At 53.0% G+C, this 115,343-nt stretch carries 107 protein-coding genes and 2 riboswitches (1 of these 109 cut by a window edge); of the genes, 48 read left to right on the forward strand and 59 right to left on the reverse strand.

The features are described 5' to 3' along the window. The 4 genes from BUA85_RS11290 to BUA85_RS11305 all read left to right on the forward strand — a co-directional run. On the forward strand, positions 1-626 hold the 3' end of the coding sequence (locus BUA85_RS11290; RefSeq protein WP_072901168.1) for an ABC transporter substrate-binding protein. Its footprint begins 658 nt before the window's first position; the window shows 626 of its 1,284 coding nt (coding positions 659-1,284); its start codon lies off the left edge, out of view; its stop codon occupies positions 624-626. Positions 627-700: 74 nt separating this feature from the next. Then, positions 701-1,522, forward strand: a complete 822-nt coding sequence (locus BUA85_RS11295; protein ID WP_072901169.1) for an ABC transporter ATP-binding protein — start codon at positions 701-703, stop codon at positions 1,520-1,522. Then, a complete protein-coding gene (locus tag BUA85_RS11300) occupies positions 1,519-2,712 on the forward strand; it encodes a phenylacetate--CoA ligase family protein (RefSeq protein WP_072901492.1) in 1,194 nt (397 codons plus the stop codon). Before BUA85_RS11295 ends, BUA85_RS11300 begins: the two co-directional genes overlap by 4 nt. 443 nt (positions 2,713-3,155) lie before the next feature. Further along, complete coding sequence (locus BUA85_RS11305; RefSeq protein ID WP_072901171.1) at positions 3,156-3,818, forward strand: hypothetical protein; 663 nt, start codon at positions 3,156-3,158, stop codon at positions 3,816-3,818. Here BUA85_RS11305 and BUA85_RS17100 read toward each other — a convergent pair. The 10 genes from BUA85_RS17100 to BUA85_RS11355 form a co-directional block, all read right to left on the reverse strand. Further along, the gene (locus tag BUA85_RS17100) at positions 3,767-3,985 is read right to left on the reverse strand and encodes a phosphopantetheine-binding protein (RefSeq protein ID WP_072901173.1); all 219 of its coding nucleotides are present in this window, start codon (positions 3,983-3,985) and stop codon (positions 3,767-3,769) included. The two genes, BUA85_RS11305 and BUA85_RS17100, sit on opposite strands and share 52 nt — an antisense overlap. 16 nt (positions 3,986-4,001) lie before the next feature. Then, a complete protein-coding gene (locus tag BUA85_RS11315) occupies positions 4,002-5,465 on the reverse strand; it encodes a class I adenylate-forming enzyme family protein (protein WP_072901175.1) in 1,464 nt (487 codons plus the stop codon). Beyond that, a complete protein-coding gene (locus BUA85_RS11320; protein WP_072901177.1) occupies positions 5,458-6,447 on the reverse strand; it encodes an aKG-HExxH-type peptide beta-hydroxylase in 990 nt (329 codons plus the stop codon). Before BUA85_RS11320 ends, BUA85_RS11315 begins: the two co-directional genes overlap by 8 nt. Before the next feature lie 71 nt (positions 6,448-6,518). Further along, a complete protein-coding gene (locus BUA85_RS11325) occupies positions 6,519-7,406 on the reverse strand; it encodes an NAD-dependent epimerase/dehydratase family protein (protein WP_072901179.1) in 888 nt (295 codons plus the stop codon). A gap of 72 nt (positions 7,407-7,478) precedes the next feature. After that, complete coding sequence (locus BUA85_RS11330) at positions 7,479-8,033, reverse strand: sugar transferase (RefSeq protein WP_072901181.1); 555 nt, start codon at positions 8,031-8,033, stop codon at positions 7,479-7,481. Positions 8,034-8,138: 105 nt separating this feature from the next. Next, positions 8,139-9,965, reverse strand: coding sequence for a polysaccharide biosynthesis protein (locus tag BUA85_RS11335; protein WP_242649064.1), 1,827 nt, complete (start codon positions 9,963-9,965; stop codon positions 8,139-8,141). A 326-nt stretch (positions 9,966-10,291) separates the two neighbouring features. Beyond that, a complete protein-coding gene (locus tag BUA85_RS11340) occupies positions 10,292-11,251 on the reverse strand; it encodes a glycosyltransferase (RefSeq protein WP_072901183.1) in 960 nt (319 codons plus the stop codon). Continuing rightward, entirely contained in the window at positions 11,248-12,396 is a 1,149-nt protein-coding gene (glf, locus tag BUA85_RS11345; RefSeq protein ID WP_072901185.1) for a UDP-galactopyranose mutase, read from the reverse strand. Before glf ends, BUA85_RS11340 begins: the two co-directional genes overlap by 4 nt. Continuing rightward, positions 12,396-13,640 (reverse strand): glycosyltransferase family 2 protein, encoded by a 1,245-nt coding sequence (locus BUA85_RS11350; RefSeq protein WP_131802799.1) that lies wholly within the window; start codon positions 13,638-13,640, stop codon positions 12,396-12,398. Before BUA85_RS11350 ends, glf begins: the two co-directional genes overlap by 1 nt. Positions 13,641-13,651: 11 nt before the next feature. Further along, the gene (locus tag BUA85_RS11355) at positions 13,652-14,626 is read right to left on the reverse strand and encodes a glycosyltransferase family 2 protein (RefSeq protein WP_072901189.1); all 975 of its coding nucleotides are present in this window, start codon (positions 14,624-14,626) and stop codon (positions 13,652-13,654) included. A gap of 319 nt (positions 14,627-14,945) precedes the next feature. Here BUA85_RS11355 and BUA85_RS11360 point away from each other — a divergent pair, with 319 nt between their 5' ends. The 3 genes from BUA85_RS11360 to BUA85_RS11370 are packed head-to-tail and all read left to right on the forward strand — an operon-like array spanning position 14,946 to position 17,601. Beyond that, positions 14,946-15,722 carry an ABC transporter permease gene (locus BUA85_RS11360; protein ID WP_242649052.1) on the forward strand — a complete coding sequence of 259 codons (777 nt, stop codon included), beginning with the start codon at positions 14,946-14,948 and terminating at the stop codon, positions 15,720-15,722. 17 nt (positions 15,723-15,739) lie between these two features. Further along, positions 15,740-16,924, forward strand: a complete 1,185-nt coding sequence (locus BUA85_RS11365) for a KpsE/RkpR family capsule polysaccharide export protein (RefSeq protein WP_072901191.1) — start codon at positions 15,740-15,742, stop codon at positions 16,922-16,924. Between the two features lie 8 nt (positions 16,925-16,932). Continuing rightward, positions 16,933-17,601, forward strand: coding sequence for an ABC transporter ATP-binding protein (locus BUA85_RS11370; protein WP_072901193.1), 669 nt, complete (start codon positions 16,933-16,935; stop codon positions 17,599-17,601). A 137-nt stretch (positions 17,602-17,738) separates the two neighbouring features. Here BUA85_RS11370 and BUA85_RS11375 read toward each other — a convergent pair whose 3' ends face one another. Then, the gene (locus BUA85_RS11375) at positions 17,739-18,470 is read right to left on the reverse strand and encodes a sulfotransferase family protein (RefSeq protein ID WP_072901195.1); all 732 of its coding nucleotides are present in this window, start codon (positions 18,468-18,470) and stop codon (positions 17,739-17,741) included. 604 nt (positions 18,471-19,074) lie between these two features. On the opposite strand from BUA85_RS11375, the gene BUA85_RS11380 reads away from it, so the two are divergent. After that, positions 19,075-19,644 (forward strand): hypothetical protein, encoded by a 570-nt coding sequence (locus tag BUA85_RS11380; protein ID WP_165611610.1) that lies wholly within the window; start codon positions 19,075-19,077, stop codon positions 19,642-19,644. A 101-nt stretch (positions 19,645-19,745) separates the two neighbouring features. On the opposite strand, the gene gcvP is transcribed toward BUA85_RS11380, so the two are convergent. The 4 genes from gcvP to BUA85_RS11400 all read right to left on the reverse strand — a co-directional run bounded on the left by gcvP (position 19,746) and on the right by BUA85_RS11400 (position 24,951). After that, on the reverse strand, positions 19,746-22,589 hold the full coding sequence (gene gcvP / locus BUA85_RS11385; protein ID WP_072901199.1) for an aminomethyl-transferring glycine dehydrogenase: 2,844 nt from the start codon (positions 22,587-22,589) through the stop codon (positions 19,746-19,748). A 21-nt stretch (positions 22,590-22,610) separates the two neighbouring features. Continuing rightward, complete coding sequence (gcvH, locus tag BUA85_RS11390) at positions 22,611-22,970, reverse strand: glycine cleavage system protein GcvH (protein ID WP_072901201.1); 360 nt, start codon at positions 22,968-22,970, stop codon at positions 22,611-22,613. Positions 22,971-22,988: 18 nt separating this feature from the next. Beyond that, positions 22,989-24,113 carry a glycine cleavage system aminomethyltransferase GcvT gene (gcvT, locus tag BUA85_RS11395; RefSeq protein WP_072901498.1) on the reverse strand — a complete coding sequence of 375 codons (1,125 nt, stop codon included), beginning with the start codon at positions 24,111-24,113 and terminating at the stop codon, positions 22,989-22,991. 150 nt (positions 24,114-24,263) lie between these two features. Then, positions 24,264-24,349: riboswitch (glycine riboswitch) on the reverse strand. A 131-nt stretch (positions 24,350-24,480) separates the two neighbouring features. Further along, complete coding sequence (locus BUA85_RS11400) at positions 24,481-24,951, reverse strand: YHS domain-containing (seleno)protein (RefSeq protein WP_072901203.1); 471 nt, start codon at positions 24,949-24,951, stop codon at positions 24,481-24,483. Positions 24,952-25,077: 126 nt separating this feature from the next. On the opposite strand from BUA85_RS11400, the gene BUA85_RS11405 reads away from it, so the two are divergent. Beyond that, positions 25,078-25,638 carry a TetR/AcrR family transcriptional regulator gene (locus BUA85_RS11405; RefSeq protein ID WP_083526264.1) on the forward strand — a complete coding sequence of 187 codons (561 nt, stop codon included), beginning with the start codon at positions 25,078-25,080 and terminating at the stop codon, positions 25,636-25,638. Here BUA85_RS11405 and BUA85_RS11410 read toward each other — a convergent pair. After that, a complete protein-coding gene (locus BUA85_RS11410) occupies positions 25,635-26,156 on the reverse strand; it encodes a CBS domain-containing protein (RefSeq protein ID WP_072901207.1) in 522 nt (173 codons plus the stop codon). The genes BUA85_RS11405 and BUA85_RS11410 overlap by 4 nt on opposite strands. 141 nt (positions 26,157-26,297) lie before the next feature. Between BUA85_RS11410 and BUA85_RS11415 the strand changes: the two genes are divergently transcribed. Further along, on the forward strand, positions 26,298-26,714 hold the full coding sequence (locus tag BUA85_RS11415) for a VOC family protein (protein WP_072901209.1): 417 nt from the start codon (positions 26,298-26,300) through the stop codon (positions 26,712-26,714). Between the two features lie 52 nt (positions 26,715-26,766). Beyond that, positions 26,767-27,657 carry a DMT family transporter gene (locus BUA85_RS11420; RefSeq protein WP_072901211.1) on the forward strand — a complete coding sequence of 297 codons (891 nt, stop codon included), beginning with the start codon at positions 26,767-26,769 and terminating at the stop codon, positions 27,655-27,657. Here the strand turns inward: BUA85_RS11420 and BUA85_RS11425 are convergent. After that, entirely contained in the window at positions 27,654-28,634 is a 981-nt protein-coding gene (locus BUA85_RS11425; RefSeq protein WP_131802801.1) for an NAD(P)H-binding protein, read from the reverse strand. The genes BUA85_RS11420 and BUA85_RS11425 overlap by 4 nt on opposite strands. A 139-nt stretch (positions 28,635-28,773) precedes the next feature. Between BUA85_RS11425 and BUA85_RS11430 the strand changes: the two genes are divergently transcribed. The 6 genes from BUA85_RS11430 (at position 28,774) to BUA85_RS16940 (ending at position 34,267) form a co-directional block, all read left to right on the forward strand. Then, positions 28,774-29,841 (forward strand): polyamine ABC transporter substrate-binding protein, encoded by a 1,068-nt coding sequence (locus BUA85_RS11430; protein WP_242649053.1) that lies wholly within the window; start codon positions 28,774-28,776, stop codon positions 29,839-29,841. Positions 29,842-29,846: 5 nt separating this feature from the next. Next, positions 29,847-30,548, forward strand: a complete 702-nt coding sequence (locus tag BUA85_RS11435; protein WP_072901217.1) for an SGNH/GDSL hydrolase family protein — start codon at positions 29,847-29,849, stop codon at positions 30,546-30,548. Continuing rightward, complete coding sequence (locus tag BUA85_RS11440; protein WP_072901219.1) at positions 30,529-31,659, forward strand: ABC transporter ATP-binding protein; 1,131 nt, start codon at positions 30,529-30,531, stop codon at positions 31,657-31,659. The genes BUA85_RS11435 and BUA85_RS11440 overlap by 20 nt, the downstream gene beginning before the upstream one ends. Continuing rightward, the gene (locus BUA85_RS11445) at positions 31,659-32,546 is read left to right on the forward strand and encodes an ABC transporter permease subunit (protein ID WP_072901221.1); all 888 of its coding nucleotides are present in this window, start codon (positions 31,659-31,661) and stop codon (positions 32,544-32,546) included. The genes BUA85_RS11440 and BUA85_RS11445 overlap by 1 nt, the downstream gene beginning before the upstream one ends. A 5-nt stretch (positions 32,547-32,551) precedes the next feature. After that, positions 32,552-33,343, forward strand: a complete 792-nt coding sequence (locus tag BUA85_RS11450) for an ABC transporter permease (protein ID WP_423219908.1) — start codon at positions 32,552-32,554, stop codon at positions 33,341-33,343. A gap of 207 nt (positions 33,344-33,550) precedes the next feature. Further along, positions 33,551-34,267: a VPLPA-CTERM sorting domain-containing protein gene (locus BUA85_RS16940; protein WP_242649054.1), complete on the forward strand. Its 717-nt coding sequence runs from the start codon at positions 33,551-33,553 to the stop codon at positions 34,265-34,267. Between the two features lie 70 nt (positions 34,268-34,337). Here the strand turns inward: BUA85_RS16940 and BUA85_RS11460 are convergent, their stop codons facing one another. The 10 genes from BUA85_RS11460 to BUA85_RS11505 form a co-directional block, all read right to left on the reverse strand. Beyond that, entirely contained in the window at positions 34,338-36,338 is a 2,001-nt protein-coding gene (locus BUA85_RS11460) for a tetratricopeptide repeat protein (RefSeq protein WP_072901227.1), read from the reverse strand. Continuing rightward, entirely contained in the window at positions 36,338-37,300 is a 963-nt protein-coding gene (fcl, locus tag BUA85_RS11465) for a GDP-L-fucose synthase (RefSeq protein ID WP_072901229.1), read from the reverse strand. The genes BUA85_RS11460 and fcl overlap by 1 nt, the downstream gene beginning before the upstream one ends. 2 nt (positions 37,301-37,302) lie before the next feature. Continuing rightward, a complete protein-coding gene (gmd, locus tag BUA85_RS11470; RefSeq protein WP_072901231.1) occupies positions 37,303-38,424 on the reverse strand; it encodes a GDP-mannose 4,6-dehydratase in 1,122 nt (373 codons plus the stop codon). A 39-nt stretch (positions 38,425-38,463) separates the two neighbouring features. Further along, the gene (locus tag BUA85_RS11475) at positions 38,464-39,081 is read right to left on the reverse strand and encodes a class I SAM-dependent methyltransferase (protein WP_072901233.1); all 618 of its coding nucleotides are present in this window, start codon (positions 39,079-39,081) and stop codon (positions 38,464-38,466) included. After that, on the reverse strand, positions 39,078-40,085 hold the full coding sequence (locus tag BUA85_RS11480) for a glycosyltransferase family 2 protein (RefSeq protein ID WP_072901235.1): 1,008 nt from the start codon (positions 40,083-40,085) through the stop codon (positions 39,078-39,080). The genes BUA85_RS11475 and BUA85_RS11480 overlap by 4 nt, the downstream gene beginning before the upstream one ends. A gap of 13 nt (positions 40,086-40,098) precedes the next feature. Then, the gene (locus BUA85_RS11485) at positions 40,099-40,995 is read right to left on the reverse strand and encodes a hypothetical protein (RefSeq protein WP_072901237.1); all 897 of its coding nucleotides are present in this window, start codon (positions 40,993-40,995) and stop codon (positions 40,099-40,101) included. Positions 40,996-41,047: 52 nt separating this feature from the next. Then, on the reverse strand, positions 41,048-41,773 hold the full coding sequence (locus BUA85_RS11490; protein WP_072901239.1) for a hypothetical protein: 726 nt from the start codon (positions 41,771-41,773) through the stop codon (positions 41,048-41,050). Next, on the reverse strand, positions 41,770-42,798 hold the full coding sequence (locus BUA85_RS11495) for a glycosyltransferase family 2 protein (RefSeq protein ID WP_242649055.1): 1,029 nt from the start codon (positions 42,796-42,798) through the stop codon (positions 41,770-41,772). Before BUA85_RS11495 ends, BUA85_RS11490 begins: the two co-directional genes overlap by 4 nt. Positions 42,799-42,802: 4 nt before the next feature. Then, positions 42,803-43,606 (reverse strand): class I SAM-dependent methyltransferase, encoded by an 804-nt coding sequence (locus BUA85_RS11500; protein WP_072901241.1) that lies wholly within the window; start codon positions 43,604-43,606, stop codon positions 42,803-42,805. 81 nt (positions 43,607-43,687) lie between these two features. After that, positions 43,688-44,881: a replication initiation protein gene (locus BUA85_RS11505; protein ID WP_072901243.1), complete on the reverse strand. Its 1,194-nt coding sequence runs from the start codon at positions 44,879-44,881 to the stop codon at positions 43,688-43,690. A 527-nt stretch (positions 44,882-45,408) separates the two neighbouring features. Between BUA85_RS11505 and BUA85_RS11510 the strand changes: the two genes are divergently transcribed. Both BUA85_RS11510 and BUA85_RS11515 read left to right on the forward strand, forming a co-directional pair. Next, complete coding sequence (locus tag BUA85_RS11510; RefSeq protein ID WP_072901245.1) at positions 45,409-46,797, forward strand: AAA family ATPase; 1,389 nt, start codon at positions 45,409-45,411, stop codon at positions 46,795-46,797. After that, positions 46,790-47,860 (forward strand): ParB/RepB/Spo0J family partition protein, encoded by a 1,071-nt coding sequence (locus BUA85_RS11515; protein ID WP_072901247.1) that lies wholly within the window; start codon positions 46,790-46,792, stop codon positions 47,858-47,860. Before BUA85_RS11510 ends, BUA85_RS11515 begins: the two co-directional genes overlap by 8 nt. A gap of 97 nt (positions 47,861-47,957) precedes the next feature. On the opposite strand, the gene BUA85_RS11520 is transcribed toward BUA85_RS11515, so the two are convergent. The 11 genes from BUA85_RS11520 to thiD form a co-directional block, all read right to left on the reverse strand. Further along, positions 47,958-48,959: a fatty acid desaturase gene (locus tag BUA85_RS11520; protein ID WP_083526265.1), complete on the reverse strand. Its 1,002-nt coding sequence runs from the start codon at positions 48,957-48,959 to the stop codon at positions 47,958-47,960. A 246-nt stretch (positions 48,960-49,205) separates the two neighbouring features. After that, complete coding sequence (locus BUA85_RS11525) at positions 49,206-49,952, reverse strand: ABC transporter permease (protein WP_072901249.1); 747 nt, start codon at positions 49,950-49,952, stop codon at positions 49,206-49,208. Beyond that, positions 49,949-50,677, reverse strand: a complete 729-nt coding sequence (locus tag BUA85_RS11530) for an ABC transporter ATP-binding protein (protein WP_072901250.1) — start codon at positions 50,675-50,677, stop codon at positions 49,949-49,951. The genes BUA85_RS11525 and BUA85_RS11530 overlap by 4 nt, the downstream gene beginning before the upstream one ends. Continuing rightward, a complete protein-coding gene (gene tenA / locus BUA85_RS11535) occupies positions 50,674-51,351 on the reverse strand; it encodes a thiaminase II (protein ID WP_072901252.1) in 678 nt (225 codons plus the stop codon). The genes BUA85_RS11530 and tenA overlap by 4 nt, the downstream gene beginning before the upstream one ends. Then, positions 51,348-52,286: an ABC transporter substrate-binding protein gene (locus tag BUA85_RS11540; protein ID WP_072901253.1), complete on the reverse strand. Its 939-nt coding sequence runs from the start codon at positions 52,284-52,286 to the stop codon at positions 51,348-51,350. The genes tenA and BUA85_RS11540 overlap by 4 nt, the downstream gene beginning before the upstream one ends. Then, on the reverse strand, positions 52,283-53,278 hold the full coding sequence (locus BUA85_RS11545; protein ID WP_072901255.1) for a HesA/MoeB/ThiF family protein: 996 nt from the start codon (positions 53,276-53,278) through the stop codon (positions 52,283-52,285). The genes BUA85_RS11540 and BUA85_RS11545 overlap by 4 nt, the downstream gene beginning before the upstream one ends. Then, complete coding sequence (locus BUA85_RS11550) at positions 53,275-53,871, reverse strand: thiamine phosphate synthase (protein WP_072901257.1); 597 nt, start codon at positions 53,869-53,871, stop codon at positions 53,275-53,277. The genes BUA85_RS11545 and BUA85_RS11550 overlap by 4 nt, the downstream gene beginning before the upstream one ends. Positions 53,872-54,001: 130 nt before the next feature. Continuing rightward, on the reverse strand, positions 54,002-54,775 hold the full coding sequence (locus BUA85_RS11555; protein ID WP_072901259.1) for a thiazole synthase: 774 nt from the start codon (positions 54,773-54,775) through the stop codon (positions 54,002-54,004). Between the two features lie 3 nt (positions 54,776-54,778). Further along, positions 54,779-54,976, reverse strand: coding sequence for a sulfur carrier protein ThiS (thiS, locus tag BUA85_RS11560; protein ID WP_072901261.1), 198 nt, complete (start codon positions 54,974-54,976; stop codon positions 54,779-54,781). After that, positions 54,960-55,955: a glycine oxidase ThiO gene (thiO, locus tag BUA85_RS11565; RefSeq protein WP_072901263.1), complete on the reverse strand. Its 996-nt coding sequence runs from the start codon at positions 55,953-55,955 to the stop codon at positions 54,960-54,962. Before thiO ends, thiS begins: the two co-directional genes overlap by 17 nt. 1 nt (position 55,956) lies before the next feature. Next, complete coding sequence (gene thiD / locus BUA85_RS11570) at positions 55,957-56,754, reverse strand: bifunctional hydroxymethylpyrimidine kinase/phosphomethylpyrimidine kinase (RefSeq protein ID WP_072901265.1); 798 nt, start codon at positions 56,752-56,754, stop codon at positions 55,957-55,959. Positions 56,755-56,815: 61 nt separating this feature from the next. Further along, positions 56,816-56,914, reverse strand: a riboswitch (TPP riboswitch). 76 nt (positions 56,915-56,990) lie between these two features. Between thiD and BUA85_RS11575 the strand changes: the two genes are divergently transcribed. The 5 genes from BUA85_RS11575 to BUA85_RS11595 all read left to right on the forward strand — a co-directional run bounded on the left by BUA85_RS11575 (position 56,991) and on the right by BUA85_RS11595 (position 63,772). Then, positions 56,991-57,212: a hypothetical protein gene (locus BUA85_RS11575; RefSeq protein WP_131802802.1), complete on the forward strand. Its 222-nt coding sequence runs from the start codon at positions 56,991-56,993 to the stop codon at positions 57,210-57,212. A gap of 211 nt (positions 57,213-57,423) precedes the next feature. Continuing rightward, on the forward strand, positions 57,424-58,503 hold the full coding sequence (locus BUA85_RS11580) for a hypothetical protein (protein ID WP_072901268.1): 1,080 nt from the start codon (positions 57,424-57,426) through the stop codon (positions 58,501-58,503). Between the two features lie 44 nt (positions 58,504-58,547). Further along, positions 58,548-59,645, forward strand: coding sequence for an S-methyl-5-thioribose-1-phosphate isomerase (gene mtnA / locus BUA85_RS11585; protein WP_072901270.1), 1,098 nt, complete (start codon positions 58,548-58,550; stop codon positions 59,643-59,645). Beyond that, positions 59,645-60,292, forward strand: a complete 648-nt coding sequence (locus tag BUA85_RS11590; protein ID WP_072901272.1) for a class II aldolase/adducin family protein — start codon at positions 59,645-59,647, stop codon at positions 60,290-60,292. Before mtnA ends, BUA85_RS11590 begins: the two co-directional genes overlap by 1 nt. Positions 60,293-60,730: 438 nt before the next feature. After that, positions 60,731-63,772: a hypothetical protein gene (locus tag BUA85_RS11595; RefSeq protein ID WP_072901273.1), complete on the forward strand. Its 3,042-nt coding sequence runs from the start codon at positions 60,731-60,733 to the stop codon at positions 63,770-63,772. Positions 63,773-63,808: 36 nt separating this feature from the next. On the opposite strand, the gene BUA85_RS11600 is transcribed toward BUA85_RS11595, so the two are convergent. Beyond that, a complete protein-coding gene (locus BUA85_RS11600; RefSeq protein WP_165611611.1) occupies positions 63,809-64,630 on the reverse strand; it encodes a sulfotransferase in 822 nt (273 codons plus the stop codon). Between the two features lie 37 nt (positions 64,631-64,667). After that, the gene (gene xrtD / locus BUA85_RS11605) at positions 64,668-66,275 is read right to left on the reverse strand and encodes a VPLPA-CTERM-specific exosortase XrtD (protein WP_072901277.1); all 1,608 of its coding nucleotides are present in this window, start codon (positions 66,273-66,275) and stop codon (positions 64,668-64,670) included. Between the two features lie 162 nt (positions 66,276-66,437). Here xrtD and BUA85_RS11610 point away from each other — a divergent pair, with 162 nt between their 5' ends. The 5 genes from BUA85_RS11610 to BUA85_RS11630 all read left to right on the forward strand — a co-directional run bounded on the left by BUA85_RS11610 (position 66,438) and on the right by BUA85_RS11630 (position 71,969). Continuing rightward, positions 66,438-67,514, forward strand: a complete 1,077-nt coding sequence (locus tag BUA85_RS11610; protein WP_072901503.1) for a glycosyltransferase family 2 protein — start codon at positions 66,438-66,440, stop codon at positions 67,512-67,514. Between the two features lie 100 nt (positions 67,515-67,614). Beyond that, the gene (locus BUA85_RS17105) at positions 67,615-67,878 is read left to right on the forward strand and encodes a spike base protein, RCAP_Rcc01079 family (RefSeq protein ID WP_072901279.1); all 264 of its coding nucleotides are present in this window, start codon (positions 67,615-67,617) and stop codon (positions 67,876-67,878) included. Between the two features lie 62 nt (positions 67,879-67,940). Further along, the gene (locus tag BUA85_RS11620) at positions 67,941-69,002 is read left to right on the forward strand and encodes a glycosyltransferase family 2 protein (protein WP_072901281.1); all 1,062 of its coding nucleotides are present in this window, start codon (positions 67,941-67,943) and stop codon (positions 69,000-69,002) included. A 75-nt stretch (positions 69,003-69,077) separates the two neighbouring features. Beyond that, positions 69,078-70,016 (forward strand): glycosyltransferase family 2 protein, encoded by a 939-nt coding sequence (locus BUA85_RS11625; RefSeq protein WP_072901283.1) that lies wholly within the window; start codon positions 69,078-69,080, stop codon positions 70,014-70,016. A 15-nt stretch (positions 70,017-70,031) separates the two neighbouring features. Further along, entirely contained in the window at positions 70,032-71,969 is a 1,938-nt protein-coding gene (locus BUA85_RS11630; protein WP_072901285.1) for an acyltransferase family protein, read from the forward strand. On the opposite strand, the gene BUA85_RS11635 is transcribed toward BUA85_RS11630, so the two are convergent. Then, on the reverse strand, positions 71,961-73,331 hold the full coding sequence (locus tag BUA85_RS11635) for an oligosaccharide flippase family protein (RefSeq protein ID WP_131802803.1): 1,371 nt from the start codon (positions 73,329-73,331) through the stop codon (positions 71,961-71,963). The two genes, BUA85_RS11630 and BUA85_RS11635, sit on opposite strands and share 9 nt — an antisense overlap. A gap of 140 nt (positions 73,332-73,471) precedes the next feature. On the opposite strand from BUA85_RS11635, the gene BUA85_RS11640 reads away from it, so the two are divergent. From BUA85_RS11640 to BUA85_RS11650, 3 genes are all read left to right on the forward strand, one after another. Beyond that, a complete protein-coding gene (locus BUA85_RS11640) occupies positions 73,472-74,581 on the forward strand; it encodes a hypothetical protein (RefSeq protein WP_072901289.1) in 1,110 nt (369 codons plus the stop codon). Positions 74,582-74,681: 100 nt separating this feature from the next. Next, positions 74,682-75,614: a TauD/TfdA family dioxygenase gene (locus BUA85_RS11645; protein ID WP_165611612.1), complete on the forward strand. Its 933-nt coding sequence runs from the start codon at positions 74,682-74,684 to the stop codon at positions 75,612-75,614. Positions 75,615-75,625: 11 nt separating this feature from the next. Next, on the forward strand, positions 75,626-79,036 hold the full coding sequence (locus tag BUA85_RS11650; RefSeq protein ID WP_072901292.1) for a phosphopantetheine-binding protein: 3,411 nt from the start codon (positions 75,626-75,628) through the stop codon (positions 79,034-79,036). On the opposite strand, the gene BUA85_RS11655 is transcribed toward BUA85_RS11650, so the two are convergent. The 4 genes from BUA85_RS11655 to BUA85_RS11675 form a co-directional block, all read right to left on the reverse strand. Next, a complete protein-coding gene (locus BUA85_RS11655) occupies positions 79,033-80,277 on the reverse strand; it encodes a glycosyltransferase family 4 protein (RefSeq protein ID WP_072901294.1) in 1,245 nt (414 codons plus the stop codon). The two genes, BUA85_RS11650 and BUA85_RS11655, sit on opposite strands and share 4 nt — an antisense overlap. Before the next feature lie 454 nt (positions 80,278-80,731). After that, positions 80,732-82,561: a hypothetical protein gene (locus BUA85_RS11665; protein ID WP_072901297.1), complete on the reverse strand. Its 1,830-nt coding sequence runs from the start codon at positions 82,559-82,561 to the stop codon at positions 80,732-80,734. Then, positions 82,558-83,814, reverse strand: coding sequence for an Ig-like domain-containing protein (locus tag BUA85_RS11670; RefSeq protein WP_131802804.1), 1,257 nt, complete (start codon positions 83,812-83,814; stop codon positions 82,558-82,560). Before BUA85_RS11670 ends, BUA85_RS11665 begins: the two co-directional genes overlap by 4 nt. Before the next feature lie 86 nt (positions 83,815-83,900). Further along, complete coding sequence (locus BUA85_RS11675; protein ID WP_131802805.1) at positions 83,901-84,134, reverse strand: hypothetical protein; 234 nt, start codon at positions 84,132-84,134, stop codon at positions 83,901-83,903. Between the two features lie 316 nt (positions 84,135-84,450). Here BUA85_RS11675 and BUA85_RS11680 point away from each other — a divergent pair, with 316 nt between their 5' ends. From BUA85_RS11680 to BUA85_RS11700, 5 genes are read left to right on the forward strand one after another with little or no spacing between them, the layout of a single operon-like run. Then, the gene (locus BUA85_RS11680) at positions 84,451-85,137 is read left to right on the forward strand and encodes a WecB/TagA/CpsF family glycosyltransferase (RefSeq protein ID WP_242649056.1); all 687 of its coding nucleotides are present in this window, start codon (positions 84,451-84,453) and stop codon (positions 85,135-85,137) included. Beyond that, positions 85,137-86,564 (forward strand): hypothetical protein, encoded by a 1,428-nt coding sequence (locus tag BUA85_RS11685; RefSeq protein WP_072901304.1) that lies wholly within the window; start codon positions 85,137-85,139, stop codon positions 86,562-86,564. The genes BUA85_RS11680 and BUA85_RS11685 overlap by 1 nt, the downstream gene beginning before the upstream one ends. 4 nt (positions 86,565-86,568) lie before the next feature. After that, positions 86,569-87,546 (forward strand): glycosyltransferase family 2 protein, encoded by a 978-nt coding sequence (locus BUA85_RS11690; protein WP_072901306.1) that lies wholly within the window; start codon positions 86,569-86,571, stop codon positions 87,544-87,546. Continuing rightward, entirely contained in the window at positions 87,534-88,391 is an 858-nt protein-coding gene (locus tag BUA85_RS11695; protein WP_242649058.1) for a sulfotransferase family protein, read from the forward strand. Before BUA85_RS11690 ends, BUA85_RS11695 begins: the two co-directional genes overlap by 13 nt. Continuing rightward, positions 88,388-89,356 (forward strand): glycosyltransferase family 2 protein, encoded by a 969-nt coding sequence (locus BUA85_RS11700; protein ID WP_072901307.1) that lies wholly within the window; start codon positions 88,388-88,390, stop codon positions 89,354-89,356. Before BUA85_RS11695 ends, BUA85_RS11700 begins: the two co-directional genes overlap by 4 nt. A gap of 80 nt (positions 89,357-89,436) precedes the next feature. Here BUA85_RS11700 and BUA85_RS11705 read toward each other — a convergent pair whose 3' ends face one another. The 5 genes from BUA85_RS11705 to BUA85_RS11725 all read right to left on the reverse strand — a co-directional run bounded on the left by BUA85_RS11705 (position 89,437) and on the right by BUA85_RS11725 (position 94,999). Next, positions 89,437-90,408: a glycosyltransferase family 61 protein gene (locus BUA85_RS11705; protein ID WP_165611613.1), complete on the reverse strand. Its 972-nt coding sequence runs from the start codon at positions 90,406-90,408 to the stop codon at positions 89,437-89,439. Between the two features lie 79 nt (positions 90,409-90,487). Further along, positions 90,488-91,480: a polysaccharide pyruvyl transferase family protein gene (locus BUA85_RS11710; protein WP_072901311.1), complete on the reverse strand. Its 993-nt coding sequence runs from the start codon at positions 91,478-91,480 to the stop codon at positions 90,488-90,490. Positions 91,481-91,638: 158 nt separating this feature from the next. Further along, on the reverse strand, positions 91,639-92,346 hold the full coding sequence (locus BUA85_RS11715; protein ID WP_072901313.1) for a response regulator transcription factor: 708 nt from the start codon (positions 92,344-92,346) through the stop codon (positions 91,639-91,641). Further along, positions 92,336-94,267: a PAS-domain containing protein gene (locus tag BUA85_RS11720; RefSeq protein WP_072901315.1), complete on the reverse strand. Its 1,932-nt coding sequence runs from the start codon at positions 94,265-94,267 to the stop codon at positions 92,336-92,338. The genes BUA85_RS11715 and BUA85_RS11720 overlap by 11 nt, the downstream gene beginning before the upstream one ends. A 144-nt stretch (positions 94,268-94,411) precedes the next feature. Continuing rightward, positions 94,412-94,999: a TetR/AcrR family transcriptional regulator gene (locus BUA85_RS11725; RefSeq protein WP_072901156.1), complete on the reverse strand. Its 588-nt coding sequence runs from the start codon at positions 94,997-94,999 to the stop codon at positions 94,412-94,414. Positions 95,000-95,087: 88 nt separating this feature from the next. On the opposite strand from BUA85_RS11725, the gene BUA85_RS11730 reads away from it, so the two are divergent. Both BUA85_RS11730 and BUA85_RS11735 read left to right on the forward strand, forming a co-directional pair. Continuing rightward, positions 95,088-95,717: an NAD(P)-dependent oxidoreductase gene (locus BUA85_RS11730; RefSeq protein ID WP_072901158.1), complete on the forward strand. Its 630-nt coding sequence runs from the start codon at positions 95,088-95,090 to the stop codon at positions 95,715-95,717. A 12-nt stretch (positions 95,718-95,729) separates the two neighbouring features. Further along, complete coding sequence (locus BUA85_RS11735) at positions 95,730-96,200, forward strand: anthrone oxygenase family protein (RefSeq protein WP_072901159.1); 471 nt, start codon at positions 95,730-95,732, stop codon at positions 96,198-96,200. Positions 96,201-96,269: 69 nt separating this feature from the next. On the opposite strand, the gene BUA85_RS11740 is transcribed toward BUA85_RS11735, so the two are convergent. After that, positions 96,270-97,214 carry an alpha/beta fold hydrolase gene (locus tag BUA85_RS11740; protein WP_072901317.1) on the reverse strand — a complete coding sequence of 315 codons (945 nt, stop codon included), beginning with the start codon at positions 97,212-97,214 and terminating at the stop codon, positions 96,270-96,272. Between the two features lie 87 nt (positions 97,215-97,301). Between BUA85_RS11740 and BUA85_RS11745 the strand changes: the two genes are divergently transcribed. Further along, positions 97,302-98,015, forward strand: a complete 714-nt coding sequence (locus BUA85_RS11745) for a helix-turn-helix transcriptional regulator (RefSeq protein ID WP_072901318.1) — start codon at positions 97,302-97,304, stop codon at positions 98,013-98,015. A 94-nt stretch (positions 98,016-98,109) separates the two neighbouring features. Here BUA85_RS11745 and BUA85_RS11750 read toward each other — a convergent pair whose 3' ends face one another. The 5 genes from BUA85_RS11750 to rfbC form a co-directional block, all read right to left on the reverse strand. Then, positions 98,110-98,853 carry a DUF2793 domain-containing protein gene (locus BUA85_RS11750; RefSeq protein ID WP_072901320.1) on the reverse strand — a complete coding sequence of 248 codons (744 nt, stop codon included), beginning with the start codon at positions 98,851-98,853 and terminating at the stop codon, positions 98,110-98,112. A gap of 78 nt (positions 98,854-98,931) precedes the next feature. Beyond that, entirely contained in the window at positions 98,932-99,801 is an 870-nt protein-coding gene (gene rfbA, locus BUA85_RS11755; protein ID WP_072901322.1) for a glucose-1-phosphate thymidylyltransferase RfbA, read from the reverse strand. Next, positions 99,798-100,661, reverse strand: a complete 864-nt coding sequence (gene rfbD, locus BUA85_RS11760) for a dTDP-4-dehydrorhamnose reductase (protein WP_072901323.1) — start codon at positions 100,659-100,661, stop codon at positions 99,798-99,800. The genes rfbA and rfbD overlap by 4 nt, the downstream gene beginning before the upstream one ends. Then, positions 100,658-101,698, reverse strand: coding sequence for a dTDP-glucose 4,6-dehydratase (gene rfbB / locus BUA85_RS11765; protein WP_072901325.1), 1,041 nt, complete (start codon positions 101,696-101,698; stop codon positions 100,658-100,660). Before rfbB ends, rfbD begins: the two co-directional genes overlap by 4 nt. Continuing rightward, positions 101,699-102,265 carry a dTDP-4-dehydrorhamnose 3,5-epimerase gene (gene rfbC / locus BUA85_RS11770; RefSeq protein ID WP_072901327.1) on the reverse strand — a complete coding sequence of 189 codons (567 nt, stop codon included), beginning with the start codon at positions 102,263-102,265 and terminating at the stop codon, positions 101,699-101,701. A 202-nt stretch (positions 102,266-102,467) separates the two neighbouring features. Between rfbC and BUA85_RS11775 the strand changes: the two genes are divergently transcribed. From BUA85_RS11775 to BUA85_RS11790, 4 genes are all read left to right on the forward strand, one after another. Next, on the forward strand, positions 102,468-103,880 hold the full coding sequence (locus BUA85_RS11775; protein ID WP_072901328.1) for a mannose-1-phosphate guanylyltransferase/mannose-6-phosphate isomerase: 1,413 nt from the start codon (positions 102,468-102,470) through the stop codon (positions 103,878-103,880). A gap of 200 nt (positions 103,881-104,080) precedes the next feature. After that, a complete protein-coding gene (locus BUA85_RS11780) occupies positions 104,081-104,578 on the forward strand; it encodes a hypothetical protein (protein ID WP_131802806.1) in 498 nt (165 codons plus the stop codon). Positions 104,579-104,711: 133 nt separating this feature from the next. Continuing rightward, positions 104,712-106,784: a YjbH domain-containing protein gene (locus BUA85_RS11785; RefSeq protein ID WP_242649065.1), complete on the forward strand. Its 2,073-nt coding sequence runs from the start codon at positions 104,712-104,714 to the stop codon at positions 106,782-106,784. After that, positions 106,781-107,416, forward strand: a complete 636-nt coding sequence (locus tag BUA85_RS11790) for a YjbF family lipoprotein (protein WP_072901334.1) — start codon at positions 106,781-106,783, stop codon at positions 107,414-107,416. Before BUA85_RS11785 ends, BUA85_RS11790 begins: the two co-directional genes overlap by 4 nt. Here the strand turns inward: BUA85_RS11790 and BUA85_RS11795 are convergent. After that, complete coding sequence (locus tag BUA85_RS11795; RefSeq protein WP_072901336.1) at positions 107,413-108,777, reverse strand: phosphomannomutase; 1,365 nt, start codon at positions 108,775-108,777, stop codon at positions 107,413-107,415. The genes BUA85_RS11790 and BUA85_RS11795 overlap by 4 nt on opposite strands. 694 nt (positions 108,778-109,471) lie before the next feature. Between BUA85_RS11795 and BUA85_RS11805 the strand changes: the two genes are divergently transcribed. The 4 genes from BUA85_RS11805 to BUA85_RS11820 all read left to right on the forward strand — a co-directional run bounded on the left by BUA85_RS11805 (position 109,472) and on the right by BUA85_RS11820 (position 113,080). Further along, complete coding sequence (locus tag BUA85_RS11805; protein WP_072901339.1) at positions 109,472-110,527, forward strand: sugar phosphate isomerase/epimerase family protein; 1,056 nt, start codon at positions 109,472-109,474, stop codon at positions 110,525-110,527. Continuing rightward, positions 110,527-111,660 carry a Gfo/Idh/MocA family protein gene (locus BUA85_RS11810; protein WP_072901341.1) on the forward strand — a complete coding sequence of 378 codons (1,134 nt, stop codon included), beginning with the start codon at positions 110,527-110,529 and terminating at the stop codon, positions 111,658-111,660. The genes BUA85_RS11805 and BUA85_RS11810 overlap by 1 nt, the downstream gene beginning before the upstream one ends. Beyond that, entirely contained in the window at positions 111,645-112,556 is a 912-nt protein-coding gene (locus BUA85_RS11815; RefSeq protein WP_278246406.1) for an NAD(P)-dependent oxidoreductase, read from the forward strand. Before BUA85_RS11810 ends, BUA85_RS11815 begins: the two co-directional genes overlap by 16 nt. Before the next feature lie 71 nt (positions 112,557-112,627). Beyond that, a complete protein-coding gene (locus BUA85_RS11820) occupies positions 112,628-113,080 on the forward strand; it encodes a copper chaperone PCu(A)C (protein ID WP_072901345.1) in 453 nt (150 codons plus the stop codon). Positions 113,081-113,082: 2 nt separating this feature from the next. On the opposite strand, the gene ppsR is transcribed toward BUA85_RS11820, so the two are convergent. Further along, complete coding sequence (gene ppsR / locus BUA85_RS11825; RefSeq protein WP_072901347.1) at positions 113,083-114,495, reverse strand: transcriptional regulator PpsR; 1,413 nt, start codon at positions 114,493-114,495, stop codon at positions 113,083-113,085. Between the two features lie 35 nt (positions 114,496-114,530). Beyond that, positions 114,531-115,286, reverse strand: a complete 756-nt coding sequence (locus BUA85_RS11830) for a cobalamin B12-binding domain-containing protein (protein WP_083526267.1) — start codon at positions 115,284-115,286, stop codon at positions 114,531-114,533. Positions 115,287-115,343 lie beyond the last annotated feature (57 nt).

Genomic DNA, 115,343 nt, shown 5'->3' on the forward strand with positions numbered 1-115,343 from the left:
ACTATGTTCTGATGTGGGGCTGGGGCGTGATGAACCAGGTTGCTGTTCAAGAAGCCGCGAACATTGGTTTCCCGATGGAGAACTTCATCGGCAACTGGTGGTCTGGTGCAGAGCATGACGTGACACCTGCTGGTATGGCAGCTGATGGCTATAAGTCGCTGAACATGAACCGCGTGGGTGATCTGGCAGTGTTTGATGACATCAAGACACTTGTTCACGATGCAGGCAACGCAGCGGGTGACGGATCGAACCTTGGTTCGGTGCTTTATACACGCGGCATGTATGCGGCGATGCTGGCAGCGGAAGCTGTGGCAAAAGCGCAGGAAATCCATGGCGTGGCAGAGATCACGCCAGCGATGATGCGTGACGGCATGGAAGCGCTGGAAATCACGGAAGAGCGGATGGCTGAACTGGGCATGGCGGGCGTTGGCCCTGCGTTCTCTGTCAGCTGTGCGGATCACGGCGGGTCCGGCCTTGGTATCGTTCAACAGTGGGATGCGGCAGCAGGAAACTGGGTTGCTCTGACCGACTACATCGCACCCGACGATAGCGTCACCGGTCCTCTGATCGCCGAAGATTCTGCTGCGTTTGCGGCTGAGAACGGCATCGAGCCTGGCTGCTCCTAGGAGCTTTGCGGGCGGCCCTATGCTGGGCCGCCCGTTTTTGAGTTTATTGGCCAAGATGATGAAGAGCGAATTCAATGTTGGATAGTGGCGAACAGTCAGTTGAGACCCTTTTGGAGGTCAACAACATCGAGGTGATCTATAATCACGTCATCTTGGTTCTAAAGGGCGTGTCCTTGACCGTGCCCAAGGGCGGGATCACCGCATTGCTGGGTGGCAACGGGGCAGGGAAGACCACAACCCTGAAAGCGATCTCAAACCTGCTGCACTCTGAACGCGGCGAGGTTACGAAGGGATCGATTGAATATCGTGGAGAGCCTGTCGCAGACAGCTCCCCCTCCGAGTTGGTGAAAAAGGGCGTTATTCAGGTGATGGAGGGCCGTCACTGTTTTGAACACTTGACCATCGAAGAAAACCTGATGACCGGGGCCTACACGCGCCGTGATGGTGGCGCCGCTGCGGATTTGGAGATGGTCTATAATTATTTCCCACGTCTGAAGGAGCGTCGCAAATCTCAGGCCGGCTATACCTCTGGCGGGGAGCAGCAGATGTGCGCGATTGGTCGCGCCTTGATGTCACGGCCAGAGACGATCCTTCTGGATGAACCGTCCATGGGATTAGCCCCGCAGCTGGTGGAAGAGATTTTCGGTATCGTGAAGAACCTCAACGAAAAGGAAGGCGTGTCGTTCCTTTTGGCAGAGCAGAACACCAACGTCGCGCTGAGGTTCGCGCACCACGGCTATATTTTGGAAAGCGGTCGCGTTGTGATGGAAGGCCCTGCGGCAGAGCTGCGCGAAAACCCTGATGTGAAGGAGTTTTATTTGGGCATGTCGGATGAGGGCCGCAAATCCTTCCGTGACGTGCGCAGCTATCGCAGACGTAAAAGGTGGCTGAGTTGACCTATTTTGATGATCTCGAAACTCGTTCAGCTGATGCGCGGGAGGCGGCGCAACTAAGCGCGTTGAATGCGCAACTCGAAATGGTTGCGAAGGCTGCAAACAGTTGCTTGCCGGATGTCGGCAAACTTCAATCACTGACGGATTTGTCGAAATTACCCGTCCTTCGCAAATCTGAGCTGGGCGCGTGGCAAAAAGATACGCCACCGCTTGGCGACATCCCGACGCAAAACATCACACGGTTGTTCCAATCGCCCGGGCCGATCTATGAACCGGGCGGGTCCAGTACGGATTGGTGGCGGTTTAGCCGGTTTCTTCATGCCGTTGGCATCGGCGCGGATGACGTTGTCCAGAACACGTTTTCTTACCATTTCACCCCAGCAGGCGCGATGTTTGAAAGCGCAGCTATGGGCGTGGGTGCCAAGGTCTTTCCCGCAGGGGTCGGGCAAACCGAACTGCAAGTCGAGGCAGCGGCGGCCTTGGGCGTGACCGCCTATGCAGGGACGCCGGACTATCTGGGTGCGATCCTTGAGAAGGCCGACGCGATGAGTGTGGACCTCTCGAAAATCACCAAGGCCGCCGTGTCAGGCGGTCCGCTCTTCCCGCAAGTGAGACAAGCCTATGCGGATCGCGGCATCACATGCCTGCAGTGCTATGGCACCGCCGACGTAGGGCACATCGCTTATGAGACGCCCACGATGGAGGGGATGGTCGTCGAAGAAACGGCGATCGTTGAGATCGTGACACCGGGGACGGGCACACCTGTGGCGGAAGGTGAGGTTGGTGAGGTTGTCGTAACAGCGCTCAACCCAGATTACCCGTTGATCCGGTTTGGCACGGGCGATCTGTCTGCCGTGATGCCGGGACAAAGCCCGTGCGGGCGGACCAATATGCGGATCGTCGGATGGCGGGGACGCGCGGATCAGGCGGCGAAGATCAAGGGTATGTTCGTGCGGCCTGAACAGGTGGCGCGCTTTGTTGACCGGCATCCCGAGATCGACCGCGCGCGTGTGGAAGTCACACATGATGGCAAAAGCGACGCGATGCTGGTGAAGATCGAAGCCGCTCAACCAAATGGCGCAGACTATGCAGCGTCGATCAGAGAAGTGTTCAAGCTGCGCGCGGATATTGAGTTTGTATCGCCCGGCGACCTGCCGCGCGATGGTGTGGTGATTGCGGACTTGCGGGAGTAAATGTAGTAAGTTGATATGAATTTAGGTGACAAGCCATATTGCTTATCTCTAGATAATTCGGATTAATCTGACAAACACGCAACCTTCATTTCGTGTAATGAAGATTATGCTAAATATTGACAATTACAACAAATCAGCCAAATGAATTTGACACCATTCGCTTAACGTAGCTTAGAAAAAATGGTCCGACCATCGAACAAACCGTCGGACCAGAAAGCGCCACAAGCACATTGTTATTGGCGGCTAGAAATGTCCAATCACTGCTTATCTTCGGTCATACAGGTGACCGAGCAACGTTCTTATTTCTTTGCCGGTGCGACTGGTGCTTCGCCAACTTTTGACGAACTTGCCGCCTTTGAACCTGACAAGATAAGAAGTTTCTTTACGTCGACGTTCATTTAAGTACCTTTCCGTTGAATCCCCACCAAAATGAGTGGTGAAAAATGCTAAAACGAAGCACCATCCATTTGCAAGAAAAGTTGATGCAAACTTGGCCAGGACGTGCCCTCGATCCGCGCGGAATTGTTCGTATTTCAAATGAATCAGGCGAAAAACATCCAATATTTTGGATTTTTAACTCCGCGCGTACAGCCGAGGCTCTCGCGAAGTTTCTTGGGCCCGACCAGCCTATAGTCTTTACTAGATCGACAACACTTATGTTTTCCGAATTCGAGGCCAGATCGAAGGGCGCGGAAGAACTCTCTCGGCATGCACTTTTGTATATCAAAAAGGAAGTTGACTTCACCAATCTACGCATCGGCACAGCTTGCGAAGGGAACAAGCTTCTTTCGCTCATTTGTGCAGATTTAAAGGAATCGGGTGCAAAAATACCCGCGTTATACCTCATTAACTGTAGTTTGCTCTTGCCTGCGCTCGGTCTTCCAGCGCTCTTGATCTACGGCGATGAAGATCTTCGATATGACCCGTTCTGCGATCCATCGAGAGACGCTGAATACGAGGCTTCCTGCAAGTTCTCTAAGTTTAGGCGTGTTGTTTTACCCGCAAAGCACGCAAGATATTTTACCCCAAAAAATATTCGAAAGGGTTGGGAAAACTACGAAGAATTTTTGTCGGAGCTTTCTATTAGCGCCGCCGCTAGCTCTTGAACTGTCGGATGGTTCAACACTATTGAAGGGTGTACATCACGGCCCAAACTTTCCTCTAGTTCAGCACACAATGCCACCAAAGCAAGGGAATCTCCGCCTAAGTCAAAGAAATCACTCTCAGCTTCGACGACTTCCCCTGGAAAAAGTTTCTCAAATAGCTTCACCATCTCGGCCAATTCAATCTTAGAAACTGACAAAGGTATCTCCACTAACTTCAACTAGAGCTTTGAGTTCGCGTAGACTGATTTTTTCAGCAGCGTTCCGCGGTAACTTTCGCCTGACATATATACGATCTGGGCGACGGTAGCTCGACAAGGACCTTCTAATCAACGTTCGGACAACAGTTCTACTAATCTCGCTTTCCACAGCTAGGAATACGACGTCGTCACCAGTTTCAGGATCAGCGATAGCGAAAGCGATGCAATCTGAAATGCCCTGGAGAGATCGAATGTCGGACTCGAGATCGGCTAGATTAATGTTTATTGAATGACGTATCGCGTTTTGTTCGGTTCTGCCTGTTAGAAAAAGGAAACCGTCTTCGTCTATGTACCCTAGATCTCCCGTTTCGATTTCAACCGCGTTTGGGTGCAATGTATTTTTTGCAAAGACATGTCCAATACCTCCTGCAGGTGTGGCCTGACCGTTCGGCCCAATGATGCGAACGACAATGCTATCGAATGGGCGACCGACGGAACCACCTTTTTGTAAAGCTTCACCGCCAGAAAGTCGAGAGATTGGTCCGATACCACTCAGTGAATAAGAGGATTCGATATTCGGTGTCAAAATTTCAAAAGCACGCCTGAGATCCCTACCAGAAACGGGTCCGCCGACTGTTCTTAGCTGTTTCAAATGTGGAAATGCAGGTTCGATCCGAGATTTCAAATCCACCACATGGTAGTTGATTAACTCTCGCAGGGCTGCAGGTGATAGACTGGCCACCCCCAAATCTTCACGAGAAAGGTTTTTGTAAACGTCCTTAGTCAGATAAAAGGAAAACAGATCGATGATCGGCGCTCCCAGAAAAAGCCAACGTATCCAAGCAAAGGACATTGCACTAAAAGAAAGGTTCCCAATCATCAGACGAAACAATGAGAGTTCCGCCCCCAATCCGATCGTCGTTTCCAAGTTTGCTATACCGACAGCCAGCCGGCTATGCGTAACGCCACGAACCTTGGGGACCCCTGTTGTACCCGAAGACGTGAACACAATCGCGTCGTCTTCTGGCCGACAAGCAGAGAATGACAAGAGGGTCTCCGAGGGCGCAATATCTCGCGGGATCGCTTCAAAATCGGATCGGCGCTGAAATGTGGGCAGATCGCTAAACTTGAATTTGACCTGCGCCGCGTCACAAATAGCGCTCATGTCCGCGGCCGACTGCCTCGGATCTAGGAAGACGACCCGAGCTCTCAAATCCCAAAGGGCAAGGGCGCATTCCAACCCTCTTCCTGCCGTTGTGCAAAGGATGGCTACCGTGTCTCCCTTTGCTATCCCAAACCTAAGTAAGAGCTTCCTCAGAGTCGAAGCTCGTGCTACAAACTCGAACCTTGTTGTCACTCGTCCTTCGAACTCAACGCAAGGAGCGTCCGGGTACGACCCCGCATGCTCAAGTATGCGTTGGCCAATGTGAACTTCAGAAATCTCATCCATTGACGATCGAATCCGCTGAAGCAAACAACTCCTCACCTAGAAGCGATAGTTTTCCTTCCTTGGATACTGTGACAGCACAATCTCGATAGGCGTTTGCAGAGTCATCAATTATGCTCTGCAACTTTTCTCTATCGAGCTTTGAACTGTTTCCGTCCAAAATGTCGATCCCCGCAGCCACCATTCGTGCCGAGACCCACATCGCATGGAAAATGCCTTCCATCGGACGAGGTTGTTGCCGCAGGGGTGATGAATATGCAGCCTTTTCATCGTTTAGAACAACAGGATCGTCCAAATGGAAGAGGAACATTTGCAAATGAGATGTTTCATGAACCAAGCTAAGGGCGATCTGCTCGGTCGATTCAAACTGATCCGGGTTCATTAATACTGAACCAAAAGCATCAAAAACTGCTGCGCCGCCAAAAGTCCGCGTGGCGACTGCCGAAGGTGACGCTAAATATATCTGAGGGGCCAGAGCTAATATCTCTTGCTTCCACGGCATTGACGACGAACCTATCAAATCCAATGCATCTTGTATCTGGGCTGTCGCTTGAGAAACCTCCTCCTCCGATGGCGCCACTAAAGAAACTGTCAGCCCCACATCATCGGCGTAAGCTCTTTGCAACAGAACAAGTTCGTCGGGGTCCAAAGCGATGTCAGAAAACGCTATTACGTTCAGAGATTGCGGTGCACCTCCAGTCGTTGCCGAAATCCGTTCCAACTGCTCTAGGCGATCGTCAAATTGCGATGCCGCATTTGAGAGAGCCGCTTCTATCAGCGCAGAATTCGCAGCAAAGATGCTAGCACTCGGGAAGTCACCTGGCCCAACCAACGTCCTTTGAAGAGTTTCTCTATCCAAAGCGCCCCGATACTGCTTTGGATTGGCCTCAAAAATCAGATGATCAAGGGATAGAACAATGCGTTCCACAAGTGTCGCTCGGACGTCCGTGATCCACTTCAGATTTGGCAGAACATAATTCGACATTTGCGCTCAGCCTTCTGGCACCAAAAACATTTCTAGGTCGGGCATCTATACATCCCTTTGAATCAAAGACGTTACAACCCAAAAACCTTCAAACTCTCTGGCATCTGTTCAGAAGGCTCCCATCCAAAATACTCCTCTAGAGAGGGTTCTTCGCGACACTGCAAGGGTCCAAATACGGCAGCGACCTGATCACCCTTTCCGGTTATCAAACCCAATGATCTTATTATCGATTGCGGCAGCCAAAACACCCTTGTTTCAATTTCCATCGATTTCCCCAGCATTTCGGCAAGATCCCGTGTGCCGACTTTCCGACCATCATTTGGTTCGAATATTAGACCATCAGCTTTCTTCCAAACGGGATCTCCGGCTTCGACCATTTGTGAAAGAAGGGCACATAGGTTTACGATGGAAAGGTAGGTACGCGGCTCGCTCGCATTCGCGAGCGGCAAGGGCAGACCGCGTTGTACGAACTTGAGCAAGGTGCCAAAAGGTCCAGTAGCCCCCTCCCCATAGATCACAGGCGGTCGCAAGGTGACGATCTGGCAGTTGTTCAATCCATCGGCCAACGCGTGTTCCGCTGCTAATTTCTGCACGCCATAGGGCCGTTTCGATCGGTCATTTTCTTCCGCCAATCTGGCGGCGATAGAACTCAAATGGATAAGGCGTTTCACCTCTGATCGGTTCACGCTGACAGCAACCCGTGCCGCAATGTCTTTGGTCTGCTCACCTTTCGGATCGACGGTGCTGCCTGCTTTCGATGCCGCGAGATGTACGACCACATCGACGTCTTTCAAAAGATCGTTTGGAATATTCTCTCTCGCCAGATCGATGCTTGGCGTCCCGCTCCGCCCTATTCGCACAACGGTATGTCCGCAGCCTTCCAAGTGCTCACATAAATGCTTGCCCACGAAACCGGTCGCGCCGGTAACAAGGATGCGTTTCTTTTCAGTTTGGGACATGCCAACTCAAATCAATTGCTGGAAACCACTGTGGACCGAAAAGGAAACTGTGTCAGCAGGCTAGTATGCCAATCAGGCCTTGATGGCGTCTCCGACACCCTTGCCGCGGATTGTCGCCCAGATAATCGAACAGTCGAGTTTGAAAGACCTGCCTTGCACGTATTCTCGGTCAATCAATGCGAGTTTCTCAGGCACTGACATATCGACACCTTGCACCTGTGCGAGACCTGTAATTCCGGGCGAGACATCATAGACTTTGTGAGCATCCCGTGCAGCAATCAATGCGGTCTGAGACGGGAGGTTTGGGCGTGGGCCAACAAAGCTCATCTGGCCCATCAGGACGTTGAAAATCTGCGGCAGTTCGTCGAGTCCGGTTTTTCGAAGAAATCCACCGATTTTCGTGATCTGATTGGCGGAGGCTTCGTGAGAGGCGACTTCCGCAGTATCGACCGACATTGTTCTGATTTTGTAGCAGGTAAATGGCACCTGCCCTTTGCCGACTCGCACCTGCTTTAAGATTGGCGAATGTCTGTCTTCAATGAATACCAGCGCCATAAGGGCGATCATAATGGGAACCAAAATGATCAATGATACCAAGCACAGGATCAGTTCAACAAAACGGTTCATATATCAGCCAATACCCTAGTTCATAAGACAAAGATCGTTTCGAAATGACCTAAGGTCACTTTGAATTCCAATACCTTCTCAACTCAAGGGTGTCAAAGCAGTGGCTTAGTGAGGTGCGCTTCCAGTTGTCGCAGGTTTGGCTTCAAACCCTTCGACATATTGTTCCAAAATCCCCCGAATGGCATTGGCCGAAGCTGTCTCGCTGGCCTTCTGGAGATCTTTGAGGATTCTCGCCATCTCAAGTTGGGACACCGATGCCTCCTCTGCGCGCAGGATTTTTTCGTGTGGCGTGGGAAGCGCATTGTCCCCGATCAGAAGCTCTTCGTGCATTTTTTCACCGGGTCGCAACCCGACGATTTCAATCTCGATTTGTCCATTCGGATTGTTGTCGTCCTTGATCGTAAGGCCTGACAGCTCGATCATCCTTTTCGCCAGCTCTTTGATTGATACGGCTTTACCCATATCGAGCACGAAAACATCTCCACCAGTCGCGTAAGCGCCCGCCAAAAGGACAAGCCGCGCCGCTTCTGGAATGGTCATAAAATAGCGCGAGATATTGTCATGGGTCAGCGTGATCGGGCCGCCTTCGGCAATCTGTTTCTGGAACAGCGGGATAACCGAACCGGATGACCCCAATACATTACCAAACCGCACCATAGCAAATTTGGATTCTGGCGTTCTTGTTTGAAGATCCTGCACGACCAGCTCCGCCAATCGCTTCGTCGCGCCCATCACATTCGTTGGCCGCACCGCTTTATCTGTAGACACCAGAATGAAACGCTCAACCTCGGCAGCGGCCGCGGCTTCCGCAACGGTTTGAGTACCGACGACATTGTTGAATGTCCCGACAACCTCATTCGTTTCGATCAAGGGGACATGTTTGTAAGCTGCCGCGTGCAACACAATATCGACATTGGATTCGGCAAGAACCTCATCAACCGTCATCCGATCACAGACCGAACCCAATCTCGCAATCAGCTCGACGCCCAATTGCTTCGCGGTCGCTGCAAGTTCTCTTTCGATGGAATAGAGTGCAAATTCGCTATGTTCGAACAGAACCAACCGGTGTGGGTTACATCTTATGATCTGATTGCAAAGTTCTGATCCGATCGACCCACCTGCCCCAGTGACCAAAATGCTGCGCCCAGCATAGGTTCGAGCGATTTCAGGCGTATCCAAATCAACTTTGTCTCGGGCCAAAAGCATGTCAGCATCGACCGGTTGCAGTTTATCGACAATCCCGCTTTCGCCGATCAGTTCGCTGTAAGATGGAAGCGCGTAAACTTCACAATCCAGTTTGGAGAGCTCTTTGATCTTCTGACGCCTGACCCCTTCAGTGGCCGACGGCATCGCCAACAAAACACGCTGCACGCGTTTATTGCGCACCATGACGGCGAGCTTTTCCGCTGAATAAACCGGGAGGCCCGCAATCGTCATGCTTTGAAGCGTTACGTTGTCATCGACGAACAGCACCGGGCGCATCTCAAAATCTTGGCGCAACGCGGCCATAAGCTGAACGCCCGCAGAACCAGCGCCGTAAATTGCCACAGGGACGCGTTCGCTATCTCGACCCGAGATGTACATGAGCAAAGAACGCGCGAGAATACGGACCAGTATGTGAAGCGTCAAAAAGACCGTTCCGAAGATCAATGGCATAGACCGAGGACCATCCAGGCGAAGGAGGTAACTGACAACGATCGCCACGACAGTCAGGCACATCGCCGCCACCACGCCACGCCCGATATCTTGAACTTCAAAGGCAATGAGCTTGATACGATTGAGCTTGGTGAGGCTAAAAATGGGGAGAGATGCGAGCAAGACCAAAACAAACAATGGGATTGAATCTTGCAGTTGCTGTGTTTCAACCTGCACGCCAAATCGCAGTGAAAACGCCCAATACATGCTGATCGGCACCAAAGCACAATCAATCATCAACAGTATGGCTCGCTTTACGCCTCGAGGTAATGAAGCCAAGTATTGAAACATATTTTGAACCCAAACAGTCGCTGCATAGGTAGCCATCAATCCTCAATCAAAGCGCGAGTTACAAATTTTTCCGTGCTCCGTAGATCTTTGGCCAGATCGCCTAGAAATTTAAAGGTAGGTTAGTTTCGACGAAACGCTTTGTCCATTCAGATCAATAAAAGAGGCCTACTTGTTGCCATTTCATGTCGAGCCTCGCAGCTCGCAAGCACAACCCTGAACTGAAGATCCTGAGAGCTGAGCATTTTTGATAACTCTCTGCACGAAAACGAGAACTATTTTGGATTCCCCAAAAGAACTATCTCGTCGTGATCTCTCGATGTGTTCTTCCGCACCGCATCAGAGATCGCCAAGCGTCTAATTTTCCTATAGACATATCTTTGGTCATGCGGCAGCGAACGGCTCCACATTGACCATCTGACTGACATCAATGCCAAGACCGGCCAAAATAAGATAGGTCCTGCCGCTAATCTGTAGACAAAACTAAGGTTTCTGAACCGGTAGTAGTTTTTCCATAGCGGCATGAAGACGCCAGCTGACGCGATCGTCCCACAATCGTGTTCAAATCCTATCTCGGGTGCAAACCCAACGGATCTACCCTTCTTGTTTAGACCAAGAGTATAGAGCGTATCGTCTCCGTAGATGAACAAACGGCCATCTGGATACCCATCCTCGGCAACCGCTTTTGCTCGGATGAACAAACCAACAAAAGACACCCCATCAACAGGCAAAGTACCTTTGGATTGGTAATCCTCATCGGGCGAATGAAAGCCGCGGCGACCTTTAAACATGGTACCGAAAAACGCAGAAAACGAACCAAAGGGGTTGTAGACGGGCCGGTTCATTTCGCAGATCTCTCCACTCGGATAAGTAACTGCCGCCCCGATCAGATCTAGGTTGGTTTTCTGCATCGCTCGAAAAAACGCGATAGCGCCAGGCTTTGGCCGCGCATCTTCATCCATCAAAAGAAGCCAATCAGGCGAAAGGTCGCGCATTGCCATGCGCATCCCAAACTCAAAACCACCTGCCCCGCCGCGGTTTTCTTCCATCAGCGCGAGTGTAAGCTCCGTCTGTGTTTCAAGCCATTCTATCGAGCCATCTGTAGAGGCATTATCGACCACGAGGATGTGGTCGACGCCTTGATCCTTAAGCTCAGAGACCGTCTTTTTGAGTTGCTCCAGCCGATTGAAACTAACAACGACCGCAACCAGCTTTTCCTGCAAGTCAGTGCTCAAAGCGGGTCGTGTACAAAAGTTGGGATTGGTCTGCCTTCTGAGTGTGCCGTCAGGTAGGTTTCAGCTACATCCAATGCTTCTTTGATACAAACATCCATATCCAAATACCGATAGGTGCCTAATCGCCCGATGAAAGTGACATTTTCGGTCGCTCGTGCAAGATCGACATACTCCGACAGCATCGCTTTTTCATCGACCAACCGAATAGGATAGTACGGAATGTCATCAGGACCACACTCCCGAGAATACTCTCGCGTGCACAGAGTTTTCTCGTGTTCCTCCCAAGGCGCAAAGTGCTTGTGTTCGGTGATGCGAGTATAAGGAACATCTCTTAACCCGTAGTTCATCACAGGGGTGCCCTGCCAATCACCTTCTTCGCGGAAGTGATGAAAATCCAAGGTGCGATACCCTAAACGACCAAGTTTATGGTCGAAGTAACCGTCCAACGGTCCGGACCAAAAAACATGCGCGTCATCGGTATCTTTCGGATCAAATACCGTGTTCAGCTGCACATCAATGCGAGGATGATCCAAAATAGACTCAACGATTGGCGTATAACCGTGTTCAGGTATCCCTTGGAATGGGTGGTTGAAATAGCTGTCATCGTAGTTGAAACGCAGAGGTAGGCGCTTCAAAATAGAAGCAGGGAGTTCCGTCGGGCTGCAGCCCCATTGCTTCTCAGTATAACCCTTAAAGAAAGCCTCGTACAAATCGGGGCCAACCATAGACAAAGCTTGGTCTTCAAAACTTTGCGGATCAATTATTGTTCCATCGGCCTGCTCAGCCACGAAAGCACGTGCTTCATCCGGCCGAAAGGCTTTGTTGAAGAATTGGTTGATTGTAAGGAGGTTGATTGGCAACGAAAAGACTTTCTCACCGACCGTCGTTTGGACCCGATGGCTGTACGGCATGAAACTGCCCCATCGCGTCACGTAGTTCCAAATATCCTCGTTTGCTGTGTGGAAGATATGTGGTCCATAGACATGAAGTAGAACACCCGTTTCAGCGTCCCGTTCGGTATAGCAATTCCCTGCAACATGCGACCGCGCCTCAATAACTCGCACATCATGACCAGCTTCAGCAAATTCCCGCGCTATGACAGCACCGGAAAACCCCGCGCCTACGATCACCGGCGATTTAGACATCAATCTTTTTCCTGCTTTTCTACTAAGGTGTCCAGTTTCTCTTCAATTTGCTTGATCTGCGCTTGTAAGACCGCGAGAGAAAACATGACATCGTCCAACTTAAATTCCGATGCATTACGACGGCCGGTCAGATTTCCCATCCCGGAAACGCGACGCCCTACATATTGAGACGCCAATCCCGCCGTGTGCCTAACTCCGGAATAGCGCAAGTGATACAGGCCATCCATAAACGGGTTGTTGGATCTGGTTCGCCCATCAAGGAACTGATTGAACTTAGCTAAGTTATTTTTTGCCAAACTGTCGGAGAGTTTCTTGGCTCTCAGCCCCTTCTTGCCGGCTACGAGCGCAGCTTCAATATCTGCAGCGTCGTACTGGCTATAGATATCTCTCAGGCAATCAAAGAGTGTTTCGCGAAGCTCTTTCGGTGTCCGTTCTGAAATCCACTCCATTTGAGACATCACCCAAGCAAATAGGTTGGCGCGATAGACTTCCTCGATCTCTCTTTCGGTAAGCCAGTCGCGAATAGTGTTGTGGTGAAGGAAGATCTTAAAGAGGCGCTCGTCAGCGGTTGACATAGTCTGTCCGGCTCTGGTCACTCGGTGAAAGCAGAGGACCTCTGGCACAACTGCGATCGACTCTGCAGAAATGATGCTAAACCAGTGGAAAGGATTGTCTTCGTAAAAGTAATCTCCTATCGGAAAACGGATCTTCTCCCTTTCGATCATGCTGCGTTTGTAGATCTTCCGCCAGGGCACCGCGATAAACCGTAAAAAATCTCGCTTGGCTTCGACATCAAGCTCATAAGACCTTTCATCAAGGTCGTTCCAACGGTTGACCTCGGCAGGATCGGCAAGCTCGCCAGTGCTTTCGTCCAACAATTTGTATTTGCACATCGCAAGGTCATGATCGCCTGCTTCAGCTGCATTCAGCAGCTTTTCAAACATATCAAGTTCGCAATAGTCATCGCCGTCAGCAAAACCAATGTATGGCGCAGTCGCCGCATCTAGGCCGAGATTGGCTGGCGTCGCTACACCGCCGATTGAATTCTCCGTCATCAAAATAGGTTTGATACGAGGATCTCTGTCGGCATAAGCCCTGATAATATCAGGGGTTCCATCCGTTGAACCATCATCTACAACGATAACTTCCAAATCTCGCAAGGTCTGGTTGACGACGCTGTCGAGGCACTGAGCAATATAGTTCTCGATATTGTAGCTTGTCACAATGATGGAAAGAGCAGGCATCAGCGAAACCTTCAATAAAGCAAAGAAGATAGAATACTATCTGCCAAAGAAGGCGATCTTCGCCGCCTGATACGCGAATAATCTCTCAGATCAATGCGATTTAGGTGTTTTTTGTATCTTTCATTGAAAGCTGGCTTCACCTGAGGCTCAAGTCGCCCGTATGCCCACCGGGATGTCCTATGTACGAAAGACCAATAGTGATGCGCATACCTGCTCCGCAGTTCAGGTCTCGCGTCCAAAACATCGTAGGTTTCGTCAAGCGCATCAAACAGCGTCAATCGTACCTGTGAAGCCTGATTTGTCAGATTTGAACCTGAAGCCTCAACAATATGAGTACAAACTTCTGAGTCGATCAGCAAAATATCGTCGGCGAACAGCAAACTATACCAATGACCGAGAATATCATTATTAACCGGAGTTGATCCGTAGCGAAGGCCAACCTCCCGGAAGGTCTTGGTTCGAATGACCTTGTTCCAAGGATAGTTAGAGAACCCAAGCAGTGAGGCGGCGTCATCCAGTTTGACAGTTTTTCGCTTCGCCCGACCCATTATGTCAGACCATACTTTGCTATCGTTTAAGTTCATCGCGTCATGCGACGACGAAAGGCTCCGGCGATAGAAGTAAGGCATCATCGCAACGTCAGCGCCGCCCTCGTCCAAACCATTAATGGCGTCACAAATCACATCTGTATGGACAATATCATCCGCATCAAAAAAGATCGTGTAGCGTCCGACGGCTTTTTCAAACCCTACATTTCGCGCTTTTCCCGCTCCTTGATTTGTGCCTTGAACAATACTCTCCACGTTCTCATGATCATCGGAAAACTGATTGGCTAAATCAACACTTCCGTCTGATGAACCATCATCGACAAGTATAACCTGAATTGAGAAATGTGAGATCGAAAGAAAGTCTTCTGTTAGAGTGCGAAGTGTATCTGCGGCATTGTAGACAGGTATAACAACCGACAGATCGTAACTTTCAGACATTCGTTGCTTTCCAAATGTAAAAGGCGGAAATCGATTCCTAAAAACGTACTGTTACGGTCAATAGTGCAACCGCCCCTTTCAACCTCAAGGGGATGAGTAGATCAATCCGGATACGAAAGCAAACGACCATTTGATTGGTTCAATTTTTTAAGGAATGTTCCTATCACTACGACTCCTTACCAAAGTGTTTTAGTTTGGGGACATTTTTGAACTCAGATAGGGTTCGTTAGAAGACTTCTCGTTGACAATTAAAGGACTTTCCACTGAATGTTGGCCACTATACCCGATAAGCTGAAACCACTCTGAGAGAGGGCGCAAATTGACTAAGACTGCCGAACTCGCAGCTCCACGTAGCGTGATGGCTTTGGTGCTACGCGAAATGTCCTCCACCTATGGCAATTCACCTGGCGGTTATGTTTGGGCGGTTCTTCAACCAATAGGAATGATTGTCGTCTTATCGTTTGGTTTTTCACTTCTTTTTCGCACTCCCTCACTTGGCACCAGCTTCATTCTTTTCTACGCGACCGGTTATTTGCCCTACGACATGTATACTCAACTGTCGCAAAAGGTTGGCACCTCAATAAAATACTCTCGCTCGATGCTTACTTACCCAAGAGTGGTTTGGTTGGATGCGATCCTCGCTAGGTTTGTGCTCAACTTTCTTACACTGCTGACTGTTTTTTCTATCGTGATAACGGGCGTTCTATTGATCGTGAACACGCCAACAATAATATCGTTAACACCAATTCTTTTGGGGATCTCAATCGCGGCCTTAGTCGGGCTCGGCGTGGGCGTTATGAATTGCCTGTTGGTGGGGCTTTTCCCTGTTTGGGGCATCATCTGGAAAATCGCTACTCGACCAATGTTCATCGCTTCCGGCGTGCTCTTTATCTATGAGGATATGGGTGGCCTTGTTCAAACCATCCTATGGTGGAACCCAATCCTCCACGTAACTGGATTGGTCCGATCAGGATTCTATGCGAGCTACGAAGCAAGTTATGTCTCGCTTACGTATTGTTTTGGCCTAGCATTGACTTTAATCTGCTTTGGACTGCTGTTCTTGCAGGCCAATCACAAGCAGATCGTCAACAATTGAGATGACCTAGGATCAATATGGCAAAGACGCCTGCACAACCTAAACCTGCGGAAAACACTGCGCCAAAACAGTCGAAGCCAATTGCCGGACCGTCCCGAAAGAAAGGCAGGCATTGGGGCTTATTGCTCTATTTTGTCATTTTGGTTGTTTTGCCAATTGCTGCCGCTGTTTGGTACCTCAACACTAAAGCTGTGGACCAATATGCATCTACAGTGGCGTTTACTGTTCGGTCAGAAGATGTCAGCAGCGCGACAGATCTACTTGGAGGATTAGGTTCGACGTTCAGCGGGAGCACATCTACTGATACTGATATCCTTTACGAATTTATCCGCAGCCAACCACTTGTCGCGGCCGTCGATGAGCGTGTTGATCTAAAGTCGATCTACTCTCCGCCCCACGAAACAGACCCTATTTTCGGACTAAATCCGGATAGTACCATCGAAGAAATGACCGACTATTGGCAACGCATGGTTAGGGTGTCCTACGATGCAAGCTCCGGTCTTATGGAACTTAGGGTCCTCGCGTTCAATCCCGAAGATGCAACAACGCTTGCCCAAGTCATCTTCGAAGAGAGTTCCGCGATGATTAACGATCTCTCCGCAATAGCCCGCGAAGATGCAACGCGTTACGCACGCGAAGATCTTGATCTCGCTCTCGAGCGACTAAAAGGAGCCCGCGAAGCCTTGACATCTTTTCGGATCGCGAACGAAATTGTCGATCCTTCAGCTGATATTCAAGGGCAAGTCGGTCTCGTGAACACCTTGCAAGCGCAACTGGCCGAGGCGCTCATTGAATTAGACCTTCTGACCTCTTCCACTCGGGCAGGCGATCCAAGGTTGGTACAAACGGAAAAGCGTGTTGAAGTCATCGAAGAGCGCATCCGGCAAGAACGTCGCAAATTCGGTGTTGGCAGTGCAGTCGACGACAGCGGATACGCGACAACGATTGCTGAGTTCGAACGTTTGGCGGTTGACCGAGAATTTGCAGAACAAGCTTATGGGTTGGCACTTGCGGCCTTCGACAGCGCCAGAGCGGAAGCAAACCGACAAAGCCGGTATCTTGCGGCTTACATCGAGCCAACAATGGCAGAGAAATCCGAATTCCCCCAACGCCTATTGATGATCTTTATAGTAGCTCTCTTCAGTTTCCTGATTTGGTCAATCGGCTCGCTGGCATATTATGCTCTTCGGGACAGGCGCTAGAATCTCCGATGATCCGTCTCGAAAACGTCTCAAAGAGTTTTGCGACCCCGCGCGGCCCCAAAGTCGTGGCAGACAACATCAATGCTACATTTCCTTCGGGCGTCTCCGTCGCATTGTTGGGCCGCAATGGCGCGGGCAAATCGACATTGATGGGCATGATCGGAGGATCACTAAAACCAGACAGTGGGAATATCGATATACGAGGGTCCATTTCCTGGCCGGTTGGGTTCGCAGGTAGTTTTCACCGCGACCTGACGGGTGCGCAGAATACAAGATTTGTTGCCCGCGTTTATGGCGTCGATACGGATGAACTCCTAGAATTCACCGAAGAATTCGCCGAACTGGGCGCGCATTTCCATTTACCAGTGCGACACTACTCATCCGGAATGAAATCTCGACTTGCTTTTGGGATTTCTATCGGAATTCCTTTCGATACCTATCTGGTAGACGAAGTGACCAGCGTGGGCGACGCAATTTTCAAACGGAAAAGTAGGATCATTTTCAAGGATCGTCTAAAGCAATCCGGTGCTGTTGTAGTTACCCATCAAATGGGTCAAGTCAGGAAGCTTTGCGATACCGGCGCCGTTCTAGAAAATGGGCAACTATTCTATTATGAAGACCTCGAAGAAGCTATTGCGCATCATCACGAATTGATGGGTTCTGATGAAGAAGATTGATTTCTTTTTACGTCTTGTCGGAGCATTTCGCTAAACCACCAACATATCAAACCACATTTGGTCAAACCGCTCTTCAGCAAGAAATTCAGATTCTTGGAAAAGTTTGATCTGTCGTCCAACACAGGTTACCAGAAAACCTAGCTGTCGAAACGCCAAGCGCCTAGGTCCCTATCAATCATAACTTCAAGATCGTCGATGTCGGACTGAAAATACTCGTATAATTTTTGACGAAGTTCAGGCGACATTTTTGGCATCTGATCCCATCCGGCGCGTTTGATCTTTTTGGATTTATCATTGCGCCGAAACTCTAGTTTCTCGGGCCTGATGTCATTTTCTATTTCGAGGTAAGACATAATGCTATCAACGAAGATTACTTTGTCTTCGAGCAAATCATCGTAAAGGAAAACGCCAATATCGGGCATCTTCTTCTGCCAATGGGTTAGGTTTTTTGCGTACTGACCAAGACGAATTAGGCCGAAGTCCTCGGAGAAATTGTCGATGATTGGTTCGTAGGGAAAGCGACCGCGCATCATATGGTGGATGTATGCAGACTCGTATCGTGCGACCGGGTCTCGCAAAACCACAATAATTTTCGCGTCTGGGATGGTCTTCGAAACACGTTCAGCGATATCAACCTTGCCCTTAATGGCGCGAAAATAATGCGGCGTACTTTCAAAATAGTACTTTACTCCACGTTTGTCGGGGAAATTAGACCGATAGGTGTCGATGTCGCCAAGCTGTCCTTTATTGAAATAATTGAGCTCCTTCCGCTTCGAACCAAACACTTGTTTTGATTGCGATAGTGCGACGTGCAACCAAGTGGTCCCACTCTTTTGAGCGCCAGCAATGAGGAGATTGGGTAAATGCATTTTAAAGATCCACTATTTTGCCGAGAAACAGCAAGTCATTTCCGATAAAGAGACACTACGCCGCGGCTATATTCATATCGCAATAGGGTCAAGTTCATCGATCGATTATTCGGATTTGTACCCGCAAGGAACATTTATCCCATGAACCATTTCTCGCCTCAATTTTTGCGTCTGAGCGCTTTAGAACATTGAAACCAATTGAGTACTGGTCCATTGCTAAAACACTTGCTACCTAGCAATCGCGAGCAATTTAGGGCGCGGCACGGCTGTCATTCTGCCCAAGACCAAAAGAGGAGCCAAAATGCCATTTGAGTTTTCAAGCGCTCAACAGGTATTATGGCTGGGAGCCCATAAAACAGGCACCACCTATTTGCAGGGTATGCTCGATGCAACGGCCGGGCGGTTGGAGGACGCACAAATTGTATTTGAGCCGCTAAATTCCTTTAGGGATAGCTACACCAGACCTCTCTTGCACAGAGGGTTCGTTTCAAGACCAGCGCCGGCTAGCGAGTTTCGCCGTGGTGCTGCCCAGACCATACTTTTTGACGAAAACATACCTGGCTTGGTGCAAAACGCTGTATCACCAAAAATCGGGTTGTATCCGATGATGGAAATTCGTGTGCGCAAGGTGATCAACTATCTCGATTACCATCCCGACCTTATCGTTTTTGGAATTAGAAACCTCGTCGGTTATCTCCCTTCGCTTTATTGTGAAATGCTTAAATCTACGCCGTTCCAGACATTCGAGCATTTTATGAAACGGGTCCCGCCGCAGCTACAGTGGTATTGGTTGGCAAAGCGAATGGCGTCGATGTTCCCAGACGTGCCCCTGGTTCTTTATCGCGCCGAAGACCTGCGTGGAAATGAGCGGGCGCTACTGTCGGCTTTGACGGGTCTCCCCGCTTCGGTGTTCGAAGAAAACGCTCAAAAGGAACGAAGCGGCTTTTCCAAGAAGACAATCCGGCGCCTAAAGAAACTGTCAGAAACCCAAGAGGTTACCAGGTCAGATGTATTTCGAATGAATCGCCGTTTCCCCAAATCGGCCGAAAATCCGGGGTTTGACCCGTTCGGAGACATACGTCGCGAGCGGTTTAACAAACTCTACGAGAAAGACCTTGTCGAAATCGCAGCGGATCCGAACATGACCTTGCTGGACTTTGCGAACCTCAGCTAGCAAAACGGCACCTTTTGCGTTTCCGAGTTCCTCGACATCCACAGCAAGCTTGTTCGGACCAAGCTTGCTGCGCCAGTTCCTAAATTTCAGATATTCGAACCCTACTCAGCCGCCTCCAGATACTCTTCCATCGGTGGGCAAGTACAGACCAAATTCCGGTCGCCGTAGACGTTGTCGACCCGATTGACCGGAGGCCAGTACTTATCCACGCGGAAGGCACCGGCTGGGAAACAGCCTTGTTCGCGGGTGTAAGGGCGATCCCAATCGCCAACAAGATCCTCGACCGTATGCGGTGCGTTCTTGAGCGCGTTGTTCTCGCCGTCGATCTTACCGTCCTCGATCTCAGCGATCTCAGCACGGATCGAGAGCATCGCGTCACAGAAACGATCCAGCTCCGCTTTGCTTTCAGACTCAGTTGGTTCAACCATCAAAGTCCCAGCTACTGGCCAGCTCATCGTTGGCGCGTGGAACCCGCTGTCGATCAGACGCTTAGCGATATCATCCACCGTCACATGCGCACTATCCGCGAACGGGCGCGTGTCCAAAATGCACTCATGCGCAATGCGACCCTTTGGACCCGTGAACATAATGTCATAGGCGCCTTCCAAACGCTTTGCGATGTAGTTCGCGTTAAGGATCGCGACACGGGTCGCTTGAGTGAGACCTTCGCCGCCCATCATCAGGCAATAGGCCCAGCTGATTGGCAGCAAAGACGGTGAGCCAAAGGCCGCAGCAGAGACCGCCCCTTCCCCACCATTCGGATCGCCCGGCAGATGCGCAACCAGATGCTCTTTGACGCCAATGGGTCCCATGCCGGGGCCACCGCCACCATGAGGGATGCAAAAGGTTTTGTGTAAGTTCAGGTGGCTGACGTCGCCGCCCAAATCACCGGGGCGGGACAGGCCCACCATCGCGTTCATGTTCGCGCCATCGATATAGACCTGACCGCCATGATCATGGGTGATCTTGGTCACCTCGGTCACGGTTTCCTCAAATACGCCGTGGGTCGACGGATAGGTGATCATACAGCCTGCGAGGTTCTCTGAGTGCAGTTCTGTCTTCGCGCGGAAATCTTCCAGATCAATATCGCCATTCTCTGCCGATTTGATTGGAACAACCTTCCAACCCACCATCTGAGCAGAGGCTGGGTTCGTGCCATGCGCCGACATCGGGATCAGACAGACATTCCGATGCCCTTGCCCGTTGGCGCGATGGTAGGAGGCAATCGTCAACAGTCCCGCATATTCCCCCTGCGCGCCAGAGTTCGGCTGCATCGAAATCGCGTCATAGCCAGTGATGTCACAAAGCTTCGATGACAGATCATCGATCATCTCTTTATAACCCAACGCCTGATCTTCTGGCGCATACGGGTGCAGCAAAGAAAACTCGCGCCAGCTCACCGGCATCATCTCGGCAGCAGAGTTCAGCTTCATCGTACAAGACCCAAGCGGGATCATGGCACGGTCGAGCGCCAAATCACGATCAGCAAGACGACGCATATAGCGCATCATCTCTGTCTCTGACCGGTTCATGTGGAAAATCTCATGCGTCAGATATTCAGACTTGCGGATCAGTTTCTCGGGCATGGAGTAATGCGGCGTGTAATCCTTGTCTTCCCGCTCGATGCCAAAGGCCCGCCAGACGGCTTCCAAAGTCGCAGGGCGCGTGCGTTCATCCAAGGTGATCCCGATCTTGGTCTCACCGACGGCCCGCAGGTTGATCCCCTCATCCACAGCGGATTTCATCACCGCCTTTTGCAGCGGTCCAACTTCTACAGTGATCGTGTCAAAGAACGCCTTAGGGCGCACTTCAAAACCAGCTTGTGAGAGCCCTTCAGCCAAACGCGCCGTCTTCCGGTGAATACGCTGCGCAATCGCCTGCAGCCCTTTCGGCCCGTGGAACACCGCATAGAAACCAGCCATCACAGCCAACAGAGCTTGAGCAGTACAGACATTCGATGTCGCCTTTTCACGACGGATGTGCTGTTCGCGTGTTTGCAAAGACAACCGATAGGCGCGGTTGCCATGCGCATCAATGGACACACCAACAATCCGACCCGGCATATTGCGGCCATAGTTCGATTTCGTCGCCATATATGCCGCGTGCGGGCCACCGTATCCGATCGGCACACCAAAGCGTTGCGTGCTGCCCACGGCAATATCGGCACCCATCGCGCCCGGCTCTTTCAACAGCGTGAGAGAGAGCGGATCAGCGGAAATGATGCCGATCCCTTTATGTTCATGCAGTTTCGAAATCTCATCGGTGAAATCACGCAGTTGCCCGTAAGTGCCCGGGTATTGGAAAATCGCACCAAAGACGGCACTTGCGTCCAGATCATCAGGCGATCCAACGATCACCTCAATGCCCAAAGGCGCCGCACGGGTTTTCATGACCGAGATGTTCTGCGGATGGCAGTTTTCATCGACGAAGAAAGCTTTGACCTTCGACTTAGACACCCGCTGCGCCATGGTCATCGCCTCGGCGCAGGCCGTAGCCTCGTCCAACAAAGATGCGTTGGCAATTTCCAAGCCCGTCAAGTCACACACCATGGTTTGGAAGTTCAACAAAGCTTCCAGACGGCCCTGCGAAATCTCTGGCTGATAGGGCGTATAGGCCGTGTACCAGGCAGGGTTTTCCAAGATGTTCCGCTGGATCGCCGGTGGCGTCACTGTCCCATGGTACCCCTGCCCGATCAGCGAGGTCAGCACCTTGTTCTTCGATGCTGTCACCCGCATGTGGTGCAGCAATTCCCGCTCTGACTTGGCCTTTCCAAAATCAAGCGGCTCCTTCTGCCGAATAGCAGGCGGGAGCGTGTCATCGATCAAAGCGTCCAAGCTTTCCGCGCCCACGACCTTCAACATCTCTTCCATCTCTTCCGGGGATGGGCCGATGTGGCGGCGGTTGGCGAAATCGTAGGGCAGATATTCTGTTGGCTTGAATGTCATGACACGTCTCCCGAATGTGCTTTATTCGACCATTGCTTTGTAAGCAGCTTCATCCATGTACTCGTCCATCTGGGACGGATCGGATGGCTTGATTTTGAAGAACCAGCCGCCTTCCATTGGATCGTCGTTCACCTTTGCAGGTTCGTCACCCAAAGCTTCGTTCACTTCCACGATCTCACCATCAATGGGCGCGAGGATGTCAGAGGCCGCCTTAACGGATTCGATCACAACGACCTCATCATCTTTGGCCACTTCAGTGCCTGCCTCTGGCAGTTCCACAAAAACGATGTCGCCCAATTGAGTTGCTGCATGCTCTGTAATGCCAACAACGACCAAATCGCCGTCCTGCTTGAGCCATTCATGCTCTTCTGTGAATTTCATTTGGGTTCCCTTCCTGTCTTAACGTTTGAAATTGGCCGGTGTGAACGGCAGTGAGGCGACCGTGAGTGGTAGGCGTTTTCCCCGAAGTTCGCCGAACACGACGGAGCCTATGTTTGAATGTTCGACCGAGACGTAGCCCATTGCAACAGGTCTCTCGACGGTCGGGCCAAAACCACCAGATGTGATCTGGCCGATGCATTCGGGACTTGTCTCATCCGCGAAAAGCGGCACACCTTCGCGCATCGGCGCACGACCTTCGGGCAGCAAACCAACCCGCTTGCGCGAGGCTCCGTCGTCGAATTCTTGCAAAATTCGATCCGCACCCGGGAAGCCCCCTGCCCGATCACCGCCTGCGCGGCGCACCTTCTGGATCGCCCAAGTCAAACCGGCCTCAACAGGCGAGGTGCCGCTATCAATATCATGACCGTAGAGGCAAAGCCCCGCTTCCAAGCGCAGGGAATCCCGTGCGCCAAGGCCAATCGCCTCAACATCGTCATGGGCCAATAGCGCTTCGGTCAAAGCAACGGCCTGCGCTTCTGGTACCGAAATCTCATACCCGTCCTCGCCCGTATAGCCAGACCGAGAGATCCAGCAGTCAACACCGACCAATTCAACCGTGGCGACATCCATGAATTTCATATCGGCGACGATTGGGTTCAACGTGGCCAAAGCAACTTCGGCCAATGGGCCTTGCAACGCGATCAAGGCACGGTCGGTGATCGGCGTCACAGTCAGCACTGGCTCCAACGCCGCTTTTAACCGCGCGATATCGGCGTCTTTGCAGGCCGCATTCACGACCATTAACATATGATCACCCCGATTGGCGAACATCAGATCATCCTCGATCCCGCCGTCTTCATTGGTGAACAAGCCATAGCGCTGACGCCCCTCACCCAAACCCATCGCATTCACTGGGATCAATGTCTCAACCGCCGCAGCAACATCGGCATAAGGCGCGCCATCGATCCGTACCTGACCCATGTGGCTGACATCAAACAAGCCAGCTTTGGTTCGCGTATGGACATGCTCTTTCATCACACCCAAGGCATATTGCACCGGCATCTCATAGCCAGCGAATGGCACCATCTTGGCGCCCAAGCCCACATGCAAATCATAAAGCGGCGTGCGCAACAGATCGGACATCTCTTCCTCCCAATCGTCTCGCACTGATGTGACATCACGGCGAGGCATCCAGTCGCGTAAGCAAGCCTTACGCAGCGATGCCCCCTCTGTCCTTTTGCCTGAGATCGTTATCCCTTCGGCGCGCTGGCTAAGCGTCTCTCCAGAGTTTGTTCCAACTCGTCGGTCCTTGGGCCTGAGAGTTTACCGGGGCGGTTGCTCCTTCGGCACGGACGAATCCGTTCTCCCGTCGAGTTGGATGTTTCGTATCGGAAACTTTTTCACCGGGCAAGTCACAAATATGCGACGGCACACAATTGTATACCTGCCCAAATGAAATTGGCGCCCACCAGGGACAGGTGGACGCCAACCGAGCTACAACAATTGGGGGTTATTGCAGGCTCGCGGGGTCTTTATCTTCGATCGCAGGCCAGTTGGTGTCGGCAAGCTGAATGAAGCCTGGGACGTCTTCCAACCAACGTTCTTGAATGTCGGCAGAGATGTTCAGGAATAACTCGCCATCGACAACTTTCCACTGATTTGGATCGCCATCGAACTTGAAGCCCATGGCCGCACCAAAGGCACAGTAACCGCCGTACTGTGGCAGGTAGGCTTCTGGATCAGCATCAAAGGCCGCTTTGTGTTCTTCACTGGCAAAGCGGTAAGTCGCATCGTTGTAGGAAGATGTGATCGTCCAGTTGCCCGGAGTTGCTTCGCCCACGGTGAAATAGGCAACAGGGTCGTAGCCTTGCAGCGCCAAACCTGTGGAGCTTGCGTTCAGCTCAACGCCGGCGGCCAAAGATTGTGTTGCAACAGCGACGGTGAGCGCGACGCCAGTAAGGATCGATTTGATTGGTTTCATGGCTAAGTCTCTCTTTTCAGAATGTGTTAGGAACTAATCGGTTCCGAACTATTGAATGCCATTAGGAACCAATTGGTACAAATAAACTGTTTGTGATAGAACGGTCGAAACGAAAGGACGGCACGAATGGCGCGACCCAGAGAGTTTGAAATGGAAAGCGCGATGGAAGGCGCCATGACGATCTTTTGGCGTCAGGGATTTCGGGCGACCAACCTACCAGAACTTTTGGACGCCATGGGTCTGACCCGCGGCAGTTTCTACAAAGCGTTTGAGGATAAAGAGAGCGTCTACCTTGGCGCCTTGGACCGCTACGATGAAATCGTGATTACGCAGACGCTCGAAAAACTACAGGGCAGCGATGCGCCCACCGCCAGCGCCTGTCTCGAACAGATTTTCCTGCCGTCCGCGACATCGAAATGCGGCTGCTTTATCTGCAACGCGATGGTTGAACTTGGCCCCGACAATCCAAAAGTCGCCGCCAAAACCAAAGCCATGGCCGCACGGCTCAAATCAGGTATCGTAAGGGTTCTTGAACACCATGGCATCGGCGAAACACCTCAGCGCCGAGACGAATTGGGCGATGTTGTCTTACACCTTTATTTCGGCCACCAAGCCGTCGGGAAATCAGGCGCAGCCGACAAAGACTGGGGCGCGACGCTCAAACGAATATTGGGCGAGAGCGACTAGCCAACAATCAACTGCTTCAGTTGCAGCGCCTCAAACTCCAACTCATTCAAGCGCGAATTCACCACATCGCCAATCGTGACCATTCCGGCCAACATGCCTCCGTTAACCACAGGCATATGCCGGAACTTACCCTCAGACATGCGGCGCAAAACCTCGATCAACGTATCGTCCTCGCTGCAGGTCACGACATTCTTTGTCATGTTCTCGGCAACTGTCTGCGGCAGGGTCTGGCCCGGTGTCTCTGCCAGTTTCCGTACAATGTCACGCTCCGACAGAATACCCGCCAAGGCCCCCATATCATCCACAACGATCAACGCACCGATGCGTTTGTCATGCAAAACTTGAACCGCGGCAGCGATGGTTTCACTCTGATTGATGGTGATGACATCATTGCCTTTCCGGTCCAGCAAATACTTGATCTTACCGGCCTCGACATTGGCCTTGCTTTCTACAGATTGGCTGGCACTCGCCTGTTTGGCTTTGTCGCCCGCCATCGGCGCTTGATACGAAGTCGGCATGGTCTGTCACCTCAATCTGAATGCTTGGGATAAGGTGAACTTAGCAAACTTGGCGCATATTCCAAATTTATCTGGACCAAAGAGGTCTGGCACCTTCATGCGATCAAACCTAAAGTCTCGCTAACGTAAGCGGGATAAACCATGAAACTCGAATTCCATCACATCAATTTCGTATCGAAAGACGTCGATGGGATGCACGACTTTTATACTAACGTCCTTGGCATGGATGACATCCCGATGGAAAGTTTCCCCCGTACCGAGGCCGAAGATGGCAAAGGGTTTGATGGCAAAATCCGCTTTGCGACCGACAATACGATGCAAATGCACCTTGCCGAACGTGACCTGACCGTCGCCTTCCGTAATGGCCACACCATCAACCCAGTAGACCAAGGCCACATCGCCTTTCGCACTGATGATCTGGCCGCGTTCCTGAAAATTCTCGACGATCGCGGCATCCCCTACTCCGACTACGGAAACGCCTTTTCCAAGGAATGGCATCAGGTGTTCTTCCAAGACCCAGAAGGCAACGTGATCGAGGTGCATCAGAAAGTAGCCTAACCGCGCCAACTTGCGCTGGACAATTCTAACACGCCGCGCTCAACCTGCGCGCATGTCACCGATCGCGCATCTTCAAACATCGACCAAAGCCGCCAGCATCGGCATCGTGCTGGGCGGGGCGCTCTGGGGCCTGTTTTGGATACCCTTGCGCGCCTTTGAAGACATTGGCTTCGAAGGCGCCTACCCCGGCTTTGTCTTCTATATTATCGCTTTGTTGGTGTTCTTGCCGCTGACATTGGCGTTCAGAACACCGATCACATCGAAACGCGATCTTGCCTTAGCTGGGCTCCTGACTGGCACCGCGTTTTCCTTCTATGGCACTTCGATCATTTTGACAGACGTGGTGCGAGCGTTGCTTTTCTTTTACCTCACACCCATCTGGGGCACCGCAATCGGCATCCTCTTCTTGGGTGAACGCCTAACCGCCGCGCGGGTTATCGCGATCCTTCTGGCCTTTGCCGGCCTCTTCGCTGTGATCGGGTTCGGCAGCAGGGATGCGATCAACCTTGGCGACCTGTTGGCCTTCACCTCCGGCATATTGTGGACGATCGGGTCTTATAAAATCTACCAGATGAAAGACACACCTGCGGTTCAGCTTTGCACAGGGTTTCTGACCGGAGCAATCGTCGCCACAGCAGCTTTGATCGCCTTTGGCGGTGACGCTCTCCGTGGGACCGATCCGTTTCCAGCGCTTGCGCCGTTGTGGCCCTATCTTCTAGCAACCGCTCTTTACGCCCTACCGATGATCTTATTGACCATCTGGCCGCCCAAAGTCCTAACACCCGGTCGCATCGGCATCTTGTTGATGAGCGAGGTTGTCGTTGGTTTCATCTCTGTAGCCCTATTTGCAGGCGATCCTCTTGGTCCGTTTGAGATCATCGGAGCAATTCTGATTGTCGCAGCCACCAGCTTGGAAATCTTGGGTAACAAGGACGCCACCTAGAATACTGCGTGATCGCCTCGGTCCACCGTCACCCGACCCGCCACCAAATCCTGATAGAACTTGGCCAATGTGTCCGTTCCCGTTTCAGGTGTCGCATCGGCATCATACCGGCCCGCTGCTTTATCGAAGACCAACATCGACTCCGTCGCATAGTACCGACCGATCCGAGCGAATTCCGCTTTGTCTCGCGCACGGCGACTGACAACACCTACCGCTGACAACACCCCAATGATAGCAGTCATAATCCCGACGGGGACTCGTTTGACCTTTATCTCTCGCCCTAACGCGTCAGCCAACAAATGCCCTTGCTCTAACGGCGTCAAAGCAGGACCCGGTCCGCCAATCGGCAACACGCGATTTTGCAATCCGGCATCGGTCAGGCAGCGGACCATATACTCCGCCAAGTCCCGATCACTGATCGGCTTACACGCCGTCAATTCACCATCACCGAAAACCAAAAACGGTTTACCTGCCCGAAGCCGATCCAACTGCCCAGACAGAGATTTGAAGTAAGCGGTCGGGCGCACAATCGAATAGGTCAGTCCACTGCCCTTTAGCTCCGCTTCGAACGCAAGTTTGGCCTCTTGAAACGCAAGCATGGGCCGCTGCACACAGATCGCCGACAGCAAGTTAAACTGCCCAATCCCCCGCGCCTTAGCCAGTTCCAAGATGTTCAAATGCGCCGCATGATCAATCGCCCAAGCATCGGCAGGCGATCCGGTCCGCGACGCTAAACAAGAGATCACAGCGGCAAAAGGCCGCTCCGGCACTGCCGCCGCTAGACTCTCAAAAGACGTCACATCGGCCGCAACAAACTCATCTGCGTCAACCTCGGTCCGCCCGACAACGGTCACGCGATAGCCGGACGACTTCAAAGCCACTAAGACCGCGCAGCCAATCGACCCCGTCGCGCCAAATAGCAGTATGTCATGTCCCGTCGTCATCGGCCCCAGCAAATGCCGGATCAAACACAACATCAACCCAATCCCTGCCTAAACTCGCGGCAATTTCGGTAAGTTGTGCAACGTAACCCACAGAATCTCTTGCCAGATCAGAATTTCCGATCAAAACTAACCCGTCATCCAACGGGAGTATGAGATCAAAGTATCTTACACGGTGTCAGCGCTTGCGCTTGGCTTGGCTGCAACGACAGCCTTTGCGGAAGAAGTCCGCGTTTACAACTGGTCCGACTATATCGACGAAGCCCTGCTCGAAAAATTCGAAGCAGAAACTGGCATCGACCTGATCTACGACGTTTTTGACAGCAACGAAGTACTCGAGACAAAAATGTTGGCAGGGTCCTCCGGCTACGACGTGGTTGTGCCCTCTGGTACATTCCTGCAGCGCCAGATTGCAGCAGGCGCGTTCCAGCCATTGGATCAAGGTCAGCTGTCGAATTCCGGCAACTTGTGGGATGTCATTGCGGACCGCACAGCGCAATACGACCCCGGCAATGCTTATTCCATCAACTACATGTGGGGTACGACTGGCCTCGGCGTGAACGTCGGTAAGGTACAAGAAATCCTGGGCGAAGATGCTCCTGTGGGCTCACTTGCGTTGGTGTTTGAGCCGGAGAACATGGAAAAGCTCGCCGAATGTGGCGTTCACTTCCTCGACGCTCCATCCGAGATCATTCCAGCCGCGCTGGCCTACTTGGGAGAAAACCCTGACAGCCAAGATCCAGACGTCATCGCAAAGGCAGAGCCGCTTTTGATGGCTGTGCGCCCCTACGTGACAAAGTTCCATAGCTCTGAATACATCAACGCGCTCGCCAACGGTGACATCTGCGTGGCCATCGGCTGGTCCGGTGATGTGCTTCAGGCCCGCGACCGCGCATGGGAAGCCGAAAATGGTGTTGAAATCGCCTACAACGCACCTTCCGAAGGCGCGCTGATGTGGTTTGACCAAATGGCCATCCCGGCAGACGCACCAAACCCAGAAGCGGCACATAAATTCCTGAACTTCATCATGGATGCCAACAACATGGCTGACGCGTCTAACTACGTCTACTACGCCAACGGCAACCTTGCCTCGCAAGAGTTCCTTATCGAAGACGTGATTGGCGACACGGCGATCTATCCTGATGAAGCCACGCTGGAAAACCTCTACACCACAACACCTTACGGTCCACGCGTACAGCGCACCGTGACCCGTTTGTGGACGAAGATTAAGTCCGGCACCTAAGCAGGATGACATCGATTAAAATCTGGCTCGTGGCGGCATTCTTTTGCGCCGCCACGGCCGTTTCGGCGAATACAAAGCTTTTGTCCCTTGGCGACAGCCGCGTTGCGGGTGAAGAAAATAGATACCATCACACATGGCGTTATCCGCTCTGGGCTGGTCTGAATGCAGCCGGGTGCGCGGTTGACTTCATTGGTCCCCTCGAAGGGCCAGATTATCCAAACATCAACGGCATTGAATTTGATGATGACCATGCCTCCTTCGGCGGTTTCACTACAATTGATGTGCTCGAAACCTTGGAAATCGCTCTTGAATCCGGCGCGCCAGATCTCGTCATTTTGTCGATCGGCGGCAATGATCTTCTCGAAGGCGAACCTGTTGATGACATCCTATTTCGATTGGCTCAAATCATCGATCTAATTCGCGATGAAAACTCCGACGTGACAATTTTCTTAGAGCAAATACCGCCTGGCATCCCCAGTGTCATGCGTGGAGGGCAGCAAGCAAGATTTGAGGCTTTCAATACCGGTGTTGCTGACGTTGCCTCGGTTAAAGACACCTCGCGATCTCGCGTCATCGCAATTGACATGCAACCGGGCTGGGATGGGAACACCATGCTGTCCGATGACGTTCACTACACTCTAAAAGGCGCGAGCTTTGTCGCCGCTAACTACGAAAAGGCAATCGTTAATGAGCTCGGCAACTGTTGAATTTTCTCCTTGGACTGACCCAGATACGACGCCTCTCATCTCGTTTGAAGGTGTCACCAAACGGTTCGGCAATTTCACCGCCATCGACAACATCAACCTCAACATCTATCCGCGCGAGTTTTTCGCTCTGCTCGGCCCTTCCGGATGCGGCAAGACCACATTGATGCGGATGCTCGGCGGTTTTGAGGAAGCCACAGAGGGCACCATCACCATCGACGGGCAAGACATGGCGGGCATCCCTGCCAACAAACGCGCGGTGAACATGATGTTCCAATCCTACGCGCTTTTTCCGCACCTCACCGTCGCTGACAACATCGCATTCGGTCTACATCGCTCGCCCATGCCGAAGTCCGAGATTCAAGGCCGCGTGGATGAAATGCTGCGCCTAGTACAGCTGCAAAAATTCGCCAAACGCAAACCGCATCAAATCTCTGGCGGTCAGCGCCAACGCGTCGCCCTAGCCCGCGCCTTGGCCAAGGCTCCGAAGCTGCTGCTCCTCGACGAACCGCTCGGTGCGCTTGACAAAAAACTACGCCAAGAAACCCAGTTTGAGCTGATGGACATCCAAGAAACCACCGGCACCACTTTCGTCATCGTGACCCACGACCAAGAAGAAGCGATGACGGTCGCCAGCCGCATCGCTGTGATGGACAATGGCCTGTTGAAACAGGTCGACACACCTGACCGCATCTACGAAACACCAAACTCCGTTTATGTGGCGGATTTCATCGGCGACGTGAACATCGTCACCGGCACTGCAACAACCGTCGATGGCGATGCAACACAACTGACTTGGGCCGAAGGTGTAGCCCCAATCAAAGGCATGACAGGTGCTCAGGTCACCCAAGGAGAGCCAGCCAGTTTCGTCATCCGCCCCGAGAAGGTCTCTATCAACAAATCCGAGCCTGAGGCCTCCAATAAAGTGCAAGGCCAGGTTCTCGACATCGCTTACCTCGGCAACATGTCGACCTATCACGTTGAACTGCCGAACGGACAAATCATTAAATCCCAAACCGCCAACAACCGCCGCATCGCGCGCCGTGACATCACTTGGGAAGACACCGTTTGGCTATCTTGGACCGAAACCGCTGGAATAGTTCTGAGGGACTGATGCGCAGACTACTGATCGCCATTCCCTATATCTGGCTTCTGCTCCTCTTTTTGGTGCCGTTCGGTATCGTGCTCAAAATCTCCTTGTCAGACTACGCCCTCTCAATCCCGCCCTATACGCCGCAACTCGACCTTTCGACAGGTTGGCAAGGCTTTGCCGAGTTCTGGTCGCAACTCGATATGGAAAACTACTGGTTCCTGACCGACGATGATCTCTATTGGAAAGCTTACCTCTCCAGCCTCCAAATCGCGGCCCTTTCCACGTTCTTTACACTCCTCGTTGGCTTCCCCATCGCCTACGGCATGGCCAACGCGCCGGAACACTGGCGTCCGACGTTGATGCTGCTCATCATCTTACCGTTCTGGACCAGCTTCCTGATCCGCGTTTACGCGTGGATCGGCATCCTCTCGAACGAAGGGTTCCTCAACCAATTCCTGCTGGCCATCGGCCTGATCAGCGCTCCGATCAAAATTCTAAACACCGATATCGCCGTCTACATCGGCATCACCTACACCTACCTGCCCTTCATGGTGCTCCCGATCTATGCGACGCTGGAAAAACTCGACGGCTCCTTGCTCGAAGCTGCCGAAGACCTCGGCTGTACCCGCCTGCAAGCCTTCTGGGCCGTCACCGTGCCCCTTTCCAAACCGGGTGTCATCGCCGGTTGCTTCCTCGTCTTCATCCCCGCATTGGGCGAATTCGTGATCCCCTCCCTGCTCGGCGGGTCTGACACGCTGATGATCGGCAAAGTCCTTTGGGAAGAATTCTTCTCCAACCGTGACTGGCCCGTCGCTTCAGCCGTGGCAATCATCCTCCTGTTGATCCTTGTGATCCCGATCATCCTGTTCCAGCGCAACGAACAAAAGCAACGGGAGGCAGGCAATTGAGACGCATGACCTCCTTCAACGTGGTATCGCTGACACTCGGTTTCGCGTTCCTCTACATCCCGATGCTGATCCTGATCATTTACAGCTTCAATGAATCGAAGCTTGTGACAGTTTGGGCAGGCTTCTCCATCAAATGGTACGGCGAACTGCTCCAGAACGAAGCCTTCCTTGACGCCGCATGGGTCACGGTCAAAGTCGGTTTCTTTTCGTCAACCATCGCCACCGTCCTCGGTACCATGGCCGCCTTTGTCCTCGTCCGGTCCGGCCGGTTCTTTGGCCGCACGCTTTTTTCTGGAATGATCTACGCCCCGCTCGTGATGCCAGAAGTCATCACTGGCCTATCGCTCTTGCTCCTTTTCATCTCTCTGAGTGTAGATCGCGGCGTCTTCACCATCGTCCTCGCCCACGCGACGTTTTCGATGTGCTACGTCAGCGTCGTGGTAAGTTCTCGGATGGCGACCTTTGATCAATCCTTGGAAGAAGCCGCCTATGACCTCGGCTGCACCGGCTGGGACGCCTTCAAAAGCGTCACCTTGCCGATCATCGCACCCGCTGTCATCTCCGGCTGGCTCTTGGCGTTCACGCTGTCGCTCGACGACCTCGTAATCGCCAGTTTCACCGCTGGTCCGTCATCGACGACCCTGCCGATCAAAATCTTCTCCAGCGTCCGCCTTGGCGTAAGCCCAGAAATCAACGCTTTGTCGACGATCATTATCGGTTTGGTCACTGTAGGAGTGATCGTGGCGTCGATTACATCCAAACGTGCGCTAGTCAGACGACAGCAAGAAACGGTCTAAAGCGGCCAAGCCTCCAGTACTTCAACCAAAAGCTTAGTAAATTTGCCTGAATTGTCCCGATTCTGGCGACAATCACTAGCTTCCTGTTCAATTGAAAATAAAGACCGCAAAATGGCGGAAATTCAGCAAAAAGGGGGCTGAATTGTGTTTGAAATGTGTTATGCGTGATTCAATCAGTAACGAATGCATATTGTTAACGAGGGAATAATGGCAAAAATCACTACATTTATTGCAGCATCCTGCCTCGCTTTTGCGGGCGCAACTGCGAACGCGGCTACTGTCACAAACGGTAGCTTTGAAGACTTCGACGGCGATCTAAACGGCGGTGGCTGGAATTTCTTCGACACCATCGATGTTGCGGGCTGGTCAGGTACGCCAAATATCGAAATCCAAACTTACAAAGGCGTAGGTAGCCCAGCAAACGGCACAATCGGCTTGGATCCAATCGATAACACTGTTGGTTCACACTATGCGGAACTCGACACCAACACGAACTCTGTGTTGAGCCAAACCATCAACTTCGCTGAAGCAGGTCGTTACGTTCTTAGCTTCCTTTACAGCCCCCGCGTTGACAATCCAGATACAGACACAAACGACATGTCTTTCAAAATTGAAGGTCAGGGAGATACTGTACTAGAGGAAACGATCCTAGGCGCACCGAACGGTGACTATCCGCACGGCGAATGGACTCGCGCAGATTCCTTTTTCACCATCGAATCACTTGGCGACTATGTACTGTCATTCGCAGCTCTTGGCGGCAGCTTGTTCAACGGCTGCGGTAACTGCGGCGCCTTGATCGACGATGTGTCTATCGCTGCTGTAATTGGTGAGAACCCACAACCAGTTCCACTACCAGCTTCTTCTCTGCTTCTGCTCGCAGGATTGGGCGGTTTGGGTGCTATGCGGCGGATGAAGCGCTCTTAAGCGCTCATACAAACCCAACCACCTAAAGATAAAGGCGCGGTTCTTCCGCGCCTTTTCTAGTTTTTGCCACCTAGACAGAATTTCGAATCCGAGCCAATTGATTTTGAAACTTCCCAAACACTGGAACTTTATCAAAGGCCTTTTGCATCGCCTTGAGAGCGGCAGCGCCATCGCCAACCCGATAGGCAGACATGGCATAGTCACCTAACATCTTCGCAGGCGCCGCGTCCCAAGCAGCAGCTTGGCCCAATAGATCTGCTGCCTCTTGCTTCTTGCCCATTTCGGACAGCACTAATCCTAACTTATGTACGTAAAGTGGATTATCCTGCGAGAGTTTTGAGACGCCGCGCAGAATCCTCAACGCACCTTTTTGATCATCTGCAGCTAGCAAGACATCGGCCAGACGCATCGCGTAAAGGGGGTTGTCCGCCTGCTCCTCCGCAGCGGATTCAACCATCTTTCTTGCGTTCAAATCGCCTAGGTAGCACTGCACCAATCCTTTCATGGATTGATAGGCCAAAGCATGTTTGAACATGACCTCTTCCGGCACAGCGTCCAGCCTATCGCGCATTTTCTTCAACTGCGCCTGGTCATCTTTCAGACGTGACGCCTTCCCATCCAGAACCAAAGAATGCCAGTCCAATGCGACAGATCGAAGATCCTTGCGCAGTTTCTTATTGATGACTTTACCCACCAAATACGTGCTGGAATTGTCCTCTGTGGCCTTGAGCCGAAGTTGCCTGAGAATTGGCCCGTCGAAGGGCAGAAAGTTATTTTGGTTGATCATGAAGTTGAGCAACAGATGAGTCCCAGCAAGGCAGACGTCTTGGCTCAGCGGCTTGAACAAGAAGGCTTCGCGAAAAGCGATACCCGCTTTACGCCGTTGTCCGCTAGAAGCGTAGCACACAACCTCGACAGATCGCGCAGACACAAAATCATCAGGCCAAATATTTGGATTGGCCGCCGCAGCCCGCGCGTACCCTGCGGCCATACCCCACTTTTCTTCGTGAAGCTGGCTGACCGCATGAAACACATCAATGAAGGCGTTCTCCGACCCTTCATTCTTTATGGTCTCGAGAATTGCGCTTGCCGTGCCATATCCATCGGGGGTCGCCAAATGAACCGCGACTCGAGAATAGGCATGGGCCATGTCGCTCGGTCCAAAATAACTTTCCGGCCTATTCAACAACCGATCCGCAGCCTTGGCGTTGGCAAGCGTCATCTCCGCGTCGCTCAGCACCTCTTTGAACCGTAACCGCTGCCGCCCGGAAATCCGTGCGGCCGCCGTACTATAGGCGCTCAGGATCGGGGCGATGATGTTATCAACCTTCGACATGGCATAAAGCTCAAGGAAATCGCGCTGCTCTGGGTCCAACCCCTCCAAAGGTGCTATATCCCCGATAGCATTCAAATTCGGAAACTGCGCCTGCAATCGATCAATCGACGCTTGGCAATCGGAAAAGATCAGGGCAGTCTTCTCCGGCTCTTTCTCCAGATGCGCCTCGTAATACTCATCCGGCTCCACCTTCGACGGCCAGACCGTGTGCATCCACGGCTTGGTGTCTAAGATGTCCCCGCGCCGCAGGTGATAGGCAACGCTCCCCGCCTCGCCTTTCGACAGGGTCTCATCCACCAGCGAACAGCGTTCTTTCAGAATATCGACCAATTCAATCTGATCGAAATAGCTGCGATAGGTGCCGCGCACCGCCTCGTCTTCTTCCCATGGGAACAGGACAATCTCGAACCCCTCTTCAACCAAAAGGTTCCCGCCATTCAACAGATGCCGCTTCAACCGCTTGGGGTTTTTGTCCGCAAGAAACTTCCAAAGTGGTGCTGCATCCCGCCCCAGCTCGTCATAGCGGTCTTTCGATAAGAACCGCGAGGTCATCATCTGATCGGAAAACAGCTTTTCCGGATGCTCCATATTGATTGCGACGCTGTCTTTCGTCGGCCAATAAAAGAACGGCTCAACCCCAAACTGCTCCGCGATCTTGAAGCAGTTGAGCATCATCAACAGGCGCGCACCCAGCCCGTCCTTGCGGGAGCCTACGATGCACCCCGCCTTCGCCATTACGATGCGTGGCCCTTAAAGCTGTCCTGATGGTCCAAGAACCAGCGGTAGGTGTCCTGCAAGCCCTGCCCTAGCCCGATGCTGGCCTGCCAGCCCAAGGAACCGAGCCGTGACACATCCATCAGCTTGCGCGGCGTCCCGTCGGGCTTTGTCGTGTCCTGCGTGATCGCACCCTCATACCCAACTACACCCGCGATCATCTGCGCCAGTTCGGAAATGCTCACATCGGCGCCCGTGCCCACATTGATATGCGACAGCATCGGGTCAGTGGCCCTAGCATAGTCCTCCGCACGCAACCCCATCACATGCAAGCTCGCCGCGGCCATATCCTCCACGTGCAAGAACTCTCGCCGCGGCGTGCCCGTGCCCCAGATCACGACCTCTGGCGCCCCAGCAACCTTCGCCTCATGGAATCGCCGGATCAGCGCGGGCAGCACATGGCTGGTCTCCAAATCAAAGTTGTCATGCGGGCCATAAAGGTTCGTCGGCATCACCGACCGATAGTCGCGGCTATATTCGCGGTTATAGCTTTCGCACATCTTGATCCCTGCGATCTTGGCAATCGCGTAGGGTTCATTCGTAGGCTCTAATGTACCGGTTAGTAACGCATCTTCCCGCATCGGCTGATCCGCCAACCGAGGGTAGATACAGGACGAGCCCAAGAACAACAGCTGCTGCACTCCGGCCTTATGCGCCTGATGGATCACATTCGACTGGATCATCAGGTTTTCGTAAATGAACTGCCCCGGATAACTGTTGTTGGCTTGAATGCCACCCACACGCGCGGCGGCAAGCACCACAGCATCAGGTTTCTGATCTTGCATAAACGCGGCCACAGCGGCCTGATCGGTAAGGTCCAGCTCAGCATGGGTGCGGGCGATCACCTCATCCCCACGCGCGGCCAGCCCAGCCGCAATCGCGCGCCCCACCATTCCACGATGTCCGGCCACATAAACGCGCATCTCTAATTCTCAATCGAGACAGGCATTTCCAACCCGTGCTCTTTCAACAAGGCGTGGCGCTTGGCGCTTTTGAGGTCCTCGGCCACCATCTCTTTACACATCTCTTCGGCACTGATCGTCGGCTCCCACCCAAGCTCCTTCTTGGCCTTCGACGGATCGCCCAACAGCGTCTCAACTTCCGCAGGCCGGTAATAGCGCTGATCAATCCGCACGATTGCATCACCGACTTTCAGCGCAGGCGCATCATCGCCCTCCACACTGTCGACAATCGCAACCTCATCCAACCCCTGCCCTTCGAACCGCAACCGGATGCCAAGCTCCAATGCGCTCCACGTGATAAAATCCCGCACCGAATGTTGTTTGCCCGAGGCGATGACAAAGTCATCCGGCTGCTCCTGTTGCAGCATCAACCACTGCATCTGCACATAGTCTTTCGCGTGCCCCCAATCGCGCAGCGCGTCGATGTTGCCCATATACAGGCAGTCTTCCAAACCCTGCGCGATATTCGCCAAGCCCCGCGTGATCTTACGGGTCACAAACGTCTCCCCCCGCCGCGGACTTTCGTGGTTAAACAGGATGCCATTGCAGGCATACATGCCATAGGCCTCGCGATAGTTCACAACCGTCCAATAGGCATAAAGCTTCGCAATGGCGTAAGGCGACCGAGGATAAAACGGCGTCTTCTCCGTCTGCGGCGTTTCTTGCACCAACCCATACAGCTCTGAGGTCGAGGCTTGATAAAACCGCGTCCGTTCCTCAAAGCCCAGAAACCGAATGGCTTCCAGCAACCGCAAAGTCCCTATCGCATCCACATCCGCCGTGTATTCAGGCGCCTCAAAGCTGACGGCAACGTGGCTCTGCGCCCCAAGGTTATACACCTCATCCGGCTCCACTTCGCGCAGGATACGCGTCAGGTTCAGCGTGTCGGTCAAATCGCCATAGTGCAGCTTCAGCCGAGGCGACGGATTGTGCGGATCTTCGTAAACATGATCAATCCGCTGCGTGTTGAACGAAGACGCGCGACGCTTGATACCATGCACCTCATAGCCCTTTTCCAAGAGCAACTCCGTCAGGAACGATCCGTCCTGCCCCGTGATGCCTGTGATCAATGCTCTCTTTGACATGCTCTTTTCCACTCTTCGGACCAAATCACGGTGTTTGGCCTAGTCCTTTAATTTGCTCACCGCTATCTGAGCGCCAGCCATCATCTTGAACCGATAGTGTGCCGGGAGCCGCCCAACAAAGGTATTCAACGCTCGAATAACGCCATCGCCCCACCAACCGCGCTGATGATAGTCATCCATCATCACGACACCGCCGACCTTCAATTTCGGATGCAAGGCTTCCAAATCGGACAGCACACCTTCATAGGTATGGTCACCATCGACATAGGCAAAATCAATCGCGCCCCCGTCGAATGTCGCCAACGCAGGAACCGAAAAGTCCCGTAGGATCGAAACCGACCCAGAAGCGATCTGTTGCGCAAATTTTTCTGCCACATGGTCGTGAATACGATCCATGCGCGCCTTGTCTTGAGCCCCCGCCAATGAGGCACCGCCTGCGGCATCATCCTGAACAGCCCAAGGGTCAATCAAGTAAAGATGCTTTGGCCGCAACTCTTCAACCAAGATGGTCGAAAACTCTCCCTTCCAGACACCGATCTCAACACAAACTGCTTCCTTCGGCATTTTTTTGAGCATGTCGCGTCGCAGCGCATCCTTCTTCTCGCGCTGCCGCGCCTGACGCGCGCGACGCTCTTCTTTGGTCATGTCCTGTGTCATAGCGCCTGTGCTTTCTCTTTTGAGCCATATAGGGTCGCCACAAAATCCGACCATTCCGGACGCGCCTTCAGCTCTGCCGCCTTCGCCCGATGCCAATCGCAAGCGTCTTCATGCAGCTTGCGCAAAGTCGTATCGGCCATCATCTCATCCTTAACGGCCTGCATGCCGGACATGTGCCGAAGAATGCTATCGTCTCTCTCATGGTTGTGGTTTAGCTGCTGCCAGTATTCCAATCCTTGATCTTGCCCCACATGATTGGTCCTGCCGCGATCACGCTTTACAAGGAAGCTATCTGTCGTCCGCACGGCATAGTGATGCACTCGGGCGAATCTATGCCCAAAGCCGCGCCAAATCTTCCAATCTACATCTGCAGCTTGTGTCGTCTGCCCCGCAGCATCGCGCCAAACAACCCCCTCATAAGGAGCCTCCGGGTTCGGAGCCTCGTCTGGATTGATCCTCGGTCGATGCGCTTTATAGCGGTGAAATTTACCGTTATTCCGAAATAAGGTTTTGAACGCGCGCGTCTTGTAATGCGGAAATTGATGCTCTCCAGTTGATTGCAAGAACAGCTCTGGCACAGGCTTATCTTCAAAGTCGTCTATCCCGCCATGGCCAAACATCTTCCAAGCAATCGAGATGGCGTCCGACGGACCAGAAGCATCGACCAGCTCACGGATTGATCCAGACGGTAAACGCACGTTGATATACTCATCAACGTCCAAACTCATCACCCAATCCCCCGCATGAAAGCTCGGATGCTTCATGGACAGGCTATGAGCACGATTTTGTGGCGTAGCGCGCGGACCCAACCGATTGCGCTCATGGTGGGCAAACCCCAAAGCCTGCAATCGGTCACCGATCAGGTCGGTCCCGTCAGAACAATCATTGGTATAAATCAGAATATCATCAAAACCGATAGACCGATTATAGGCCACCCAATCCAACATGAACGGGCCCTCGTTCTTCATCGTAGTGACAATCAAAAATGTTTCTTGTTCCGCCATTCAGCCGTCTCGCCTATCCAAACAAATCCACAATCTGCCGCAGCTCCTGCACGACCTTTTCCGGCGCCACCTGCGCCCTCATATCCGCCATACGGTCCAAACCCATCTGCCATTCCGCTGATCCAAAGGCCTCGCGTGCATGCTCAATCCCAGCACGCACAGAATTGGGGGAAGGATCAGGGATCAGAAAGGGATAGTCCTCCCCCAGGTAGTAAGTCGCGTCATGCACCTGCGTGTTGACCAGAACATTTGCTCCGACCACAGCAGCGTTAAAGCCCTTGGTGAAAGGCTTGGTCGGTAAAATTCCAAAGCTCCTCTTTGGGAACGGCTTGCGCACCGTGACGTGAAGGTTTGATTTAGGCAAAGCGTTCAAAAACCCATCTAACTCTGTCGGCTCATAGTCTGGGATCGACATGTCGTCAGGAAAAGCGGACCGATCCGCAATGTTCTCTAACATCCCGAAATAACCCAGCTGAAAATTGTCAATCTCGCGCGCGGAGATCTCTCCCAACCGTGGGTCCGCATGATGCCGCAAATGGCGGACTTGCGTGCCAGGAAGAGGTTTCAGTCCATTGAGGTTTTGAACCAGCTCCGCCTCAGCAAAGCGCGACGCGACGATGTGAACATCAAAGAACCCTTTCTCAAGCGGCCCAACGACAATGTCTAAATGATCAACACATATACCCGCGGCTACTTTGCGAATCTCAGCTCTGGTATCTGGCCCAATATTGGAGGCGGCCGATTTATGGAAAATCACAACCGCTCCTCGGCACGCGTCGATTAATTCCCGGACCTTGTGCCTGCGATCCTCTCGCGGAACAAAGGCTGTTTGAACATCATATTGGTCCGATGGCAACATATCAGCAGCCATTTGGCTCAGCTGATCGACACGCATCATCTTTCCACCCATGTGGATCTGCCCGCGCCTGTAAGCGAAAACGATTTTACAGCTCCTCGGCATCTTAAGCCGCCCGCCTTACAAAGCGAAATGCCGATTGCACCTCGTCTCTATAGGCCTGCCGCAAGGCAAATGAGTCGATCAAATGCACATCCAGATGCGGCGCGACAAACTCTGGCTTGGCCAGACCCTCGTCGCTCGGTGACATCGTCAAATCACGTATATCGAAAAATGGGATCGTCTCTCGTCGGCAGATCTGCTGCAAGATAGACTGCGCTATCACATTCCGCTCCGCATGTTGCTGGACAGAAACCAACGGCGCAATGGACCGAAAGGCAATGCGAAAATCAGATCGCGTTGGAAACGACTTGATCGTTGTCCGACGGATATAGGACTTTAGTCGTTCCTCTGAGATCAGCGTCGAAGGGTTCAACCCCTTTACTACAAAGCTCAATCCAAAGGACTGAGCATGGGAAATGAAAGCCTCATAGCGCTCCGTCAACCATGGCTCAAATTCAAGTGGACCCTTGGTCATGGTTGCAAAATAGAACCCTACTTCGGCATCCACCTGTCCAAGATTAAAACACACACGCTTAGGCCCAACCTTTGCGCACGCATCCGCAAAGGCGGCACTCAGCTGTCGACGAGATGTCTTTCGCGCGAACCCTGCTGCCGTTGCACCGGCTTTCCAAACAAGATGGCTGTATTTCCTTACATCATCATCTTGGCCGCCCTCGAACACGTTGTATTCAAAAGGCCGCACGTGTGAATCGCCGCAAAAGATCATCATGCGCTGACCCCTCCCCCGGCTTTGGTCGACGCCGCTCGATGGGTCAAATTCGCTTTCAGAAAATCGCGGAACTCTTGCCAATCATCCCGCGCACGCAATTCTGAAATTTTGGCCTTGTGCCATGCGACCGCCGCTTCGTGCAATTCCGACAAAGCAGGATCGGCCATCAACTCCAACCGCACGATTTCCGCACGCTCAACTGCTGGTAAGATCGTACGATCCTCACAAAGGTTGGCATTCATGTTGTTCCAATAGGTCTCAGCCTGATCATGGTTCACATGATTGGTCTTCCCTCGATCACGCTTGACCAAGAACCCATCAACGGACCGCACCACATAGTGATGCAGGCGTGCAAACTCATGCCCAAAGCCCGGACGCGCCCGCCAGGATACAGTCTCGTAGGGCATCAGCTGACCGGACCCATCGCTCCACCGAAGGCGTGGCGCAATGTCATCTGAGGCACCCTTGGGCCGATGCGGGCCATATCGCGGGAACGTCCCATTGTTGCGGGTGATTGATTTGAACCCCTGCGCGACCCCCGAATAGGGCGTTACCTCATCATCGCACATGAAAAACTGCTGCGTGACAGGTCTGTCTTCAAAGGTTTCGATTCCGCCGCATCCAAACAGCTTCCAAGCGAATGAGGCGACGTCAATCGGGCCGCCAGACACCTCTTCCAACTTGGCGATAAGCTCCGGAACGCCCGCTCCTAAAATCCGGATATTTAAAAATTCATCTACATCTAGGCAAAACGTCCAACCCGCCCGCTTAAACGCTTTGTGTCGCCGGACCCGACGCAACATCTGGTTTTGCGGACTGCCGCCCGGCGCAACCGCATTGTCGACGTGGATCGCGACACCAAGTTCGGTCAACCGCTCTGCGATTGCGTCAGTCCCGTCGGTACAATCGTTCGTAAATATCAAAAACTGATCGACACCCAAGGATTTATGATAGGCTACCCATTCCAGCATATAGGGGCCTTCGTTCTTCATCGTCGTGTAGATCAGGATCGGATCGCCAGCCATCAAATCACCTCGACAACGGATCTGACGGCCGGGGCGCAAACGGGAAAAGCCAGAGGTTTAGGTCCGGCCGGTTTCTCATATTCGGCTCATCCAATTCGGTAGGATACCAAGTGTTTGAAGCGGACCGGTCCACAAGCTCTGTCCGAATGAATGACGCTTCTAGCAAACCCGGCGTTACATAGTTTTCAATCTGTACCAACGGCCGCGCATTATTGGCATGCACATGGAACAGGGTGAAATGCCGGTTCAATTTTTCCATAACGACTTTGAATACCGGCGCAAATCTTGGGCGCGCAATTCGAGCCAGCCCATGGAATTCTACATAGATCTGATCAAACTTTGCTAAGACCGTTTCGGGCATGGTCGAGAACACATCCCACTCCGACCCTTCGACATCCATCTTCAGAATGGCACCATCAAGGTTTATCCCAAATCGCTCAGCGTGCGACTCAACAGTGAACAGCTTTTCTTCCGGCCGATCCCGACCAGCAACGCCTTCCTTATGAAAGATCAGGTTGTCGTGCACCACCGGCGCGCCGTCGATCGTGTGATCGAACTGCCAGACTTTGAACCCCGCTTCTGCCATTTCCAGATCGAAACTGACTTCGTTCGAAATGCCATAACTCAAAATAGCTTGCTTCGGATGCAATTGATCAGCGGCGACATAGCCTCCGTCCCCGCGGCGTCCGATGCGGAACTTATCGAGATCAATGTCCCATGGTGTTAGCAACGCCAACAGCTCAAAAATTCTATCATGATCGGTCGCGTCTTTCGACGCACCGGCACTGCCCATGTGTTTTTCGGTCATAACTGCCCGTTTTTTTTGCCGACACTACCAATGTCGCGGCAAAACAAAAGCCCTAGAACGTTCAGCTATTTGCAGTTGTTCCTATGGGGTGACACCTTCGTCAAACACGCCTGGCATCATATCTTCCCAAAACTCAAAGATCGTTTCGGCATTCAGTGCCGACATCCAGCCATGGGCCTCAAAGTCCTGACGCGCTGCCGCATCCTCAATCCGGCTCACGAAAAGCCGCTTATCCGCATCCCGCTGCGTCGGCGTCCGCGCCGCCACGGCATCCCGAACCGCCATCAGCTTGCGCGCGCGGGCAGAGGACGGCTTAGGCTCCGCCGGCTCCCCTGCCCCATAATCCGCCTTCAATGCGGCAGAGAGGTAGCTGATGGGGTTCTGCACACCCTTCTGCCCCTGGACGTAAGAGATTTTCTCTGCGACGTAGGCGTCGCCATGCTCATTGATCCACTGTCGCGCCAAACGGTCGCTGACCCCCTGCCCCCGTAGCCGATCATAAACAGGCGAATTTCGCGCACCTTCACCGTCATCAATGTCTAGGATTGCCAGCTGTGGGTTCTCTTTGATCTTGAACCGAATATGGCTCACCGCGCGGCCCATCTTACGGGTCTCCGGCGTTACAATGATGTTTGAGGTCTTATTCACCTCCGCCACCGCTGGTTTGATGATTTTTGCGTTGAGATGTTTGAACACCTCGTAATAAGTGCTGTCGCTCACACCCATCAGCCGCCGGAACAATTCCAACTCCCACCAACCGGTGCTGCCGGTGCGCACGAAGCGATAGCAATTCTCATAAAGCGCCAGCGCGTGCCCACTGGTGAACCGCCGCTGAATGTTGAGATTGATCAGCGCAAAGACTTTCGGATCGTGCAGCTTCTCCGCCAAGGCCGCCGAATAAGAATACTCGCAAACGCCGCCCTTCAGCTTGGCATAGGCCAGAAGACTCGACACCCCCCATTCCTGCTGGCCGTCGGCGTCAAGCATATCCCACTCGGCCAACGTCTCTACCAAACCGCGCAGCGACGCCTTCAGCGTTTCCATGTCGTTGGAGTTATAGCCGATCATCGCGCACAACGTCCGCGCATCGATCCGATGCGTCGTCTGATGGATCAGCGTGTCGTAGGCATTCAGCAGCAAGACATTCGACAGCTTGCGCTGCAACAACGTCAGCTTGCCACTCACATGGATCGCGGCCACGTTCTTCTTCACCGAACCGCGTCTCAGCGCGCCCGTCAGTTCGACGTTCATATCTTTGGCGGTCTGCTCTGCCATCTGTCCGACTCTGCTGGTCTTTCGCACAACTATGACAGAAAAGGCACCTCACGGCAACAAATCCTCAGGCACCTTTATACGGGTTCGGACCATCCCGTAGCCGGGTACCTTTCACGTAAGGTACCTTGATTTTCTTCGTCCAAAGGTATCCAAATACGGGACAGATACCATCACTGATGTGGATAACCCTGTGCATATCGACACAAACACGGGCCAACCCGAGTCTTGGTCCCTAAAACCCCGCGAATCGGCCCTGCTCCCCCTGCATCGGGCGCCCTTTCATCCCGCAAACCGGTACCTTTCATCCCGTATCGCGGCTCCCAATATGGCGTAACCTTATGATTATAATAGTCTTTTGAGAAATAAATACCTTAAAGACTCCAAACAGATAAAACAGCTTTAGTGCATATATTTTACCTTATTAGGCTCTATTCTGGCTCAGAATAAGCTTTCTGATTCTCAAATTCGATTTCATGTGCGATAGTTTGCGAGAAACCATAATAACTTGCAGACATTGAGGCAAACACATGTCATCCGCGTCCAAAGCGCCCCTGCCCCCTTATCTCAACATCGATCCGGCAACTGCAGCAGCCAAGCTCTCTGAACCTATCGACACCACACGATTCGCAAAAGCCGCCGCTTTCGCTGCGAAAGGTCGCGAGGATCTGGCAAAGCGCGGTCACGCTCCTGATGGCGCCAAACGCCTGCGCCGGTTCTCCACGTGGGAGGTCTGTCGCTATCTGATCCCCGTCGCCCCTTCGCACTTCCGCCGCGTCCTGAAGGCCAATCCGGACCTCCCCCAAGGCACCGGCGAGGGCAATTCCAAGTGGTTCACACTGGACGATGTCTTAACCTTGCGGAAACACTTTGCGAGTGAAGGTGCCGCCGACCGCGAATACCTGCCCTATCGGCCCGAAGGCCTGCCCGCCAAGATCATCAGTGTAGCGAACTTTAAAGGTGGCGTGGGCAAAACCTCCACCGCGGCGCATCTGGCCATGTCAGCCGCGCTCGATGGCTACAAAGTGCTGGTGATCGACCTCGACAGCCAAGGCTCCATGACCTCGATTATGGGCGGTCAGGTGCAGGACGAATGGCAAACGGCCTTCCCGCTGATGGCCAAAGATTTCGCCATGCACCTCGAAGCCGAAGCCAGAGAGTTTCGCAGCGAAACTCCGCAACTGGACGAAACGCTGCAAGAGGCGCGCAACATGTCCGCCCGCGATCTAATCCAAGCCACCCATTGGCCCAACATCGATCTGATCGGAGCCCAACTGAACCTCTACTGGGCGGAATTCCAAGTGCCTGTATGGCGGATGCAAAGCCGCTCTTGGCCGCTTTGGGATGCGTTAACCAACGCGCTGTCTGGTGAGGGTATCTTAGATGACTACGATGTAATCCTCCTCGATACGCCACCCGCCCTTGGGTACCTCACCATCAACGCGCTCGCCGCCGCTGACATCTTGCTGGTGCCGCTTGGCGCATCCTTTTTGGAGTTCGACAGCACCGGCCGATTTTTCGATATGCTCTACAGCACATTCGCCTCCATCGAAGACGGGGAAAACTCCGTCCGCCGTCAGCAAGGGTTGCCCGAAATGACGTTCGAATGGGACGCCGTGCGGGCCATCGTCACCCGCTTCGACGCCAGCCAGCAAACCGACCTGGCCAACGTCATCCAAGCCTATTTCGGCGACTTTATGACGACCTACCGGCAGGAGCTGACCGCCATGGTCGGACAGGCCGGAGAGAACGTGAACGGCATCTATGAAGCCGACTATCGCGACTTCAACCGCGATACCTACGTCCGTGGTCGTGAGACATTTGACCGCACATGGGCCGAGGTGAAAGAGGTGCTTTTGGGCACATGGTGGCGTGACCAACAAATGATGAAAGCTCAAGAGGAGCAGACCAATGGCTAAACGCAGACTGGAACCGCCAAGCGCCGATAAACTGGCCGAACTGGATGCAGAGTTTCGCAGCGAAACTCAAAAACGACCCAATCCCGCAACAGCTCCAATTGCGCAGGTCGCGGCGGAAACGGCCCCCTTGGGCACGGCCGAAAGCCCCGGCGCGCGGCTTAATCGGATGGACGCCGAACGGCTGAAAGACGCGGAAGAGAAGGGGCTTCTGATCCAAGAAATCCCGCTCGACCAGATCGATGAAAAAACCATGATCCGCGACCGCTCCGTTCTTGGGCGAGCGGAGCTGGATGAGCTCAAACTGTCGATCAGCGTCAATGGCCTGCGCCTGCCGATTGAGGTCTCTCAGAAAGAGGATGGCACCTACGCGCTGCTCTCCGGCTACCGCCGCCTTCTAGTGCACCGCGAAATGGCAGAGCAATACAAGAACGGCCCAACAACGATCAAAGCGGTTGTTGTGCCCCCCAAAGACCTCGCCAGCAGCTTTATCTCCATGGTCGAGGAAAACGAAGTCCGCGAAGATCTCAGCCATTTTGAACGGGGCCGGATCGCTGTTCTGGCCGCGCGTGAAGACGCGTTCAAAAGCACCGATCACGCCATCAAACAGATGTTCTTTTCCGCCTCCAAAGCGAAGCGTTCCAAGATCAAATCTTTCGCTGAGATTTTCGAAGCTTTTGGCGACTTGCTGACCTTTGCTGAAGAGATGTCAGAGCGCCGGGGCCTACGCATCGTGAACGCATTGCGGCAGGGCGGGGAGGACCAACTGCGCGACGCTCTATCCCGCATCGCTGCGCGCGATTTTGAGGACGAATGGAATGCGATAGAACCGATCTTGAAGCAGATCGAGGAGGGCGCTCCGAAGGCTAAAAAGATGGGCCGCCCAAAGGCCGTGACACCCGCAGGCTGGGTCGGGCGGGATACGCTCAAGCTGTCCACAGGCGTGACGCTGACCAAAGGCGTCGACAGCCATGGGTACTTTATCCGGCTCAAAGGACGCGCGGTGGATGTGGAAACAATTGAAACCGCAATGATCGAGCTGCAGCGTTTATTCGAAAAAGGGTAGTTTCGCTGCGAAACGCCCTTGAAATCTGTTTAAAATCAATCGGATAGATGATTGGTTGCCTCCGGCGGAAGTGTTTTTCTCAAAAGACTGGCAGGTGCTAGGCGGTAATCATCTGTCCGTCTTTTGTTTTCGGGAAGGGGATCATTTTGCCGCCTTCCTCATCATAGAGCTTCCACTGATAGCAAGAGAGGCCTTGGAAGAATCCGATCTTTACCGGCTGCAAAAGACCTTGGGCCTCAAGGTACTCATGGGCTTCTTTCAGCTTGTAGCCCGGGATCTTGGCGTTGAGGTGGTGTAGGTCGTGATAGCCAATGTTCATCACGGCTTTATGGAACAGCCAGCCCCAGTCGAGCACGGATGATCCATCTAGAGCGCCAGTGGCGAAATCCATATCAGGGCGGGTGCCCCAGTGGATGTTTTCAAAATTGTGCACAATGTAGGGGATCAAAACACCAAGCGTTGAAGTGAGGTAGACGATCAAAAGCCAAACCCAGAGGCCATTTGTACCCGCGATCAGGTAGGTCAAGCCTATCTGACCAAGTATCAGAAGGTTGTGGATGATCTGATCTCCGATCCCAGTTCTGAGGCAGCAAAGGGGAAACCGGCGGAGCAAAAGGTAGACAATGAATGGTCCGGTGAAGACCAAAACGAAAGGGCTGCGGTAAATGCGGTAGGCGAGGCGTTTCCAGAAACCGGACTGTTCCCATTCCCGCAGGGTCATTACGTAGATTTCAAACGTGTCGCGGCGGTCGAGGTCGCTGACATGGGCATGGTGGAGGTTGTGGTTATAGCGCGTCGCCTCATAGGGCGTCATGGCGATGGGAGAGAGGAGCTTGCCCGTGATGTCATTGGTCGAGCGCATCTTGAAAAACGACCGGTGGATGCAATCGTGCTGGATCATATAGATCCGCATGGTCATTGCGATGGTGATGACCATGGCTGGAATGAACAGCAAAAGGTTTGAGTACTGAGTGATGGCAATTAGGTAGGCTGGGATGTAGAGACCGAGGGTTCCTGCAAGTTCTCGCCATGCCCGTGGATTGTCTGACGTCGCAAATTGGCGGGCTGCTTTGCGCAGCTCCATCACACGGTCGCTCATTATGACCTCAAAAATTTATTAACGAATTAAAAACAGGCTAATGTGGATTGGCTTCTTTGATCAAGTGTTGTGTCACTTTTCGTCTTTGTCTGACTTTCGGTTCTGCAAATAGCGGATGCCAAAAAACAGGATGATGAAGGCTGCGGACCAGGCGAGGAGGTCGACAAGGTAGGCGGGCATTTCAAATTACTCCGAGGTGCTTTGGATACGACATAGCATTTGCGGCATTGATGGCGAACCGCAAAGTTAAGCTGTCACCCCTTGAGCGTAGCGAGAGAGGCGGTCGGCGAGGATGCCGACGGCGGTGTGTAAGATCACGGTGATGATTGCCAAGGTGATGAGGCTGGCAAACATCAGGTCGATCTTTACGCGTCCGCTGGCGAGCAGCATCAGATAGCCGAGGCCTTCTGACGATCCGACCCATTCGCCGATCACTGCGCCGATTGGGGCATAGACAGCAGCAAGTCGCATACCTGTCGCCAAGGAGGGTAGGGCGTGCGGGATGCGGATGCGGCGCATGATTTGGTTTTTGGTGGCGCCCATCGTGCGGGCGAGGTCGATGAGGCCGGTGTCCACGCGGCTGAGACCGTCGTGGAACGCTGAGGTGACGGGGAAGTAGATGATCAGAACCGCCATCACGATTTTGGAGGCCATGCCGTAGCCGAACCAGAGTGTCAGGATCGGCGCGAGTGCAAAGACCGGAACGGCTTGGGTGAAGACCAGAATCGGCAGCATCAGCCGTTGTAGGGTCTGTGAGCCGGCTAGTTGGATTGCCGTGACCGCCCCTAAGACCGTGCCGATTAGGAGGCCGATGATGACTTCGGTAATTGTCACTATCGCATGTTCAGCGATCAGGGCGCGGCTGGTGTAGGCCGCCTCCGCCACTTGCAGCGGAGAGGGCAGGATGAATTTCGGAACCCCCGTGATCCAGACAATCGCCTGCCAAAGGACCAGTCCCACCATCATCGCAGTGACGCCGTAAAACCACCTCATGCGCGGAACCCCCGCATATGCGCCAAGAGCTCTGATTGGGCTGAGAGCGTCTCTGGCGCGTCTACAGGGCGTATGGGCGGGATTGGCGGCACCGGCCACTGTTTCGCCTCTGAGGGCGTCAGGAGGACGATTTGGTGGGCCATACGGGCCGCTTCACCGGGGTCGTGGGTGACGAGCATGACCGTTTTATCTGTCAGCACCTCTGCCGCGAGTTCCTGCATGTCGGCTCGGGTGCCAGCGTCGAGTGCGGAGAAGGGCTCATCGAGAAGCACGATGGGCCGGTCTTCCATCAGCGTGCGTGCAAGGGCAGCGCGTTGGCGCATACCGCCGGAGAGGGCGGCGGGTTTCTTGGTTTGATGGTCTGAGAGGCCGACGCGGGCGAGGAGCGTTTGGGCACGGTCGAGGTCAGGTTTTTCATCCCGTAAACGGGCACCTAACACGGCGTTTTCCAGAACGGTCAGCCACGGCAGCAGCAGATCCGACTGCGCCATGTAACTGATGCGGTTGTCTAACGGCTTTGCGTCAGAGGTTTCGATGGAACCGGTGAAGGTGCCAGCGGTGTCGAGGCCAAGGATCAGACGCAGGATCGTGGATTTGCCGACGCCCGAGGGGCCGAGGAGGCAGGTCCATTCGGCTGCGGGTAGGGTCAGCGTGATGCCATCAAAGAGCGTGCGCCCGTCGATGGCATGGCTTCCTTGCAGCGTTATGGACGGCGCCTCGTTCACGCGCCGCGCAGACCCATGCTCCAGAAGCTGACTTCGAGTTCTGTTGCTCTGGTAAAGCGGTTCTGGAGGTGTGCCCAGCGGGGCGAGCTTTGCGGGTCATCGCCGAGGCGGCGGGCGACGGCGGCGTCGAGCATGGTACCGACGGTCTCGCAGACCTCTTGGTATTCCGCACCGGCGTAGGTGTTGATCCAGTCTTTGTACGGCTCTGCGTGGTCTGTACCGAGACGTGCGCCAATCTCGCCGTAACCAAAGACGCAAGGCGCGAGGGCTGCCATGAGATCAAGGAAATCGCCTTGTAGGCCCGCATCCATCACGTAGCGGGTGTAGGCGAGGTTTTCGGCTTCTTCGGCGGCAGTGAAAAGCGTTTCTTCGTCGATGCCTTCGGCGGCACAGGTTTGCACATGGAGTGCCATTTCGTGGTTGACCAGTGCGTCGACGGTGCCTGCGCAAACCTTCATTTCGTCCAACGTCTCGGATTTCACCAAACCCAGCGACCAGGCGCGAGAGAAGTGGATCAAGAAGACGTAATCCTGCACAAGGTAATGCAGGAAAGCCGTGCGGGGCAGGGTGCCGTCGCAAAGACCTTCCACAAAGGCGTGGCGGGTGTAATCCTCCCACGCCTGATCCGCGCCAGCCCGAAGGCTGGCGAAGGTTTTTCCGTAGCTCACGCTCATTTCGCGGTTACGTCGATGGTGATTTTGGACACTGGGTTGATGGCGGGGATCAGGCCCGCTTCGTTCAAGAATGCCTCAAACGCCTCATAGCGGCCTTCGTCCATCGCGGTGGGACGTAGGGCAAAACGTGGCAGGGTGTCGACCCAAGCGCGGGCGTTGAGTTCATCCTGAAGTTCTGCGGATGTGCCAGCGAAGATTTCCCAGCTCTCTTGCGGGTGGTTGACGATGTATTGTGTCGCAAGCTCTGTCGCGGCGAGGAAGCGGGCGATCATCTCTTTGTCCATCGTTTCGGTGTTGGCGACGTAGATCAGTTCGTCATAAGGCGGCAGGCCCTCTTCCTCGACGTAGAAGCAACGGCCAGCGACGCCTTCGATGTCCATCTGGTTCAGTTCAAAGTTACGGAAGGCGCCGATGACGGCATCGACTTGGCCGGTCATCAGGGATGGGGAAAGCGAGAAGTTGACGTTCACCAGTTCGATGTCGTCGAGTGTCAGGTCGTAGGTGTTCAGGACTGCACCCAGCACCGCCTCTTCTACGCCACCGACCGAGAAGCCGACCTTTTTGCCTTTCAGGTCCGCCGGTGTTTCGATCGGGCCGTCTTCAAGGGCGAGGAGGCAGTTGAGAGGCGTCGCAACCAGAGTGCCGACGCGCTGAAGTGGTAGACCTTCGTGGATTTGGAGGTGCAGTTGTGGCTGGTAAGAGATCGCGAGTTCGGCTTGTCCGGCAGCGACCAGCTTTGGAGGGTCGGACGGGTCGGCTGGGGCGATGACTTCAACCTCAAGGCCCTGATCGGCGAAATAGCCAAGCTCTTCGGCAATGATAATCGGGCCGTGGTCGGGGTTGACGAACCAATCGAGCAGAAGGGTCATTTTGTCTTGCGCCATGGCAGGAGCCGCTAAAAGCGCGGCGGCGGCGGTGAAAGTGGTAAGTTTCATGTGTCTGTTCCTTGGTTGGTGTTCGTGTCGCCCATGGCGATCAACAGGATTTCGCCGTCCCAATAGGACTGCAATTTACGGGCCGCTTGCCAGGCGCGCAGGCCAGAGCGGCAGGTGAGGATCGCCCTTTGGCCCTTTGCGGGCGTCGGGTGGGCGGTGTCGAAATCGGCGACCTGGTGGCGGAGTGCGGTGGGCGCGACGGGGGTAGGAGCCTCGTCGGTTTCGCGCAGATCTACGATGAAATCGTTTGGAGTCAGTTGGTTATGTGTTGTGAAGGTCAACTTTGTATCTGGTTCTGGCGCTGTGTCGAAACGGAATTGGTACGTGCGGAGCGTCGCGAAATCGACTTGCATCAACTGACCGAGCGGGGAGGGCGTGAGGCCTAGGATCGTGTTGATTGCCATTTGCGCCTGCATCGCGCCCAAGGTTCCGACGACAGGACCCATCACGCCCGCGGTGGCGCAGGTGGCGAGGTGTTGGGGCAGGTCAGGGAAGACAGCTCGGAGGGGTGGAGCCGTGCCGCAGAACCCGCCGACGTAGCCTTGCAGGCCGAGGGCGGAGGCTGAGATGAGAGGCTTGCCTTGGGTGAGGCATTCGTCGGAGGCGATGTAGCTTGCCGCAAAGCTGTCCGCGCAATCGAGGATGATGTCGGCGGCGGCGATCAGCTCTGGGGCTGTATCGGGGTTTAGCGTGCCGGTGATGGCTTTCAGCGCGACATCTGAATTGAGCTTCGCGAGGCGGGTGCAGAGCGTTTGTGCTTTCGGTTGCCCAACTTCGGCCTCAGTAAAGAGCGTTTGGCGATGCAGGTTCGAAAGCTCTACCGTGTCTGGGTCGATGATGGTGATTTGGCCGACGCCCGCAGCCGTCAGATATTGCGCGACAGGATGGCCGAGGCCGCCTGCGCCGATGATGAGCGCGTGTGCCTTGGTCAGTTTGCTCTGACCGTCCTGTCCCACTTCGGGCAGGATCATTTGGCGGGCGTAGCGGGTCATCTGGTGGCAGCGATCCAGTCTCTGACCCGCTGTTCGGGGTCTTCGTTGAGGGCGATGTCGGTGACGGCGCTGACGACATCAGCGCCGTGGTCAAAGGCCCCTTGGGCGCGCTCGACGGACATGCCGCCAATGGCGATGAGGGGCGTGTCACCGATGATCTCTTTCCAGATGGTGAGTTTTTCGAGGCCCTGCTCGTGCCATTTCATCTTCTTCAAGATGGTGGGGTAAATCGGGCCGAGGGCGATGTAATCGGGATTGAGTTCCATGGCGCGGCGCAACTCGGCTTTGTCATGGGTGCTGACACCGAGTTTGAGGCCAGCGGCGCGGATAGCGTCTATGTCGGATGTGTCGAGGTCTTCTTGGCCAAGGTGGATATAGTCGCAGCCTTCCTCGATCGCGATTTGCCAGTGGTCGTTGACGATCAGCGTGGCACCGGCGTCGTGGCAGAGATCGCGGGCGGTGCGGATTTCTTGGCGCAGTGTGCCTTCGTCGAGGTCTTTGGCGCGCAGTTGCACGAGCTTGATGCCAAGCGGCAGTAGGCGGCGGAGCCAGTCGGTGCTGTCGAAGATCGGGTAGAAGCGGTCGAGGGTCATGATTTGGCACCCCTTGTTTGCCCTTTGCGATGATCGCGCGTGGACCTCCAGGGGAGGCGTGAAGCGCCCTCCCCTCGGGGGGGAGGTCCGGGCGCTGCCCGATTTTGTCGGGCAAAGCGACTACAGAACATCATGACAAGAACGCCTTTCCGATCACAGGAGTGGACGGGGCGGCCATATCTCGCGGTTCCATCGGGTCGCTGATCTGCGCCTGGACGCCAGCTTTGATCGCACTGGCGAAGGCTTCGGCCATCAGTGCCGGATCACCCGCTTTGGCGACTGCAGTGTTCAAAAGCACGGCGTCATAGCCCAGTTCCATCGCTTGCGCAGCGTGGCTTGGAAGGCCCAGGCCTGCGTCGACGACCAGCGGGATATCGGGAAAATGTGCGCGCATGGCGCGCAGGCCGAAGACGTTGTTCAGCCCTTGTCCCGAGCCGATGGGTGCGCCCCATGGCATCAGCACTTCGCACCCCGCATCCACCAGCTTGCCCGCGACAACGAGGTCTTCGGTGCAGTAGGGGAAGACCTCGAAACCGTCCTCGGAGAGGATTCGCGCGGCTTCCGTCAGGCCGAAGACATCCGGTTGCAGTGTGTCCTCTTCCCCGATGACTTCGAGCTTGATCCATTTGGTGCCAAAGACCTCGCGCGCCATATGCGCGGTGGTCACGGCCTCCTTCACGGTGTGGCATCCTGCGGTGTTGGGCAGGATGTGCACGCCGAGGTCCTTGATCAGCGCCCAGAAGTCTTGGCCCGCGCGATCTTGTCCGCTTTCCCGGCGGAGCGAGACGGTGGCGACCGATGCGCCGGAGCGTTTGAAGGCATCTGCGAGGATCGCGGGTGAGGGGTATTGCGCGGTGCCAAGCATGAAGCCGTTGGCGAGGGTGACACCGTAGAAATCGCGCATCGCTCAGCCCCCCTGCATCGGGGCGAGCACTTCGATCTGGTCGCCTTCGGTGAGGGTGTGAGAGGAGCGCAAAGTCGCTGGGACGAAATCTCCATTCACAGCCGTTGCGACAGTCGCCTCGGCGTAGCCGTTTTCATCCAGCACCGCGTCGAGGGTCGTGGCCTCGGTGGTGATCGGGTCGCCGTTAAGCAGCAGTTTCATCCATCACCTCCGGTGTTGCGTTGTCAAAGATCGCCTCGGCCACCATGCGGGCGAGAGCTGGGGCCAGAAGGAAGCCGTGGCGGAAAAGGCCGTTGGCTTGGATCAAATTCCCGTCGCGGCGGATGCGCGGCAGGTTGTCGGGGAAGGCAGGGCGGTTGTCGACGCCGGTTTCCAGGATCTCGGCCTCTCCAAACGCGGGGTTCAGCGCATAAGCGGCAGAGAGGAGTTCGAGAAGCGAGCGGGCGGTGACGTGTTTGCTGGCGGTGGCTTCGATCTGGGTCGCGCCCAACATGAAAATCCCGTCGCCCCGCGGCACGATGTAGAGCGGTATTCGGGGATGAAGCAGGCGGATTGGCCGGCTCAGGGTCACATCGGGGCAGGAGAGGATCAGCATTTCGCCTTTCACGCCGCGCAGGTCTTCGAGCGTGTCTTTCGCCGTGAAGCCCCGGCAATCCACGGTCAGACCGTTAGTGGCGTGGGCCTTTGGGTCGGCCTCTTCGGTGATGAAGTTGACACCCGCTTGGATCAGCTTTTCGCGCAGGGAGGCGAGGGCTTGGCGCGGGGCAAGGTGCGCCTCGGTTTCGAAGTAGAGGCCTTTTGAGAAACGACCTTCGAGATCGGGTTCTAATGCGGCGATCTCGGCGCCGTTCACCTCTTTGAACTGACTCGTGCGGCGGGCGAAGCGGCGCAGATCGGCCTCGTCGCGCGTAGGTGAGATGACGAGGGAGCCGTTGCGGGTAACCGCTCCGGTGTGAAAGTCCCACCAGTCTGCGGCTTCTTGGCCTAAGCGGATCACGGGTTCTTCGGCGCTTTCCCCTTCGCAGTGGGGCGCGAGCATGCCACCGGCCCACCACGAACAAGCATGGGGCCCGGGTGCGCCGCCTTTGTCATAGACGGTCACCTCGGCCCCACGGTTCAGCAGGTTCTGCGCCACGCACAGGCCCGCCACACCGCCGCCGATGATGGTGACTTGGGTCATCCTAGCTCCACATACCGTGGAAGTGATGCACGGGGCCGTGGCCCGCGCCGATGTCGATGTCGTCCGCTGCCTTGATCGCCGCGTGCAGGTAGCTGTGGGCAGTTTCTACGGCGGTTACCATGTCCACCCCCTTGGCGAGATTCGCGGCAATGGTTGAGGAATAGGTGCAGCCGGTGCCGTGGGTATTGCGGGTGTTGATCCGAGTGGCGGAGAATTCGTGGCTGCCGGCTTTGGTCAGTAGCAGGTCGGTGCAAGTGTCGCCTTCGGCATGGCCGCCTTTCATCAGGATCGCCTTGGGGCCAAGGGCGCGGAGGGCTTCGGCTTGAGACAGCGCGTCTGCTTCGGTTGCGGCCTCGGAGGTTTCCAAGATGCGGGCGGCTTCAGGCAGGTTGGGTGTCAGCAGATCAGCGCGCGGCAGGATGATGGATTTGAGGGCGTCCACGGCTTCATCTTGCAAAAGCGCATCGCCGGATTTGGCGATCATCACGGGGTCGAGCACCACAGGACCGTCGTAATCTGCAAGCGCCTTGGCGACGGTTTCGATCAGTTCGGGTGAGAAGAGCATCCCGATCTTGATTGCGTCGGGGCGGATGTCGGTCAAAACGGCTTCGATCTGTGCGCCGACGACATCTACCGGAATCGGATGGACGGCTGTAACGCCCATGGTGTTCTGTGCGGTGATCGCGGTGAGGGCAGATGTGCCAAAGACGCCATTTGCGCTGAAGGCCTTGAGGTCGGCTTGAATCCCCGCGCCGCCGCCGCTGTCAGAACCTGCGATTGTCAGTGCCTTTGCGACCATGATGGCCCCCCATTTGAAAGGGCGCATCAAGCGGGGGATTTACGGATTGGCTACGGTTTGCTTCGCACTGTTACCCGTTCCCTACGCCGGAATTGCCCGGATCAGGTTCGACGGGTCGGTATCGCTACCTCTCAGCCAAATGGCCCCCCGACGGATTTGGGAGGTGTTTAGCTTACGTGGGGGGAGGGCGCAAGGAGGACCCTGTCGGAGGTCCGTTTCAGACCAGCGATTTTATTATGCTGAACTCTGCGGCGCGATACGTGGCAATCGGCGTCGCTATGGTACTGGGCATTTGGGTGTTCACGACCTTTGGATCGATCATCACGGCGCTTTGTACGCGGTTGACTATGGATCTGCTTGATCTTTTCTCTGGGTTGCAAACCGGCTTGATCACAGATGCTGTTGGCGATGCGCAATCGTTCGCGCTTTTCCTCATCCCGAATACTCTTGCGATTTAGTCTCTGGTTTTGCTTTTCAGGCGCGTACCCAAGGCTACTGCCTAACGTCTTTGTTTTTTGAGCGACTTACCCATTGGTGCTGGCGAATCCTGAGGTATGGGCACTAGGGTAGCCGTAAAAGAACGGGTGCTTGTGACTCGAGACGGTGGCAGTGACCCCTCATTTCGGGTCGAGACATTTCGAATAGAGTTTTATTCGCTAGGAACATTCATTGGGTACAACCGCTATCTTACACATCGGGAGCCGCAAGGCCGGTTCAACAACGCTTCAGAACGATCTTTTTTCTTGGCGTCACGCCTTGAAAGACGAAGGCATTTTGATCCCTGAATTCGAAGGTCGTCGCATAAATGAAGATGCGACGAGGGCATTTTTTGATGAAAATACAAATGACCCCAAGTTAGAGAAGGTGTTTTCAAAAGTCTTTCGAGATATTGAGAAGACCCAGCCTAAGTATGTTTTTCTCTCGAGTGAGTATCTTTATGAGAATGCGTATCTTGCCGCCAACGTCAAAAGATTGCTGTCGGAAGTATGTAATGAGATCAGACCTGTATTGATGTTGCGGGAGCCCGCTGGCTATTACTTGTCTTGGGTCCAGCAATGGCTCAAGGCGACTGACCGTTTGGACGATCCCGCGACCTGGGCTGCAAACTACCGAAAAAATATCTCTGTCTGGAGGTCTGTGTTTGGAGATCAGCTTGTCATTGTCCCCTTTGAAGCGCGTTCTTTTCCCAAAGGTTTGTCTGAGTGTTTTCTTGAAAACTTCTTTGAAGTTGATTTGGGTAAAGTGGAATTGGCGGAACGCAAATCCTCAAACGTGTCGGAGTTTCGAGAAGTTACCTTTTTGATGCAGGAGTATTTTCGACACTGTTACCCGGATCAGCCGCGTGAATTCAGGAGGGAAACTCGCCTTATAAAGAAAACCCTGCAAGAGGTGGCGGAAGCTGAAGGCCTCGGATCCCGAGCAGATCTGTTGCCAAAAGTGCAAGAGATTGTTCTGTCAAACCATCGCGATGACCTCTTTTGGTTGCGTGAGGTCGAAGGGATAGAGTTTAGCGCGCTAGATTATTCTCAACTAAAAGCACTTGGTTCGACGTCGCTCACACAGGTGGGGCGGTACCAGAGGTTTCAAGATATTGTCGGCATAGATGAAACCCGCGCTAACTTGATCCTAATGAAGGGGATGCAGCAAATGTCCAAACGTATTTCACATCTTGTTTCGACTAAGAAGCGCCTTACGGATAAGGTGAGCCGTTTGTCCGGGGAGCAAAGCCGGGAATACCTGAACGGTTAAAATTAACTTTCCCGCCCTTCGGGATACTGAGAGAGATTTAAGATATGAAAGTTGATGGCGTGCATTACCGGTCGCTTTGGTGGAACGAGTCGGATGCGGCTTTAGAGATAATCGATCAACGTTGGTTGCCACATGAGTTTGTGACGCAGCAGCTGGGGTCTTTGCAGGATTATGCCACGGCTATTTATGAGCTGCGAGTGCGCGGGGCGCCATTGATCGGGGCAACGGCGGCTTACGGGGTTGCCTTTGCCATGCAGCAGGAGCCGACGGATCGGGCGTTTGAAGAGGCGTATAAGGTGTTTCATGCGACGCGGCCCACGGCGATCAACTTGAAATGGGCATTGGATCGGGCGCGGGCGGTGGTGATACCTTTGGCGGAAGCTGAGCGGTTCCCGGCGGCGTTGCAGTTTGCCCATGATCTGGCCGATGCAGATGTGGAGACCAATCGGATGATTGGGGTTCATGGGCTAGAGATCATTCGCGAGATTGCGGCGGGGAAACCTGCTGGCGAGCCGGTGAACTTGTTGACCCATTGTAACGCGGGATGGATTGCTACCGTAGATTGGGGGACCGCGACTTCTCCGATGTATCACGCGCATGACGCGGGCATTTCGATCCACACCTGGGTGGATGAGACGCGGCCGCGGAACCAAGGGTCGCTGACCTCTTGGGAGTTGGGCAGTCATGGCATTCCGCACACCTATATTGTCGATAATGCCGGTGGGCATCTGATGCAGCACGGGCAGGTCGATATGGTCATTGTCGGCACGGATCGGACCACGCGGGCGGGTGACGTGTGTAATAAGATTGGGACGTATCTGAAAGCTCTGGCGGCGAAAGCAAATGGGGTGCCGTTTTATGTGGCTTTGCCGTCATCCACGATTGACTGGACGGTTCGGGATGGTCGCAAGGAAATCCCGATTGAGGAACGCGACGGGCGCGAGATCAGTCACATCTTCTGGGGCAAGAATGCTGTGGGTGAAGTGACCGAGGTTCAGATCACGCCCGATGGGGTCCAGGTGGCGAATCCTGCGTTTGATGTTACTCCGGCGGGGTTGGTGACGGGTTTGATTACTGAACGGGGTGTTTGTGAGGCGTCCGAAGAGGCCTTGGCAGCGATGTTCCCAGATTTGGCAGGCTGATGGTTTACGAGAAAACAACAGAGACGCGGCAAGCGATCATTGACGCCTGTTTGCGGATGAATGCGGAGGGGATCAATCAGGGCACCTCTGGCAATATCTCTGTCCGAGTGGGAGAGGAAATGCTGATCACACCGTCCGGTATTCCCTATGACCAGTTGACGCCGAAGGATATTATTCGGGTTCGGTTGGAGAGCGGGCAGGTGCGTGGGCTTCATAAACCGTCGTCAGAGTGGCGGTTCCATTGCGACTTGTTACAGGCACGGCCCGATATGCAGGCTGTGGTTCATGCCCATCCGGTGCATTGCACAGCGCTTTCGATGCTGCGGCAACCGCTGCCAGCTTGTCACTACATGATTGGGTTGTTTGGCGGATCAGACGTGCCGGTTGCCGGCTATGCGCGCTATGGGTCAGCGGCGCTTTCAGAGGCGGTCGTCGCGGTCATGGAGGATCGGCACGGGTGCTTGATGGCCAATCATGGCGCGACCGTACTGGGCGAAGACCTTGGTAAAGCGCTTTGGCGTTTGGGTGAGTTGGAGATCCTCGCACAGAGTTATTTAGCAGCCCGGGCGGTGGGCGAGGTTGTATTGCTGTCGGATCAGGAGATGGCTGAAGCGATTGAGGCGTTTAAGGATTATGGGCCGAAATGAACAGCTGCTGACCTACAGTTCTTTGTGCATCGTATGCTTTTCCTGCTGCTGACTTTCGCCGGTAAAAGTGTGTTGATTTGCGATAACAATTGCGCCGATCTAGAATCATTGGCGAGAGTTTAGAAACGAAATTGTGGCACCGGCCCTCTGGCTTACTTCGACAGCACGTCGAGCCGTGGTGAAAAAGAGCTTAAGAAACTAGGGCGGAGCTCGCGGCATTAGGCGGGAATTTGCCGAAAAATCACAAGATTAGCGAGAATGGAGCAATTTCCAGATTGTGCAAATTATTGCCATAAATCCGAACGATTGTGGGCCGGTTCCCTGATTAGCCGTTAGCCTTAATAACGAGTGTAAAACACATAACGATTGTCGACCCTGATTTGGGCGAGCACGGCAAGGTGACATGGTCGAAGCATCGATCGGTATTGAGGATAGAGAATGTACTGGACTTTTATTTTTGGGCTCTTTGGTGCTCTTATGGCTGCGGCTTCCGGCTCTAACAACAGTTCGGATGAGCAAACGAGTATCCGTAATGCAGAGGAACCGCCCGAACAGGACGTGGCGGATACGAAGCAGACTAAGGTGGCAGCTCGAACCGTTGCTCCAGACCAAGAACCTCAAGTCAGCAAATCTGGCTCTACCAAAGCCAAGGAAACACAGACGGAAAAAACGCCTACTGAAGTTTCAGAGGTCGAAAGTCCTCCGCAAACTGGGACACCGACAGAGGTTCCTGAACCCGGGCCGGTCACGCTTACACAAGACGTGACGGCTGAAGTTATTGCGGGTCGGGTCACAAAGTTTGACCTGTCGGAGGTGGACGATGTGCAGTCCGTTAAGGTTCTGTCTGGCCCAGAAGCTGGCAATCTTACTGTCAATCCGGACAATACCCTTTCGCTGGTTCTTACAGGCTCTGAACATACTGGCGCGCTGAACTTTTCTTATGAGGTTACGCACTCTAACGGGGACAAAACTGTTTTTGACGCGGATGTGGATGCGATCGCTGGGCCGCAGGAAAAGGGTTGGGGGACTGGCGAATTCTATGTTCTGCAAGAAGATGATAATGGGGACATGATCATCGAGCACGGCGACAACCACCGGAAAGTCTTCATCTCAAATGACGATGATGCCTTGAGTCGTGCGGATATTGCCGCGCTTGAAGGTATGAAAGTCGAACAGATCACCGGGTTGTGGCTGAGCCAGAATCCGGAATATGGGGGAAGCGAAGGGCTTGCTCTGAAACCCGATGCAGGTATGGAGCTTTGGTATTCCATCACCGGTTCCAATCAAGGACCGACGTCGAATTGGCTATTGTTCGAACGAGGATTTGAGTACGACGATCTTGATCGTCTTGTCGCGCGAGGGTCGACAGGGGAATCCGAGCTTCATCCACAGTTGATTGGCGCCTATGGAGAGGGCGATAAGCCTGTTCTGCACACGGTGCTAAATATGTACCAGGAATGGTCTGACAACACGGTCATACAAGGTGTTGCCTTGCCGGAAGGCGCCAAATTGATCTGGGGCGAGAATATCATCTTGGACAATGTTTCTATGTCCAATGAAGAATTGACCGTTAAGGGCGTCGATGCCTTTACGCTTCGGAATTCTGATATCACGGATGTTTTCCGGGATGAGCCCGTACGAGATACAGATATTTGGGAGCCGGCGTATAACCGCATTTCTGGATCCTTCTTTGATGAACTCGATGGCTTGTTGTTGGAAGGGAACTTCTTCGATCACAACGGCTGGGCGGATGGATATTCTTATGACATGTCAACCGACAATCCCCAGTCGCCGAGTTTCTATAACCACAATATCTATATTCAGAATACGGTCACTGACGTCACGCTGCGCGACAATATTACAATGCGTGCGTCGTCTTTCGGAGCGACAATTCGACCTGGTGCTTTTGTCGAAGATAACCTTTTCTTAGACAATAACGCTGCATTGAATGCTTTGGGCGGTGACTACAAAGATGCAGGTTTCATTGGCAACTATAGCTTGCTCAATGGGAACGTAATTACGTCTGGTGCGCATAAGACGGTCGACGACAAAGAAGGTGCGCTGACGATGGGTGCCGGTATTTGGGGCCGGATGACAACCCTACTGGACAACATCGTGACACATCTGTCCGATCCAAATAATCCGGCTGACGGTGCAGACAAAGAATTTGCCCATTTTGCGGTTCGCACACCGGATGGTTCGGGCTTTTATGATGACACCATGATCTACAATTGGAGCGCGGAACGCGGAAACTCCGAGGAGAACGCGGATCGGAACATAGAAGGTCTGGACAAAGACGTACTGGATGACACCACCATCCAACTGTTCACAGCCGCTCTTTTGGGTCAGCCAAATGCGACAATCGACGATTTGAGTGATTACCTCCGACAGCAGTATCAAGGTGATCAGGATCAAGTTGTCACCGCTGATACGATTGTCGACTTCTTTAAGGCCGGCTTTGGCTTGGATGTCGACGTTAGAGATGACGCGCAGACATTGCGTTTCGTTCCAAATGACTTGGGTGATGGGGTTAGGTGGGACAACCGTTTGAACTGGTCGACTGACGATCTGCCTGGTACCCGCGACGGAGACAGCGTTGATCTTGGTGGAAACTGGGTGAACTACGGTGGGACAACAACCCTAGAGGATCTTGATTTTGGTGATGGCGGTAAGCTGGCTGTCGGGAATGGTTATCTGGAGATCAATGACCACATTGCCGTCGGCGATTCCGGGGCTGAGATTTCGATTGAACGGTCCGGGCAATTTTGGACCAATGGGTATACCGATTTGGATACGCTCGAAATCAACGTTGCCGGCGGTCGTTTTGCAAACACGGGTCTGTTCGCCGGTTCGTCTGAATTGACAGTGAGCGATAATGCGCAGGCATTGTTGGCCACAGATGGTGCCGATTTTATTGTCCGAGATGGGTCCGGTCTTGCGATAAACGGATCAGACGTGAAAGTTGGCTTTGACGGTGAAGCTGGCGGCACTGGCGTTTTGCTTTTCTCTGATAACGCGACGCTGTCCTTCAAAGCAGATGAGGATGGTTTTGGAACTATCAGAGAATTCCGTAGTGGGCATTTTGACCAAGAGGGCAGTGACATTGAATCTGGTGTCAACCTAGGTGATGTGAATCTTGAACTGGATGTTTCTGCCATCGCCGGCGGCGGCGCGACCACCGAGACTTTGATCCGGGTTGACGAAGTGACCGGTGCTATCGGCTCAGTGGACGTCGTCGGATTGGCGTCTAATCAGAATGCCACAGTGTTCGTCGATTACTCAAACGACATCGTTACTCTGACGCTTGGGGCCAAAGGAAGCGGGTCAGGCAATGTCAGTATCGAAACAGCCGGCAATGAGACTCAGTCTAACTCTTCGAGCGCGCTTTGGGCGAGTTTGACAAATGGCCATGGGATCTATGCAGACGACCCGGCAAGCAGCATTCCGTCTGAAGAGGATGAAGACGCTCTCGTAGATTGAGAATAGTTCGGTTCCCCTATGTCAGGGGGGCCGCTTTCAACTGTTGAGCGCGTGTTCGGTCGCCTGTTTCGGATCCCACTCTGGCCAAATCCGACGTGCGAGGTCCCCAACCTCACGCTCTACGAGTTTTTCCAGATATCCAGCCGGTAAGGTTTGCAGCAGGTTGGAACGAAAGTGGTTCGGATAGGAATGCGTCGAAGTTGGTGACGTGTTTTCACTATCGAGGTCACAAAACGCTGCGATTTCGGCAACGCGTTTTCCTAAATCGTTGGTGGGGACCACCAATAGTCGATCTTGTGGCGTTTGATCTAGCGCCATGGCGACAGAATAGGACCAATAATCGAGGTAGCGCGCTACCGGGTACATCCCTGCCTGTTCCAGCGCTTGTTCTTCAACAGGATGTCCTGCGCGTTCTCCAAAACGATATGTCCGAAACTCTTGCCAAGTTGGCGAAACCGGACGTGCCATTGAGTGATCCAGCATGGACCGCAACCAGATGGTTGGTTCCCTGACCGTTAGAATGAACTTGCTATCAGGGAAAAGCTCAAGGATCTCTTTCAAGACATAGACGTTCACCGAAGAGCTATCGATCTTTAGGTTTCGAATACGGTCGCGTGTTCTTAACAAGCGGAGAAGGCCCGAGGTGTCGCGGGACAGGTTTGCTTTGAGGTATGCTTTGATAATCCGCTCTGCGTCGTCCTCATGGCCTGTGCGCAATTTGTCGTCGAACATGTGGGCAAGCGTATGAGTGCCGGTCTTAGAGGCCCCCAAAACAAAGATCCGCGGGCCGACACGTCGAGGCTTGGCATAGTGCCGATAATACCTTCGGCTAAGTCGGGAAAGATCAGAAACTTTCATTCTTTGGATTTGTTCAGACGTTGCCTTTTCGCCTGTCCTAACCTTCGGGCATGAAGTCGTTCAAGGGTTCGACAACATCTTTCAGGACATTTTGTAGGCGTGCTTCTGCAGCAGCATCAGTTTCGTCTGGTTGTATCAAGGTCGTTAGGCGAACCAGACCACCATCGGTTCGGCCGGTCGCGATACCATCCGTCATCAGATAAAATTTTGCCGCAAAGTCCCAAGCAATACGCCGGCCTTTTTGTTCGAACCAATAATAGACCATCATGCGAGTTTCACCCTTTTGGATCACAGCACGATTCAATTGGAAGGACTCGTCAAAGCCCATTTGATCTGCCACATCGGTACGTTCAAGCCAGGCAATTTCCCATCCGGCACCCGGAAGGCAGATTTCTGGTGAGTGCACACCTCCGCGGCTTTGGTCTTCATACCAAGCCATAAACAGGCCGACACTTGGCATTACTTGTTCGGAGTTAACGAGGGTGACTTGGTGATAGTCATCGGCACCCAAGGTGCGGGCAACATTTTCTGCGAGCCTTTCGCGTGGTCCGAATTGTTCCCATGTGCCGAACGTCTGCGGGAATGTCACAAAACTCTGACGGTCGACTTTGTAGGTGCCGCGATCAGGTACAAAGTTTAAGGATACAGCTGCGGTTGCCATGAGGACAGCCGCAGTAATCATCGCTTTAGACGCTCTGACATATTGCAAACGGCCCAACTGCACGCCGAGCCCATCGGTATTCAGATCAAGCGCGTCGACTAGGCCATCGTGCTCTGAATTAAATCGGACAAGGACCCAAGCGAGCAGGAACAACAATGCGATACAGATCGCGAAGATGACCCAGCCTTCGAAGAAGTGGCTAAAGCCGTTGACCCATTCTATCCCGTAGTAGTTGACGATGTAGCCTGCTACAGCAATCCGGATAGAATTCATCAGAATTGCGATGGGTGCAGCAGACAAAAGCAAGATCGCTTTGTGCCAGTTTGACCCCTTATAAAGGGCCGCAAAGATGTACGAGAAGCTTAGGATTGGGAAGAGGTAGCGTAGGCCTGAACAGGCTTCTGCAACATGTAGTTTCATAACGCCGAGGTCGATAATATTCCCGTCAAGGAAGACCGGGATCGACATCAGCTGAAGGAACCAAACACCAACCTCTGACGAAACAAATTGAAGCGATGTCGTCATCTTGTAGTAGACGACGCCTGGAAGCGGCAACATATAGACGAGGTGAAGGACTCCTGGCCAAAAATGCCTGCCGGTCTCCCAGCCGAAGCTGATCAATAACATTCCGCCGATCCAAATGATCGTTGCATAGGCCACAATGTCGTTAATTCGAGCCAGATTTCCCAAATAACCCACAATCACAGCGAGCAATACCACGCAAACGCCGACCCAGCGGTCTCGTTTCGGGCCAGGGTCGATAGGGTAATCCTTAAGCTGTTTTAGAAACAGCAATAACGACAAGACAGGGATTAAAGGACCGTGACTATATTCGGGCAATTGCCACGCGTTCAAAAGCGCTTGTAAGCCATTCGAGAAGAAAAATCCTGCAAACAGAGTCGCGAGGACGAGACACAACATTCCTTTGGTCAGGAAAGCTGTTGGAAATCGGCCTTCTACGGCGCCCTCATTCGTCACTGCCATAATGATTCTCTTTGCACTAAATAACTTTAACTGCGCGCCTTATATCATTAATCACTTTGAGCGACACAGGTGTCACGATAAACTAATCGCGAATTGTAGCGACAATGAGGCCAATTTTGCCAATTCATCGGATAAGTTTCCCAGATAAGGTCAAACTTGGTCGTGACAAGACAAGCTACTAGTTCACGCGACGCCAACGAACCCACGATTCGATTGGATATTGGCATTTTCGCCTACAACGAAAGCCAATCCATTGGGTTGCTTATTGAAAGTTTGGGCCAGCAAACGATTTTTGGGTCGATGGTTGAAGACATCCGTGTGCGGATCCTCGCAAATGGATGCACCGATGATACTGTTGCCGTTGCGACAAAAGCGATAGCGGCGCTGCCGGCGGCCATCAAAGACTGCTTTACCGTTCACGATTTTGAGCTTGGCGGAAAGTCTCGAACTGCAAATCGGTTCATTCATGAACTGTCCGACCAAGGCGCGGATATTCTCGGATTTATGGACGCTGATATCGCTCTACCTCAGAACGACACATTGGAGCGGATGCTAGGTGCGTTGGATGAAGGGCCGGAACTGATGGTGTTCAATAGCCGACCGGTCAAAGATGTTTCGTTTTCTAAAAGATCAGTCGGACCTATTGGTAAGATCATCGCAAGCGGAGGTGGCGGCCTCACGGACTATAGGAAAAGCATCTGCGGCCAACTTTATTTCATAAAGAGGACTATGGCTGATAAGATCAGTTTTCCGATCGGCCTTCCGGTCGAGGATGGATTTATGCGCGCCATGGTCGTAACTGACCTTTTTTCGCAGGAAGAGGACCTATCGCGACTGGACGGTGATTTCGAAATCTTTCACGTCTACGAGTCGATCACGACGATTAGGGCGCTGATCAAACATCAGACACGCCTAATCGTCGGAAGCTCGATCAATGCGATCATTTTTGAAGAGTTGAACCGCGTTGCTGATAGCGGCCAAAGCATTTCTGTGTTTCTAAAGGACATCTCAGAGAACGAAGAGTGGTTACAGTCTTTTCTTTCAGAGCAGCTGCCGCGATGGCCGTATGGTTATGTGCCCTTTCGTATTGGGGCAAAACGCATCAGGATGTTCCGCGCTTCTGAACAGCGTTCGATGAGAACCTTTTTCGTCTTGCTGGCAGGTATCGGATTGGACTTGATTTCTACCATTAATGCGAATTTTGTCATGTGGCGCGGTAGGGGTGCAGGGCATTGGTGATGGTTTCGCTGCCGAAACCTGCGTGCGCTCACTTTAGATTTCCGAAAGACCGCTATTTTAGGAAGTGCCCTAGCTCAAATAGCCAACGGAGAGGCTTCTTATGCCGATTGACAGATACAAAACCTTTCAAAACGGTCCAGATGGGCCCGCGGTTGGCGCTTCACTCATTTCACCGAGCGATACCGTCGACCTAATAGAGTTGACGGTCGGACTGAATGTATCGACGACGGGTCAAGTCAGGGTTTCGATGAAGGACGGCGAGGTTGTGGATCTCACTATTGGATCCGGACGTTTCTTTCCCGTCCGCGTGTCGAAAATTTGGGAGACCGGAACCACAGCTACGGGAATTGTTGCCCTTTACTAGGACATTTTCTGGCGCCGCGTGTCGTAAACCGCTAAGTCGTATTCGACTATCGGAGTAGGTTTATGTCGTCGTTAGATTGGGGATTGGTGATCGCGACAAAGGATCGTTTTGATCCGTTAAAAACTTGCGTGTCTTTAGCTTTGGCACAGACACGAGAACCGACAGAAGTTGTCATAGTTGATTCCAGTGCGGATTGGAAAAACCATAAACTCAAAGTCCAAGAAATCGTCGACCAAAAACCAAATGTACGGTTCACCTATCTGCAAGGTGACGCGCCATCTTTGACGGTTCAAAGAAACCAAGCTGCTGCAGCCGCTAGCGCCGACATCCTCTTCATGATCGACGATGACAGCTATATGTTTTCCGACTGTGCCGAGCGCATAATGAACATTTACGAAGCTGATGAGGCTGCGGTTCTCGCCGGTGTTCAGGCGATGGATACCAACCTATCTCCGCTGCATGTGAAAGACGGTTCGGCCCAGGAAAAGCAAGAGATAGCATTTGCAAATTTGCGAAGGTCATCGCCGCTGGTTCGGGGGATTTTGCGGAAGGTCCTGATGGCCAGCAAAGAAGAGATATTTATACCCTACGATGGTCACTATCCGACGTGGGACTTGCCCGACGCTGTAGCTGATCTGCCGTGTCGTCCAGAAACGATGTTTGGTGGGTTTCGGATGACGTATCGCCGAAGCGCGGTTTTGTCAGAGCCTTTCGATCCGACTTTGCGGTACTATTGTCCCGGAGAAGACTTGGATGGAAGTTATCGCATTTCGAGAAAAGGCGCTTTGGTCACTGCAACTGAGGCTAAGTTATTCCATTTCAGTAGTGCAGCAGGCCGGCTGAACCGAACGCAGGTTGCCCATCTGTGGTCCCTAAACCAAGCGGTACTGCTGCGACGCCACGCACCCGACCAGCATTGGGCAAGGCGCGTATACCGTCGTAAAATGATACGGCGACTGACAACAGATTTTGTAAAAGACTTGCTGATGTTGCGGTTCGGTTTTCCACAAACCAAGGGCAGTTGGCGAGCTTGGCGGGATTCTCAGCAAGCGATGAGACTTTCTCCGGAAGACCTTTCGGACTGGTATCCGCGGAGGCAAGCGGACATTGTCGGAGCCAAATAAAGAACTCTTTTTGGGCAAATGCTCGCCCTGAGTAGAATTTAGAGTGCGCGAGATGAGCAGAACTGGGAACGAGTGATGACACAGGCGAAGAAGGAGCCAAGGCGTTATTTGTTGATTTCACCGTGTCGGAACGAGGCGGATTATATGCGGCGGACATTGGAGTCTGTCGTCGCGCAATCAGTGACGCCTTCGAAATGGGTCATCGTCGATGATGGCTCTACCGATGAAACGCCTAGTATTTTGGCGGAATATGCCGCGAAACACCCCTGGATTTCAGTCGTACAGAAACCCGACAGAGGTCATCGCGCTGTTGGACCCGGAGTGGTTGAAGCGTTCTACTTCGGATTGGATACTGTCGATCTGAGCGAATATAGCTATTCCTGCAAATTAGATCTCGATCTAGACCTGCCTCCCCGATACTTCGAAATCCTTATGGAAAAAATGGAGGCAAACCCTCGGATAGGCACGTGTTCTGGTAAGCCGTATTTTCGGAATGCTCAGGGACAAATGGTTTCTGAAAAGTGCGGTGATGAGATGTCGGTGGGGATGACGAAGTTTTACCGTCGGGCCTGCTTTGACCAAATCGGTGGTTATGTTCGCGAAGTCATGTGGGACGCGATCGATTGTCACAAAGCCCGGCAACTTGGGTGGATCGCAGCGAGTTGGGACGAGCCTGACCTTCGGTTCGAACACCTTCGACCGATGGGGTCGTCTCAAAAAAGCATCTACACTGGGCGGCGTCGGCACGGGTTTGGCCAATACTTTATGGGCAGCGATCCGCTCTACTTTTCTGCAACCGCAATCTATCGCATGGCGCACCCGCCCTACGTGACAGGCGGATTGGCGACGCTTCAAGGATATATTTCAGCGTGGTGGCGCGGAGAGGCGCAGTTAGACGATCCAGAACTTCGGCACTTTATTCGCGCGTACCAAAGGCGGGCTTTGGTTGTGGGTAAGTCGAAAGCTATCTCAGAGATAGAGGATCGTTTGTCGGGAAACTTCCAACCTGGGTAGTAGAGTGCCGAACCCATGAAATATCACCCCGAGATTGATGGACTCAGAACGGTTGCAGTAGCCCCGGTCATTTTGTTCCATGCCGGATTCAGCGGATTTGGCGGGGGGTACGTCGGGGTCGATGTTTTCTTTGTGATTAGTGGGTTCTTAATTACCTCGATCCTCATAAGCGACTTGGAGCAGGGGACGTTCTCCATCCTCAAGTTTTACGAGCGGCGGATGCGCCGCATTTTGCCTGCTTTGTTCGTCGTGGTTTTGGCATGTATCCCTTTTGCATGGGTCTGGTTGCTGCCGAGCGCGTTCAAAGACTTTTCCCAAAGTGTCGCTGCAGTCGGTCTTTTTGCTTCGAATTTCTTGTTTTGGTTTGAGGTTGATTATTTTGACACATCAGCAGAGCGTAAACCGCTTCTTCACACGTGGAGTCTTGCGGTCGAAGAGCAATATTACATCGTGTTTCCGGTGTTGCTTGCGGTAATTTGGAGGTTGGGACAAAGGTCCGTTTTCGGTATTATCAGTGTCTTGGCCTTATTAAGTCTTGCATACACAGTTGTTGCCCGCAGCTTTGGGTGGGCCAGCGATGCAGCCTTGTTCTATCTACCGTTTTCCCGGGCCTGGGAACTTTTTGCTGGTTCGTTATGCGCAATGATTATGCGGCGTCGCAGTTTGTCGGGGAACGACGCTTACGCCGCCGTCGGTCTCGGGTTGATCATTTTTGCGATCTTCTTTTTTGACAAACACACGCCCTTTCCATCGGCATATACTGTGGTGCCAATCGTCGGTACCGCATTGGTTTTACTTTTTGCGCGGCCCGAAGGTTTTGTGGGACGGTTCTTGTCTGTCAGACCAATGGTTCAGATTGGTCTAATAAGTTACAGTGCCTACCTTTGGCATCAACCCCTATTTGCCTTTGCGCGCGTGAGAAGCTTGGAAGACCCGAGCCATATGACAATGGGTGCCCTTGCAGTGCTGACATTGGGCCTTGCGTATTTGACATGGAAATTTGTTGAGCAGCCATTCCGCAAAAAACCGTCGCCGTGGTTGCCGAAACGTGGTGTCCTTTTGAGTGTGAGCGCCATGTGTTTGGCAAGCTTGGTTGTGTTCGGGACATACGGGCATGTGCGGAATGGGTTTTCGGAGAGGTTTCAGATTGCCGGTTGGTCACAATATGAATTTGACCGCTCTTCGCTGCAGGTACAGTCTTGGCGCCTTCTTCGAAATGCAGCGGGGAACAATAACTATGGTGTCGATTTCAATGCGTACGATCAAACAGAGTGGTTTCCCGACACTGATAGACCTTTGATTCTAGTCGTGGGAAATTCCCATTCCAAAGGGACGTATAACGCGTTGACCTTTTCCCAAGCGGTGGTCGACTCCGCCAACGTTGCCCGGTTTGGCACGCAGATTTTCGACCTTCTTGACCCCATCCATCCGTTCTTTGCCTCGCCCAATTTTGAAGCTGCTGACGTGATCCTAATTTCCACCCGTTACACAGAAGATGACATCGCGGCGTTGCCCGCCGTTGTCTCGGAACTGCGTGACGCTGGTAAAAAGGTTCTTGTGGTCAACAACACACCTGAGTTTTTGGACTCCGGAAATGCGACGCTGGCAGATTCAGTGCTTTTGAGCGAAACCTCTGCCGGTTCTGATAAAGCAGAAATCTTGGACAAAATTGCAACCGAGCATTGGGATGCATTCGTTGAAAATGACCCGGTGTCAGAAATTCGACGAGCTATTGCGCACGTTGCGGAAGAGAACGACATTCCGCTTTTGGATAGGGCTGACCTAATTTGCGATAGGAGCTCGATGAAGTGCTTTGCAGTAGATGAAGAAGGTCAGAAGATCATTTATGATTATGGTCACATAACGTTGGCCGGTGCTGCATTCTTGGGACGACGTATGGATAAGGGCGGTTGGCTTGACCCGATCATGCAGCCGACAGTTGTGTCAGAGTGACGATAGATCAAACAATGGTTTGAAATCCTCCCAATTCCGGTAACACCCGAACATCGTTAACGCGAGACCTGCCGCAAGGTAGCTGAAATCTGCAATTGGATCCCAAACGTCATATCGTTTCACAAATTTTACAAGCAGCGGATAGGTCGTGAGTGCGGCAATCCCGGGCGCCAAGATTGCGCCAAACAGCCCAAAGAAGGTTAGGCCGGCAAATAGAAAAGTAAGCTGGCAAATCGCGGTCGATCCCTTCAGGTAGAAGCTTCGACGCGAGTCCCCGGCAGACAAAAGCGCGGCTTCATACCCTTCGATGACGATCAAGGGGACGATGGCAAAAGCCACAGTGGATACGATTGGACCAGCAAGCGCGTATCTTGGGTCAAACAGTAGGTCGATTAAGAAAACACCTAAGAATGCGAAAATTGCCGTTAGAAAAAGGCCGCCTGCTACGACGAGGCGACGCACTCGCCGCATGTTCTTCCTATTGCTTTCGTTTTCATAGGGTGGGCGACGGCTGTAGAGCGGGAACACCACGCGGTGTGATAGCGGCTTTAGCACTTGAAGAGGTAAACTGCCGACCATGTAACCGATGTTAAAAATACCCAAGGTCGCGATCGAGAGATAGACCCCCAAGATGGCCATGTCTGATCTTCCGAGAATGAAGCTCGAAAGCGTGCTTAAGAAAACAAACTTTCCAAAGCTGATCAATTCGCGCGCATAGACCTTGTTCCATGACAAACGATTGCTTGGACCCGGGAGGAGAAAGTGCGTTCCCAATAGAAACATTGCAGTATTGATTTGTCCGCCGATGGCCAATGCGAAAACCGATTGTGTCCAAAGGGCCAAGGCGACAGTCACGATGATCCCCAGAACTTGGGTGATAAGCGTGATCGCCACCAATTTCTCTTGCCGAAGTTCTCGATCGGCGGTTGCTATCTTTGTTGAGGCAAAACCGCTCATTAAAGGGCCGATGGCCATAATGGGCATCAAAGCCGCGAGCATGGGTTCCTCGTAGAAATCGGCGAGTGGCTGGGCGATCGCTAAACAAATCAGCGAGAGGATCAGGCCTCTGATAATCTGGATCGTCCAAGCGGTGTTGAGAAAATCCCTGTCTGCTCCATGTTTGCTTTGGACGATTGAAGCGCGGATTCCGATATCGGAAAACATTTGTAGGCCACCCATAACGACAGAGATAATCGCCATAAGGCCAAATGCTTCGGGAAACAGAATCCGCGTTAATAGCAGGCTTGAAATGAGCCGCAACACCCGGTTCCCGCCGGTTCCCGCCAGAACCACAACAAATCCGCGCATTGCTCGGGCGCGAAGTTTCTGGCCTGTGAAATGAGAGCTGAAGCGGCTGGTCATTGGAGTTTTTGTAGCCTTACTTTTTTCGCCATGATCGATGCGTGCAGCTTCAATTTTAACATGGTTTTGCCATACAACAGCACCCAACAAAGTGGTATCAAATTTTAAGAATAACCAATTTTTGGCACGGCAGATTTCGAATGGACCCAATCAAGATTAGCGAAGGCCGTTTTCATTTTAGTGAAGAAACGCAAACCTACAAAGTGAGTTGGGACATAGACGGTGAAGACCTTTGGTTCGAATCGCAACACCCTATTGTCCCTCGTGCGGAAGCCGCGCTTTGCGCAATGGCGATCCCTTCAAAATTCTTGGGAAGGCAAATTGTCTTAGAAGATGAAGTAGACGCAACATTCGTTGAAAATCAGTCAAAAGCGTCGGACGTCATTCACCGATATTGGGGATACCAAGCGCCTGAGCCTCAGGTTGCACGGACAGTTCATCGAAAACATGCGACCGGCTCTGCAATGTTTTTTACAGCTGGCGTCGACTCCTTGGACACGCTGAAACGCAATCTCGGCACGTGTGACGTCTTGGTCAACGTTCTTGGTTTCGATATCGCGCTGCGCGATCCCGATAGAAACAAGAAGTCCTTCGGTAATATCGAAAAGGTGGCCAAAGAAGTCGATGCTGCTGCGATCTCGGTAGCCACGAATTTGAGAAGTCATCATTTGTTTAAATTGCTGCCATGGCGAGAAACGCATGGTGCCGCTCTTGCCTGCGTCGGACACGTTTTATCGGACCAAATTGGGGAAATTCGTGTTGCGGCGGCAGACGTCGAACCTCCCTGGGGTCAAAGTTCAGAACTTGACCCGCTTTGGAGTTCATCAGCGATTCAGATTAAGACCGACGGCGGTGGTGTACTTCGATTGGACAAAGTTATTTCGATTGCGGAATGGTCGCTGGCCAAGAAGTACATGAAGGTTTGTTGGGAAAATCGTAGTGAAGCATTGAACTGTGGCGAGTGTGAGAAATGTGTTCGGACACAAGTATCAATCTCTATTGTGACTGATTTGGACCAATATGAGGTGTTTCCGAGCGGTAACCTAAATCGTCGTGTTCGGAGGCTGCGCAAGGTGCCTCCGGCTATTGTGCCACAATGGTACGAGCTTGCAGAAAAAACAAATGATCCTCAGCTTCGAAAAGCCATAAATCGCATGTTGGTTTTTTGCAGAGCGAGAAATGCCGTAGTTAATACTGCAAAGTCCATGGGCCTGAAAAAAGAACATCTTTCGTGGATGTTGCGCAACTAATGGGCCAGTAAGGGAAAAAGAGTTCAATTCAATTGCCCGTCCATCGCAGTGCGACCTTACAAAGATGCCGAGCCTGCTGAGCATGCAAGAGGAAGAAGAGATGAAGAAGTTTTTTGCACCCAACCCAAATACGGAACTAAACGCCTGGATCGCTGACAACTTTGATCAGGTGAAAGACGGATTGGATCAAGCTGGATTGGTACTCTTCCGCGGTTTTGATACCGAAGATGCGGCGACACTGAAAAATACTCTGGGCTTGTTCGGCGCCGATCCGATGACAGATGCCCGCTGGTCCACACCTCGATCGTCGGTAGGCGAGGGGGCGTTTACGTCAACAGAGTATCCTGCCGAACAATGGATCGTGCTCCATTCTGAGATGTCATACGCAAGGCTTTGGCCGCGGCTATTGATGTTTCAATGCAAAATTGCGGCGGAAACGGGTGGCGCAACTACGATTGCCGATTTGCAAGCGGTGAGTGACAGCCTTGGTGATATCGTTGCCGAGTTCCACGAACGCGAAGTTATCTATCAGCGGAATTTTCGCGCTGGTTTGGATATCCCTTGGCAAACCGCATTTGGGACAGAGGACAAAGACGAAGTTCTCGAGATCGGACGTCGCAATGGTCTAGAGGTCGAATGGCGTCCGGATGGAACGCTGCGTACGGCTCAGCAGGCACAGGGTGCGATCGAAGGGCCAAATGGCGCGCTTTGGTTCAATCAAGCGCATCTGTTCCATCCGTGTCAGCTGCCATCGCAGACACGGCAAGCTTTGGTCGCAGCGCTTGGCGCCGATGGTCTTCCACGAAATGCGGTTTTCGGTGATGGGGAACCAATACCTGATGCCACCATCGAACGGATTCTAGAGGTTTTGACTCAACACACTGAAAGCATTGATTGGCAAGATAACGATCTTTCGATCATTGATAATATGCGTTGGATGCACGGCCGTTCTCCTTTTACTGGGAGCCGAAAGGTTCTGGCCGCGATGGGACAACCGCAGGAAGCGCCCGCGTTGACACCCGTATTTGACTAGGGATTTCGGTTTTGGCTGACCATTCACATCCGGACTACCGTACTGGCCTGATAGAGGTTGTCGCCTATTCGGCAGCAAATTCTCGTGCTTACTTAAGCGCAGTTTTTGCCGCCTACCGGAGTGGGCAGGTTGTGCTGGCTTTGCCACATGGTCAGGAGAGGCGCACCGTTCCCGGGACAAAGATTTTGGAACGAAAGGTCTTTGACGATGATGATGGATGGTTTTCAGATAAACTGATATTGGACACGAGAGACGTACCGGCACAGATTTCCCTGTCGTCGGGGACCACGGGCCGTCCTAAAGCCATTTTGTTGAGCCATCGTGCCTTGTCAGACGTCGTACAGCGTATCAATGTAGCGATGCAGGTGGACGACAGTATTCGAGAGTATGTTGGCGTTCCGGTCACCTTTTCATTTGGGTTCGGTCGCTGCCGCGCAGTCGCAGCCGCTGGAGGACAATCCTACCTTCCACAGCATGGTTTTGATCCAAACGAAATTCGCCGAATGCTCGATGAAGGTGAGATCAACGCAATTTCGGCTGTCCCGACGCTTTGGCGGATTGTTTTGGCCAACCCTGATATAATTGGCGACGCCGGTCGGCGCGTCAAATGGATCGAAATCGGTAGCCAATATATGTCGGCTGAAGAAAAAGCCGCGATGAAGGAGCTATTTCCTCAAGCAACGATTGTGCAGCACTATGGTCTGACCGAAGCGTCACGTTCTACTTTGTTGGATATCTCGTCGTCGGCGCATGCGTTGCTGGAAAGTGTTGGGACACCGACCGGCGATACCGAGATTGAAATCAAAGATGACTTGATCCGAGTACGTGGGCCGCACCTTGCTGAAGGTCTTGTAACTGGGGCCGGTGTCAAAAAAATCGTTGATGAAGATGGCTGGCTTACCACCTCAGATCGCGGAGAGCTTAGAGACGGACATCTCTTCTATCTCGGCCGCGCCGATGAATTGATAAACAGTGGCGGCCTAAAGATTGATCCGACGTTGTTTGAGCAGAGATTGATTGCCGACTTGCATCAAACGGTTGAACTCGGCGTGGGCCGGACAACAGATCCGATGCGCGGCGAGAAAGTTCTGATTGTTTATTCTGGCAGCGAAGACTTGGTGGCGGATATCGAAAAAGCCGCAAAAAGTGTGGGAGGAGATTTCGGATTAACGGGGACCGGTGCGGTTGAAATCCGTCGTGTCGCCGAAATACCTAAGACAGCGACAGGTAAAGTACAGCGCGGGTTGTTGCAGGATCTAGAGGCCATCGGCGATGCGCAAACTCTTGGTGGCTCCGCGGATGATACGTCTGCAGATCAAAGAGATCGTCTTATTGCTCTTTGGCAAGAGGTACTCGGAGTTGAGCGTGTTGAAACGGATCAAAGTTTCTACGACTTGGGTGGCGACAGCCTTTCTGCCTTGACCCTCATCATACGAATGGAAACGCTTGGTCTTGCGCCTGATTTAGCAAGAGGGATCTTTGACGGTCGCACTATTGATGATATCGCCGGAAAAGGGCAGACGGCACCAGCCAGTAATCAGCTGACGCATGAAGCTGCTGAGCTTCAGAAGATTTGGGCCGAAGTCTTGGGTGTCGATCAGGTCGCGACGGATCAAAGTTTTTATGACCTCGGCGGCGATAGCCTTTCTGCGCTGACTTTGATCATGCGGATGGAAGCAGCGGGTCTTTCAACAGAGATTGCGCGCGGGATTTTTGACGGGAAATCAATCGACGGCATTCTAGGGAAATCAGAAACACCAGACATCAACAATCTACAAAGCTCGCTTGAAAGTGACACGATGGAACGTGTCCCTGTCAGCGAAGGAACAGCCGAGCTTCGAAAACTGTGGTCAGAAGTTTTGGGTGTTGATGACATTCCTTTGGACAAAAGTTTCTATGATCTTGGAGGTGACAGCCTTTCTGCTTTGACCGTTATCATGCGAATGGAGGCATTGGGGCTGGCTCCTGACGTCGCCCGTAGCATATTTGATGGCAAGACAATCCAGCAGATTGTCGGATCGACGGCTACTGAACCGAACGAAGATGCTGGTTCTTCTGAAGAAATAGAACGGCTCAAAGTGATTTGGTCAGAGGTTTTGGGCGTCGAAACAATCTCTATTGATCAGAGTTTTTACGACCTCGGCGGCGACAGCCTTTCTGCGTTGACTTTGATTATGCGAATGGAAGCGCAGGGCATGTCAGCGGAGATTGCGCGCAGGATTTTTGACGGCAAAACAATTCGAGATTTGGTTGGCGGAGCGAATGTTGCACCTGCGCCGAAGCCAATAGAGCGTTCGCCAGTCGCAACGCCAAAAGCTGATGCAACGCCATTAGCAAGCCCCACGGCCCCAACCGCACCCTCACTGTCTTTGAGCGATACGATGAATGCGGTCCACGCCACGAGAGGGTTGCTGGTTCTATGGGTGATAGTGGTTCATTGGCTGCCAGGTGTGTTGGGGCGACTGACCCCAAATGCAGAAGAGATTTACCAGTCATTGATCCCATTCTTGCGGTTTGGCACGCCCGGGTTCGCAATGGTATTTGGGGTTGGAATTGGAGCCTTGGGTATTACCCAGTATATGCGCAATAAAGAACAATTCAAAAAGTCGTCCCAATTCAACACCAGATTGATTGTTGCGGGTGTTCTTGTCTTTGCAGCGTTTAAGTTCCTTAGCCGCTGGATCAATGGAACGATTGATCCAGACATGTTGCCATCAATCTTATTCTATTCTGCCATTTCTTACTATGCGATTGCGATGTTGGCTTTGCCTGCAATCATGCGTGTCGTAACGGTCGGTCCTAACAGATTACTGACGATCGCAGCGACATTTGTCGGATGTTTGATCATCCATGACATGATGCAAACGTGGGTCGCGCCCCTTGAGCTAAGTGGATTTGCGGAGTTGGGTAAAATCTTACTGTCCGCTAAGTATGGGTTCTTCCGAATGACAAGCTTTGTCATGGTCGGTGTTGCGCTGGGTTGGATCATGCGTCAAAACCATGGTCAACCCGGTATGGCGCGTGATTTCTGTGTGGCGGGTATTGTGACAATCAGCCTTGGGTTCGCTGTCCTTTGGCAGGCTCGGCCTGAAACGATGTTCGACAATTTCAGCCTTGTGGAGCCTTGGCACCTGACGATTTATTCAGGCGTTCTAATGACGTTGATATCGGGGTTCTGTGTTTTGAATCGTGAAGGTTCTAAGGGTATCTCCAAACCGTTCAGACTTTTGAATGCTTTCGCTATTGCCAGCGGTATTCTCGCGCTACCAATGTTTGTAGGCCACGGGATCGTGATCCCATTCAAGAACATTTTGGCGGGTCTTGGTGCTCCGGAACCGATCGCGCTTTCTGTTGCCTTAGCAGCCTTCCTTATCCCGGTTGGGTTTGGCTATAGTCGACTGATGCGCTTTTTGTATCGTTAAGGGCGCAGTGTTGGCGGGGTCGTTTCTGCCTCGATTAAGGTCCTTAACCAAGCCGCCTCCTTGTCTTGGTTGAAATCTGTTTCGATCTTTTTTCGCCCTTCATCGCCCATTTTTGACCACTGGTCGGGATCATCGAACATCGCGCTCATGGCCGTGGCAAGCGCGTCGACGTCCGCTGGTGGAATGGTGGTGCCGGTTTGGCCATCTGCGACAAGTTCTTGTATACCTGCAATTCGAGTGGCGATGACGGGGAGGCGTGACGCCATCGCTTCCATCAAAACGACGGGGACGCCTTCGGCAAAGCTTGGCAAAACAAAAACGTCTGAATTTGAAAGGTGCTCGGCCACCTCATCTTGGGAAAGGTAGCCAGTCAGGTGGACTGCGTCGCTCACGCCTTTCTGTGCAATAAAATCCTCGATCTTTGCACGCTCGACACCGTCACCAACGATCGTAAGACGGGCATCTGGGTGTTGCGCCCGGGTCTTCGCGAACGCGTCTATAAGGACCAAAATGCCTTTCACCGCTGCAAGGCGACCGACGAATATGAACTGCCTTCCCGATTTCCCTGCTGGGTTCGGCGTGTAATTCTCGGGCTGAACGCCGCAGTGCACGATGTGCATCTTTGGCCAGTATTGGGGATCAGCGAAGATCATACCTTGCGACCGGCAAAAGTGGCTTATGCAGGCGACAAACTTGGCCCGAGCTATTTTCTCATCAATGCGCCAGTAACGCGGCTCGAAGAAAATGGCGGGGCCGTGCATTGTATAGCTAAAAGGAATACCCGAAAGCTCACTCGTGAGCATTGCCACACTACAACTCGAGTTCCCGAAATGATTATGTAGATGATCGACCGCCTTCTCTTTTAGATGCTTTGAAAGGATCATCGCCTCGATCAAATAGAACACCTGATAGAGCCCAGCTTTGAAGCCAGGGGGTCTCGTCCGCCACGCGAGGGCGATGGCGCGAAAAAGGCGACCTGGCGAAAGTACTGCGGCCAGAAGTGCGGCGAATAGTTTGACTGGGCGTCGGGCGGTTTTGAGAACATAGAAGGTAGACTCCAGTGCGGCTTTTTCCGATGGGCCGCGGTGGTGTTCTGGCCCGGTTTGACGAATGGAACAGGTGCTTACCCGGCTTCCTAATCGTTTAAGAGCTTCAACTTCGCGCAGAATAAATGTGTGAGATACCGCAGGATATTCGCCTGTTAGATAGGCGATGTGATGCGGTTCTTTGGTGTCTGCCATGGAAAAAGCCCAAACCGAGAATGTCTGGGTTTTGTATGCAGGTTGAATTTGTATGAGTAAAGAGACGCTTACGAACTTGGTTGGAGCGCTCCTGCTCCGCTACTGGCTGGCCTTAGGTTCCCGAAGAAGTCGTCTTCGGCGCTCTCGCCGGTGGTGGGGATTGGAGCATTCGGAGCCGGTATGATGCCAAGGCCGCTGTTGCCGTAGGCAGTTTGAAGTGATGTGCCAGCTTCACCCAAAACAAGGCGCCCCTGATAGCTCGGTTCGAACTTCGACGAAAGATCCAAGCCAGGGACTGTGTTCCCGTCGATTAGATTGGGGGCGTGAAACAGATTTCTCCCCAATACGACGTTTTCGAATTGAGCCTGTAGCAGTTCTACGAAGGGGAGGGGACCGTTTGATCTGGCAAAGTTCGTAGCATTTTCTAAGCTTCTGAGATCGATCAGGCTGTTGTTCAAAAGCGGATGGGTTGTGCATAGGCCTGACCCCAATTGGGATAGATTCCCTTATCAAAGGTACCGTTGTGCGTTTCGGTAGCGCTAAGAGCATTGCGAACACCCGTCGAACTTTCTTGCAGAGTGTCGCCAAGAATAACGATGTTGTTTTTGAAATTAGCGCCGCCGAAATTGGTTCCGATCAGGCCGTTTATTGAACAAACGTGATGGGTTTTGGTCACTCTAAATTGTTGCGCAGATGCGGGCGTCGGGCTGGCTGTTGATCCAAAGTAAAACGATCCACCCTCTGTTTTGCACTGAGACATTTGAAATTGTTGGCCGGGGATACCGTCCGCATTCCATCTGCAAATCAACTGAATGCCGCCGGCCCAACTGTTTGCGCTAAAGAGTTCGGATTGAAGGATGCAGGCGGGTTCTGCTGGAATTGAACATCGATAAGGATCGTGATCGGCGTAGATTGGGGCGGATTTCTCTGCTTTGCCCATTGCGCGAATGGTGAGTGGGTTTTGAGTGAAGCGACTTCCGACAATGGAATGCCAACCACAATTTGTTTGCTGGAACAAACCGTAGTCTGCCCAATTGGTTACGACGGTATTCGATATGACGTATCGACGAACTGGAGCGACATCGATGGAGATATTCCAGCCAGATATAATACAGTTATGGATCGTCGTATTAAAGCCGTCGACAACAACACCTGACGAAGGCCGAGGTGTCGAGCCAGGATGTGCAGGATTGTAAGGTCCGAGCAACTCGACCCCCGAAAGACTACATTCAGTGTTGTCTGGGTTGTATCGGAAGAAAATATGCTGTCGTATCTTGGGCCTTGGTCCTGGGGCAGCGGTGATCATTGTTTGGACATGATTGAATCGGTCCAAAGCAGGTTCATCAATATCCAAGCCTGACTGGATGATGATACGGGTCGGTCGCGCAGTTGGGTTCAGCGTTTGAGCTTCGACCAACGTGGCAACCACAGAGGCGCCCGCTGGCACATTAGAGGTTCCGGGCGCAGGCAAGGCGGGGTCAACAAATATGGTTCGGTTGCCATGGTAAATAACGTCGGGATCGTCCACCAAAATGGTCTTTGTCGCAGTGTAGTTTTCGCCGTTAATTGTTGTTGTTGCAGTGACCGAATAGGTGCCGGGGGCGTCAAGGGTATGCGCACCAAAGGGATCAAAAGACGTATTGGCTTGTTGGGATCCGTGAACGACCACATAGCTATCGCTTAGGTTTGTGTGTTGGCTGGTCGCGTCGTCGTATGCCCAGCTCACCTGGCAGTTTTGAAAGGGGTCAAGCTCACCACTTCCGAAGACTTCAGCGTAAAACTGAGCTCCGAATGGGGCCGTGCCGCGATCCTTGGGGACATGGATGATGACCGAAGGATCAGTAATTTGAGCGGGCGAAACCTGCTTGGGATCGCTCCAAGCGCCCAACTCAGTTTCTCCGTTTGTGGTGTTTCGCCAAATGACCCGCAGGCGTACATTTGCAATGCTGTCTGTATGTGTCCGAATGCGGCGCTTTGGACGCCAAGTTTCGTCATTGGTTTGCGCTCCGTAGCCCAAAATCGACTCTTCGCCATCAACGTTTGCGACAATTGCGTCGACCACCATGTCACCCTGTGGGTCTGGCAATTCGAACAAAGAAATGATCGCAGTATCCGCCCTTAGGCCATCTTCGGGGGCGACTTGCCATTGAGACGCGCCCAGTGTGGGCAGGCTTGAAACCTGCTTCCAGTTAGGGATGCTCGCAAACTTTTCTTGCCCCGCCTGACGCACTGTAACTTGTACGTTTTGACCGATCGGGAAACCGCTGAAACGATAAGCTGTCATGGTGTGATCTCTTCAAAATAGAAATTGTCGAGCTCGGCACCTGTGTCATAGTGCGCGATGCCGATTGAGCCTGAAGATGAGAGTGTTGTGTCTGTTATCGCGATCACCGTCGCACCGCTCCACCGCACCGAGATTTGATCGCCAAGGCATGTGAGATCGATGGTGTGTTGGCTACCTAAGCTTGGCCTTGGATGGTCGACACTGATGATTTCCTGAATGGCGCCGTCGCCCGTGAACGCATACAGCTGGACTTCAGCCCTGTTCCAATAATAGCGCGCGTAGTAAGCGGAGAGCGTGCCATTTTCTGTTGACCCGTTTACGCGTGCTACGACACCTACAGCGCTCTTACTTTGTGCAAATGAAACGTCACATCGCACGGTCGTATCTGATTGATCGATATTGGCAATCGCAAAGACGCCGCCTTCTGGTTCGCGCAGCTCTAAATGATCTCCGACAATCCACGGGAGAACATCTGATACGTCGACCACGTTGGTCCAAGTATCTCCACTAAGTGTCGTGCGTGGAATAAGGAGAGACTGATTAGGTCCGGTGAAATCGTCAAAACCAGAAACGCCCGTGCTCGCCGCGGGGATTTGGATTGTCGGGCTTGCTTGCGCTGCGGGGCCAGCCCCGAAGTCTACGGTTTCGACAACTCGAAGTTCAGCTTCGTGGTCTGCAGGTGTGATTGTGTAGCTGGGTTGGTCGGCTGCGATGGTTTGCCCATCGCGCTCCCAATCGTATCTCCGGCTTTCGGTTGGGCTGTTTGCTGGGTGAAGCCATAGGCCCGGCGTCGGGGTCAATATTGAACCTACTGCCAAAGTGTTGGGTAACTTTGGCGGGACACAATTGAAGGGTATGGAGGATGTTAAACTGAGGTCGACAACGGTGGTTGAAGCAAAAGTATCCGGTTGGCTTACTTCGATCTCAATTGGACTTGATGCGGCCTCTAAGACAAAAGTGTTCTGCGCGTCGATGGTCAAAGCGAGCGGAGTTGCAGTCGGTTGGACGAGAACATCGACGAGGCCGTTAGCGGAGCCGCCTGACGTACTCGTGACACCATATGTTATGACATCTGAGCCGGTAAAGTCTGGATCAGGAATGTAGGTTAGGGCGTTGTTGGCTTCAACAACCAAGCTTCCATGATCGGCGGTGGCTGTCGCAATTGAAAGACTGCCGCCAAGTGGATCATGGTCATTGGCCAGAACATCTATCGTCACACTTGTGCCGATTGATGTGGTGGCTGTATCTCGCAAAGCCAAAAGGCTTTGCGCCGACCCTTTCCGTGCTCTCAGAACGTGAGTGGGGACAAGTTCGTTTGGTCCTAAACTGTTTAGCCACATCAGACTTTGACACGGGCCAAAATGGCATTCTGCAGACCTTTTGATCGGTAGTGGACCGCCATGCCCGCGCTGAAAAAGAGCGCCTGGCCCTGCTCCAGTACGATGCCATCGTCTGTTGAGGGAGTTTCATCGGTCGAGAGATAGCAACTTCCTTCCCTTGCTTGCCAAACTTCATCATCGACAAGAACCATCGGACTAGACCAGCTCGTCGTTAAATTTGACAGTAGCGACATGCAAAATTCCTTTGCTCAATGAGGGCGAAATCCAAACAGGCCTAAAGAAATCTCAGTAAATTCTTTCGAAAACATGAGACCGGCGTACGGGCGGTGTGTCTGCTGAAAAAACCTTAGAAATGCCCTCATTCTGTGCCAAAACTAATCCATAGCCACTCGCCAAGAGGTGTGCGAAAATATGACGCGTAAAACGCCCGAAAATTTGAGAGATTGTTGAGCAATGATGAATTGGGCAAAGGTCACCTCCGCTTCGCAGGGTCAAAGCGTTGCCGTTAACGTACCAAGCCGTGTTCGCTTCTTAGAGGAACTACGTTCTATGATTGCGAATGGAAAAGGGTTCACTGTCGCGACGCTGAACTTGGATCACGTCGTAAAGTTGCGATCTAATGCGTCTTTTCGCAGTGCCTATGCAAAGCACAGTCATATCACAGCGGATGGCAACCCGATCGTGTGGCTTTCTCGCCTGTCAGGTGTGGATGTTGAACTTATTCCGGGTTCAGAATTGATCGAACCGGTGGCAAAGATAGCCGCTGAACAAGGCGCCACAGTTGCTTTATTTGGGAGTACCATCGAGGCCCTCGAACCGGCCGCTGAAGCGCTTCAAAGTAGGTTTCCGGGTTTGGAAATTGCTGCCGTTCTATCGCCTCCAATGGGCTTTGATCCGAGCAGTGCTGACGCCCTGGGCGCTATTGAAGACCTGAAGAGTTCGGGAGCGCGGATTGTTTTCCTAGCTCTGGGCGCTCCTAAACAGGAAGAATTTGCCATCCATGCGGCCTCCCAAATGCCGTCTACCGGGTTTTTTTCTATCGGTGCAGGTCTGGATTTCATTTCGGGCGCGCAAACCCGAGCGCCACGTTGGGTGCGGCGACTGGCATTGGAGTGGCTTTGGCGTTTGCTAAGCAGCCCAATTCGCCTTGGCCGCCGATACTTTGCTTGTATCGTGATCCTCCCGCGTCTTTTTGTCGAAGCCTTACGGTCTAGAAAGGGATCGGCGGCAACGTAATGGCGATGTTTGCGATCCTCACGTGGCCCTTTGCCATAATAGCGATCTTCCGCAAATGGGGGATGGCCATTGCGGTCATCGTCGGCCTGATCGGTGCTTACTTGCTGCTGCCAACCGAAACAGCAATCGATCTGCCTCTGCTCCCAGCTCTCGACAAAAATTCGATACCCTCGCTCTTTGTTCTGTTTCTGGGGATTGCATTTGTAAGACCGAGCAAGGACCAACTAAGAGACGGTGTCGTCTTGCCAGGGTGGCTACCTAGAACACCGCTGATTTCTATATTGATGTTTATGCTTGTATTTGGAGCGATCCTGACCGGACTAACCAACGGCGAGTCAATCGCAGCAGGACCACGTAGACTGCCAGGGCTTACAATCTACGACGCGCTATCGGGCGCAATGTTGGCTTGCATGATCCTGATTCCTGTTTTGTTGGCTAGGAAGTTCTTGGGCCACCCAGACCAACACTTGAAGCTTCTTATCATTCTGTCTGTCGCAGGAATGATCTATTCCCTGCCGACTTTATACGAAGTGAGAATGTCTCCGCAGCTCAATCGAATGGTATATGGCTTCTTTCCCCACAGTTGGCAGCAGCACATTCGAGGTGATGGGTTTCGGCCGATTGTGTTCTTGTCTCACGGCCTTTGGCTCGGGATATTCTTGGCGCTTAGCGCGCTTGCGACCGTCGCATTGACGAGGGTCCACACTTCGGGGTCGAAAATCTGGTACTGGTTTTGTGCGTTATGGCTTGCCGGAACACTGCTTCTTTCCAAGAACTTAGGCGCCAGCGTTATTTTCTTCGTTTTACTGCCTGTTGTTTGGTTTTTTGGGGTGCGTCTGCAACTTCTTTCAGCTGCGATAATCGCGGCCATTGTGCTGACCTATCCAATTTTGCGAGGCAATGATCTGGTTCCAACGAACCAACTCGTAAGCCTCGCGCAGAACGTGTCGGCTGAGCGTGCTGGATCGCTGCAATTTCGCTTTGTTAACGAAGATATCGTTATGGATAAGGCCCAGAGAAAACCCATATTTGGTTGGGGTGGGTGGGGCCGTCAAAGAGTTTATGACGATAGAGGTCGCAGCGCTGTAACGCTAGACGGAAGATGGGTGATCGTCATCGGTACCGGCGGTTGGATACGTTACCTCGCTGAGTTTGGGCTTCTTACACTGCCCATTTTGTTGTTGTGGCGCCGACGGAACAAATTGGGCGTCACGCTTACAACGAGTTGCTTGGCTATATTGCTTGCTGGAAATACCGTTGACCTCTTGCCGAATTCCAGTTTGACACCTGTAACATGGATTTTGGCTGGGGCGCTTATCGGTCGATTGGAGATCGGACGAGACCGTTTAGAAAGTGGTCAATCGAACGAAATGCCAGTTGCCACCACGAGCGACCAAGGCGGTTCTTATACGAGGTTCAGGCGTTAAAAATATGGGCAAAAAACTTCGGTTTAAATGTGTTGTGTCGATCATTAATTTTCGGACTGGGCCAATGACGATCGATTGCGTTCGATCGGTACTCAGCGACATTGGTGATTTGGACATTCATATTGTCGTGGTCGACAATGCGTCGGGTGATGGGTCGGACAAAGAAATTGAAGACTGGATCGCCAGTCAGCAACACAACATCCCGGTGACGTTGGTTCGAAGCACAGACAACTCTGGATTTTCTGGAGGGCATAATCTTGGTATGTCGGTTTTTGACGCTGATTACTTTCTTATTTTGAATTCTGACGCGCTTTTGCGGCCCGGGTTTTTTAAGGCTATTCTTCCAGTGGTAGATGAATCTGAAAAAGTCGGTTTGTTTGCTCCGCAGATCATTGACCAAGAGGGTACACCTGAGACCAGTTGTTTTCGCTTCGCGAGCCCGCAAAGTGAATTCATACGAAGTGCTTGCACCGGCTTTGTCACACGGGTTCTGAAATCGCATGAAGTGGCATTGGGCCCGTATCCCGACAGTCGCGAGATTGAGTGGGCGAGCTTTGCCTGTATCCTTTTGAAAGCCCAAATGGTCGAAGAAATTGGCTTTATGGATCAGGGTTACTTTCTTTATTTCGAGGATTCTGAATACGCTCTAAGAGCTCAAAGAAACGGTTGGGGCATAGAACAGGTTGTGGATGCCAAGGCAGTACATTTTCGTGGTGGCTCAGGCCCGGTAAAAAGTTTGGCAAAGGCCAAGAAACGGCTGCCACCTTATTACTATGCGTCGCGGACACGGTTCTTTTACCAACGGTACGGTGCCTTTGGTCTCTTGCTGGCCAATCTGGCCTATATCTTGGGTCGTTTTGTCGCTCAGTTCAGACGGTTAGTCGGAAAGCCGGTTTATAAGATGGCGCAGTCAGAAATAAAGGACATTTGGTTGAACTTTTTCGACCCTCTTGGTCCGCATCCAAGATCATGGTCAAAATGAACCAAAGGTTGCCAAGTTTTTTCATCATTGGTGCAATGAAGTGCGGCACATCTACGTTGCAGACCCAGCTTTCTATGCAAAACGGGATCTTTATGTGTGAGCCGAAAGAGCCCAATTTTTTCTCTGACGATGGGATATTTGCTAAAGGCATCGACTGGTACAAAGGGCTTTTTGAAACAGCGCAAGAAGCTGATTTACTTGGTGAGGCCAGCACACACTATACCAAATTGCCAAACCACCCCCACACAATTCCACGACTCCAAAACGCGGTACTTAAACCGCGATTTGTATATATGATACGGAATCCCGTCGCTCGATCCGTTTCTCATTTTATTCACGAATGGTCCCAAGGTGTGCTCTCAGATGATTTGGAAAAAGCGTTCACCTCAAATCCTGAACTTGTGGACTATGGTCGTTATGGGATGCAAATCAGACCTTGGATCGAGACATTTGGGAAAGAGTCGGTCTTTTTAACGAGCCTTGAGCAGATCAAAGCTGATCCTCAAGGAGAGCTTTCTGCAATTTGTTCTCATATTGGTTTTGAAGGTGATCTATCTTGGCAAGAAGATATCGAAGCGCAGAACGTCTCTTCTGAAAGGGTTAGGAAATTCCCTTTGCACAGTCTGCTGGTCGACCATCCCATTTCAGCCAAACTTCGGCGTACCTTGGTGCCTAAGTCACTTAGAGATCGTGTCAAAGCGTCGCGTCAGATGAGCGAGCGTCCGACACTTCCGCCGGAGTTGAAACAGGATCTGGAAGGTGTTTTTGAAAAGGATCGACGCCAACTAGCTGCTCTTTTCCCAGAACATCCTGCGTTGAAACTTTGTTATCCGTTCCTCGAATGACCGATATCGATGATCAGATAGCGGCTGTGATTATCGGTCGAAATGAAGGAGAGCGGCTTAAGGTCTGTCTCCAATCTTTGCACGGACAGTTGGCGCATATCATTTACGTCGACAGTGGCTCTAACGACGGAAGTCAGGAAGCGGCAGTCGAGCTGGGTGCGACATTGGTTGAATTGGATCCGTCCCTGCCGTTTACCGCCGCCCGCGCAAGAAACGCAGGATTGTCGGAAACCGTCGGACGAAACATTGAGCTTATCCAATTTGTTGATGGAGACTGCACGGTCCAGTCAGACTGGATTGAAACCGCTGCTGCCTTTCTCGCATCCAACCCTCACGCCGCAGTGGCCTGTGGACGAAGAAGAGAGAAGTTTCCTGAAAAATCGGTCTACAACCGCCTCATCGATAAGGAGTGGAACACACCAGTTGGCGAGGTAAGGAGCTGTGGTGGTGATGCTCTTATAAGAAAGTCCGCACTCGATGACGTTGGTGGCTTCAATCCGACCCTCATCGCTGGCGAAGAACCGGAGCTTTGCGTTAGACTGCGTGGGGCCGGTTGGTCTGTTCATCGCTTAGACCATGAAATGACATTGCATGACGCAGCTATCTTTGAGTTTGGACAATGGTGGAAACGATCTAGCCGCGCGGGTCATGCATATGCTGAGGGTTTCGATCTGCACGGTAGTCCGCCAGAAAACCATAATAGAGCCCCGATGAAGAGAGCGGTTGTTTGGGGTCTCTTGATACCATTTCTAATTCTTGCGCTTCTATTCGTTTTTCCTTTGGCAAGCCTGGTTATCGCATTGCTGTACCCGATGCAGGTCGCGAGACTAGCATGGCAAAGACGAGATCTGGCAGAGGGGTTCTTTTTGACACTTGGCAAGCTCCCAGAAGCTCAAGGAATTGCGAAGTATCATCTTAATCGATTTTTTGGGAAGCGAAGCCAAATCATCGAATACAAGGAATGAATGGCCTTCTCTGGCCAAAATCCCTTTTTTCAAGCATTGGTAGGGAGGCTGAGCCTAAATGAAACCAAAAAAACGGAGTTCTACATTTGCGCGCGAGCGTTGCGATCTTCACTTGGGTTTCGAATAAGAGTGATTGCTTCTTTGAGGGAGCGGATATCTACTTCGAAATCATCAAGGGAATACTCGCTAAAAACGTTCATATCCCCGTAAATCTTTGGTACGTACGTTGATTTTATGCGGCCTCGGGCTCCAATCCAATCGCACCCAACTTGCTGAGCAATTACGTGAAAAACTTCGGTCATGTGACCGACTGGCATGATCTCGACCAATCGCTTTAGATTGCTATTTCGTTTCTGAAATAGAAGGGGTGCAAGACCTGCGCCGTGTACAGCAACCATTTCTTCCGCTTCACGAAAAAGACGAAATTGGTCTGAAACTGTAAGATCTTCAGGGTAGATTGTGACGTAACCAAGTGAAGATAAGAACTCTTCCACTTCTGTCTGGTTTTGAATGGCACGTGTGTTTCTTCGAGCTAAGAAAACCTTTGGGGGCATCGGTGCCCCTGTGTCGCAAATAGCATCGACAACGTTTGACACTGCGTCAGTACTGACCCAATCCACACGAGATTTCCGCATAGATGTCCAGGGATCAATCTCATAATCCACATAGGTGCCAATCAGGGTCTCATCTGTCAGCAAGGTCTCGAGACCAAAGAGAACTGCGGCTTTTGTGATATATGTTGGTGTGTTTGCAGGAAGCACCAAAAGGACCTCATCCCACTGAAGGGACAGTCTTTCACTAATGTGGAAGAAGATTGGCAGGTGCATATTTAGAAAGTGAGCCCAGTTTTGAGGGCTCTCTCGGCGACAATCGAAGATTATTCTATCGTTGATGTCTTTTCGTTTAAGTCTACTCGGTAAAAGCCTTCCCATACGACCTTTGCCAATCTTCGACTTCGTCTCGCCTTGGGTTAAGCTATAGGTCATCTTACCGCCGGGTACGTTCTTTGGCGCCAAAAGAATGTGCTCACAATCCTGAGTAAAGCGGTCCAAAAGAAACGATTGCGCCGTTATGAGCCAAGCGCTTTTCCCCAGAAATTCAGGTAGGTCCTCCGTAATTTGGCCCTGGCGCTTACCCATATCCAGCCTCGGTGACCGCTTTTTTCAAACTGGAGAGGTCGCTAACCTGCGTGACTAAACCGTCGTTGCCCCAGGCTGCGATGTACCGTTCTATTTTGCCATAGTAGTTATCAAGCGAAATGTGCTTCTTGTTCATCAAAGACGACATTATATGAACATGCAGGCGGTCAGATATTACCAATTCGCCTTCCGACAGAAGACGAACCCCATAATTCACTCTATTCCAGGCTTGCCGTCTGAACATTTTCTCACGGCGGGCCATAAGCCGGCCCGTCTGCCGAATTCGAGGGGAAATAACTCGTTCGACGATCCGGTCCATTGGCGATCGGGCCCAAAACTGTCTTTCCCAGTCTTTTACCTCGCCCAAACTCTCCAAAAATGGGACGACGCTGTCACCTCTTTGCTCTCTATCTTTTCGGATCATCGAAAGCACCGGCGCCTTTGCTGCGCCTTTTGATAGATTGGAAATGTTGTGCGCAGCGTCGGGGCACATCACGACCTCGCAATCAAAGGCCTTACTGGCAAAATCAAAACTCTCTCTATCACGAACAAGCAGTGTAAAGTTTCCATGTCCCGAGATTGCCTTAGCCGTTTTGTCCACGGCTTTCTGATCGCGAAAATGGATGGACTGAGGTAGCTGTACCACCTTGCGGCCCGTGTATCTTTCCAAAACCTCGTGCCTGAAATCTTGGTGAGCTGGCCAAACATCACCAAAATTCCCACCGCCATGCAAAAAGATGGGCCCTTCAGGCGCAAAATCTTCGACGTCACGACGGTAGCTTGAAAAGGTGCACACATAGGCTGGCGAGTACCCAACCTTGCTATCAAAATACGCCATCTCTCCTGCGTAGATCGCGCTATCCCCAACATTGTAGTGGTCCGGGAAATCTAAAAGTGCGTAGGGTTCAGACGAAGAAACGTGCGGCGAAAGCGCTTTGTCGTATTCTGAAATGAGGTCTAACGACGACGACGTGGATGAGTTCAAAGTCTTTTTTCCAGTCCTGTGCGCTTAACGCAATTAGCCGCCCCCAAGGGTCAAAATGCATAGCTCGCATTCTAATGCAACGATCTGACCAATTATTCTGTCGTTGATCAGTGATTTTGTTGGTGCATTGCGCTGAGTTTGCAACCAACCAATGATCGTCACCCCACTTGCGCGATGAAAATATAGCCCGCACCGTAGATCGTTTTGATCACTTTGGGATTGTTCGGATCATCGTGCAGTTTGGCGCGGAGACGCGAGATGCGGACGTCGATTGTGCGGTCGAAATTATCGCTTTCGCCGTTGGATAGGTCATCCAAAATCTGATCGCGGGTGATCAGTCGGTTCGGCTTGGACAGGAACACACGCAAGACTTGGCCCTCGGCGAAGGACAGACGTTCGACTTTTCCGTCGTCAGAGGTCAGAAGGTGCTGTTCGAGATCAGCCGTCCAGCCGTTGAAACGAACGATCTTTGACAACGTCGCTTCTGCCTTCGGGGCTTTACGGCGCAAGAGGGCTTTGACCCGTGCGACGACCTCCGCAATCTCAAAAGGTTTGGTGATGTAGTCATCCGCGCCGAGTTCCAGCCCAACGATTTTGTCTTGCGTGTTGGAGCGGCCGGAGATGATCAGGACCGCGGCACCGGAATTGCTGGCCACCGTGTTCACCACGCTAAGGCCATCGCGATCAGGCAGGCCGAGGTCGATAATGCAGACATCCGGTTTCAACCCGCGCATGTTGCGTTCGAATTCGGTGGCGCGGGCGAAGGACAGGGTGTCGAACCCTTCATGCTGAAGGGTCTCTGTCAGAAGATCGCGAATTTCGCGGCTGTCTTCCAAAATGGTGATGAGGCTTTGATCATCCGCCATGACTCGTTCCCTGCAAGTGCGCGGCCAGCGCGTTGTAGTCGAAAGGCTTTTGCAGGACCGGATAAGATCGTTCAACCGTTTGTCTTAAGCAATTAGTCGCGTCCAATCCGGTGATGACCAAAGCGGGCAGGTCATTGCCATTCGCGCGCAGCTTTTGCAGAAGGTCGAACCCTGTGCCGTCATTTCCAAGCATCAGATCGGTGACGATATAGGTGATGTCGGGCAGTTTGATAAGGGTCAGGGCTTCGGCCATGTTGTCCGCTTCGATGACCGCGTGGCCCATACGTTGCAGATAGCCCCGAATGGTTTGGCGGACGTCTTCGCTGTCTTCGATCAGCAGAACAAGCCCGGGCGCAGGGGGTTCGGCGGTGAGGTAAGGCAGGCGGATGGTGACTCTGGCACCGCCCGCGGGCGCATTGGCGAGGCGGATGTTGCCATTGCTCGATTTCGCGAAGTCAAAGGCACTGGAAAGGCCAAGGCCTCTCCCGAGGCCATCGGTTTTGGTGGTGTAGAACGGTGCAAGGGCGGTTTTTAAGGCTTCGTCGGAGAAGCCTGGGCCGTCGTCTTGTACGGTGATTTCGAAAGATGCAGCCCCAGCTTTGCGCAGATGAATGTCGATCTCTCCTGCGCCATTGATGGCATCGACCGCGTTGAGTGTGAGGTTTAAAAGCGTGTCTTGCGCAAACCCTTCGTCGAGCATCAGATAGGGATCGGTGATGTCGTTTTGGATGGTCAGGGCGATGTCCTCAGGTATCGCCGCCTGTGAAAGCGCGCGGAAACCATCGACGAAGCTGGCGATATGGGCGGGTCTGATTTGCAAAGGGCGGCGTGTGTCCAGTTGCGACAGGCCATCCAGCAATGTGCCGCCGCGTTTGGCGGCAGCTTTGATAGTGGCGGCGATGTCGGCCGCCTCTGGTGGTAAGGTGTCGAGCTGCAAGAGTCTCTCGTTCTGGCCGAGGATGATCGTCAGCAGGTTGGAAAAGTCGTGGGCAAGACCGCTGGTCAGCTGCGCTGCCAACTCGCGCCGTCTTGTGTGGGTCAGCGCTTGACGCGCGTTCACCTCTTCGGTCACGTCCATCGACAAAAGATAGGCCCCTTCGATCGGGCCGTCGGCACTGCGGTCAGGGGTGAATGCCAATCGGATGAAGCGACCGGTTTCTTTATGTTCGAACTCCAAAACGGGCGCTTCGCCGTTCAGTGTTCGGGCAAAGGCGGGGGCAATGGTGGCATGGACATCTTCACCCAAGGCTTCTGCGAAGGTCATCCCAACGATCTTGTTCGGACGGCCGGGCAGGACAGAGGCCAATTTGCGATTGGAATAGGAATAGACGCCGTTCTTGTCGACTCGCGCGATATGGGCGGGGGTCATAGCGTTAGTGAGGTTCAACTGATCCTGAGAAGCGGTCAGATCGCGCTTAGCCTCTTCCAGCGCTGTTATCGTCGCCGTCAGATTGCGGTTGGTTTTGGAGAGCTCCTCGGACCGCGCCAAAAGCTCTTCGGAGAGGTTGGCAGAGCGATCGCGCAATAGCGCCTCTTGCTGTTTCGCGCTTGTAATGTCGGAATAGACGGCCACCCAACCGCCTTGTCGGAGGGGCGAGCCTTCGATGGTGATGGTGGTGCCATTGGCGCGGGTGCGTTCAAGGTAATGGGGTTCAAACGTGCGCGCCTGTTCGCTGCGCTCGGCAATGAAAGTTTCGAGATCATCAATCGGGCCATAATCGCCTCTCACGGCGAGGTATCGGATCGTATCCTCAAACGCTGCCCCTGCGGTGGTGAGGTTTTCGGGCAGATCGAACATGCGTTTGAATGGGGTGTTTACGATGACGAGCTTGAGGTCTTCGTCATAGATCGAGATGGCCTGTGTGATCAGGTTGAGACCCGACAGCGTCATATTCAGGATTTCGGGAAGCGAGCGATCCATGCGCGATTGCTAGCATCGTTAAGGGCGGTGTGGCTAGGGGGAGTGGGTGCGAGGTGGCAATGACTTCAAAGGGCCCCAAGCAAACACTGCATTGATACGCCTGCGTTCGTTACAAACTGCAATTTGAAAATGGTCGAATGTTCTTCAGTGCTTCGCCAAAAGCGCCGCCTCAGAAAGTCTCTTGATCTGGTTTTCATATTCTACCTGCGACCAGCCACATTCGCGTACCAAGCGCTCCCAGTTTTCGACTGACAAGAGCGTCCACAGTAGATCTGTTGCAACTTCAATGTTTAGATCAGGTCTCAGCATCTTATCTGCTGCCAAAGCTGCGACTGCTGCTGCACACCCGTGCCTGACAGCTTGCATCCGGTCGTCCCATGCCGCCGCTGCCTCAGCATCACTGTCGCGCATACTTCGCAGGGCAACCGAAAGGCCGTGGATTTCGGGAATGTAGCCGCCCCATGCACCGATAAAGGACGCTAACCGGTCACGTCCGGAAGTTGCTGCTCTGCTATCGGCAAGTCGCGCGTCCACGTTCTTCACAGAATCGATATGTCTAGTCGTGGCAATCAGAAGCTCTGCGCGCGTGGGGAAGTGCAGGTAGAGCGCTTGTCGGCTGATGCCAACTTCTTTGGCAATATCTGACATGCGAACTTTTTTATCCCCGGATTCCAATAGGTTCCAGGTGCAATCGAGGATGCGGGTGCGGGTATCGGATGAATCTCTTGACATGATGTCAAGGTAGCGCTTATTGACACCGTGTCAACTTTACATCGTGTCAAGTAACTGACTCGGTATCAACCTCGAAAGGAGTACAACAATGAAAGTTATCGTATTTGGCGCCACAGGGACTGTTGGACGTCTCGCTGTCGAAAACTTATTGAAAGCTGGACACACCGTCACAGCCTTCGCCCGTTCGCCTCAGAACCTGAACTTAAATGACCCCAAACTGCGCCTCGTCGCTGGAGATGCGATGAAGCTCTCTGACGTGACAGACGCCGTTGCGGGGCAGGAGGCAGTCGTCGTGACCCTTGGCGCTGGGATGTCGCGCAAGAGCAAGATTCGCTCGCAAGGCACAATGAACGTCATCAAAGCCATGCAGACCCACGGGGTTCGCCGTCTGATTGCACAGTCCACTTTGGGTGCGCGCGATAGCTGGCCCACGTTGAACTTTTGGTGGAAGCGCGTGATGTTTGGGGCGCTTCTCGCCCCAGTGTTCCGCGATCACGAGTTGCAGGAACAGTTGGTCGAAGCAAGTGGTTTGGACTGGACCATCGTCCGCCCCGGCGCCTTCACGGATAAGGCCACCGAACGCGCGGTGATAGAGGATGTACCAAATACCGCCCGTGGTCTTGATTTGAAGATCGCCCGTAGCGAGTTAGCCCGTTTCCTGACGCGTCAATTGTCTGACCGCCAATATGTTGGCCGGGCCGTTGGCCTTTCGAGCTGAGGAGCAAGGACCATGGATTGGATATTGATGATCGCGGGTCTAGCCGCTGCGCTGGTAGCTGGAGTGTTTCTTAGCTTCTCTGACTTCATCATGCGGGGACTGATACAAGCCCCCGCATCTCAAGGGGCCGCGGGCATGGTGGGGCTTAACCGAACAGTCTATCGATCAGTTTTTATGGTCCTGTTGCTTGGGCTGGTGCCGGTGTCTGGAGGCCTCGGTTTGTTCGCTCTTTGGCAGTTCGAAGGCGCGGCACCATTACTGACCTTGGTGGGGGCTGTTATCTACCTCATTGGTGTATTTGCAGTGACCGGTATGGGCAATGTTCCAATGAATAAGCGCCTGGATGCGATGGACGGCCAGCCGCGCGAAACCGCAGACTATTGGCCGCGCTATGCACAACGTTGGACACGGTTAAACCATGCAAGAACCTTCTCTTCGGGAATAGCGGCAGTTTGCTGGCTGGTTGCCGCACAGACAGTGTGAGGCAGAGGCCCTGGACATAGCTATGGCCCTAGCCTTCCGATCTTGCCGGAGGGCAAGAGACACCGAGCCTCATGCAGCCAGATCGAGCGACAGCCAGCCAAGGATTGCATCAGTCGTTTCTTGTGGCTTTTCCTGCTGAATCCAGTGGCCGCTCTCGAGGTTGACAACTTCTACATGCGGGACAAAGTCAGCGAGGTTCTCTGAGGGAGGGATCATATCCTGAGTCCCGTAGATCATCAACGCGGGCTGCCGAACGATTGGATCGGCATCTGCCAAAAGGTGCCAGTTTCGATCTATGTTTCTATACCAGTTGATGCTCCCGGTGAAGCCGGTTGCTTCGAACGAAGCTACGAACACATCGAGTTCTGCGTCGCTCATCACAGGCTCACCCAAAGGCTCTTCGGCCTGCGCAAGATTGATCATCATCATGCCCGGCTCGGGCGGCAATGCTGGCAGGTTCTTGCGGAAGAGGTTACTCAGAAACTGTCTCGCGTTCTTGTCAAAGACAGCGTCCGCAACACCAGGCTTGTGGTTGAAGTGGACGAAGTAATTGTCCGCGCCGAGCAAAGTTTCCATGAATTCGATCCACGGCATTGGCGTTCGCGCCTGATAAGGCAGCGCGAGGTTGATGATCTTCTTCACCCGGTTTGGATGCAGGAGCGCCATGCTCCAAACGACGTTCGCGCCCCAGTCGTGGCCAACAAAGACCGCATCGTCATAACCAAAATGATCCAATAGTGCGGCAAGATCACCGGTCAAACGCGCGATGTCGTATTCGGTCACATCCTCTGGGCGCGAAGAGTTGCCGTAGCCACGCTGGTTAGGAACGATGACATGGTACCCCGCCGCGGCGAGGGCCGGCATCTGATGGCGCCAGGAATAAGCATGCTCGGGCCATCCATGGCACAGTACTATCGGGTTACCTTTGTTCTCCCGCCCTACTTCATAGACCTCGAGTTCAATGCTAGTCAGCGCGATGAGGCTGGGTGAGGGAAAATCGGTTAACGTGGTCATGTCATTGTCTCCGGTTTGGGTGTTTCGACAACGACCTAGACTAAAAAGGTATCAAATTATGACATCTTTCTGTGCTATCCCAGAAGTATGAACAGCCGAACCCGACAAGACGCCATAATTCGAAACCTGCGCCGCAGCGGAGCGACGACGATCGAAACCTTGCGTAAAGAGGTCGGAACATCGCGAAGCACGATTCTGCGTGACCTCTCTGCTCTGCGTGACGAAGGCTACATGATTATCGCAGAACAGGGTCGTGGCGGCGGTGTCTATCTTGACCCAAGCTCAGTGCAGACAACAGCCAAACTGTCGGTTCCTGAGGTCTTCGCCTTGATCATTGGCATTTCGAGCATGCGTGCCGTTGGATCGCTTCCGTTTGCGGGCCTGGCCGATAGCGGGCTTACCAAGATCGAGAAGTCCCTGCCGCCCGACAAGCTGCGCGACCTTCGACGGTTGTTGGACTGCCTCTATGTCGGGCCATTAGCCCCGCAAGTCGATGTCTCCGATGTCGGAGAGATCGATATTGGACTGCTCACGGCTTTTGAGCGGGCATTTCTTGAACGATGGTCTCTGAAATTCGATTACGTCGATGCAAAGGGCGCAAGATCCCAGCGCTGCGTCGAACCTCAGGCCATGCTGATCCTGCTGCCGCTTTGGTACCTCGTTGCGTGGGACCCAAGCCGTGACGATGTTCGGCATTTCCGAGTGGACCGGATCAGCCAGCCCGACGTCATTGAGGGCCCGACATTTCGATTGCGGCGGATTGTATTTGATGCAGGCGTGCAGCCAATTCGATATGCTTAGCGGACATTGAACGTCGCGCAGCATTAGACAGATTGGTCTATATGCAGCCCTTCGCGTCCGCTGGCACCAACGACTACTCTGCGGGACAACAAACCTAGAGGTCGCTATCTTGGAATATTCCGCGGATTTGCAATCCTATGAACCACGCTGATTCCATTGCAAAAAATTGTAAAATGAACCGTAAAGTGCCCGTGGAAATCTGTGGTTTAGCTGCAGAATGTAAAATGGTTTGAGCGAACAAGACATTCGACTCTGTTGCAGCGAAAGACCGCAAATGAGCCCAAATTACTGATTGGATGCGGCGCAGCGAACGTCGGTTTTTGCGAAGCCAAGCTGCCGCTCGGCCTCGCAATTCCGCCAAATTCAGGACCGGGTTGACAGCCCAAGCAAGTAGTACATCCCGCACCGGCTGACTGCGTCGGTCATGAACAATGCGGCGCCGAAGACCGTGATGGCAAGCGCCGCCCACACCTACGACATTCTTCAGATCCATCTCCGCTTGCAATGTGACCCACGAAGTGCCGTCGAATTGGTGCAACCGACCTGCTGAGCCAACCCAAGCTGTCCATCCTTCGGCCGGTTCGATGAACAGCCAACCGTTGTTGCAGCGCGTCACAATTGCGCCTGCTTCCCCTGTCCAGGCGCCAGTTGGAGCGGCAGACAGCGCCCATGATTGCCCTTCAGCTGGCAACACAGGCGGATTGCTGACGTCAATGTCCTCCAACTTCATTTGAACAATGGTGTCCAATATCTCCACCGCCTCGTTATGCGTGACGTGCTTTTGGGCCTGCGATGGTTGAATATAGGGGAGATCGAGACGGGGCGAGTTTTCGGACATGCGCGAGCCTTCTGCGTTGGGGTGTGGCGCAGTTAGACAATGCGAAGATTAATGTTTTGAGGTCGCCCCGTTCGGTCCCTATTCCGCCAATCGCAACAGGTATTCGCCATAGCTGTTTTTGGCAAAAAGCTTTGCCCGCTTCAGCAACTGTTCCTTGGTAATCCAACCTTGTTCGAAAGCAATTTCCTCAAGGCATCCGGTCTGCAAACCTTGCCGGTTCTCTAGGGTTCTCGCGAAGTTGCCAGCGTCCAAAAGACTCGCATGGGTTCCAGTGTCGAGCCAAGCATAGCCACGACCCATGCGGTTCACCTTTAGTTTTCCTTCTTTCAGATAGCTTTCAAGAAGTGTGGTGATTTCCAACTCACCCCGCGCAGACGGGGCAACCTGTTTGGCACGTGCCGGGGCGGTTTCGTCGAGGAAATAAAGACCCGTGACCGCATAGTTCGAGGCGGGGTTTTCCGGCTTTTCGATTATCGATTCAACCGAATGGTCTTCAGCAAAGCCTACAACGCCGTATCGTTCGGGGTCTCGAACTTGATATCCGAAGACTGCATTTTCAGAGCTCTTGGCTGCTCCCAAAAGCATGTCCGTCAGACCGGTACCAAAGAAGAGGTTGTCGCCTAGCACCATTGCAGAAGGCGCACCGTCCAAGAAATCCTCGGCAAGCAGATAAGCCTGGGCAAGGCCATCGGGGCTCTCTTGAACAATCCAAGTCAGGCTGATCCCCCACTGAGACCCATCGCCCAGTGCCTTTTGGAACTGATCTTGATCATGAGGAGTCGTGATCATCGCAATCTCTCTGATACCTGCGAGCATCAGCGTCGAGATCGGATAGTAGATCATCGGTTTGTCATAGATTGGCAGAAGTTGTTTCGACACAGCCATAGTGATCGGGTAGAGCCGTGTCCCTGAGCCACCGGCTAGAATGATGCCTTTGCGATCTTTCATGACACTTCTCCTAGATCCCTTAGTACAGCCGTTAGGCTATCTGTCCAAAGCGGCCGTTTAATGCCAAAATCTTGTTCGGTGGTGGTGCAATCTAGTCTTGAATTCAACGGTCTCATGGCAGGCGTTGGGTATTCCGAAGAGGGGATGGCATGGACATCACAGTCAATTTTGGCTTGCCGGAAGATTTCCGTCGCGAAATCGGCCCAGTTGCAGTCGTCGAGTCCAGAGAAATGCCAGATGCCTTTTTGATCGGGGTTTGCGATCAGTGCCTTCGCAATCTGGATAGATGCAGCGGCAATGTCATCTGCCGAGGTAGGACCGCCGATTTGATCGCTCACGACATTGAGGCTGTCGCGGTCTTTTCCGAGGCGCAGCATGGTTTTGACGAAGTTGGACCCGGTGGCCGAAAACACCCAAGACGTTCGCAAAATGGCGTAGTTGGATGAAACCTCAGCCAATGCCATTTCGCCGGCCAACTTGCTTTTCCCGTAAGTACCTAAGGGGTCTGTCAGATCGTCAGGTGTCCAAGCGTCAATACCGCTTCCGTTGAACACATAGTCAGTTGAAAGGTGAATGATGGGGATAGAAAGTTGGCTAGCAACTTCTCCGAGCCTTTTCACAGCCGTTTTGTTTAAAACAAAGGCGGCGTCTTGATTGGTCTCAGCTTGATCGACAGCGGTATAGGCCGACGCATTGATAATTGCGTCGGGTTCATGCGCCGCGATAGGTTGAAAAAGATCAGCCGTATTGGTCAAGTCCAGCTCACCGCGGCCAAGAGCTATGACTTCAATAGCGTCGTTTTGAACGCTCTGAAGGCTCGTCGCAACTTGCCCTGATTTGCCCAGAACGACAATCTTCACGACTTGAGACCCAAGCGTTCCCCAACACCAATGCGGCTCTGCAGCGCCTTCCACCAAACCTCGTTGTCCAGATACCACTGAACTGTTTTGCGTAGGCCCTGTTCGAGCGTCACGGAAGGTCTCCAACCGAGTTCTTCCCGGATACGCGTGGGATCAATCGCGTAGCGCAAGTCGTGCCCCGGGCGGTCGGCAACAAAGGTAATGAGGTCAGCATAAGGGTCAGTTCCCAGATGCAGTTCATCGAGTATCGAGCAGATCATCTTGACCAGTTCAAGATTGCTCGCCTCATTCTCTCCGCCAATATTGTAGGAACGCCCCAGTTCTCCTCTTTGAAGAACCGTCAAAAGAGCGTCGGCATGATCCTCCACATAGAGCCAGTCGCGTACGTTTTCGCCGTTGCCGTAGATCGGAATGGGTTTCCCTGCGAGGGCATTCAGGATGACAACAGGGATGAGTTTTTCAGGGAAGTGGAAAGGCCCGTAGTTGTTCGAGCAATTGGACAAAACAACGGGCAGGCCGTAGGTTTCGCTCCACGCCCGCACCAGATGGTCGGACGCAGCTTTCGAGGCGGAGTAGGGGCTGTTTGGTGCGTAAGGTGTGTCTTCCGTGAACATGCCTTCAGCGCCCAATGTGCCAAAAACTTCGTCAGTGGAGATGTGGTGGAACCGGAAGTTATCAGGTTTTCCACGTTTTTCCCAGTAGGCTCGGGCGGCCTGCAAAAGCGTGTAAGTGCCGGTGATATTGGTTTCGATAAACGCGCCGGGACCGTCAATCGACCGGTCTACATGAGACTCGGCCGCGAGGTGCATCACCGCGTCTGGTTGGAAGCCTTCAAAGGCGGCAGCCATGCTGTCGGCGTCACAGATGTCGGCCTTAAGGAAGGTGTAATTGGGAGCTTCTTCGACACTCGAAAGGTTCTCCAGACAGGCGGCATAGGTTAGCTTGTCGACGTTTAGCACATCATGGCCATCGGTGACGGCCTGTCGCACCACAGCAGAGCCAATGAAGCCTGCACCGCCCGTTACCAAAATTCTCATCTACAGTGCCTCATAGGTGAAAGGGCTTTTGAAAGTGTCGAATGATGGGGCGTTTGCATCTTTTTCCGATAGGATCACGTTGCCTGTATCCCAGCCCCAATCGATCCCGATGGACGGATCGTCAAATCTGACGGCTCCGTCGCAGTTAGGGGCGTAGAAATCTGTGCACTTGTAGACGACCTCGGTCGCATCAACCAACGTCAGAAAGCCGTGCAAAAAGCCCTTAGGGACAAATAGTTGCTTTCCGTTTTCTGCAGATAACTCTACCGCGATCCATTTTCCAAAATTTGGTGATCCAAGGCGCACATCGACAGCGACGTCAAAGATCGAACCTGAGACAACCCGCACAAGTTTATCTTGGGCTGCTGGCGGCGATTGATAATGCAATCCGCGTACCGTTCCTGCGGCGCCGGATTTCGAATGGTTGTCCTGAACGAAGTTATAATCTAAGCCAGCATCGGCCCAAGCCTGACGGTTATAGGTCTCAGAAAAGAAGCCGCGATCATCGCCAAAACGCTGTGGTGTGATCGCAAAAACGTCTTTTAGCGCTGTTTCTTCAATATTCATTTAGACACTCATTCAGTCACTTAGGCTCTAACAAATGTGCGCCTCAGATCACAGTCAAAAACGAGCGAAGGAAAGGTCATAATCGCTCCGCCAGTTGCAGCTAGACCTCAAGTTTGGCAACAAGACGACATAATATAAACATTTTGCCGGTTAATGTCTTTTGTAAATGAGCGGCACCTAGACCGTCGGAAGTGAGGCATCGATGATCATCCCTGTAATCCTATGTGGCGGATCCGGTACGCGTCTTTGGCCGCTATCTCGCAAAAGCTATCCGAAGCAGTTCTCTCCGTTAACAGGTGAGGAAAGTCTTTTTCAGGCCTCCGTGAAACGCTTTGGGTCAAAAGAGTTTACGCCCCCAATCATCGTTACTTCGAACGACTTTCGGTTTATCGCGACTGAGCAGCTTTTGGATGCTGGCATCGAAGAAAGCACTGTTTTAATCGAGCCGGAAGGTCGCGATACAGCGCCGGCCATCCTCGCAGCTGCATTGGTGCAATACAAAAAAGATCCAAACGGTCTGCTGTTAGTTGCGCCTTCGGATCATGTGATCTCAGACGACGGGAGTTTTGAACACAGCATTCGGGCAGCGATTCCAGCGGCGGAGTCTGGAGACATCGTGACATTTGGGATCAGGCCAGACCGCCCGGAAACGGGTTACGGCTATCTCGAACTTGCCGAACAACCGGATGACGACGTTCGGCCAATCAAGTTGCAGAGTTTTGTTGAAAAACCCGATGCCGAACGCGCAAAGGAGTTACTGGCGGAGGGTAGGTATCTTTGGAACGCCGGCATATTCTTGTTTTCTGCCCAGGTCATCGTCGATGCCTTCAAGTCGTATGCGCCACAGATTTTGGAAGCGGTTTCCATATCTGTAGGCGAGGCCAAGCCCGATCTTTCGTTCACACGTCTTGATCCAGAGGCATGGGGTAATGCCCCAGCAATTTCAATCGACTACGCCATTATGGAGAAATCTGAGAACTTAAGCGTGGTTCCGTTCAATGGGTCTTGGTCAGATCTGGGTGATTGGGCATCCGTTTGGCGAGAAACTCAGGTCGAGGGCATGTCGACAAAGGGTGAAGTTACGGTCATCGACTGCAAAGATACGCTGCTGCGATCGGAAGTTGACGGTCAGGCGATCGTAGGAATTGGGTTGGAGAATGTTGTCGCTGTTGCCATGCCGGACGCAGTGCTTGTCGCCCGTAAGGATTCTGCGCAAGACGTCAAAAAAGCTGTCACGATCCTGAAAGAGAACGCGGCACCGCAAGCTGAGAATTTTCCAAAGGACCATCGGCCATGGGGTTGGTTCGAAAGCCTGGTGATTGGCGACAGATTTCAGGTGAAAAGGATCGTTGTGCATCCAGGAGCCGCGCTTTCATTGCAAAGCCATCACCACCGAGCTGAACACTGGATCGTGGTTGAAGGCACTGCCAAAGTCACGATCGACGAAGAGGTCAAACTCGTTTCAGAGAACCAGTCTGTCTACATCCCGCTTGGCGCTGTTCATCGCATGGAAAATCCCGGCAAAGTGAACATTGTCCTGATCGAGGTTCAGACCGGCACCTATCTGGGTGAGGACGACATCATCCGATACGAAGATGTCTACTCTCGGGATTAGGTCTTCCTAAACACTCGTCTGATAGTTCGCTGGCCAAGTCGGGTGGAACTGGGGGCGTTGGTCTGTTGCGTGTCGTGTTAGCTTTGGGGACGTTTCTTTTAGTGACAGGATGCGGCGGCAGTAGCGCTCCGAACGGCGGAAGCTCTGATCCAACTCAGCCTGTAGACCCCCTTCCGCCGATCCAGACGGAACCCGCAGACATGCATCGTGCAATTGACGATGTGATCGACGCGTTCTCCAATCCGGTGCTCTACACCGAAATTCATGCCATTCCGACTACGGGCAGATCTGTCTATGAGGGATATTTGTCATCGGAGCTTTCGGATCAAACAGACAATTTTCCTGATGAACTCATAGCAAATTTGAAAATCACGGTTCGTTTCGAGGCGAACGGCGTAAACGCAACGGGCCGTGCAACAAACTTCCACGATGAAAACGATGACGCATTGAACGGATCACTCGTTTTGTCTGCAGGGCAGCTAGACCGAACCGGTAACCCAAATAACGACGCAACCTTCACGGTAGCCTTGAATGGTGATTTGGAAGCTCAAAACGGTCAGATCCGATCAATTGAGTCTCGGCTAGAGGGAGATTTCTTGGGTTCTCAACAGAATGCCATTGGCGGTAAACTGTTTGGACGCGCTAGAAAGGGCGGTTCTGCGCAAAATATAGACGGCTCATTCATTGCTGCTCGATAGCAGCTATTCATCGGCAATTTCCGGCTGCAAACTTGCTCTTTATGTCGCTATACCTTACCGTGTGTGCTATCCAAAATAAGTCTCTAAAGACGGGGTACGGGCGGTGAAATTCTCCAAAACACTCGGGTACAGTGTGTTATTTGCTGCGCTTGCAAATTCAACACATGCGCAGGAAACTACCTATACGCTCTACGGAACGCCTGGTTTGGTCGAAATGCCGACGGCACGCAGTGCACCTGACGGTGAAATTATTGCTAGCTATAGCCATTGGAACCTCCAACAAAAAACAAGTTTTACCTTTCAGTTAACCCCGCGTTTATCGGGTACTTTTCGGTATTCTGGGATAGACGAACGATCTGGGCCCGACACAGATGGAACATTTGATCGGAGTTTCGATTTCAAATACCGCATTGTGGATGAAACGGATTGGCGTCCTGCGATTGCGATCGGAATCCAAGACTTTGCAGGTACGGGAATTTTGTCGGCAGAGTATGTTGTCGCCACAAAAGCGGTGACAGATAGCATTGATGTGACTGCTGGTCTAGGTTGGGGTCGCTTTGCATCTCGTGGTGGATTTTCTAACCCACTGGGGTTTATTTTCCCCGAGTTCGAAGAACGACCACAGCGTGACAATGGTGAAGGTGGCACACCATCGACTGATCAGTTTTTCCGCGGAGATGCGGCTCTGTTTGGTGGCATCGATTACCGAGTGTCCGAAAAGCTAAGCTTCCAAATTGAATATTCGTCGGACGCTTACGAACGCGAAGCCAACCTCGATACAATCGACATTCGGTCACCGATCAACGTTGGGATGATTTATCGCCCATTCCCGAACCTTGCCTTCAACCTTGCCTACCTTCAGGGATCGGAAATCGCAGGCGCAGTTACGGTTTCAGTTAACCCCAGAAAACGGATCGCTCCTGTCGTTCCTCTTGAAGCGCCAGTGCCGCTTGCAGGTCGAAATGGTGATCCGAGCGTTGCAGCGAGTTGGGAAGGTGCGATTACGTCTCAGTCTCCAGTCGCGCGCGAGCTTTCCAGCCAAGGCATTCGGTTGATTGGATATGACGTCTCTGGTTCGACCGCACGCATTCGGTTTGTAAACACACGCTATCGGTCTGAAGCGCAGGCAACAGGCCGCGCTGTCCGGGTGCTGTCTGGCTATCTGCCTGATACTGTTGAAACCATCATCGCGGAGCCTTCCCAGAATGGTATCCCGCTTTCATCCGCGACGTTCGACAGACGGACGTTGATGGAAAATGAGGTTCGCGCGGATGGTGCGAATGCGGTGCTGGCGGCATCGACGATCGAAGACGCCAATCTCTCATACAACCTCAATAATGTGGCGGATACGTCTAGTCGGTTCAGCTGGGGTCTGCTGCCCTATGTCCAACTCTTCGTATTCAACGCAAATGATCCGGTTCAAATTGATGCGGGCCTCGAACTGACGACGATGTATCGGATTCAGCCAAATCTTGTGATCGATGGCAGCTTTCGTCAGACACTTGTAGGAGCAAGGGATTTGCCACCGACAAGGGAAGATAGCTCTGAAGATGTTCCCAACGTTCGAAGCGATGGTCGCTACTACGGGATTGATGGTCAGCCGGTAATATCATCCCTGACGCTGACACACTACGGCCGACCAGGCGAAAACCTTTATAGCCGAGCAAGCGTTGGTTATCTGGAACGGATGTTTGGCGGTGTCTCTGGTGAGGTGCTTTGGAAACCGGTCGATAGTCGCTTGGCACTTGGCGCGGAACTCAACTATGCCGTTCAGCGAGAAGAGGATATGCTTTTTGGGTTCCAAGACTATGACGTCGTAACTGGCCATTTGTCGGCCTACTACGACTTTGAAAATGGCTTTTTGGGACAGGTTGATGTTGGCCGTTACTTGGCCGGTGATTGGGGCGCGACGTTCTCTTTAGACCGAGAGTTTGAAAATGGTTGGAAAGTTGGTGCCTACTTTACGCTGACGGACATGCCATTCGAAGAATTTGGTGAAGGCTCCTTCGACAAGGGTATCAGGGTAACAGTGCCGGTTGATTTCTTCTTGGGCAATCCAACGCGCCGCGAGATCAACTCAAACCTCAACTCACTTGCACGCGACGGTGGTGCGCGCTTGAACGTTGATGGGCGACTTTATGAAATCGTCCGAGATGGTCATACAGCTGGGCCGCTGGGCGATACGTGGGGGCGTTTCTGGCAATGATGCGTCTCGCTTCCATCCTATGTGTTCTTGGCCTGACGGCTTGTGGCCCGCTCAATCAAGGCTCTCCCCTTGAAGGTGCGGTTACAACAATAGCTTCGGCCGTTCGGGGTACCGACGCGCAGCAACAACCCCAAATTACAGACGCGTTGGTGAACGCGGACGAGATCCTTTTTGTGACCATTCGTAACTTCGGCACTGTCACGCCGATGACAAAGGATACGGTCGTAGGCACACGAGAAACCTGGATTTCAGACGGCGGCGCGACCGTCACTTTGGAAGACGGAATTCTCGTGGCGACTAGGGGGTTGGGTATTGGTCTGTCCGGCGCTGATACGTTTGGAACAAGGGCAGCCATACGCGACGGCGGTGGAACTGTTCAGCGGACCCACGGCTACGTCGATGTTTTGGACCAAACGCGTCTGGCCGAGATGGAGTGCCAAGTCACGCAAGTAGGATCGGAAGAGGTCGAGATGCCCCGCGGTACTCAGACTCTGACCAAGTTCGAAGAAAGCTGTGAGGGTCGTCGTTTGGTGTTTAAGAACGAATACTGGATCGACGGCACAGGCGATATCGTCCGATCTCTGCAAGTGACTTCGCCAGAGCTTGGCTTCCTTTTGCTCGAAAAGGCCTAATCGGATAGCGCTTTAATTGTCGAATAGGCTGCGTCGAGCAACTTGCCTGCAGTAACCGCGCTTTCTGCTTCGACATAGATCCTTAACTCCGGTGCGTTTCCAGACGGCCTGACGTGAATTATCGTCTGGTCGGAAAAGGTCATCCTAAAACCATCAGTCTCGTCGGTATCGACTATTGAGGCGTTGAAATGATCTGCAAACCAAGCAGGATCATTTTTGATCCTTTCGATTAGGGCGAGAGATGTCTCTCGTTCGATGTTCTGCAACCGATCCGCCGCGGTAAACCGTTGTGGTTGGTGCTCCATGAGTGCTGACAAGGGACGACCTTGACCGGCCACTAGGACAGACACAAGCGGCAGCACGCTATCGCGCGTCATTAGCGGATCAATTGAACCTGCCGAGCCTGTTGCTTCAAACCCGAGAAGGAAACCGCCATTCGCTTCATATCCAACAACTGGGCCGTCGACATCTTCCATCCCTGCGATGACAAATGGAGACCCAATCTTGGTATGAAGAACGCTTTCAAAGCCGAGTTGCTTAACACCTGTGTTGGATGAAACTGGCGTCACCACATGCCTTGCATTGAGGAACTGAGCGGTCAATTGACCCAGGATATCACCAGAAATGACCTCGCCCGTTTCGTCTGTCAGCAATGGGCGGTCCCCGTCGCCATCCATAGACACGATCGCGTCCAGATCAGAACCGGCGGCCCATTCCCTCAATTGCGAGCGTGTTTCGGGATCAACCGCCTCTGTATCCACCGGAATAAACGTAACCGACCGACCTAGTTCGGTCACGTCTGCACCCAGTGAAGCAAGGATTGTTTGTAAGAGATCGCGTCCAACCGTGCTGTGCGCGTAAACGCCAATTCTGCGACCCGCTAATGCAGTTTTTCCAAACCCGTGAAGATATCGATCAACAAAAGCTGGCTCTGCGTTGAAGGCCGTCTGTTTCCCCATTTCCATATGCTCATCGAGGGCGGAGCCAAGGTTCGCAAGAATAGCCGCTTCATGGGCTTTCGTAATTTCGCCGTCCGGTATGTAGAACTTAATCCCGTTCCGGTCAGCCGGAATATGACTGCCAGTCACCATGATCGCAGCGCTGCCGTTTGCCATTGCAGCCATAGCCAAAGCTGGCGTCACTACCGCGCCGCAATCAACGACATCCACGCCAAAATCCCGCAAAGCAGACATTGTCGCCGTGGCGACCCGAGGAGAGGAATCCCTCAAATCCTGCCCGACGTAGACGCAATTTCCGATGTCGCAGGATTTTGCAAAAGCGACCACGTGATCTCGGATTAAGTCGTCAGTCAGTTCGGTGACCAAACCACGCAGACCACTTGTACCGAATTTGGGTGGCATTAACTTCTCCATGGCTTGAGGCAAATTGAGTTGGTTCGTTAGTATTTCTGATAAATTCTATACGCCAGCCCATCTTTGGCCAAGTGCTTAACAACAGTCAGCCTTCCTCGCTTGCGATCAAATGAAGGTCGGAGGTTTTTGGGGCGCTCGATAAGATGACTGTGTTTGCAGAGCAGGGCTATTTCATAAATCCTGACGAGCTTAATCTGTCCCGGTATACAGATTTGACACTTTCGGCTGACGGTTCAGTACTATTCGCGACGCATCTTTACGACGGCGGCATCCGGGCATTTCAAGTGTCTAACTCGGGCTTGTCTCAAATCGATTTTGCCTCTCATGCGGCTAATCCGGTGGCTGGGGCTGACCCAAACCTAGCGATCTTCAATGATAGGCTTTTGAGTGGTGGGGCGGCCGGGTTCAGCCGAGCGCGATTGATCAGCTCCAGCATGTATTGTTCGATCGCCGTCAACGACATGAGACCTCCACCAATTCAGTGGTTCCATTTGATATGATTGGTAAGCTGACTTAACGCCCACGCCTTGGCGTAAATCTGACTAGTCCCGAGAATTTTCCGAAATTGGGTACTCATTACACGGATCATTGGAATTTGAAGTTGCGGTCGATTTTCAGCTATGTAATCGTTTACGTAACCGATAAATGCTCTTTCGAATTGTAGAGCAGCTGGGAGGATTACATGAAAACGATCAAAGGCCCTGCGCTTTTTCTGGCGCAGTTCGCAGGCGATGAAGCGCCGTTCAATTCTTGGGATGCCATCACAAAATGGGCAGCAGATTGCGGTTACAAAGGCGTCCAAGTCCCAAGCTGGGACGGCCGCCTGTTTGGCCTCGACCAAGCAGCAGTATCAAAAGACTATTGCGATGAATGGAAAGGGCAGGCCGCCGCCAACGGGATTGAAGTGACCGAATTGTCGACGCACCTGCAAGGGCAATTGGTCGCCGTCCATCCCGCCTATGATGAAGCCTTTGATGGCTTTGCCGCAGAAGCTGTGCAAGGAAACCCGAAGGCCCGCCAAGAATGGGCGGTTGATCAGGTCAAGAAAGCCCTCTCAGCGTCCAAGAATTTGGGCCTCACCGAAATGGCGACCTTCTCCGGTGCTTTGGCGTGGCCTTACGTTTACCCGTGGCCGCAGCGCCCTGCGGGCCTTGTCGAACAAGCTTTTGATGAATTGGCAAAGCGCTGGGTGCCGATCCTTAATCATGCCGAAGAGAACGGTGTCGATGTGTGCTACGAAATCCATCCGGGGGAAGACCTGCACGACGGTGTGACTTATGAGATGTTCTTAGAACGCACAGGCAACCACGATCGCGCTTGCATGCTGTATGATCCAAGCCACTACGTTCTGCAGTGCCTCGACTACCTCGATCACATCGACATCTACAAAGACCGCATTCGCATGTTCCATGTGAAGGACGCCGAATTTGACCCAACTGGCCGCCAGGGCGTCTACGGCGGTTTCCAGTCATGGGTGGATCGCGCGGGGCGGTTCCGGTCGCTGGGCGACGGTCAGGTCGATTTCAAATCCATTTTCGCCAAGATGGCCGCCAATGATTTTGACGGCTGGGCTGTTGTTGAATGGGAATGCGCCTTGAAACATCCTGAGGATGGAGCCAGAGAGGGCGCAGAATTCGTCAAGGATCACATTATCCGCGTGACAGAACACGCCTTTGATGACTTTGCCGATGGCGGAGCGGATGCCGCGACGAATGCACGTATGATGGGAATCGACTGATGGCACGTATCAGACTTGGAATGGTTGGCGGCGGCAATGACGCCTTTATCGGCGCGGTGCACCGGATCGCGTCTCGGATTGACGATCGGTTTGAGCTTGTGGCGGGCGCTTTGTCGTCTACGCCCGAGAAAGCCATAGCGTCCGGGCAGGCGTTGGGCCTTGATCCAGATCGCACCTATGCGAACTTCACCGACATGGCAAAACGTGAGGCGCGTTTGAAGAACGGTATCGAAGCTGTTGCCATCGTGACCCCGAACCATGTGCACTACCCGGCCTCGCGTGAATTTTTGAAGCGCAACATCCATGTCATCTGTGACAAGCCGCTCACCTCGACCATGGCCGACGCAAAGAAACTGGTCGCTGCGGTTGAGAAATCGGATGCACTGTTCGTGTTGACCCACAACTACACTGGCTACCCGATGATGCGGCAGGCGCGTCAGATGGTGGCGGATGGCGATCTTGGCAAAATACGACTGGTACAGGTCGAATACCCGCAAGATTGGCTGACCGAAGCGGCGGAAGATGATGGTGTCAAACAAGCTGAATGGCGGACCGATCCAGCACGCTCGGGCGCGGGTGGCTGTGTTGGGGATATCGGAACGCATGCTTACAATCTGGCTGGCTTCGTCACCGGTTTACGTTTGGAAGAACTCGCTGCCGATCTGCACTCCTTCGTGCCGGGCCGTTTGCTGGATGACAACGTTAACGTCATGCTCCGCTATGAAGGCGGTGCGCGGGGAATGTTGTGGTCCAGCCAAGTCGCGCCCGGAAATGAGAACGGCCTGAAGCTGCGGGTTTATGGTGAAAAGGGTGGGATCGAGTGGACGCAAGCCGATCCAAACTACCTATGGTTCACACCGTTTGGTGAGCCAAAGCGCCTGATCACCCGCGGTGGTGCAGGATCAAACGCGGCCAGCCAGAAAGGCACACGCATCCCGCCCGGTCATCCTGAAGGCTACTTAGAGGGGTTCGCTAACATCTATTCCGAAGCAGCAGACGCAATTGAGGCGGCACGCGCTGGAAAATCGTCCGATGCGCTGTACCCAACCGTCGAAGATGGGCTAGATGGCATGAAGTTCATTCAGGCCTGCGTCGCATCCTCGAAACGCAACTCCGCTTGGTTGAAGCTCTAAAATTTCATCGAAGGAGACGCGACATGGCAAAAATCACATTCTTAGGCTTGGGTGTGATGGGATACCCCATGGCTGGTCATTTGCAGGCTGCCGGTCACGATGTGACGGTTTATAATCGTACCACCGCCAAGGCTGAAGCTTGGGCAAAAGAATACGGTGGAGCCTTCGCGCTAACTCCTGCCGAGGCTGTCGCCGGAGCCGACTTCGTTATGGCTTGCGTCGGAAACGACGATGATCTGCGGCAGGTCTGCGTCGGCGAAAATGGCGCGTTTCAAGCGATGCAAGAGGGCGCGATCTTCGTCGATCATACGACAGTGTCGGAAGCGGTCACAAAAGAGCTTTATGCGGTTGCGGAAGAAAAGGGTCTTTCCTTCGTGGATGCGCCGATTTCTGGTGGTCAAGCGGGTGCTGAAAACGCGGCCCTTTCGATCATGTGTGGCGGCGATCAAGCTGACTATGATCGTGCTGAGCCTGTCATGAATGTTTACGCCAAACTGTGCCGCCGGATCGGTGAAAGTGGCGCTGGTCAGTTGACCAAGATGTGCAACCAAATCGCCATCGCTGGTGTGGTGCAAGGTTTGGCGGAAGCGCTGCACTTTTCGCAAAAGGCGGGTCTCGATGGCCGCGCGGTTGTTGAGGTCATCAGCCAAGGTGCTGCTGGAAGTTGGCAAATGTCCAACCGGTACGAGACGATGCTGGACGATGAATACAACCACGGCTTTGCGGTTGATTGGATGCGCAAGGATCTGGGGATTTGTTTGTCGACTGCCGATGAAAACGGAGCGAGCTTGCCACTTACAGCGTTGGTCGATCAGTTCTACAAAGATGTGCAGAAACTGGGTGGCGGTCGTTGGGACACCTCGTCACTTTTGAAGCGATTGGTGGAAAACGGCTAGTGCGGCAATTTTGACCTCGTCATTTTCAGCGTCTCTGTTTATGCGGGCGGCAACAATGACGAGGTTAACAAATGAAGTATGTAGCAGCCGCCCTAATGTCTCTTCTCCCGATCAGTGCTTTCGCGCACGACTACGCGATTGACGGTCTCAAAGTTGCGCATCCGATTGCGAAGGCAACGACGGAAACGGCCCGTGCAAGCGCTGGTTATCTTTCGATTACCAACACGGGCGAAACTTCAGATCGACTAGTCGCAGTGGAGGCTGACTTTCCGCGCGTGATGGTTCACGACACAGTCGTCGAGGATGGTGTTGCAAGCATGGTGCATATGGACAGCATCACCCTTGAACCCGGCCAAACCGTTGTGTTCGAACCGGGTGGATTGCACGTTATGTTCATGGGTTTGTCAGATCAGATGATTGAAGGACAGAAGATCCCCGGAACTCTGATCTTTGAAAACGCAGGTCGGCTCGATATTGAATTCAACGTCGAGAATTTAGACGGCGACGCGCACGCCAACCACTAAGATTACTTGCGGCTCAGAAGGTCGAATTTCCTAAGCTTAACGTAAAGCGACTGTCGAGATAGCCCAAGCATTTCGGCAGCAGCAACACGGTTGTTCATCGTCAGTTCGACCGCAGTCTCGATGCACATCTTTTCGATAACGTTGGTGGTTTCCGCAACGATCTCTTTGAGTGTTGCGCTGCCAACCAATTCGACGACGGATTCCAAGCTTTCGTCGGCAACTGGTGCCTGAACACGGCTAACGTCAACGCGATTGGCATCTCTCATCACAAAGGCATAGACAACTTGATTGCTGCCAGCTTCGATAGAGCTTACCGCAACTTCGACGCCGCGCGGGCTGCCATAAGGCCCCGCCACTTTGGTCGCATACATGCGCATTTTGCCAGAACGACCAACGTTTTCAGTCATGACCTTTAGATCCACGCTCCCGCGCAGAAGATAGTCCGCAATTGGGGTGCCACGAATGCTTGCGCCGTGGGCGACGCCAAGAAGATCTAAGAAGCTCTCGTTCGCCGACAGTATCTTTCCTTCGTCCGACACGAATACCATAGCATCGGGGCTGGCTTGGTAGAGACCATGTAAATTGACTGAGAGCGCATCGGTCGGGCTGCTCTCTTCGCCAACATAATCCAGGCGGGCCAGAATCGTTCTTTGCCCAGCAACACGGAACATCGAAGCGAAGATATGGATCTTCTGACCGGTCGCTCCGTGAATAATATCAACCGGGACGGAGCTATCGGTCACAGCTTGCGAAGCTAGATTTTCGATCAACTCATCGGAATTTTTGATTTGCAGATGATCTGTCAACGTCGAGTTAATTAGTGCTTCTCGTTCGGAGCCCAGTGATCTTGCAGCGGCGGAGTTGATATCAACAATTCGACCATTGTGGCTGGTGATAAAAACAAAGCACTCGCTCGAGTTCTCCATCAAAACACGGAATCGCATATCGTATTCGCGGTGCGCTTCGATATCCCGCTCCAGCGCGATCTGCGATTGCACCAGTTGGTTCTGCATTTCGGCAATTGGCCGCAAATCACGGCCAAGCATCAAAATGGCTCCGTCAGGCCCAACGCGATGTAGGCTGTATCGAATAGGAATATCGTGACGGGTCTTTTCGTTACCGTGGTTCAGCTCAACCGGTCGAACTTGGCCGTCGCTTTCAATGAAGCTCTGCAAGCGCTCATCGAATTTTGCGATGCTTTCGACTGTCAGAAATTCACGAATGTCTCGACCTTCCAGCGAAACAATTTCTTCATAACCGGTTGTATCTTCGTTCATCAAAACGGACACAACCTGCCCGGTCTCATCAATAACGATACCAACGTCCGAAACTTGTGCGATGATGTCGCCTAGAATTTCTGGCGCAATCAGGGGAATGGAACCGCTGTTCCAATACTTCGTCCCGCGCGACGTCATTCGGTGATCCTTAGTATGTCGTTCCGCAGGATCATTTATTGACCAACTTCTTGGTGTTTGGGCAGTTGAGTTTTTAGTCCGCAAAGCGCTATCGCCTCATCTGGATCTTTTGACGCATGGTCGGCGCCGATGGCCGCACGGACGTCAGTTTCGGTTTCTAATATCGTACCACCAATTACGATCGGGGGCGGTTCCCCTATTTTTGTCCGCACAGATTCAACCATGCGGCGCAAATTATCAAGACTTTCGCCAATCGAAGCTGAAAGGAACAACGCGTCGTAGTCCCCCTGTTCCAGGGTTGTCACGATTTCATCATTCGTCGCGCCCAGAAGAAGCGTGACGCTTAGCCCCTTTCGCCGCAGCTGGCCGGCAAGAACCATTGCACCAAGAGTATGATAGATCTCCTTGCCCAAGGCCAAGAGGACGGTGGGTGCGTCTGGTTCCGCCAATGTGTCGCCTGCCCAGGCAGGGCCAAGATCGCGTAGCAAAGACTGCAGCCGAGATACGCCGATAGTAACACCTGCAAAGCTCATTTCATCTTTGCACCAGGCATCTCCCATTTGGCGGGCAAGCGCGGGTACATATAAATCAGCCAAGTCTTGAGGCGGTATTCCGGCATCAATGGCTTTGGCCATAGCTGCCTTCATCTCGCGTCGATCGCTACTCAAAGCAGCAAGGCTCAGAGCCACGAGAGAATTGCTATCGAGGGATGAGATATCGCCAACACCAAAGGCGCCGCCAGTAGACACTGGCCGCGGTTCTGTCGTCTTGGAATTGCGATACTCGGTCATCCGTGCATCCTACCTGCCGACCTCAATTAGGCCGACGCGTCGCATTCTCTCGCGAAT

It is taken from the genome of Cognatiyoonia sediminum (assembly GCF_900129845.1).
Taxonomy (GTDB): domain Bacteria; phylum Pseudomonadota; class Alphaproteobacteria; order Rhodobacterales; family Rhodobacteraceae; genus Cognatiyoonia; species Cognatiyoonia sediminum.

What these genes read in the sequence shown, in the direction of transcription:
- BUA85_RS11295 (WP_072901169.1), top strand. Translation starts at nt 701, where the DNA reads ATGTTGGATAGTGGCGAACAGTCAGTTGAGACCCTTTTGGAGGTCAAC.
- BUA85_RS11305 (WP_072901171.1), top strand. Translation starts at nt 3,156, where the DNA reads ATGCTAAAACGAAGCACCATCCATTTGCAAGAAAAGTTGATGCAAACT.
- BUA85_RS17100 (WP_072901173.1), bottom strand. Translation starts at nt 3,985, where the DNA reads ATGGTGAAGCTATTTGAGAAACTTTTTCCAGGGGAAGTCGTCGAAGCT.
- BUA85_RS11315 (WP_072901175.1), bottom strand. Translation starts at nt 5,465, where the DNA reads ATGGATGAGATTTCTGAAGTTCACATTGGCCAACGCATACTTGAGCAT.
- BUA85_RS11320 (WP_072901177.1), bottom strand. Translation starts at nt 6,447, where the DNA reads ATGTCGAATTATGTTCTGCCAAATCTGAAGTGGATCACGGACGTCCGA.
- BUA85_RS11325 (WP_072901179.1), bottom strand. Translation starts at nt 7,406, where the DNA reads ATGTCCCAAACTGAAAAGAAACGCATCCTTGTTACCGGCGCGACCGGT.
- BUA85_RS11330 (WP_072901181.1), bottom strand. Translation starts at nt 8,033, where the DNA reads ATGAACCGTTTTGTTGAACTGATCCTGTGCTTGGTATCATTGATCATT.
- BUA85_RS11335 (WP_242649064.1), bottom strand. Translation starts at nt 9,965, where the DNA reads ATGATTGATTGTGCTTTGGTGCCGATCAGCATGTATTGGGCGTTTTCA.
- glf (WP_072901185.1), bottom strand. Translation starts at nt 12,396, where the DNA reads ATGTCTAAATCGCCGGTGATCGTAGGCGCGGGGTTTTCCGGTGCTGTC.
- BUA85_RS11350 (WP_131802799.1), bottom strand. Translation starts at nt 13,640, where the DNA reads ATGCCTGCTCTTTCCATCATTGTGACAAGCTACAATATCGAGAACTAT.
- BUA85_RS11355 (WP_072901189.1), bottom strand. Translation starts at nt 14,626, where the DNA reads ATGTCTGAAAGTTACGATCTGTCGGTTGTTATACCTGTCTACAATGCC.
- BUA85_RS11365 (WP_072901191.1), top strand. Translation starts at nt 15,740, where the DNA reads ATGGCAAAGACGCCTGCACAACCTAAACCTGCGGAAAACACTGCGCCA.
- BUA85_RS11370 (WP_072901193.1), top strand. Translation starts at nt 16,933, where the DNA reads ATGATCCGTCTCGAAAACGTCTCAAAGAGTTTTGCGACCCCGCGCGGC.
- BUA85_RS11375 (WP_072901195.1), bottom strand. Translation starts at nt 18,470, where the DNA reads ATGCATTTACCCAATCTCCTCATTGCTGGCGCTCAAAAGAGTGGGACC.
- BUA85_RS11380 (WP_165611610.1), top strand. Translation starts at nt 19,075, where the DNA reads ATGATGGAAATTCGTGTGCGCAAGGTGATCAACTATCTCGATTACCAT.
- gcvP (WP_072901199.1), bottom strand. Translation starts at nt 22,589, where the DNA reads ATGACATTCAAGCCAACAGAATATCTGCCCTACGATTTCGCCAACCGC.
- gcvH (WP_072901201.1), bottom strand. Translation starts at nt 22,970, where the DNA reads ATGAAATTCACAGAAGAGCATGAATGGCTCAAGCAGGACGGCGATTTG.
- gcvT (WP_072901498.1), bottom strand. Translation starts at nt 24,113, where the DNA reads ATGTCCGATCTGTTGCGCACGCCGCTTTATGATTTGCATGTGGGCTTG.
- BUA85_RS11400 (WP_072901203.1), bottom strand. Translation starts at nt 24,951, where the DNA reads ATGAAACCAATCAAATCGATCCTTACTGGCGTCGCGCTCACCGTCGCT.
- BUA85_RS11405 (WP_083526264.1), top strand. Translation starts at nt 25,078, where the DNA reads ATGGCGCGACCCAGAGAGTTTGAAATGGAAAGCGCGATGGAAGGCGCC.
- BUA85_RS11410 (WP_072901207.1), bottom strand. Translation starts at nt 26,156, where the DNA reads ATGCCGACTTCGTATCAAGCGCCGATGGCGGGCGACAAAGCCAAACAG.
- BUA85_RS11415 (WP_072901209.1), top strand. Translation starts at nt 26,298, where the DNA reads ATGAAACTCGAATTCCATCACATCAATTTCGTATCGAAAGACGTCGAT.
- BUA85_RS11420 (WP_072901211.1), top strand. Translation starts at nt 26,767, where the DNA reads ATGTCACCGATCGCGCATCTTCAAACATCGACCAAAGCCGCCAGCATC.
- BUA85_RS11425 (WP_131802801.1), bottom strand. Translation starts at nt 28,634, where the DNA reads ATGTTGTGTTTGATCCGGCATTTGCTGGGGCCGATGACGACGGGACAT.
- BUA85_RS11435 (WP_072901217.1), top strand. Translation starts at nt 29,847, where the DNA reads ATGACATCGATTAAAATCTGGCTCGTGGCGGCATTCTTTTGCGCCGCC.
- BUA85_RS11440 (WP_072901219.1), top strand. Translation starts at nt 30,529, where the DNA reads ATGAGCTCGGCAACTGTTGAATTTTCTCCTTGGACTGACCCAGATACG.
- BUA85_RS11445 (WP_072901221.1), top strand. Translation starts at nt 31,659, where the DNA reads ATGCGCAGACTACTGATCGCCATTCCCTATATCTGGCTTCTGCTCCTC.
- BUA85_RS11450 (WP_423219908.1), top strand. Translation starts at nt 32,552, where the DNA reads ATGACCTCCTTCAACGTGGTATCGCTGACACTCGGTTTCGCGTTCCTC.
- BUA85_RS16940 (WP_242649054.1), top strand. Translation starts at nt 33,551, where the DNA reads ATGGCAAAAATCACTACATTTATTGCAGCATCCTGCCTCGCTTTTGCG.
- BUA85_RS11460 (WP_072901227.1), bottom strand. Translation starts at nt 36,338, where the DNA reads ATGGCGAAGGCGGGGTGCATCGTAGGCTCCCGCAAGGACGGGCTGGGT.
- fcl (WP_072901229.1), bottom strand. Translation starts at nt 37,300, where the DNA reads ATGCGCGTTTATGTGGCCGGACATCGTGGAATGGTGGGGCGCGCGATT.
- gmd (WP_072901231.1), bottom strand. Translation starts at nt 38,424, where the DNA reads ATGTCAAAGAGAGCATTGATCACAGGCATCACGGGGCAGGACGGATCG.
- BUA85_RS11475 (WP_072901233.1), bottom strand. Translation starts at nt 39,081, where the DNA reads ATGACACAGGACATGACCAAAGAAGAGCGTCGCGCGCGTCAGGCGCGG.
- BUA85_RS11480 (WP_072901235.1), bottom strand. Translation starts at nt 40,085, where the DNA reads ATGGCGGAACAAGAAACATTTTTGATTGTCACTACGATGAAGAACGAG.
- BUA85_RS11485 (WP_072901237.1), bottom strand. Translation starts at nt 40,995, where the DNA reads ATGGGTGGAAAGATGATGCGTGTCGATCAGCTGAGCCAAATGGCTGCT.
- BUA85_RS11490 (WP_072901239.1), bottom strand. Translation starts at nt 41,773, where the DNA reads ATGATGATCTTTTGCGGCGATTCACACGTGCGGCCTTTTGAATACAAC.
- BUA85_RS11495 (WP_242649055.1), bottom strand. Translation starts at nt 42,798, where the DNA reads ATGGCTGGCGATCCGATCCTGATCTACACGACGATGAAGAACGAAGGC.
- BUA85_RS11500 (WP_072901241.1), bottom strand. Translation starts at nt 43,606, where the DNA reads ATGACCGAAAAACACATGGGCAGTGCCGGTGCGTCGAAAGACGCGACC.
- BUA85_RS11505 (WP_072901243.1), bottom strand. Translation starts at nt 44,881, where the DNA reads ATGGCAGAGCAGACCGCCAAAGATATGAACGTCGAACTGACGGGCGCG.
- BUA85_RS11510 (WP_072901245.1), top strand. Translation starts at nt 45,409, where the DNA reads ATGTCATCCGCGTCCAAAGCGCCCCTGCCCCCTTATCTCAACATCGAT.
- BUA85_RS11515 (WP_072901247.1), top strand. Translation starts at nt 46,790, where the DNA reads ATGGCTAAACGCAGACTGGAACCGCCAAGCGCCGATAAACTGGCCGAA.
- BUA85_RS11520 (WP_083526265.1), bottom strand. Translation starts at nt 48,959, where the DNA reads ATGAGCGACCGTGTGATGGAGCTGCGCAAAGCAGCCCGCCAATTTGCG.
- BUA85_RS11525 (WP_072901249.1), bottom strand. Translation starts at nt 49,952, where the DNA reads ATGAGGTGGTTTTACGGCGTCACTGCGATGATGGTGGGACTGGTCCTT.
- tenA (WP_072901252.1), bottom strand. Translation starts at nt 51,351, where the DNA reads ATGAGCGTGAGCTACGGAAAAACCTTCGCCAGCCTTCGGGCTGGCGCG.
- BUA85_RS11540 (WP_072901253.1), bottom strand. Translation starts at nt 52,286, where the DNA reads ATGAAACTTACCACTTTCACCGCCGCCGCCGCGCTTTTAGCGGCTCCT.
- BUA85_RS11545 (WP_072901255.1), bottom strand. Translation starts at nt 53,278, where the DNA reads ATGACCCGCTACGCCCGCCAAATGATCCTGCCCGAAGTGGGACAGGAC.
- BUA85_RS11550 (WP_072901257.1), bottom strand. Translation starts at nt 53,871, where the DNA reads ATGACCCTCGACCGCTTCTACCCGATCTTCGACAGCACCGACTGGCTC.
- BUA85_RS11555 (WP_072901259.1), bottom strand. Translation starts at nt 54,775, where the DNA reads ATGCGCGATTTCTACGGTGTCACCCTCGCCAACGGCTTCATGCTTGGC.
- thiS (WP_072901261.1), bottom strand. Translation starts at nt 54,976, where the DNA reads ATGAAACTGCTGCTTAACGGCGACCCGATCACCACCGAGGCCACGACC.
- thiO (WP_072901263.1), bottom strand. Translation starts at nt 55,955, where the DNA reads ATGACCCAAGTCACCATCATCGGCGGCGGTGTGGCGGGCCTGTGCGTG.
- thiD (WP_072901265.1), bottom strand. Translation starts at nt 56,754, where the DNA reads ATGGTCGCAAAGGCACTGACAATCGCAGGTTCTGACAGCGGCGGCGGC.
- BUA85_RS11575 (WP_131802802.1), top strand. Translation starts at nt 56,991, where the DNA reads ATGCTGAACTCTGCGGCGCGATACGTGGCAATCGGCGTCGCTATGGTA.
- mtnA (WP_072901270.1), top strand. Translation starts at nt 58,548, where the DNA reads ATGAAAGTTGATGGCGTGCATTACCGGTCGCTTTGGTGGAACGAGTCG.
- BUA85_RS11590 (WP_072901272.1), top strand. Translation starts at nt 59,645, where the DNA reads ATGGTTTACGAGAAAACAACAGAGACGCGGCAAGCGATCATTGACGCC.
- BUA85_RS11595 (WP_072901273.1), top strand. Translation starts at nt 60,731, where the DNA reads ATGTACTGGACTTTTATTTTTGGGCTCTTTGGTGCTCTTATGGCTGCG.
- BUA85_RS11600 (WP_165611611.1), bottom strand. Translation starts at nt 64,630, where the DNA reads ATGAAAGTTTCTGATCTTTCCCGACTTAGCCGAAGGTATTATCGGCAC.
- xrtD (WP_072901277.1), bottom strand. Translation starts at nt 66,275, where the DNA reads ATGGCAGTGACGAATGAGGGCGCCGTAGAAGGCCGATTTCCAACAGCT.
- BUA85_RS17105 (WP_072901279.1), top strand. Translation starts at nt 67,615, where the DNA reads ATGCCGATTGACAGATACAAAACCTTTCAAAACGGTCCAGATGGGCCC.
- BUA85_RS11620 (WP_072901281.1), top strand. Translation starts at nt 67,941, where the DNA reads ATGTCGTCGTTAGATTGGGGATTGGTGATCGCGACAAAGGATCGTTTT.
- BUA85_RS11625 (WP_072901283.1), top strand. Translation starts at nt 69,078, where the DNA reads ATGACACAGGCGAAGAAGGAGCCAAGGCGTTATTTGTTGATTTCACCG.
- BUA85_RS11630 (WP_072901285.1), top strand. Translation starts at nt 70,032, where the DNA reads ATGAAATATCACCCCGAGATTGATGGACTCAGAACGGTTGCAGTAGCC.
- BUA85_RS11635 (WP_131802803.1), bottom strand. Translation starts at nt 73,331, where the DNA reads ATGACCAGCCGCTTCAGCTCTCATTTCACAGGCCAGAAACTTCGCGCC.
- BUA85_RS11640 (WP_072901289.1), top strand. Translation starts at nt 73,472, where the DNA reads ATGGACCCAATCAAGATTAGCGAAGGCCGTTTTCATTTTAGTGAAGAA.
- BUA85_RS11645 (WP_165611612.1), top strand. Translation starts at nt 74,682, where the DNA reads ATGAAGAAGTTTTTTGCACCCAACCCAAATACGGAACTAAACGCCTGG.
- BUA85_RS11655 (WP_072901294.1), bottom strand. Translation starts at nt 80,277, where the DNA reads ATGGCAGACACCAAAGAACCGCATCACATCGCCTATCTAACAGGCGAA.
- BUA85_RS11665 (WP_072901297.1), bottom strand. Translation starts at nt 82,561, where the DNA reads ATGACAGCTTATCGTTTCAGCGGTTTCCCGATCGGTCAAAACGTACAA.
- BUA85_RS11675 (WP_131802805.1), bottom strand. Translation starts at nt 84,134, where the DNA reads ATGTCGCTACTGTCAAATTTAACGACGAGCTGGTCTAGTCCGATGGTT.
- BUA85_RS11680 (WP_242649056.1), top strand. Translation starts at nt 84,451, where the DNA reads ATGATTGCGAATGGAAAAGGGTTCACTGTCGCGACGCTGAACTTGGAT.
- BUA85_RS11685 (WP_072901304.1), top strand. Translation starts at nt 85,137, where the DNA reads ATGGCGATGTTTGCGATCCTCACGTGGCCCTTTGCCATAATAGCGATC.
- BUA85_RS11690 (WP_072901306.1), top strand. Translation starts at nt 86,569, where the DNA reads ATGGGCAAAAAACTTCGGTTTAAATGTGTTGTGTCGATCATTAATTTT.
- BUA85_RS11695 (WP_242649058.1), top strand. Translation starts at nt 87,534, where the DNA reads ATGGTCAAAATGAACCAAAGGTTGCCAAGTTTTTTCATCATTGGTGCA.
- BUA85_RS11700 (WP_072901307.1), top strand. Translation starts at nt 88,388, where the DNA reads ATGACCGATATCGATGATCAGATAGCGGCTGTGATTATCGGTCGAAAT.
- BUA85_RS11715 (WP_072901313.1), bottom strand. Translation starts at nt 92,346, where the DNA reads ATGGCGGATGATCAAAGCCTCATCACCATTTTGGAAGACAGCCGCGAA.
- BUA85_RS11720 (WP_072901315.1), bottom strand. Translation starts at nt 94,267, where the DNA reads ATGGATCGCTCGCTTCCCGAAATCCTGAATATGACGCTGTCGGGTCTC.
- BUA85_RS11725 (WP_072901156.1), bottom strand. Translation starts at nt 94,999, where the DNA reads ATGTCAAGAGATTCATCCGATACCCGCACCCGCATCCTCGATTGCACC.
- BUA85_RS11730 (WP_072901158.1), top strand. Translation starts at nt 95,088, where the DNA reads ATGAAAGTTATCGTATTTGGCGCCACAGGGACTGTTGGACGTCTCGCT.
- BUA85_RS11735 (WP_072901159.1), top strand. Translation starts at nt 95,730, where the DNA reads ATGGATTGGATATTGATGATCGCGGGTCTAGCCGCTGCGCTGGTAGCT.
- BUA85_RS11740 (WP_072901317.1), bottom strand. Translation starts at nt 97,214, where the DNA reads ATGACCACGTTAACCGATTTTCCCTCACCCAGCCTCATCGCGCTGACT.
- BUA85_RS11745 (WP_072901318.1), top strand. Translation starts at nt 97,302, where the DNA reads ATGAACAGCCGAACCCGACAAGACGCCATAATTCGAAACCTGCGCCGC.
- BUA85_RS11750 (WP_072901320.1), bottom strand. Translation starts at nt 98,853, where the DNA reads ATGTCCGAAAACTCGCCCCGTCTCGATCTCCCCTATATTCAACCATCG.
- rfbA (WP_072901322.1), bottom strand. Translation starts at nt 99,801, where the DNA reads ATGAAAGATCGCAAAGGCATCATTCTAGCCGGTGGCTCAGGGACACGG.
- rfbB (WP_072901325.1), bottom strand. Translation starts at nt 101,698, where the DNA reads ATGAGAATTTTGGTAACGGGCGGTGCAGGCTTCATTGGCTCTGCTGTG.
- rfbC (WP_072901327.1), bottom strand. Translation starts at nt 102,265, where the DNA reads ATGAATATTGAAGAAACAGCGCTAAAAGACGTTTTTGCGATCACACCA.
- BUA85_RS11775 (WP_072901328.1), top strand. Translation starts at nt 102,468, where the DNA reads ATGATCATCCCTGTAATCCTATGTGGCGGATCCGGTACGCGTCTTTGG.
- BUA85_RS11780 (WP_131802806.1), top strand. Translation starts at nt 104,081, where the DNA reads ATGCATCGTGCAATTGACGATGTGATCGACGCGTTCTCCAATCCGGTG.
- BUA85_RS11790 (WP_072901334.1), top strand. Translation starts at nt 106,781, where the DNA reads ATGATGCGTCTCGCTTCCATCCTATGTGTTCTTGGCCTGACGGCTTGT.
- BUA85_RS11795 (WP_072901336.1), bottom strand. Translation starts at nt 108,777, where the DNA reads ATGCCACCCAAATTCGGTACAAGTGGTCTGCGTGGTTTGGTCACCGAA.
- BUA85_RS11805 (WP_072901339.1), top strand. Translation starts at nt 109,472, where the DNA reads ATGAAAACGATCAAAGGCCCTGCGCTTTTTCTGGCGCAGTTCGCAGGC.
- BUA85_RS11810 (WP_072901341.1), top strand. Translation starts at nt 110,527, where the DNA reads ATGGCACGTATCAGACTTGGAATGGTTGGCGGCGGCAATGACGCCTTT.
- BUA85_RS11820 (WP_072901345.1), top strand. Translation starts at nt 112,628, where the DNA reads ATGAAGTATGTAGCAGCCGCCCTAATGTCTCTTCTCCCGATCAGTGCT.
- ppsR (WP_072901347.1), bottom strand. Translation starts at nt 114,495, where the DNA reads ATGACGTCGCGCGGGACGAAGTATTGGAACAGCGGTTCCATTCCCCTG.
- BUA85_RS11830 (WP_083526267.1), bottom strand. Translation starts at nt 115,286, where the DNA reads ATGACCGAGTATCGCAATTCCAAGACGACAGAACCGCGGCCAGTGTCT.